Annotated in this window: 93 protein-coding genes, 1 riboswitch and 1 other annotated feature (2 of these 95 running past the window's edge); of the genes, 26 read left to right on the top strand and 67 right to left on the bottom strand. The window is 43.0% G+C overall.

Annotation, left to right across the window (positions count from 1 at the left end):
- From NV379_RS18840 to NV379_RS18825, 4 genes are all read right to left on the bottom strand, one after another.
- On the bottom strand, positions 1–1,049 hold the 5' portion of the coding sequence (locus NV379_RS18840; protein ID WP_258208887.1) for a vWA domain-containing protein. 214 nt of this gene lie to the left of the window's left edge; the window shows 1,049 of its 1,263 coding nt (coding positions 1–1,049); it begins with the start codon at positions 1,047–1,049; the stop codon falls past the left edge of the window.
- Positions 1,050–1,088: 39 nt separating this feature from the next.
- Complete coding sequence (locus NV379_RS18835; RefSeq protein ID WP_258208886.1) at positions 1,089–3,437, bottom strand: hypothetical protein; 2,349 nt, start codon at positions 3,435–3,437, stop codon at positions 1,089–1,091.
- 284 nt (positions 3,438–3,721) lie between these two features.
- Entirely contained in the window at positions 3,722–7,111 is a 3,390-nt protein-coding gene (locus NV379_RS18830) for a tubulin-like doman-containing protein (RefSeq protein ID WP_258208885.1), read from the bottom strand.
- Between the two features lie 18 nt (positions 7,112–7,129).
- Entirely contained in the window at positions 7,130–8,905 is a 1,776-nt protein-coding gene (locus NV379_RS18825) for a vWA domain-containing protein (RefSeq protein WP_258208884.1), read from the bottom strand.
- A 283-nt stretch (positions 8,906–9,188) separates the two neighbouring features.
- Between NV379_RS18825 and NV379_RS18820 the strand changes: the two genes are divergently transcribed.
- Together NV379_RS18820 and NV379_RS18815 are read left to right on the top strand one after the other, a co-directional pair.
- Complete coding sequence (locus NV379_RS18820; protein ID WP_258208883.1) at positions 9,189–10,127, top strand: hypothetical protein; 939 nt, start codon at positions 9,189–9,191, stop codon at positions 10,125–10,127.
- 15 nt (positions 10,128–10,142) lie between these two features.
- Positions 10,143–11,900 carry a hypothetical protein gene (locus NV379_RS18815; protein WP_258208882.1) on the top strand — a complete coding sequence of 586 codons (1,758 nt, stop codon included), beginning with the start codon at positions 10,143–10,145 and terminating at the stop codon, positions 11,898–11,900.
- A 65-nt stretch (positions 11,901–11,965) separates the two neighbouring features.
- On the opposite strand, the gene NV379_RS18810 is transcribed toward NV379_RS18815, so the two are convergent.
- Together NV379_RS18810 and NV379_RS18805 are read right to left on the bottom strand one after the other, a co-directional pair.
- A complete protein-coding gene (locus NV379_RS18810; protein ID WP_258208881.1) occupies positions 11,966–13,630 on the bottom strand; it encodes a putative ABC transporter permease subunit in 1,665 nt (554 codons plus the stop codon).
- On the bottom strand, positions 13,623–14,348 hold the full coding sequence (locus NV379_RS18805; RefSeq protein WP_258208880.1) for an ABC transporter ATP-binding protein: 726 nt from the start codon (positions 14,346–14,348) through the stop codon (positions 13,623–13,625). Before NV379_RS18805 ends, NV379_RS18810 begins: the two co-directional genes overlap by 8 nt.
- A gap of 151 nt (positions 14,349–14,499) precedes the next feature.
- On the opposite strand from NV379_RS18805, the gene NV379_RS18800 reads away from it, so the two are divergent.
- A complete protein-coding gene (locus NV379_RS18800; protein ID WP_258208879.1) occupies positions 14,500–15,234 on the top strand; it encodes a GNAT family N-acetyltransferase in 735 nt (244 codons plus the stop codon).
- On the opposite strand, the gene gcvPB is transcribed toward NV379_RS18800, so the two are convergent.
- The 6 genes from gcvPB to NV379_RS18770 all read right to left on the bottom strand — a co-directional run bounded on the left by gcvPB (position 15,235) and on the right by NV379_RS18770 (position 23,114).
- Positions 15,235–16,800 carry an aminomethyl-transferring glycine dehydrogenase subunit GcvPB gene (gene gcvPB / locus NV379_RS18795; RefSeq protein WP_258208878.1) on the bottom strand — a complete coding sequence of 522 codons (1,566 nt, stop codon included), beginning with the start codon at positions 16,798–16,800 and terminating at the stop codon, positions 15,235–15,237.
- Complete coding sequence (gcvPA, locus tag NV379_RS18790; RefSeq protein ID WP_258208877.1) at positions 16,800–18,218, bottom strand: aminomethyl-transferring glycine dehydrogenase subunit GcvPA; 1,419 nt, start codon at positions 18,216–18,218, stop codon at positions 16,800–16,802. Before gcvPA ends, gcvPB begins: the two co-directional genes overlap by 1 nt.
- 414 nt (positions 18,219–18,632) lie before the next feature.
- On the bottom strand, positions 18,633–19,415 hold the full coding sequence (locus NV379_RS18785; RefSeq protein ID WP_258208876.1) for an SDR family NAD(P)-dependent oxidoreductase: 783 nt from the start codon (positions 19,413–19,415) through the stop codon (positions 18,633–18,635).
- A gap of 175 nt (positions 19,416–19,590) precedes the next feature.
- Positions 19,591–21,888 carry a bifunctional 2',3'-cyclic-nucleotide 2'-phosphodiesterase/3'-nucleotidase gene (locus NV379_RS18780; protein WP_373426127.1) on the bottom strand — a complete coding sequence of 766 codons (2,298 nt, stop codon included), beginning with the start codon at positions 21,886–21,888 and terminating at the stop codon, positions 19,591–19,593.
- Between the two features lie 167 nt (positions 21,889–22,055).
- Positions 22,056–22,682: a 3'-5' exonuclease gene (locus NV379_RS18775; RefSeq protein WP_258208875.1), complete on the bottom strand. Its 627-nt coding sequence runs from the start codon at positions 22,680–22,682 to the stop codon at positions 22,056–22,058.
- A gap of 3 nt (positions 22,683–22,685) precedes the next feature.
- Positions 22,686–23,114, bottom strand: a complete 429-nt coding sequence (locus NV379_RS18770) for a CBS domain-containing protein (protein ID WP_258208874.1) — start codon at positions 23,112–23,114, stop codon at positions 22,686–22,688.
- Positions 23,115–23,241: 127 nt separating this feature from the next.
- Between NV379_RS18770 and NV379_RS18765 the strand changes: the two genes are divergently transcribed.
- On the top strand, positions 23,242–24,975 hold the full coding sequence (locus tag NV379_RS18765) for a DUF2339 domain-containing protein (RefSeq protein ID WP_258208873.1): 1,734 nt from the start codon (positions 23,242–23,244) through the stop codon (positions 24,973–24,975).
- On the opposite strand, the gene nhaC is transcribed toward NV379_RS18765, so the two are convergent.
- The 6 genes from nhaC to deoC form a co-directional block, all read right to left on the bottom strand.
- Positions 24,935–26,329, bottom strand: a complete 1,395-nt coding sequence (gene nhaC, locus NV379_RS18760; protein ID WP_258208872.1) for a Na+/H+ antiporter NhaC — start codon at positions 26,327–26,329, stop codon at positions 24,935–24,937. The genes NV379_RS18765 and nhaC overlap by 41 nt on opposite strands.
- Before the next feature lie 145 nt (positions 26,330–26,474).
- Positions 26,475–27,614, bottom strand: coding sequence for a Ger(x)C family spore germination protein (locus tag NV379_RS18755; RefSeq protein ID WP_258208871.1), 1,140 nt, complete (start codon positions 27,612–27,614; stop codon positions 26,475–26,477).
- On the bottom strand, positions 27,611–28,699 hold the full coding sequence (locus NV379_RS18750; protein WP_258208870.1) for a GerAB/ArcD/ProY family transporter: 1,089 nt from the start codon (positions 28,697–28,699) through the stop codon (positions 27,611–27,613). The genes NV379_RS18755 and NV379_RS18750 overlap by 4 nt, the downstream gene beginning before the upstream one ends.
- Positions 28,696–30,144, bottom strand: a complete 1,449-nt coding sequence (locus tag NV379_RS18745; protein WP_258208869.1) for a spore germination protein — start codon at positions 30,142–30,144, stop codon at positions 28,696–28,698. Before NV379_RS18745 ends, NV379_RS18750 begins: the two co-directional genes overlap by 4 nt.
- 170 nt (positions 30,145–30,314) lie before the next feature.
- On the bottom strand, positions 30,315–30,740 hold the full coding sequence (locus NV379_RS18740) for a Ger(x)C family spore germination C-terminal domain-containing protein (protein WP_258208868.1): 426 nt from the start codon (positions 30,738–30,740) through the stop codon (positions 30,315–30,317).
- 81 nt (positions 30,741–30,821) lie between these two features.
- On the bottom strand, positions 30,822–31,499 hold the full coding sequence (gene deoC, locus NV379_RS18735) for a deoxyribose-phosphate aldolase (RefSeq protein WP_258208867.1): 678 nt from the start codon (positions 31,497–31,499) through the stop codon (positions 30,822–30,824).
- A 224-nt stretch (positions 31,500–31,723) separates the two neighbouring features.
- Between deoC and NV379_RS18730 the strand changes: the two genes are divergently transcribed.
- Complete coding sequence (locus NV379_RS18730) at positions 31,724–32,689, top strand: class I SAM-dependent methyltransferase (protein ID WP_258208866.1); 966 nt, start codon at positions 31,724–31,726, stop codon at positions 32,687–32,689.
- Between the two features lie 28 nt (positions 32,690–32,717).
- On the opposite strand, the gene NV379_RS18725 is transcribed toward NV379_RS18730, so the two are convergent.
- On the bottom strand, positions 32,718–33,755 hold the full coding sequence (locus NV379_RS18725; protein WP_258208865.1) for a glycosyltransferase: 1,038 nt from the start codon (positions 33,753–33,755) through the stop codon (positions 32,718–32,720).
- Positions 33,756–33,788: 33 nt separating this feature from the next.
- Here NV379_RS18725 and NV379_RS18720 point away from each other — a divergent pair, with 33 nt between their 5' ends.
- Positions 33,789–35,096: a glycosyltransferase family 2 protein gene (locus NV379_RS18720; protein WP_258208864.1), complete on the top strand. Its 1,308-nt coding sequence runs from the start codon at positions 33,789–33,791 to the stop codon at positions 35,094–35,096.
- Here the strand turns inward: NV379_RS18720 and NV379_RS18715 are convergent.
- Both NV379_RS18715 and NV379_RS18710 read right to left on the bottom strand, forming a co-directional pair.
- Positions 35,052–35,258: a hypothetical protein gene (locus NV379_RS18715; RefSeq protein ID WP_258208863.1), complete on the bottom strand. Its 207-nt coding sequence runs from the start codon at positions 35,256–35,258 to the stop codon at positions 35,052–35,054. The two genes, NV379_RS18720 and NV379_RS18715, sit on opposite strands and share 45 nt — an antisense overlap.
- Before the next feature lie 23 nt (positions 35,259–35,281).
- Entirely contained in the window at positions 35,282–35,755 is a 474-nt protein-coding gene (locus NV379_RS18710) for a hypothetical protein (protein WP_258208862.1), read from the bottom strand.
- A 231-nt stretch (positions 35,756–35,986) separates the two neighbouring features.
- On the opposite strand from NV379_RS18710, the gene NV379_RS18705 reads away from it, so the two are divergent.
- Genes NV379_RS18705 through cysC form a run of 3 tightly spaced genes read left to right on the top strand, consistent with a single transcriptional unit; the run spans position 35,987 to position 39,889 of the window.
- The gene (locus NV379_RS18705) at positions 35,987–38,635 is read left to right on the top strand and encodes a glycosyltransferase (RefSeq protein ID WP_258208861.1); all 2,649 of its coding nucleotides are present in this window, start codon (positions 35,987–35,989) and stop codon (positions 38,633–38,635) included.
- On the top strand, positions 38,611–39,348 hold the full coding sequence (locus tag NV379_RS18700; RefSeq protein WP_258208860.1) for a sulfotransferase: 738 nt from the start codon (positions 38,611–38,613) through the stop codon (positions 39,346–39,348). The genes NV379_RS18705 and NV379_RS18700 overlap by 25 nt, the downstream gene beginning before the upstream one ends.
- 1 nt (position 39,349) lies before the next feature.
- Positions 39,350–39,889, top strand: a complete 540-nt coding sequence (gene cysC, locus NV379_RS18695; protein ID WP_258208859.1) for an adenylyl-sulfate kinase — start codon at positions 39,350–39,352, stop codon at positions 39,887–39,889.
- A gap of 52 nt (positions 39,890–39,941) precedes the next feature.
- On the opposite strand, the gene NV379_RS18690 is transcribed toward cysC, so the two are convergent.
- From NV379_RS18690 to NV379_RS18645, 10 genes are all read right to left on the bottom strand, one after another.
- Positions 39,942–40,979, bottom strand: a complete 1,038-nt coding sequence (locus NV379_RS18690; RefSeq protein ID WP_258208858.1) for an aromatic acid exporter family protein — start codon at positions 40,977–40,979, stop codon at positions 39,942–39,944.
- A 91-nt stretch (positions 40,980–41,070) separates the two neighbouring features.
- Positions 41,071–41,997, bottom strand: coding sequence for a DNA-binding transcriptional repressor DeoR (gene deoR / locus NV379_RS18685; protein ID WP_258208932.1), 927 nt, complete (start codon positions 41,995–41,997; stop codon positions 41,071–41,073).
- Between the two features lie 62 nt (positions 41,998–42,059).
- Positions 42,060–43,409: an MATE family efflux transporter gene (locus NV379_RS18680; RefSeq protein ID WP_258208857.1), complete on the bottom strand. Its 1,350-nt coding sequence runs from the start codon at positions 43,407–43,409 to the stop codon at positions 42,060–42,062.
- A 93-nt stretch (positions 43,410–43,502) separates the two neighbouring features.
- On the bottom strand, positions 43,503–44,345 hold the full coding sequence (locus NV379_RS18675; RefSeq protein ID WP_258208856.1) for a MerR family transcriptional regulator: 843 nt from the start codon (positions 44,343–44,345) through the stop codon (positions 43,503–43,505).
- Positions 44,346–44,446: 101 nt separating this feature from the next.
- Positions 44,447–45,205 (bottom strand): zinc ribbon domain-containing protein, encoded by a 759-nt coding sequence (locus tag NV379_RS18670; RefSeq protein ID WP_258208855.1) that lies wholly within the window; start codon positions 45,203–45,205, stop codon positions 44,447–44,449.
- A gap of 59 nt (positions 45,206–45,264) precedes the next feature.
- Positions 45,265–46,203, bottom strand: coding sequence for a helix-turn-helix transcriptional regulator (locus NV379_RS18665; RefSeq protein WP_258208854.1), 939 nt, complete (start codon positions 46,201–46,203; stop codon positions 45,265–45,267).
- Positions 46,204–46,265: 62 nt separating this feature from the next.
- Positions 46,266–46,784, bottom strand: a complete 519-nt coding sequence (locus tag NV379_RS18660; RefSeq protein WP_258208853.1) for a DinB family protein — start codon at positions 46,782–46,784, stop codon at positions 46,266–46,268.
- Positions 46,785–47,009: 225 nt separating this feature from the next.
- Positions 47,010–47,492, bottom strand: coding sequence for a hypothetical protein (locus NV379_RS18655; protein ID WP_258208852.1), 483 nt, complete (start codon positions 47,490–47,492; stop codon positions 47,010–47,012).
- 206 nt (positions 47,493–47,698) lie between these two features.
- Positions 47,699–48,955, bottom strand: coding sequence for an MDR family MFS transporter (locus NV379_RS18650; protein WP_258208851.1), 1,257 nt, complete (start codon positions 48,953–48,955; stop codon positions 47,699–47,701).
- A gap of 123 nt (positions 48,956–49,078) precedes the next feature.
- Positions 49,079–50,179 (bottom strand): S-layer homology domain-containing protein, encoded by a 1,101-nt coding sequence (locus NV379_RS18645; protein ID WP_258208850.1) that lies wholly within the window; start codon positions 50,177–50,179, stop codon positions 49,079–49,081.
- A 170-nt stretch (positions 50,180–50,349) separates the two neighbouring features.
- Here NV379_RS18645 and NV379_RS18640 point away from each other — a divergent pair, with 170 nt between their 5' ends.
- The 3 genes from NV379_RS18640 (at position 50,350) to NV379_RS18630 (ending at position 52,995) form a co-directional block, all read left to right on the top strand.
- The gene (locus NV379_RS18640) at positions 50,350–51,750 is read left to right on the top strand and encodes an SEC-C metal-binding domain-containing protein (protein ID WP_258208849.1); all 1,401 of its coding nucleotides are present in this window, start codon (positions 50,350–50,352) and stop codon (positions 51,748–51,750) included.
- A 93-nt stretch (positions 51,751–51,843) separates the two neighbouring features.
- Positions 51,844–52,050, top strand: coding sequence for a hypothetical protein (locus NV379_RS18635; protein WP_258208848.1), 207 nt, complete (start codon positions 51,844–51,846; stop codon positions 52,048–52,050).
- A 99-nt stretch (positions 52,051–52,149) separates the two neighbouring features.
- A complete protein-coding gene (locus NV379_RS18630; RefSeq protein WP_258208847.1) occupies positions 52,150–52,995 on the top strand; it encodes a DUF4915 domain-containing protein in 846 nt (281 codons plus the stop codon).
- On the opposite strand, the gene treR is transcribed toward NV379_RS18630, so the two are convergent.
- From treR to NV379_RS18590, 8 genes are all read right to left on the bottom strand, one after another.
- Positions 52,968–53,672 (bottom strand): trehalose operon repressor, encoded by a 705-nt coding sequence (gene treR, locus NV379_RS18625; protein ID WP_258208846.1) that lies wholly within the window; start codon positions 53,670–53,672, stop codon positions 52,968–52,970. The genes NV379_RS18630 and treR overlap by 28 nt on opposite strands.
- A gap of 193 nt (positions 53,673–53,865) precedes the next feature.
- Positions 53,866–55,539, bottom strand: a complete 1,674-nt coding sequence (gene treC / locus NV379_RS18620) for an alpha,alpha-phosphotrehalase (RefSeq protein ID WP_258208845.1) — start codon at positions 55,537–55,539, stop codon at positions 53,866–53,868.
- A gap of 40 nt (positions 55,540–55,579) precedes the next feature.
- Positions 55,580–57,013 carry a PTS system trehalose-specific EIIBC component gene (gene treP / locus NV379_RS18615; protein WP_258208844.1) on the bottom strand — a complete coding sequence of 478 codons (1,434 nt, stop codon included), beginning with the start codon at positions 57,011–57,013 and terminating at the stop codon, positions 55,580–55,582.
- 241 nt (positions 57,014–57,254) lie between these two features.
- Positions 57,255–57,917 (bottom strand): 7-carboxy-7-deazaguanine synthase QueE, encoded by a 663-nt coding sequence (queE, locus tag NV379_RS18610; protein WP_373426131.1) that lies wholly within the window; start codon positions 57,915–57,917, stop codon positions 57,255–57,257.
- 49 nt (positions 57,918–57,966) lie between these two features.
- Positions 57,967–58,440 carry a 6-carboxytetrahydropterin synthase QueD gene (gene queD / locus NV379_RS18605; protein ID WP_258208842.1) on the bottom strand — a complete coding sequence of 158 codons (474 nt, stop codon included), beginning with the start codon at positions 58,438–58,440 and terminating at the stop codon, positions 57,967–57,969.
- Positions 58,440–59,102 (bottom strand): 7-cyano-7-deazaguanine synthase QueC, encoded by a 663-nt coding sequence (gene queC, locus NV379_RS18600; RefSeq protein ID WP_258208841.1) that lies wholly within the window; start codon positions 59,100–59,102, stop codon positions 58,440–58,442. Before queC ends, queD begins: the two co-directional genes overlap by 1 nt.
- A 156-nt stretch (positions 59,103–59,258) precedes the next feature.
- Positions 59,259–59,298: riboswitch (PreQ1 riboswitch) on the bottom strand.
- 268 nt (positions 59,299–59,566) lie between these two features.
- The gene (locus NV379_RS18595; protein ID WP_258208840.1) at positions 59,567–60,505 is read right to left on the bottom strand and encodes a metallophosphoesterase family protein; all 939 of its coding nucleotides are present in this window, start codon (positions 60,503–60,505) and stop codon (positions 59,567–59,569) included.
- A gap of 129 nt (positions 60,506–60,634) precedes the next feature.
- Positions 60,635–61,627, bottom strand: a complete 993-nt coding sequence (locus tag NV379_RS18590) for a Gfo/Idh/MocA family protein (RefSeq protein ID WP_258208839.1) — start codon at positions 61,625–61,627, stop codon at positions 60,635–60,637.
- Between the two features lie 135 nt (positions 61,628–61,762).
- Between NV379_RS18590 and NV379_RS18585 the strand changes: the two genes are divergently transcribed.
- Positions 61,763–62,521, top strand: a complete 759-nt coding sequence (locus NV379_RS18585; protein ID WP_258208838.1) for a threonine/serine exporter family protein — start codon at positions 61,763–61,765, stop codon at positions 62,519–62,521.
- A gap of 18 nt (positions 62,522–62,539) precedes the next feature.
- Complete coding sequence (locus tag NV379_RS18580; protein WP_258208931.1) at positions 62,540–62,974, top strand: threonine/serine exporter family protein; 435 nt, start codon at positions 62,540–62,542, stop codon at positions 62,972–62,974.
- A 20-nt stretch (positions 62,975–62,994) separates the two neighbouring features.
- Here NV379_RS18580 and NV379_RS18575 read toward each other — a convergent pair whose 3' ends face one another.
- Both NV379_RS18575 and NV379_RS18570 read right to left on the bottom strand, forming a co-directional pair.
- Positions 62,995–65,439, bottom strand: a complete 2,445-nt coding sequence (locus tag NV379_RS18575; protein ID WP_258208837.1) for an ATP-binding cassette domain-containing protein — start codon at positions 65,437–65,439, stop codon at positions 62,995–62,997.
- A 58-nt stretch (positions 65,440–65,497) separates the two neighbouring features.
- A complete protein-coding gene (locus NV379_RS18570; protein WP_258208836.1) occupies positions 65,498–66,094 on the bottom strand; it encodes an ECF transporter S component in 597 nt (198 codons plus the stop codon).
- A 527-nt stretch (positions 66,095–66,621) separates the two neighbouring features.
- Here NV379_RS18570 and NV379_RS18565 point away from each other — a divergent pair.
- From NV379_RS18565 to greA, 4 genes are all read left to right on the top strand, one after another.
- Entirely contained in the window at positions 66,622–67,287 is a 666-nt protein-coding gene (locus NV379_RS18565; protein WP_258208835.1) for a futalosine hydrolase, read from the top strand.
- Positions 67,288–68,130, top strand: coding sequence for a 1,4-dihydroxy-6-naphtoate synthase (locus NV379_RS18560; RefSeq protein ID WP_258208834.1), 843 nt, complete (start codon positions 67,288–67,290; stop codon positions 68,128–68,130).
- 135 nt (positions 68,131–68,265) lie between these two features.
- Positions 68,266–68,352 carry a putative holin-like toxin gene (locus tag NV379_RS18555; RefSeq protein WP_258208930.1) on the top strand — a complete coding sequence of 29 codons (87 nt, stop codon included), beginning with the start codon at positions 68,266–68,268 and terminating at the stop codon, positions 68,350–68,352.
- Positions 68,353–68,547: 195 nt separating this feature from the next.
- Positions 68,548–69,024 carry a transcription elongation factor GreA gene (gene greA / locus NV379_RS18550; RefSeq protein WP_258208833.1) on the top strand — a complete coding sequence of 159 codons (477 nt, stop codon included), beginning with the start codon at positions 68,548–68,550 and terminating at the stop codon, positions 69,022–69,024.
- Positions 69,025–69,042: 18 nt separating this feature from the next.
- Here greA and NV379_RS18545 read toward each other — a convergent pair whose 3' ends face one another.
- The 19 genes from NV379_RS18545 to NV379_RS18455 form a co-directional block, all read right to left on the bottom strand.
- Positions 69,043–69,777 carry a LytR/AlgR family response regulator transcription factor gene (locus NV379_RS18545; RefSeq protein WP_258208832.1) on the bottom strand — a complete coding sequence of 245 codons (735 nt, stop codon included), beginning with the start codon at positions 69,775–69,777 and terminating at the stop codon, positions 69,043–69,045.
- Positions 69,778–69,789: 12 nt separating this feature from the next.
- Entirely contained in the window at positions 69,790–71,091 is a 1,302-nt protein-coding gene (locus tag NV379_RS18540; RefSeq protein WP_258208831.1) for a sensor histidine kinase, read from the bottom strand.
- Between the two features lie 140 nt (positions 71,092–71,231).
- Positions 71,232–71,366, bottom strand: a complete 135-nt coding sequence (locus NV379_RS18535) for a cyclic lactone autoinducer peptide (RefSeq protein WP_258208929.1) — start codon at positions 71,364–71,366, stop codon at positions 71,232–71,234.
- 13 nt (positions 71,367–71,379) lie between these two features.
- Positions 71,380–72,015 (bottom strand): accessory gene regulator B family protein, encoded by a 636-nt coding sequence (locus tag NV379_RS18530; RefSeq protein WP_258208830.1) that lies wholly within the window; start codon positions 72,013–72,015, stop codon positions 71,380–71,382.
- Positions 72,016–72,212: 197 nt separating this feature from the next.
- Positions 72,213–72,887 (bottom strand): 4'-phosphopantetheinyl transferase family protein, encoded by a 675-nt coding sequence (locus NV379_RS18525; protein ID WP_258208829.1) that lies wholly within the window; start codon positions 72,885–72,887, stop codon positions 72,213–72,215.
- A 14-nt stretch (positions 72,888–72,901) separates the two neighbouring features.
- Positions 72,902–73,561, bottom strand: a complete 660-nt coding sequence (locus tag NV379_RS18520; RefSeq protein ID WP_258208828.1) for a hypothetical protein — start codon at positions 73,559–73,561, stop codon at positions 72,902–72,904.
- The gene (locus NV379_RS18515) at positions 73,542–75,143 is read right to left on the bottom strand and encodes a non-ribosomal peptide synthetase (RefSeq protein ID WP_258208827.1); all 1,602 of its coding nucleotides are present in this window, start codon (positions 75,141–75,143) and stop codon (positions 73,542–73,544) included. The genes NV379_RS18520 and NV379_RS18515 overlap by 20 nt, the downstream gene beginning before the upstream one ends.
- The gene (locus tag NV379_RS18510; protein WP_258208826.1) at positions 75,115–75,858 is read right to left on the bottom strand and encodes a thioesterase II family protein; all 744 of its coding nucleotides are present in this window, start codon (positions 75,856–75,858) and stop codon (positions 75,115–75,117) included. The genes NV379_RS18515 and NV379_RS18510 overlap by 29 nt, the downstream gene beginning before the upstream one ends.
- The gene (locus NV379_RS18505) at positions 75,855–77,066 is read right to left on the bottom strand and encodes a beta-ketoacyl synthase N-terminal-like domain-containing protein (protein WP_258208825.1); all 1,212 of its coding nucleotides are present in this window, start codon (positions 77,064–77,066) and stop codon (positions 75,855–75,857) included. The genes NV379_RS18510 and NV379_RS18505 overlap by 4 nt, the downstream gene beginning before the upstream one ends.
- Complete coding sequence (locus NV379_RS18500; protein WP_258208824.1) at positions 77,059–81,561, bottom strand: SDR family NAD(P)-dependent oxidoreductase; 4,503 nt, start codon at positions 81,559–81,561, stop codon at positions 77,059–77,061. Before NV379_RS18500 ends, NV379_RS18505 begins: the two co-directional genes overlap by 8 nt.
- Positions 81,562–81,583: 22 nt before the next feature.
- Positions 81,584–85,324: an SDR family NAD(P)-dependent oxidoreductase gene (locus tag NV379_RS18495; protein ID WP_258208823.1), complete on the bottom strand. Its 3,741-nt coding sequence runs from the start codon at positions 85,322–85,324 to the stop codon at positions 81,584–81,586.
- Positions 85,325–85,363: 39 nt separating this feature from the next.
- Positions 85,364–86,524, bottom strand: a complete 1,161-nt coding sequence (locus NV379_RS18490; protein WP_258208822.1) for an ACP S-malonyltransferase — start codon at positions 86,522–86,524, stop codon at positions 85,364–85,366.
- 1 nt (position 86,525) lies between these two features.
- Entirely contained in the window at positions 86,526–88,001 is a 1,476-nt protein-coding gene (locus NV379_RS18485) for a condensation domain-containing protein (protein WP_258208821.1), read from the bottom strand.
- Positions 87,985–89,559, bottom strand: a complete 1,575-nt coding sequence (locus NV379_RS18480; RefSeq protein WP_258208820.1) for a non-ribosomal peptide synthetase — start codon at positions 89,557–89,559, stop codon at positions 87,985–87,987. The genes NV379_RS18485 and NV379_RS18480 overlap by 17 nt, the downstream gene beginning before the upstream one ends.
- 11 nt (positions 89,560–89,570) lie before the next feature.
- On the bottom strand, positions 89,571–90,722 hold the full coding sequence (locus tag NV379_RS18475; RefSeq protein WP_258208819.1) for a condensation domain-containing protein: 1,152 nt from the start codon (positions 90,720–90,722) through the stop codon (positions 89,571–89,573).
- On the bottom strand, positions 90,715–93,318 hold the full coding sequence (locus tag NV379_RS18470; protein WP_258208818.1) for a condensation domain-containing protein: 2,604 nt from the start codon (positions 93,316–93,318) through the stop codon (positions 90,715–90,717). Before NV379_RS18470 ends, NV379_RS18475 begins: the two co-directional genes overlap by 8 nt.
- A gap of 26 nt (positions 93,319–93,344) precedes the next feature.
- Positions 93,345–94,451 (bottom strand): ABC transporter permease, encoded by a 1,107-nt coding sequence (locus NV379_RS18465; protein WP_258208817.1) that lies wholly within the window; start codon positions 94,449–94,451, stop codon positions 93,345–93,347.
- A 1-nt stretch (position 94,452) separates the two neighbouring features.
- A complete protein-coding gene (locus NV379_RS18460; protein ID WP_258208816.1) occupies positions 94,453–95,607 on the bottom strand; it encodes an ABC transporter permease in 1,155 nt (384 codons plus the stop codon).
- A gap of 3 nt (positions 95,608–95,610) precedes the next feature.
- Positions 95,611–96,528: an ABC transporter ATP-binding protein gene (locus tag NV379_RS18455; protein ID WP_258208815.1), complete on the bottom strand. Its 918-nt coding sequence runs from the start codon at positions 96,526–96,528 to the stop codon at positions 95,611–95,613.
- Between the two features lie 257 nt (positions 96,529–96,785).
- Here NV379_RS18455 and NV379_RS18450 point away from each other — a divergent pair, with 257 nt between their 5' ends.
- The 3 genes from NV379_RS18450 (at position 96,786) to ileS (ending at position 101,404) form a co-directional block, all read left to right on the top strand.
- Positions 96,786–97,130 (top strand): YojF family protein, encoded by a 345-nt coding sequence (locus NV379_RS18450; protein ID WP_258208814.1) that lies wholly within the window; start codon positions 96,786–96,788, stop codon positions 97,128–97,130.
- 15 nt (positions 97,131–97,145) lie between these two features.
- Complete coding sequence (gene bshB2 / locus NV379_RS18445) at positions 97,146–97,799, top strand: bacillithiol biosynthesis deacetylase BshB2 (protein ID WP_373426130.1); 654 nt, start codon at positions 97,146–97,148, stop codon at positions 97,797–97,799.
- A 52-nt stretch (positions 97,800–97,851) separates the two neighbouring features.
- Positions 97,852–98,107, top strand: a binding site (T-box leader).
- Between the two features lie 216 nt (positions 98,108–98,323).
- Positions 98,324–101,404 carry an isoleucine--tRNA ligase gene (ileS, locus tag NV379_RS18440; protein WP_258208812.1) on the top strand — a complete coding sequence of 1,027 codons (3,081 nt, stop codon included), beginning with the start codon at positions 98,324–98,326 and terminating at the stop codon, positions 101,402–101,404.
- 52 nt (positions 101,405–101,456) lie between these two features.
- Here the strand turns inward: ileS and NV379_RS18435 are convergent, their stop codons facing one another.
- From NV379_RS18435 to NV379_RS18425, 3 genes are all read right to left on the bottom strand, one after another.
- Positions 101,457–105,530, bottom strand: coding sequence for a glycosyl hydrolase family 18 protein (locus NV379_RS18435; RefSeq protein WP_258208811.1), 4,074 nt, complete (start codon positions 105,528–105,530; stop codon positions 101,457–101,459).
- 311 nt (positions 105,531–105,841) lie between these two features.
- The gene (locus NV379_RS18430) at positions 105,842–106,459 is read right to left on the bottom strand and encodes a DUF2087 domain-containing protein (RefSeq protein ID WP_258208810.1); all 618 of its coding nucleotides are present in this window, start codon (positions 106,457–106,459) and stop codon (positions 105,842–105,844) included.
- A 175-nt stretch (positions 106,460–106,634) separates the two neighbouring features.
- Positions 106,635–107,648 (bottom strand): hypothetical protein, encoded by a 1,014-nt coding sequence (locus tag NV379_RS18425; protein ID WP_258208809.1) that lies wholly within the window; start codon positions 107,646–107,648, stop codon positions 106,635–106,637.
- Between the two features lie 193 nt (positions 107,649–107,841).
- On the opposite strand from NV379_RS18425, the gene NV379_RS18420 reads away from it, so the two are divergent.
- Both NV379_RS18420 and NV379_RS18415 read left to right on the top strand, forming a co-directional pair.
- Entirely contained in the window at positions 107,842–108,447 is a 606-nt protein-coding gene (locus tag NV379_RS18420) for a bifunctional transcriptional activator/DNA repair enzyme AdaA (RefSeq protein WP_258208808.1), read from the top strand.
- The gene (locus NV379_RS18415) at positions 108,428–108,961 is read left to right on the top strand and encodes a methylated-DNA--[protein]-cysteine S-methyltransferase (protein WP_258208807.1); all 534 of its coding nucleotides are present in this window, start codon (positions 108,428–108,430) and stop codon (positions 108,959–108,961) included. The genes NV379_RS18420 and NV379_RS18415 overlap by 20 nt, the downstream gene beginning before the upstream one ends.
- Here NV379_RS18415 and NV379_RS18410 read toward each other — a convergent pair.
- A complete protein-coding gene (locus NV379_RS18410) occupies positions 108,938–109,366 on the bottom strand; it encodes an Lrp/AsnC family transcriptional regulator (protein WP_258208806.1) in 429 nt (142 codons plus the stop codon). The genes NV379_RS18415 and NV379_RS18410 overlap by 24 nt on opposite strands.
- 138 nt (positions 109,367–109,504) lie before the next feature.
- Between NV379_RS18410 and NV379_RS18405 the strand changes: the two genes are divergently transcribed.
- The gene (locus NV379_RS18405) at positions 109,505–110,251 is read left to right on the top strand and encodes an MBL fold metallo-hydrolase (protein WP_258208805.1); all 747 of its coding nucleotides are present in this window, start codon (positions 109,505–109,507) and stop codon (positions 110,249–110,251) included.
- Here the strand turns inward: NV379_RS18405 and NV379_RS18400 are convergent.
- Entirely contained in the window at positions 110,248–111,000 is a 753-nt protein-coding gene (locus NV379_RS18400; RefSeq protein ID WP_258208804.1) for a metallophosphoesterase family protein, read from the bottom strand. The two genes, NV379_RS18405 and NV379_RS18400, sit on opposite strands and share 4 nt — an antisense overlap.
- Before the next feature lie 195 nt (positions 111,001–111,195).
- Here NV379_RS18400 and NV379_RS18395 point away from each other — a divergent pair, with 195 nt between their 5' ends.
- The gene (locus tag NV379_RS18395) at positions 111,196–112,779 is read left to right on the top strand and encodes a multicopper oxidase family protein (RefSeq protein ID WP_258208803.1); all 1,584 of its coding nucleotides are present in this window, start codon (positions 111,196–111,198) and stop codon (positions 112,777–112,779) included.
- Positions 112,780–112,873: 94 nt separating this feature from the next.
- Here NV379_RS18395 and NV379_RS18390 read toward each other — a convergent pair whose 3' ends face one another.
- The gene (locus NV379_RS18390; RefSeq protein WP_258208802.1) at positions 112,874–113,395 is read right to left on the bottom strand and encodes a hypothetical protein; all 522 of its coding nucleotides are present in this window, start codon (positions 113,393–113,395) and stop codon (positions 112,874–112,876) included.
- 152 nt (positions 113,396–113,547) lie between these two features.
- Here NV379_RS18390 and NV379_RS18385 point away from each other — a divergent pair, with 152 nt between their 5' ends.
- Positions 113,548–114,627, top strand: a complete 1,080-nt coding sequence (locus tag NV379_RS18385; protein WP_258208801.1) for a M42 family metallopeptidase — start codon at positions 113,548–113,550, stop codon at positions 114,625–114,627.
- 115 nt (positions 114,628–114,742) lie between these two features.
- Here the strand turns inward: NV379_RS18385 and NV379_RS18380 are convergent, their stop codons facing one another.
- Positions 114,743–115,343, bottom strand: partial view of a flavocytochrome c gene (locus NV379_RS18380; protein WP_258208800.1) — the final stretch only. The gene runs 1,193 nt beyond the window's last position; the window shows 601 of its 1,794 coding nt (coding positions 1,194–1,794); its start codon lies off the right edge, out of view; its stop codon occupies positions 114,743–114,745.

Below are 115,343 nucleotides of genomic sequence, written 5' to 3'. Positions count from 1 at the left end.
TCTAACACTAATCCTGCTAGCAAGCCTGCTATTGCTCCCCCGATACCAAAGCTTTTCGCCAAGTAACGGTTATCAAATATAATGCCAAGTGATAGACCCAATAGCATACCTAATATTAGGATGAATACGACACGTAATACCCCATAAAACACACTATCCGCAGTTGACCCCAAGCGTTCATTCATCAAATGACGGTGATTGCCGTTATCATAAATAATGTTAAACGCATCTGTAATTCGATCTGCACGCTTCACATCGTAGAAGTCAGCACCCGTCTCTTGTGCAATACGTTGCAATAACTTGTTTCCTTCTTTTTGCGTGTCATCAATTCCAACAGTATGAACACGCACATGGTCGTGCACATAAGGAGACAACACTTGAGACGTATTCACTTCACTATATCCATCTGAGATGAGGATGACCGCCACACTGTGCCCAGCAGCCCCATCCTTCTTCAAATCATCCATCGCTGTTGTGAGTGCCTTGCCAATATCCGTTTTTCCAATAGGTTCTTCCATTGCACTAAGCTTATGAACAAGCTCTGACTTCGTGCTTGCATCTGCCGTTCTTGTTAGGGGAAATATCAACTGTGTTTCTTCATTGAACGTATACAATGCCACTCGATTCGTATCGTCCAGCTTCTCAATTAACGACTGCGCTGCTTTGATACTTTGCTTGCCCGGATCGCTTTCCCTCATGCTCTCAGACTTATCGAGTATCACGATATAATCCTGCACGACTTCCTTTTTGGCATATTGAACACTGTATAGGAATTGGAATAATGCACCTGCTACAAATAACAGGATGAGCGTACTTGGAATAAGTAATTTCCAACCGTCACTTGCATAACGGAATTTCCAACCGTTCCCGTTCAGTTCAGGTGAGATCACTTCAGACAGCAGACAGCTTAGGCCGACAATTAACGCGAACTGACCATAATATAAACCCATCAGCAGCGTATTGTGCATCGTCCCTCCCCACTGATTCAGCATAATTTCCCCCACGATAAAACCTAACACTCCACCTACAAGGCTGAATAATGTTAGCATTCCGTGCCATTTGCGCTGTTTCACCGTATTCCCCACTTTCTACACAATCTCAATTCCATGGAACGCGTAACCATTCTGTACATAAGTATCGTAATACACCTTGCCATTACGGTAATACATCAGGTCTTCCATCTGGAAACCACCCATCAGATTCAACTTTTCAATACCACTAGGCTTCCTCTCATGCACGCATCCAAGCTTATAGATCCGACTGCCAGCATCAATAGCGAACACGTATTGAACAAATTCACTATGAAAATCGCCAAACACATACTTTTCTTCGTAACGATGTCGGTGAGTCGAACGATACACGTCCGCGCCGATTGCCGCTTCATTCTCTAAGGTCGCATACAAGTCTCGATAGAGATCTTCTTTCGAAAGTACATCTCGATTGTCATAGCTGGCAGCTACATTAGCTCTCTCCAGCAATTCATCCTCGAACGATTGTGCGAATAGCGAGTGCGCCAGCACATCTTTGCGAATCATGGTAATGAAACGTTCCACAACTCGATCCTCACCATGCTTCAATAGCTTCGAGATGTTGCCGAAATAAGGTTCATCCCAATAGTACTGAGCACCTCTGCGCTCTTCTAACTCTGTTAAAATCTCATGAACTACATGTTCGTAGTACTCATTAATATTCCGACCCAAGTAATCATTCGCATCCGATATACTGCAGCGACTCGACTCTTGAAGCACCTTCTCTAATTGATCGAATCGCTCCACGTAAACCGTCATCTTCTCGTGTAGCTCTTCTAACTTGTGCAAGTATAGTTTCAAGAGCTTCAACTTCATTGTCACAAATACAATATCCAGCTTCAATTCGCTGATTTCATCAAGTATATGACGTACAATGTTTCTCATTGGGACTTGCTTCGTAATGCGATTCCATAAGGACAATTGCGTATTCGCTTGTACATCGACCTGCTGCTCATACTTCTGTTCAAGCTCGAGCTCACTTTGTGCAAGTAGCACTTCCGTCTCTTTCACTTGTTCACGAAGCAGAGTGACTACGCTGTTTCCTTCGGTATCTGAAGTCCATCGATGTCCGCTATAGTACCCATACAAGGGATTTGCCATGATCCGCTCTTCAAAATGTCGCTCGAGCACTCTTGTATAATCTTGCTGTAAGAACCCCGCTTCAACCCGCCGTACCACATTCATCTCGAAAAAGGATTGCGCGTGATTGCCATATAAGGCAATCTCCGCTTGCCTGAGTGTCATCGTCTTTAACTCTGACAGCGATACATTGTTGTAGAGCAGCCCATACATCCCTTCGATTGCCTTCGCAGGTTCCGTCATCAGCACGCGAATATGCGCATCGGATCGCTCTGACTCCAACTCTAACATCTCGAGCACTTTCGAGCGATCTAATTTACTGTTATCTTTCAGGTGTTGCATGACTCTCCGGTAGCCGTGATAGAGTACCGTCAGAGCAATCGCTTCATTCGGACGTTTCACCTTGGAATAACCTGCTGATACATAACATCTGCCGTCTGCATCTGGAGGCATCATATTCTGCTTAAACTGTTGATTGTTGTAATCACCATGCTGTGGATCGATCTCTTGAAGCATCTTTTTATTCTTCAAAAAATTAATGTTACAGATCATCTCATAGGCGCGCTGCATCCCATCTCTTGCATAAATCCCTCGCTCGTCTTTATCACTCAAGAAATACACCATATCAAAGAGCGGGGCATGGGCGTGTGAAACCGGCATCTTGATCCCTTCTCCGGTTACCTGCAGCATGCCATTAAATGCATACGTTCGACTTTGGTACAAGTCCATCTCCCGTAAAAAGCTCACACCGAGCGAAGAGGAGAAGGCAAATGTCTCTTCGACTTGCTTCTCCTCCATCAAACTGTACACATCGATTAGTACTGAGCGGAAATGTTCCCCAAAGATCGTCTTCATGAGCACGGTGAACTCGGGCAACAATACATTAGACGGGTCATCGACTTGTGTGATAACCGCAATATTTAAGCGCTGCATGTTCGTATACATGCGTCCGAATTCAGCCATCCGACTGTTCATCTTCCGCAAAGTCACATTCAGCTCCAGCAGCTTCGCTTCATCCAAGTAGAATTCCTTGTACATGTCAGCTCGAACGGTTTTCTTATCTGAATGATGAACAGGCAAAGCCCAAGAATAAACATTCTCTTGGGCATCCACTTGTTTCGTGCCGACATGGAGATAGACCACACCTCTACTATTGTTCCACTTCTTCTGATTCAATGCGTGTACTTGGCGCAGTGCCTCCTCCGACTGATCGCCGAGAAAGAGAAAAACAAGTGGATGGTTGATGCTGCGCAACTCATCTATATCATTTCCCATGTTGTCCATATCCGTCGCATATTCATTTGCGAAGGAGAGTAATCGCTCCCGCATGCTTCAAGCACTCCTTTTCAACTCGTCTTGGCAAGGCGAAGGTTGTTTTATTTCATGATCTCATTTCGGCTCAAAACCGAAAACAGTTCTTGACTGCGCACAGAGACCGCTATGGAGACGAATCATTCTTCCGGTCGCTGTCTCAATCGTGAATTCTTAATTTATTTTATGGTAGTTTCACGATTTCAAAGGCGAACGCTTCGCTCCTACAGAACGTTTCGTCTCCTCCGCTACTTGTGCACGTTCAACCACTAATTGTGAGGTTGATCCCTTATTTCACCGTCTTACTTCAAGCTTTTCACCATATCGCTTACTTTACCTGACACTAATTTGTAGAACTGATACATCTCTTCCCCGTTCTCCCACTCGACACGGTCATAATCTAGAGCTGTCTTCGCATCTTGATATGCCCCTGCCATGTCTTGTAGTACCGTAACCAATCCGCTGATATCGCTAGACGCTGTTAATTGCTGGCTACGCTTGGCAGCCTTACGTTCGAGCAAGCTTCTCTTCTTCTCGTCTAACTTACGAATTTGGCTATAAATCTCGTATTCGACGAATTTATTCACCTGCATGAGGTTCACGAACGTATCCCATGGATCTTCATCTGTTTCATGATCGTATACGTATAGAGCACCCTTCTTCGCAATTGTACCGGTATACATCGCTTCAACGAATAGATGCATCAGCTTTTCCTCGCCTTTATGCGTATCTAGCAATTGCTCTAGCTCAACAATTTTACGTTCAATCTGATCGTATTTAGCCCACTCGTCTTTCACCTGTTTCAATAACTCTGGCGAGCGAATGAGGTTTTCCTTGGCCATATCTTCATTTACACTTCCGAAAATGTCCTTCGTACTTTGTACCTCAAGCCCCTGCTCTACCATCATCTTAAGCTCATTCACACAGCGCTGTAATTCGCCTAAATTCGGCTTTTGTGAAGCAAGTTGGAAGTTGTACGTGTCCAAATATTTTTCAACATCGAAATGCTTTGTAAAAATACACTCATAGCGATTTACGGTCGTGACGTCGGAACCTTTTTCACGAATACGGCGTTTATTCAACATGTCACTAAACAACTGACGTACACCGGAATTGTATTGCTTCACCCGCGCATTATCGTACGTTTCACCCCATGATTGCTCAGGAATTGGCGACGGTAAGTACGTCCAGTTGATCTTATCTGTCTGCACGAGATGGCGACCGATACCTTCTGGCTCTAGAATCGTGTTCTCGTAGCTTGTCTCATACACTTTCAGTGGCGTATAGAGGAAGAGCGGAATCCCGTTCTGCGTGTTGAGCCAGAATATCCGGTTCTTCACTTCACTTTCCTTAATCGTAAATCGGGAGTTCGCGATCGCATGATCTTGGAAATTACGAATCCCTTTAAAAATATTCGGAGCATTCACCGGCACAGACACGAATCCCCATGATGGGAAGTTAAAGTGACCGGAGCTGTTGCTCAAATGGAATACTGGCTTCGCTTCTTCATATAGACGATTCGCAATCTTGTTCTCAACCAACTTCTCAATAGAATCTTCCAAGCCATATTTAATGACCAGATACTCTTCCATCGACTTCGTAATCAAGTCTCCGAAGTGATCCGTTAAGAACTCCGAAATCGAACTGATTACATCGACTTCCTGTTCCTTGATCCACTGATTCGACTTCAGCAGCAATTCGTTGGTGAAATCACGGATTAATTCATCTACGTTCTTCTCATCCGTCTCATCGCCAATTAACTTCGCAAGATCAGGCACACTTACAACGTTCCAGTAATACGTGCGATTACCTTTATGATCCGTCTCTTCCTGACCATTCGTTAAGATATTGCCATTCTTCTCGAAGATCTTATTCAGTTCGTTCAGTAGCTCTGTAAACAACTGATAAATGCGCGAGTTTTCTTGATTGATTAAGCTGTATAAATCCTCATAGAACTCGATCATTTGCTCCATACGTTCTTGATCTGCATGCAAGAAGTACTCTTGAATCTTCGCTTCGATATAAGCGTCCTTCTTACGATCCTTCGAGATGAATGCACTGCGCGCATCGCCTAATTTCTGCAAGGAACTTTCTTCAGCCGCCTCAATGTCACGTGGAATGCGGTACAAGTCCTCTTTTAACGCTTCGATATAAGAAGATATGAGCTTTAATAGACAGAATCCTTTATCTTGCAAAATAATCCGTGACACGTAGAACGGTCCTTGCTCCGGATTCTTGAAAATCTTCGTAACCTGTTCGGAGAATAATTCCTTCACTTCCCCAGGCAGCTGCTTGCGGCATTTAATATATTCCTCTCGCGCGCGTGATAGGAAACTCTGCTCAAGCTCCGTGTCCAGATTCACAACCTGTTGTTTAATCACGTTCGTATAGCTCATTCGCTCGCTATTCTCGTAACCTGGAATCGGCTCTGCAACTCGCTCATCGAACTTCCGATGCATCGAATCCGGATCAATACCAAGCTTATGTGCCAGCTTCTCCACTTCTTCTTGCGTAGGTCCCGCATCGAACATCTTCTCCATCCGCTTGAACACTCGGAAAGCGAGGTAAGTCGTCATCTCCTCAATCGGCAGAACCGCAGAGGATGCCCCTAGAATGTTGTATTGATAATTAGCCGCATATGTCTTCGGCATTTGATTAATATTCGTGCGAATGTTGCTGATATAATCGTGGATCGCGAACTCTTCACCCGAGTTCTTATCTTCGCTCGCCATAAAGTTCGTAATATTCTCTGCCGTTACGTTCATGCAGTAATCATAGGCATTCTCAAGCTGCTTACCTTCTAAGTTCGTTGCCGAGATCAGGTGCGCTAGATTAAATGGCGGCATAGGCGAATTGACGTCCAAGATGCTCGCATATCTTTGTTTAAAACGATCATTACGCTCATCGACATTCATCCAGTAATCCAACTCTTTAAGTGCCGCATAGCCATTCTTCTTAATGTATTCACGTGAATGTTCCGTCAAGCTTTTATTCGCTAAATTCACATCGGGTGTGAACAAATAACCGAGCACATTCACCTTATCAACACCAGCAGCGCCGTAATCCCGTTCAATAATACCTCGCAAGATATAAGCGATATCAAGGAAACAACCACTACCCGTACCACCAGACAAACCTGTAAGCAAGAACACATTCAGCTTCTTATTCGTACCCACGGACAACGTCTTGATCTTCCGCTCAATTGTCTGAACAACCTGTACGATCTTCGTGAATAACAGTAAACGTCCCGCTTGTCTAACCCCAGACGCACCATTGATGCCATCTGTGATCGTCAGCTCTGGCGATAACCAATCTTTAATATAAGGTTCAAGCAGACTACGGTTCTGCAGCAAACTGCCGATCTCTGCGTTGGACAACAGCACGAATTCAGTCAATGGATCAAGACCAATTCCTTTATATTTCTTGTTACGGTCATGTTCATTCGTCTCTAAAGCTAGAAACTCGATATTATTCGGCTTCTCTTTTTTCTTCTTCGTAAAAGGATCCTCAGGCAACTTGAATCGACGATTGATCTGGTACTTCAGACGAAGCAAGGCATCAATCCCTGTTCCGCCTAGTCCAATAACGAGCATCGGATTATCAATCGTATCAACCCGAATTTTATCGCTAATAATGCCTCCGCCTAACGAAACATCTAGCTGTTGAATATGCTCTCTGACTACTGCTTTCATTGCAATTCCCCCATTGCCCTATTTGATATATTCAATCGTGATTGATTTATTTACGTTCTGAAGTGTAATTCGGATGCGATCTTTATTATTTAATTGCTTTCCTTGGGTTGCATCGAATACACGACCACCTTTTTCAATGACACAGCTTGATTGGTTATACAAGACTACTGTATCGCCTGCGCCTGGCTTAAAGACGATCTGTTTCGTCTCTGCAAATTCAGGTGCCATCTGAAGCAATTGGTGAAGCTGGCATTGACCCTTGAATCCATTTAACTTCTTATATTGCGGCGTTGTTCGTTCACCAGTATCCTCGTCCTTAATCTCCACGATCATCTGACCGAAGAAGCCTTTATTCGCCTTTTTCCAGAAAATAAATCCGACACATGCAGCAGCCAGCAACACGACAGCACCGACAATCCACCCGATTCGTGCTATCCAGTTCACATCTTTTGCCTCGTCAGCCTTGTTACCTGGTGCAGGTGTAGTAGTCGCTCCGCCCGGCTTGGCAGAAATTTTCACAGATTGCGACTCGCGCACATAATTCGTATCTTCGACCTTTACCTTCAGATCATATTCATGTGCTTCTGCTAGCTTCACTGAACCCGTGATGCCTTGATCAGACACCGTTAGGGGGATTTCCTCTGTCTTCTTCGTATCCAAGTCTGTAACGAGCAGTGACGCCTTCGCGTTCTTGTACAGTTCTGTATCTGTGACCTTCTGTCCGTTCGATTCTAGATGGGCTTTAATTGGCACCGTATCTCCAGGCTTAACAGATATAGACGAAGGAACTTCCATCGACACCTGCAGATCGTAGTTATAAATTAAATTGATATCGATTTTCTCTTGAGGAACACCTTTAACCTTGAGTGTCCATTCACCTTGCGTAGGCTTTAATATTTTGACAAGTGAATAGGCGTTAGATGCTGAATATACAATCTGATCCGAAGGAATCTTCTGCTCGACCCCAACTGGATCCACAAGCTTCACTTCCACAGGCTTATTCGACATAATGGAGATATTCGCTTCTAGTACACTGGAATTCGGAATATTTACTTTCACTTCTTGAAAAGCACCGCTCGCTGTAAAGCCTGTAAGAGGTACGACCTTCAACTTCAAATGGCTTGCATAAATTTCACTTAATATTTGTGGTAAATCATCGGCTGAACTCGTCTCGAACATTTTCCCGTTCGTTTCGCTTGAGATGCGCTCGAGTACACTTTTATTTAGCTTCCCATCGGCATTTAGTCCAATCGTATAGATCGGGATGCCATTCGCCTTCGCTTGTTGCAAAGCTTGTTCTAATTCTTTATCGGATTGTTCCTGCTTTTTGCCTGTATTTAGTGAGTTGTTACCGTCCGACAGCAAGACAATCATAGGGACATGTCCTTGCTCCCGACCCGACTCTAATACTTTAACCGCTTCACTAACACCGACAGCAATATCCGTATAGGGACCTCTCGTCAATTGATCGATGAACGTCTTCAGATCCTTCTTATCTTGTGCACTGTTAATCTTAAGCAGCGCTTTCTCACGTAGAATTTGATCCGTATAGGCAATGATCCCTATCTTATCCCCTTGAACCGAAGCCATATCGACGAACAACTTCATCGCCTCATAGCTAATTTTATTCACGTCACTCTTGTCCATCGAGCTGCTAACGTCAACTGACAATACCGCATCAATCTTCGTGTCACTATTTGTCGCAGCAACAGTCATCGCTAAAGGTTGTGTGAAAAGTAGCACGATGACTAGGAGCATAGGAAGCAAGCGCCCCTTGATTATGTTATTATTCATTGTATCGATTCCTCCAAACAGAATGTAGAAAACATAAGAACGATGTAAATTGTTGTATGATTAGTGCTCTATACCTACTAACATATATTAACTTTTTTCTACTGGGAATGCCACTATGCTAGATTATGGAAGGGGATGCGTATGTTAACCTATATTGGAATCGCTATGATCGCCTTGTTTGTATTTATTTACTGGATGCGTATTCACACAAGCCGTAAAAATGAAAAAAAACTAGAAACCATTGATTCGGAATTTTTTAATCTACTGAATAGTGGGGGTCGCAATGAGTAAGAAACTCGCCATTCAATTTCGCAAAAGTACACGAACTCGTTATACATTTGAACGCTTAAAGTACTGTAAAAGTTGTGGTAACTATTCGGTATTATGGGATGATCACTGTCTCAAATGTGGACAAGAAGGCAAGTTCGTCCCACTCCAGCACATTGTAAAGTCCATCCATCGCAATCAGTTCTTGCGAGATATATGTATTCTCTTGAGTATTGGTATCGGAACTTTCTTCCTATCAAGAACCCTACAGATGATGATAATTTCAATACTAGCCAGTCTTGTGCTTCTTGCCCTGTTCATCTGGCTAACGAAGCGATATTCCACCTTAATGGAAAAGAAAACCTTAGATCAACTGCTGATCCGTGAAAATAAAGCCATTCGTGAAGGGATCATATTAGACGTCGAAGACGCTGCTGAGAACTTAAAGAACAAAGATTATCAGCTCGCTTATGAAAAGTTACGTGAAATCAGTTATCTCATCAATGGCAATCAAGTGAAAGTGCTCAAGCTCATGTGCTTGGATCATTTTATTCTTCGTAAAGATATGGATCTTGAGCTCCAGACCCTTATTCCTATTGATTTTAACGAGAATTTCGTCCGTTATTTGAATGGCGTAAGCAAAGTGAATCCACAACTCATCAAGCGTGATGCCATCGAGTACGTACTGAAATATCGAGTTGCGATCGAATTAATGCCAGAAGGACGAGAAACCGTTGCGCTCGTTGCAAGTGCAGCCTTGCGTGTGAAGAGTTACGTCATCCGTTATCAGGAACTGATCTTCGGGCATATCGAAGATTTCCCTAAAGATCGCTTACTACGCCTCTGCCAGCTGCTACAAGGAAGTTCAAGTGATTCTCCTCTGCTCTATAACAAAGTCAAAGATATTGTGAAGAATAGATATGACTCGGACCCTGATTTTCAGGGATTATTATAGGGGGATGAAGCCAACATGGCATCCATGTACCGACGCTCCAATCTTTACCGAATCCTTGCTCTCATTGTTCTCATCCTTATGCTCGGTCTTGCTGGTTATAAATGCTATTACAGCTTTCTCAAAATAAACCTCTATAACCAAGCAGCCGAGCAGCATGCAGCAGGAAATATACTTGAGGCGGAAGATCGCTATCTCGAAGCTTCTAATATGCGTCTATTCGACTACAAGAATCAAGAGATTACTGATGCACTTGAAGTCCTCCGTCCTGTTACAGAGCTCAAGCGAGGATTCATGGCGCTAGATGCTGATCTCAAGGCCGCAACGCAAGTAAATGACGTGCAGAGCTTAGTAAAGGTGCATAACCATTATCAGACGACTAAAGGATCATATACCTCGAAGGATGAAGCGTCTCGTAAGCTTTTCGAGGAGTCGGAAGCGCTCTACAAGATCGAAGCGCAACTCAAGGAATCATTCACGAATGTAAAAGCCGCACTGATGAAGCAAATAAAGACTAACGTTTCTACGAAAACGTTCGACAGTGATACGCCTATTCTCTATCTGTGGCAAATTCCGACTGCCTTTTTTACCAATGAAAAAGCAAAGAAGAAGGAACTTACCGATGCATCCAAAGCCTACGATGACGCGCGTCTAGATAACCTTGCTCAAGCCAAATCGTTCGAAGAGATTATCAATGAGGTTGCACGAATTCGGTCCTTATACAATACTAACGAAATACAAGCGGAATGGTTGCTACCGAAGTTAGAATCGTATATACAGCGTACACTTGCTGCACAATTGAAGCAGAATGATCTCAAGACATTTATTATTAATGCGAAAAAATATCAGAGTTCACCAGCGATTTTTAATACGAAATCCAAAGTTAACACGTACATTCAGACATCCATCCGTAGTCAATTCACCCGTGCCGAGCAGCTAGTCTCATCGAAAAAGTTCGCAGAGGCTATCGAGCTATATGGCATTCTTGACAGCTACCAGAGCACTTCCGAAGAAGTTCGTAAAGTCGAAGAGCACTCGTTGGAATCTGATCCGAATCAATTACTACGTAAAGCGACGAGTTCAGATGCTATATTCTCCAAAGTAACCAGTATGAAGGGTACAAATGGCGTTAAAATGGTTGCCTTCGGAATTGCCGATAACCAGACGCTTATCATGGCACGCTTACTGGGAGACGGATCGATCGATAAAGCTGAAACGTCAATAAATGGAATTACGAATATACAATCACTCCAATTTACGAATCAACTGGGTATGAGTAACTTTCCAGTGCTACTCCTCGAAGCGAAAGGGAGTAATCGCAAGTCAAGATTCATCGCGTACGAAGTGGTATCAACAACCCTGCGTATCATTCTGGATATCGAAGCAGATGGCTATACCCAAGATCGCCAAGGGGTACTGATCGTAGATAACCCAATAGGTGAAGGTGCTGGTAGACAAGCTTATTATGAATACTTGGAAGTCGAGAATCGTTACGTGTTCTCGCATGCTGTATCTGCTGTGCAAGACGTCACAGCAGGCCAACTTCCCTCATTGCTAACCGGTTCGACTGTACGACTGTCATGCGAGATTACATCCGTAAATGGATCTATTGCTTATGTTCAAACAAGCAACGCTGTCATCCTCATTCGAGGTAATTTCCCATTTAAGCTTGGGCAAGCCGTTGTTACAGGTACTTATACCGATAAGCGTCTCACCAAGCTAGATGGTGAATGGATTACTGTCTATACGATCGATAGTACGAATCTAGAACAATAGATTAATACGTAACAACACAACTAAACCACCAAACGATTCCCATAACGAATCGCTTGGTGGTTTTATTAGTTACCTGCTTCCTCCAGCCATTTTGGACCCACTGACGAAAGCCATTTGTACATAAAGAAATTGATGATGGCAAACAGTACGAACAATCCAATCGCCTCAGTCATCACTGGTAGATCGAGCTGCCACGCCGCAATAAACACACTCGCCGCAACCAAAAAATTCGCAAGGATGCTAAGAAATGCATTCATATTCTGCTTCACGGCTTTCTGTTCATTGTCCCAATTGAGCTTCGGTGAACGCAAATCGATGAGCATACCCACTATATTACCGAACAGCACGCTCGGTATGGTTAGCACCAGTATAAGAATGGCTGTTACAAATGGGATATGGAATAACGCCACACCAACAATTAACATAAGCACGACACTTAGGAGTGAGAACATAACACCTACTAACACTTTGGCCAGAATGAACTTCATCGTAGAAACCGGTAAATACTGAATTACATATAACTGTGTTCCTTCACGTGATATGGAAGTCGATGTAATCGAATTACCTGCCGCAATAATAAAGCCCGCTGCAAAGGCAATCGCTAAGATGATCCCGCTCATCTGTTCATCTTGGAACATCGTACCGAAACTACTCAAATCGGATAAACCGTTCATTTGCGTCAGAAAAGGAATCAAGAGAAAGACCGGCCAAAGGAAACACATGAGAATGCAGTTAATGAAAAAGATCGGCGTCCGCATCAGCGTTCTCAGCTCTTTCATGAAATAAGCTTGAAGCGCGGAACTGCTTTTCGTGCTTTTATCTAACTGCTCTCGTGTGACCTTGCGACGTTTTGCCGTAGATTCAGAAATCCCCATGACACCTTTGAAATAAAACTTCTCTCCTAGCCAAATGAAGAGAAGATACACAAGTACGGATACAACCATAAACAATACGATATATGCTAGACCACTTAGCGAAGCTTCATTTAGTAATGCATTCGCACCCAGCTTCACACTTGGAAACATACTCGATATCGTACCGAGCATCGAATTGTTCTGCTCCATCAGCATCTCCTGTAATTTCGCAGGATCCATATTTCGACGAGCATATTGCTGGAAGAAGAGGTTCGTCCCAATCCCCACAACGACAGCAATGATCCCACCAATCATACGGAAGCGATCCTTATTCTTCGCAATACTGCTAAATCGCATCACGATCATGGCAATAATCGAAGCTGCGACAAGTGGAAGCAATGGAAGCGCAAAGAATATAAGTACGGTATACAAGTAGAACATCATACCTGCTCCGCTCTTAACTCCATAAGTAATGAGAATCGGCATGAGCAAGAATAGCTCTGTTAAGTATTCATACAGCAGGGTGACGATAAATTTAGCGGATAAGATTTGGGATGGCTTGAGTGGTAAAGGCAGTAAGTGATCTGTATCCTGTGAGAAATAGAACACATTTATGACATAGAAAATACCGAATACAAATATAACTGCACTTATGATGGACAACGCTAACCCCAGTAGCATTCCTTCCTGCCCAATCGGTACAAGCGCATCATACAGCGCTCCTACTAATTTGGATATGATCAAGCAAACGGGAATGAAGGCTAGACCGATCAGAATCATGAGACCAGTGCTACCTAATTTAGTCTTGCCAAGTTTGCCTGATTTACCACTGCCGTTCTTCAGCAACATGCGTGCAAGAATCCATGTTTTATTCATTTTCCGTCAACTCCAAGAAAATTTTCTCGAGCGATTCATTCGATTTGAAATGCTCTTGGATCTCTTTGAACGTCCCGCAAAATTGAATAGCCCCTTTATTAATAATCGCAACGCGATCACATACTTTCTCGGCAACTTCTAACACGTGCGTGGAGAAGAATACGGTCTTACCTGCATTCGCATGCTCACGCATCATTTCTTTTAACGTATAGGAAGACTTTGGATCAAGCCCTGTTAGTGGTTCATCCAGAATCCACACCGACGGGTCATGGACGAGTACCCCCATAATGACAATCTTCTGACGCATCCCGTGGGAATAGCTCTGAATCGGGTCCGACAATGCATGCATCATCTCAAAGCGATTGGCCAGCATGTTGATACGCTCTGTCCGATCTTCCTTCGATACGTCATACATATCCGCCATAAAATTCAAATATTCTAAACCCTTTAGTCGCAGAAAAACATCTGGGCTATCCGGTACATAGCCGAACTGCTTCTTCGCTTGTAATGGAGCTTCTTGCATATTGATATTGTTCATGAGTATTGTTCCTTGGTCAGGTTGAGCAATACCTGTGATCATCTTAATCGTCGTCGTCTTACCAGCACCGTTAGGTCCTAAAAAACCAAAAATCTCTCCCTTAGCGATGTTCAAGCTAATATTGTTTACTGCTTTTAATGTGCCGCCGTACGTTTTGGATACATTCGATATTTCGATCAATATTCTCATCCCCCTCTAGCTCTCATCATTACAAAATCATCCAGTTGTGTCAATGACATAGCTAATCCCAAGATGAGTATTGATTATCATTCGATTAAATGTATAATTATTCAAAATAATTAATTGCTATGAGAAAAGGGGAGAGCGAACCATGATTGCATCGATAGAGGAACGTTCCTTAAATGCTTGGCCAGCACTGGAAACGGTGTTGTCCGAGGGTTGGGTATTACGGTTTGCAGATGGATATACGAAGCGCGCCAATTCGATTCAACCCATTTATGGATGTTCAGAGGATGTTATTAGCAGTATTGAGACTTGTGAAGCGTTGTATACGAGCAAGGGATTGAATACTGTTTTTAAAATAACACCAATCACTTATCCATCTCACTTAGATGCCATACTTGAAGATCGGAAGTACACTGTCGTTGATCATACAAGTGTTCAAACGGTAAGTTTACAGGACTTACGAGAACCTTCCCTGTGTACCGTTGATAGTTATGAAGAAGTAACGGACGAATGGCTCTCCGCTTATTGTCGTCTATCACAAGCAAGTGAGCAGCATCGACCTACGATGAAGCGAATGTTTGAGCATCTTGTTCCCCAAGCTTGTTTTATGATATTAAAGGACGAAGGACAAGCTGTTGCTTGTGGAATGGCTGTAATCGAGAGGGGATACATCGGGTTATTCGATGTCGTGACAGATGCGGACCGCCGCAAGAAGGGATACGGAGAGCAGCTGATTCTGAACTTGCTCCACTTTGGAATAAGAAATGGTGCACACCACTCCTATCTCCAAGTCGTCAAGTCAAATGCTGCTGCTCTCCGTTTATATGAAAAGTTAGGCTATCTTGAAAGTTATTCGTATTGGTATCGAGTTCAAGCGTAATTATTCCGCTGAAGTCTTCTTGAGGTAAGCTCTCCAAGTAATACACCAATTGGCTGGATCATCGAAGCTAGATTCATCGATCCGATGTACGGTGCTGCGTGTTGGCGCATTTTTCACAACTTCAGGTGTTTCATACGCTTCCTTCGAAATTTGTGTCAATGCCGCAATATACTCATCCAAGTCTTCCTTGGAGTAAGATTCAGTTGGCTCTAGTGTAAAAGGTTGCGGCACGACATACGGATGGTGACTCGTCCAGTAGTGCAGACCGAAATCACACATTCTGCGTGTTACATCTTCGGTTGTTACTCCGGTTTCCTTCGTCATCTGCTCCCAACTGTAACGAACTTGCTCCAGACGACTTCCTTGAACATAAGGTGCTGATGCCCCACGAATTTGCGTAATTTTGTGATACAAGTAGTTATTGTTTAGTACAGCTGTCTGTGCAACTTGCAACAAACCTTCTGCACCTAGCGCACGAATCCAAGCATAGGAACGAAGAACGGTTTGTGCGACCCCATAGAAGCTGCGCACTTTCCCTATATTGTTCGGATGCGCATAATCACGAGTGAGTTGATACTGCTTCCCATCATAATCCACAATCGGTCCTGGTAAGAAGGGAACTAACTCACTAACAACCCCAAGTGCTCCCGTTGCAGGACCACCGCACATATGTGGAGCAGCGAATGTCTTATGTAGATTGAAGAAGCACATATCAAAACCTGCTTCCTTCGCACGCGTCACCCCAAGCAAACCATTCGCATTCGCTTGGTCATAGTAACAGATCCCTCCTGCCTCATGCACAAGGTCTGTAAATTGCTTGATTCTAGGATTGTAAATACCCGTATCTTCTGGATTCGCCACAACAAAGCCTGCAGTACGGTTCGAAACGACTTTCTTCAACTCTTCAATGTCAGGGAAGCCGTCCTTGTCCGGATATAACGTAATAATCTTATACCCTTTCACAACAGCAGTCGCAGCTTGGGAAGGATGTGAGAAGATCGTCGTAATAATCTCATTACGCTGCTCCCCTTCACCACGAGATTCGTGATACGCACGAACGATAGATGCCATTGCAAGCAAAGCTTGTGTGCCACTGCTCGGTTGGAAAGAGAATTGATCCATCCCTGAAATTTCGCGCATCGCTAGATCGAGTCGATAGAACACTTCGAGAATCCCTTGAACATCTCCCACGTCTTGTAGGGGATGCAGCTCCATGATCTTCGGTGTACGAATCATCATCTCATTGATACGAGGAATATATTTCATCGTGCATGTGCCTTGACCGATCTCCACATTGAGATCGGAGCCAAGTGTCTCTTGTGACAATCGCAAATAATGGCGCAACACCTTGGCTTGACCAATTTCAGGTAGAGCAGGGAGGGTAGCGCGTTTCATCGAATCTGGAATAGCAGACACCCCATCACCGACAGTTTCTGCAATAGCTACTTCTGCCCCAGCGACTTGAACTCCACGTTCACCAGCTTTGTGTAATTCAAAAATAACCGGCTCATCCCACTTCGCTTGATGAAAGTTTCTTACTGTATGATCACGACGAATTCGTTTCATTACACGCTCACTCCTTCCTGTAAAGCGGATACACATTGTTGTATGCTAGCAGCCAAATATTCCAATTCATCTTGTAGATGAATCTCTGTCACACAATAAAGCGCTGATTGACCTAGTTCAGGGAAATCTAGCGACAAATCCTTACCGCCCTGAATACCTTGCTCAGATAACTTCGCATGAATTTGTGCAACAGTAAGCCCTGTATTCGTAAAGTCTACGATAAACTCTTTGAAAAATGGCGCTGTGAACTTCACCTCTACGCCTTCAAGATCATCTAGTAAGCTTGCAGCATACTGCGATTTTTGCATAATGGTCTGACCTAATTCTTGCATGCCGTATGGACCCATGAGTGCTAAATACACACCTGCTGTAATCCCCCATAGTGCGGTTTGTGTACCAACTGATTCTTTGCCCGTCTCACGATGGGCGAATGATGTACGTTCGTAAGCAACATCCCCAAAACCATACTCCCCTTCAACAGAGGTAGGTGCGATCCCGAACAACCGAGACGGGTACTCCATCACAAATTGTTCCTTATCATGTGTTGCAATGAATCCTGCTTGACCCCCGCCGTAGTTCATGTGCATGCCAAGTGGCTGAAGGTCTCCACATACGATATCGGCGCCATACTGACTTGGTGGCTTCAACACACCTAGTGAACTTGGATCGACACCAACTACAAATAAAGCACCTGCCTCATGTGCAATTTCACCTATATGTGCACCTTGTGATTCAATCGTACCTAGGAAGGTTGGATTCTCAATATAGACAGCTGCTGTATTAGCATCTACCTTATGCTTCAGATCGTCGAGATTGAGTTCGCCTGTTTCACTGTTGTAATCAACAAGGGTGTAGGATAAGTCTGGTGTGATGTAGTTGTTGATGATCATAAGTTTATCTCGGTCAATCGTGGCAGGGAGTAATAATTTATTACGTCCGGTTATACGTGCAGACATCCGAAGGGCAGTCGATGCGGCTTGTGCCCAGTCAAATGTCGGTACGTTCACAACATCCATATCCACTAGTTCGGCAACTAAACTTTGGTATTCGAATAAAGTTTGGAAGCGACCATGGTCTTCATAAGGCTCACCTGCATAGGCGGTTACGAACTCAGAACGCTGATTAATCTCGTCACATACTGCAGGTACGTAGTGCTGCCAGCAACCTGCACCTAAGAAGTTGAGCTTTTCCTTGGTGCTCTTGTTCTTGTTCAATAGCTTCTCGATTTCACGTTGAAGCTGATTCTCGGTTAGAGCAGGAGGTAAGTTCATCATTCGGTTTAGCTTGATGTCATCTGGGATGATGGCGAACAAATCCTCAATACGGTCGACGCCGATCTCATCTAGCATTTGGCGTTGGACTTCGGGGATGGTGTTAGGGATATAGGGGTGGGCAGCTTGCTTCTTGGTCTTATCCAATATGGGTCACCTCGATTGAATTATTTTTTTGGGGGAGCTATGGAGTAGTCTTCGCAGAAGGCTGCGATGAGTGCTTTGGAAAAAAGAAGAACTTACAAGCTCCAATGCTCTCGTGAAAGTGGATTAGATTATATGGTGTTTTCACGATCACAATTCGCCTTCCAGCCCTTCTTTTCTCCTATGCATGCAACTTTTGTGCATGAAAACACACTTAAAAACCAGTAATTACTTGAGTCAACCTCAAAATTAGTGCTTAAAAATGCAAAACTAGCGGAGGAGACGAATCGTTCTGTAGGAGCGTAGCTTTCGCCTTTGAAATCGTGAAAATACCATAAATTCAATTCAAGATTCACGATTGAGACAGCGACCGGAAGAATGATTCGTCTCCATAGCGGCCTCATACTCACTGACCAATTAAGCCAAGCCACCGCCGTCGACGACTAATACGCTGCCGGTTACCCAGTTCGACATATCGCTGACGAGAAAGAGAACTGAGCTTGCGATGTCTTTTGGTGTACCAAGACGCTCAAGTGGGCGTCCTGATGCGGAAGAGACGAGGAAGGAACTTTCTTCCTTACCGAGCTGCTTCGCTTCCTCTCTTAGAAGAGGTGTGTCGGTATCACCTGGGCAGACGCAGTTGACACGAATATTCTGCGGGCCATGGTCGATTGCCATTGCTTTGGTTAAGTTGACGATACCTGCCTTCGCTGCACAGTACGCTGCTGCTTGATCGCCGCCTTTAAGTCCCCAACCTGATCCTGTATTCACGATGCTACCACCGCCGATTTCCGCCATATGAGGGATTGCGTACTTAGATAGTAGGTAAGCACCTTTCAGTGATACATCCATTACTAGATCCCAATCCTGCTCCTCAAGATCTACAACGGTTTTACGACGAATCACCCCTGCGTTATTGAATAAAATGTCTATTCTGCCATGGTCTTCAGCGATACGACTAACCGTTGTCTTACAATCTTCATTCGATGTCACATTGCATTTATAAAAATGCGCTTGTCCACCTTGCTCACGGATCGCTGCTGCTGCTTGTGCACCAAGCTGCTCATTAATATCAAGTACCATCACATTCGCACCAAATGCCGCTAGCATCTCTGCTGTCGCATAACCAATCCCAGAAGCCCCTCCTGTTACAAGTGTTACTTTGCCATCTAAACGTAAAATTGCATCATATTTTGACATAATCGATATGTTGCCCCCTTCATCTTTCTTCATTATATCGATTATGCAAACGCTTCATAACGTGATTTTGTTCGTAATTCCTAGTCAATTTGTTTGAATCGATGGCAAATAAAAAAACGTGCAAGGAACGATGTCCTTACACGTTTTTTATTGCATGGGAAATAATAATCAGCTATTACTTCGCAGCAGGGATTTTGATTTCTTGACCGATGTGGATCAAGTGTGGGTTTTTCAAGTTGTTGTATTTAGCAAGCTCATTCCAGTCAAGGCCGTATTGCTTCGCGATTTTGGACAATACATCACCTTTTTTAACAACATACACTTGATCAGCTTGAGCTGGTTTTTCAGCAGGCGCAACTACTTCTGGTGTTGTAGGTTTAGCTGGTTCTGTAGTTGGTTTAGCTGGTTCTGTAGTTGGCTTAGCAGGCTCTGTTGTAGTTGGTGTTGTTGGTTTCGCAGGTTCAACCGGCTTAGCTGTTTCTACGTTATCAGCAAATTTAATTGCATATTTAGCGAATCCTGATTCTTTGTTCGTGTCTACATACTTCAAGTAGTCGAAAGCTTCAGCTGCCGTCTTCGCATTAGGTGAAGTTTCGAATGTTACGTTCGCATTGCCAAAGTTATGGATAAAGGACCAGTTCTTATCAGCCGTTGGGTTGATTGTTTTGTTAGCTGCAATGTAATCAATTACGATTTGACGGTTCTCGTCTGGTGAGTTGATTACGATCGCTTTACCAGCGTTTACACCTGGGAAGCTACCGCCACCGCTTGCACGGTAGTTGTTTGTTGCGATAATGAATTTCTGAGCTGGATCAATCGCTTTACCATTGTACTGCAAGTCAACTACACGATTAGCGCTCGGGTTAACTTCTTTACCTTTATCATCATACTTGGATGGTTGTGTTAAGTCATACTTGTATGTTACGCCATCAAGAACGTCGAAGTTATAAGTTGGGAAAGCAATATTCACAAGCGGTTGCTCTTCTGTTTTCTTTGGATCGATTTCGTTAAATTGACCTGCGGATCTTTCTAACCAGTTCTTCACGTCAGCACCAGTTACAAGTACTGCGTTAAGTGTGTTCGGGTATACATAAAGGTCAGCCATATGCTTAACAGCTAGGTCGCCTTTAGGAATATCTGTGTAGTAGCTCACGCCGCCACGACCACCAGCTTTGAATGGTGCACCAGCAGAAAGAACAGGAAGACCGTCAAGCTCCGTACCTTTGATGTTCTTCTCTACATACCATTTTTGTGCGTTCGTTACGATTTGAATGGATGGATCATCTTGAATAAGTGCAAAGTAGCTGTTGATTGGTGCAGTGGATTGACCTACTGCGCCGCGAACATACTTCAATGTTTTTTCGTGCTCGTCTTTCACTGCGTTTACAACGTCTTTATCAGCATCAACTAGAGCTTTTTTGTTTGCTTTGTCATAGATCGGAACAACGGAAGATTGGGAGTCTACCACTTTCCATTTGCCGTCTACTTTAGTTAGGTTAAGGTCAACAACACCAAGGTTGTCACCCCAGAATCCTGGCTCAACTGCAGCAACACCGTTGATTGTACCTTTTTTCAGGTCAACTTTTGCTTGTACATCTGTAGGAACTGCGAATTTAGGGTCAGGGAATACAACATGGGAGTGACCGAATAGGATCGTGTCAATACCAGGTACTTTACTTAACAAGTAAGTTGCATTCTCATCATTACCTGCAGCTTCAGTTACACCGAAACCGGAGTGAGGAATAGCTACGATAATATCTGCGCCCTCTTTTTTCATTTGAGGGATAAATTTGTTAGCTGTTTCAATAATATCTTTCGTTACAACTTTACCTTCAAGGTTTGCTTTGTCCCAGTTCAAAATTTGCGGAGGAACGAAGCCGATTACACCGACTTTAAGCTTCTGGTCTTGACCAGCTTCATCTTTAAATGTGCGATCCAAAATCAAGTAAGGTGTAAAGTAGTTCTTGTCATTGTCAGGGTTGTTATCTTTATCGTCTATGTATACGTTTGCATTCACATATGGGAATTTGGAACCTTTCAAGCTGCGTTGCAAGAAATCTAAACCATAGTTGAATTCGTGGTTACCAATGTTACCAGCGTCATAACCAAGCAAGTTCATTGCTTTATAAACGGGGTGAGTTTCACCGTCTTTAAGCGGATCAATTTTCGCCATTACATCGCCAAGCGGGTTACCTTGAAGCAAATCTCCATTATCAAAAAGCAAGCTGTTCTTCACTGCATCACGGTGTTTCTTAATCAAAGTTGCAGTCTTCGCAAGACCAAACTCATCAGTTACTTTATCTTGGTAGTAATCATAGTTCAACACGTTCGTATGAAGATCCGTTGTTTCCATGATACGTAATTTAAGCTCAGGATTTTTCGTGTCTGCTGCTCCTACAACAGCTGTTGGAACTAATGCTGCACATAATACTGTAGCGGCAAGTGCTTTAGACAAAGAGAACTTCTTCTTCAAAGTGATTCCTCCTAATAATTAAAACTAATAAAACTCTTACCTCTCCACTATAATCTATCAAAAAGTTCTGTCAACATAGAAAAGACAGAAACTTAGCGTTTGTCACCAATTTTACAAAAAATTAATGAGAAATACGTCGTTTCTGCCAGAAAATTATCTTATTTTGTTTAAGCTTGAGATCTCTTCTTATCTTCGTATACATTTTCTTGTGGAACGGTATTCGCATAATCCGGAACCCATTTCGGTGGTCCGTATTTACGCAGGTAACCCAGCTGGTTCACGTAAGCATCAAGTGGTCCCTCATTGTAGTAATTCTCTAGTAAGCCCCAGCAAGCATGAACATCATTCAGTGCCCGGTGAGCACCTTCTAGTGGAATACTAAATCTCTTGCAAGTTTCACTTAATGTATACGGATAGAATGTGCGATCACGACTAATCGTTAAGGTGTCGAGGAACGAGTTGTTGAAAGAGCGGCCCGCTAATCTTTTTAAAGAATGATGAAGGAAGCTAAGATCGAACGCTGCATTGTGTGCCACGATTACGTTATCACCCAAGAACCGATTGAGAATCTTAAACGCCGTGAGTTCATCCATCCCATAGCGTAAATCCTCATCGGTTAGTCCCGTGATTTCAGTAATCTTAGACGAGAGTTTACCTTCGTATTGGACAAGTGTGCTGAACTCGCTGACCACTTTACCATCCATCACACGAATAGCCGCAATCTCAATAACCCGATCTCGCATCGGATCAAGTCCAGTCGTCTCAAAATCGAGTATCGTCAAATTTGTAAACATCGGTTAACCGACCTCCGAGTTATGCTCTAACACAAACATCTTGCTCGCACAATAATCAATGATGTCGCTTCTTCTAACAATCCCAATAAAATTATCGGAATCATCTACAACTGGAACAAAGTTCTGCACCTTCGCTAGACGAATCAGATCATCCATATTCGCATCAATACGTACGGCGCGATTATCTACACGCATCGGCACTTCTTGAATCGAACGACGGTGTGCGTTATCAAGCGACATCCCCTCATTATTCTTGAAGAACCAGAGCAAATCACCTTCTGTAATCGTGCCTATGTATTTGCCATGATCATCAAGTATCGGGATTGCTGTATATCTATGGTGTTCCATCTTCTCTAATGTCTGACGCAATGTATATTGGTTTGTAATGCAGACAACTTCAAGTTTCGGTAATAAAAAGAATGCAATATTCATAGTACAAAAATCTCCTTCTTGTGAAGTACGAGAACTATTATATCATATTCAACATATATGCTTCATTCTGCTTTCATGATATGGTTATTTATGGATGGTACTCATGATTAAGGGGGAATGGCTATACGTGGAACTAAATAATCGTATTGATCAATTAGAGAAAAGGATCGCATTACTAGAAAATCAGATCAAAGAACTGAAGCAAGAAAGAGAACCCGTATCAAGTCCTGTTGTTCCTAGCAAGAAGCCAACTATTCTGCAAGCCGAAATCAAGCAGGCGAAACCGATCACACAAGGACCAGTCCGCATGACTACAACGCCACAGGTTAAAAAGGCGAATACAGATTGGGAGCAGCACTTCGCCAAAGTATGGCTGCCGCGCATCTTCATTGTTGTCCTGTTACTTGGTGTGCTATGGGGTTTCACTGCCGCAGTAAATGCAGGTATCATTACCGAACCTGTGCGCGTCCTACTGGGACTTATCGCAACTGCACTCTTATTCTGGCAAGGTGAGAAGCAAATCAAAGCAGAGCGCTTTGCACTCGGTAAAGTGTTGTTAGGTGGATCAGTTGCCATCTTGATGCTTACCTTGTTCGCCGCACATATGCTCTATGACTACACACCATCGTGGGCTGCATTTATCTTGTACATACTTACAATTGCACTAAGTATCTGGTTGTCCCTGCGCCACCAATCACAAGCGCTTATTATTGTTTCCTTACTTGGTGGATATTTGATTCCGTTCTTGATTAAATCTGATGACCCGAACATCTGGATGTTCGCTGGTTTTGAAGCTGTATTCTCTAGTGCGATGATTATTCTCGCTTATCGATTCCAGTACTGGGGAGCTTACTACACCGCACTAAGTGTTCATATTCCACTAGTCATCGGCTATATCATAAGCAATCACATGGAGAGTCGTACTGCATTCATTATTGCTGTTATGATCCATCATCTCGTCCTATTCGCTTTATTTACTTTCCAGAAAAAGCATCAAAAAGTGAATCAATATGTTTCCTTGTTTATCGGCTTCTCGTTGTTAGTGTTATGGATGGGTGGACTTTACGGTATTCGATTCTCAGGGGTATATCAGACGATGATACTTACGTGGGGCTTCATCTATGTGGTTGCTGCGTATTGGCTCCATTCTGTTCAAAAGAACGCATCCGCTCATATCACGATCGCATCATTCGCGGTATTCTTATGGCTCGTCCATGTGCTGGATGGCAGTAATCTAGCCATTGTGCTTCTCATTAAGGGTATGCTGACGATTATGCTCGGTATGAAACTTCTTACGAAACTCCAACAAGTAACCGGCAGTGTCGTTTATCTCATTGGTTTTCTATTATGTTTCGAAAAACCCATATCCGAAGTATTCTCTAGCATGACGTTATCTTGGCTAGTATTGATCTTGAGTCTTCTCGGCATGTATGTGTTCGTTACACGAATAAAAGACAGCTCCCTTTATACACCCATTCAACCGTACTTGTTATGGGGAGTAGGAGCTGCCTCTATAATTCTTATCTCGCAAATTACGAGTGTGCTAAGTAAACCTGTCTCTAAAGACTACCAACATCTTATCTTATCGACGGTTTGGATCGCGTGTACGATTATCATTGTCGTAATTGGTGTCGTCTATAAAAAGAAAGTTCTGCGTATCTCTGGAATTGTGTTCCTATTCATCACATTAGCCAAAATGATCTTTGTTGATCTGCCATTCGTGTCAACTGCCATTCGAGCTATCCTATTCATCGCACTTGGCAGTGTCGGGATTGCACTTTCAAGACTGTACTATAGACGTAAAGGCGAACCACCAGTCGTTATGAAGACGACTTCGATTGAAGAGCATCCCCAAGACTGATTCGCTTGAGTTTCGGCAAGTATGCATATGAGAACGTAATAAGAGGCGACACCCATAAGAATATAGCGTAAGGGATGTATTCAACGACAGGTACACCGAGTGTTACGGCAAAAAAGGCACCACTCACACCCCATGGAATGAGAGGGTTAATCAATGTTCCGCAATCTTCAAGTGTTCGAGACAGTGTACGCAGCGGAATCTGACGTCTGCTGAATTCTTCTTTAAACATCTGTCCTGGTAGCAAAATCGATAAGTACTGCTCACCTGTTAATGCATTAACAGCAATGGCCGAAGAGCCAGAAGCAAGTACAATATGGCTTGGATTGCGCAGTGGTTGAACAAAACGCTCAAACACTGCGCGAATCACGCCACAATGCTGGAGCAAGCCGCCAAGAGCAAGAGCAATCAAAATCAGTGAAATAGAAGAAAGCATCGATTGTAAACCGCCACGATGAACGATAGAAGCGACGAGATCACTTGATACTTCGCCTTTATAACCATTTTGCATCACTTGAAACCAAGTAGACACAGATGTCTCTCCCTGCACGAACAAAGCGACTAGCAAACCACTAACAATTCCGACTGCTAGAGTTGGAATGATAGGCTTACGACGAATGGAACAGTAAAGAACAACTGCAGGTGATAGAATCGTAAGAATGTGAATATGGAAACTAGCTTGCAGCGCTTGCTGCATCTCCATAATGGAACTGCTGGTAGCTCCACCAGTCTGTGGTACAAAAATAAAGAAGATAATGGTAAGAAATAAAGCAGGAATCGTCGTGTAAAGCATGTTCTGAATATGTGTAAACAACTGAACACCTGCTACCGCTGGTGCAAAACTTGTTGTATCGGATAACGGCGACATCTTATCCCCTAAACATGCCCCGCTTATAACAGCGCCCGCTGCTAGAACCGGATTCACACCCATCGCAATCGCCATTCCCATGAGTGCAACCCCAACCGTACTAACCGTTGTGAATGAGCTGCCCGTAAACATCGAGACGATAATCGTAATAAAGAGTGCACTTATCGCAAAATGCTGTGGATTAATGTATTCAAGTCCAACATATAGAATCGTCGGCACCGTGCCGCTCATCATCCATACTGCAATTAAAATCCCAATTAATCCAAGAATAATAATTGGCATAATTGCTGAACGTATCCCTTTAAGTATCGCTTCCTCAAGCTCTTTCCAACTAAATCCAAACAGATGCAGACAGGTTGCCACAATCGCTGTACCTGCAAGGAGTGGAATATGCGGCTCTGACTTCATCACAAACATGGAAACGAACAATAACACAATTATCCCTATAAATAGGGCAACACTTTGACCAAAACTAAGCTGCTTATTCATGCTGCTCTTGCCCCCTCAAATCTCTCTATACATATTATATCTTTTATACTTTTAAGCTTCTACGCTTTTATGCTTTTGTGCGGTTAAGTATAATAGCAAAATATATAGGAGAGGGGGTAGTCTGTCAAACATCAAAAATTGGATATTATTTCACAATCCCTGCACTTTGAATTTTGATATCCGTTGATACCGTTACTTCTGCGCGAGAAAATGCATCTACCCAGTTATCCTGTACCTTCTTCCACTCCGAATAGGTATACGCTCTTGCATATAACCCAAAACCTACAGGATCAATGTGTAGTTCTTGTGTCTTCTTAATAAATTTCGTAAACATATTCGATATTTCACGTTCAATTTGCCTCTCTAGTGGAGAATCTCCGTCAAGTACAGAGGTGTTGTATGGAAAGAACATCTCCGGGATCGTTGCTCCCATTTTTAAAGACACATCAATATGAAACTTTCCATCCGCATAAGTCACCTTGTGCTTAACTTTGATATTCTGTGCCTCTATACTGATATAACGTGTGTCCACAACCTTATTCGTTTTCTCCAATTCTGGAAGGAGAATGGTAAATGGAAATTTACCGCTTAGTCGCTTTTGCAACATATAGATCATCTTTGTTTCGTTCGGACCTACTGTAGTGACATAGCGTCCTTTGGAATCCAAAAGTCCAGTACCTGTGACGCGCACATTAGTGCCATCTGTGTCGTCCAGCTTAACGACTGTCAAAGTCGCCGTTGTTCCTTTCTCCTTTAATTGTCGATGAAAATCTTGCAAGGTCGTCTTGACCGTCTCGTTACGCAGGTTCGCCGAATCGATCATTTTGGATAAAAAAATCGGCAATCGAGGCTTATCTTTAGGAACAGCTCGGATGACCCCCGAAACATCACCATCCACCATAACAAGGCGTGAAGTGATCGTATTCTTCGCATCTCGATAAAAGGAATCCAGCAGCACATTCCAATTGGGATTCTGCAACAATCGTTTACCGACTAGCACGACCTGTGCTTTACCCCCACTTGAAAGTCCATCTGAGGCCATATCAAACTTATTACGCCCCGCTCTTGATGTCTTGGTCTTCACCTCTTGTTCTTCTTCTTTATCTACCGCTTCTTTATTAAACACTGGGCTTGATTGTGACACGATAAGCTCGTTCTTCTCATTAAGATCCATGCCAATTACTAAGGTAAGTGTCAAATTCTCAATGATGGTCGTATCTCTGCAACCCGTGAGCATACTGGAACATATGAATAGAACAAGGATCGTGACTAATCGAAGTTTCATGCCACTTTCCTCCTAGCCATTTTATAAAAATAAATATAGATCAGTAGCATGATGGGTAAACAATACGAAACGATAATGCCGCTGTAGCCCGCCCACTTCATCCACTCTTCACTATTCATCCATGAAGGTTGCATAAAGTATGTGAAGATCAAAGCTGCCACTATGTAAATGAATACAATCCATTTGTGGCTATGTATCCCAAGTAGCTGTGCTGTACCCGCTGCCATCGTGGACGTGTACGGAATCATGGCTTTGGAAACGACTAGCAAGTAGAAGGCAAGGAAAATAATATCGAAACGTTCTAAGAATCGAAACTCAACGACTTTTAGTAAAATCAATACCGGCTGATAATAAGAGCTAATCTCATATGGGCTGAAATAAACGAAGCAGACCAGTGTTACAAACACATAAATCATCATCGTCAGTGTACTGGCAATGAGTACGCCTTTGATCGCTAATTCCTTCTGCTTCAAATGAGGATATACGAAATATACAACTTCATATCCGAGAAACGAATAAACCGTCGGAACAATCCCCTTGATTACAGGCATTATCCCTTCTTTTAGCACCGGAACCAAATGGATGTAGTGGGCTTCCTTCAATGGGAATAACATCACGAGGGACATCCAGATCGTCATATAAAAAATAAGCTGCGAGTAACGTGCAATGACTTGGATATGCTTACTGCCAATAAAATAAATCGGAACCCCGATAATGAACATGATGGATGCGATGTTGGTCGTAGGTAGAAAGTATTCTTTGACATATAAAGACGTATTGAGCCAAATGTTCCAACCAAAGTAGATAAAATGAAAAAGAATCGGGATAATCAGGATTTTGCCGCTAATCTTCCCGAACAATCGGATAAACAGCTCAGAAAGCGAATCATTCGGGTATTGTCTCATGACAAGGACGATCAGAACACTGAATGTGGAGTTCAGGAGCCAAGCTAGAATAATAGAAATCCATCCATCCGTACCCGCCTCTTCAGCAAGTAAACGCGGCAACGATAGGATACCTGTCCCCACCTGCATCCCATGCACAAGCAGGACAAATTGTAAGAACGATATGGGCAGCTTCTTCAATTGGAATCTCCCTTCCTTCTTCTCTGTTTGACCTCCTGCAGCGGTTGTGATCCACGCGGACGCCTGATCATCATCTTAAGCGGGACACGTATGATCGTATCTTTCCAATCTCGAAAATGAACAGGTGCAAATGGACTGCCATAGGAGGTGCCAAGTGATTGCAGAGAACAAAGATGTCCGAATATAATCATCGCACCTACAATGATGCCAATAATACCGAAGAAGTACGCCACTATCATCATCGGAAACCGTAACAATCGAACGGCCGTACCCATGTCATAATTCGGAATGATAAACGTCGCAATCGCTGTAGAGGCAACGACGATAACCATAATATTACTTACAAGCCCAGTCTGCACAGCGGTTTGGCCAATTACGATACCTCCAACTAGACCCACAGTTTGTCCAATAGGGGAGGGCAGACGAATCCCTGCTTCTCGCAGCATCTCTAAAGTAAGCTCCATAATGAGAGCTTCGAGAAAAGGGTGAAACGGCACACGTGACCGCGTCTCGGCAATTGATAGAATGAGTTGAATTGGAATAACTTCGAAGTTGTACGAAATAAATGAGATATAAATAGCCGGAAGAAACAATCCTAAGAAGAATGCAAACATACGAAGCAAACGTATAAAGGATGAACTTAGCCAGCGCATGCTATAGTCATCAACACTTTGAAAATACGAAATGAACGACGTTGGGCCGATGATGACGCTTGGTGAACGATCCACAATGACCACAAACCGACCTTGCAAGATTTGTGATGAAGCACTATCTGGACGTTCCGTTAAAATCAGCTGAGGAAAAGGAGAGTAGGAGGCATCTTCAATAAACTCGGCAAGTTCTCCTGAGTTAATGATCGCATCCACATCAACGTCATTGATCCGTTGTTTCAGCCGCTCTAAGATTTCAGGATTCGCTACATCTTCCAAGTAAAGAATCGAGACTTTGGTCTCACTTCTCTCCCCAACGGTTAACTCCTCAATTTTCAACTGTCGATTCGGGATGTATCGACGAATTAAAGCGATATTCTGACTCGCTGTCTCAATAAAACCTTGATGCGCGCCTTTAAGTGAGGCTTCTAGCTGCGGGTCTTCTATCGAACGTTGCGGCCAACCTTTGGTGCCAAGTACATAAGCTTCACTTTTGTCTGCAACGAACATAACGCTATTACCGTGAAGAATCGATTTTTCAATTTCCTGCCAATCTTTAACCGCACGATGCTCGCCAATCCCGATGAACAAGGACTGTTTCTTCTCAAGCCCTTTTTGCAGAGGATCAAAGACGTTGTTATTAATTGCATTCATATCCGTCAAACAAGCAATGTAAGCAATGACATAGACGGGCTTATCATCCCCAATCCACTTCACAATGAGATCAGGTGTCTTCGTCAATCTATTTTTCAATTGTGTTACATTGTCTTCAAGCTGTGCGGATATGCCAGTCATATTGATCATCCTTTCTACGTGATTGGTGATCCTTATTATTTGACAGAGCCTTCCTATTTATGAAAAAGATGAATTGAGAAATTATTGCAGATACTTGAATTAGCATTAATTAGCATACAAAAGCTAATTAAAAAAAGCCTCTGAAAATTAACTTCAAAGACTGAACTAGACTATTGGGTAGTACCCACGCCCATTATCTTAACGTCTGTATAAATGTTCACTTTCGCTCTAGCAAACTCCTCGTCCCAATTGTCTTGCACTTTCTTCCACTCTGAATGCAAATACGCCCTCGCATACGCTCCATACCCAAAAGGATCAAGCCTCTCATCTTGAGCCTTCGTAATCATTTGCTGAAATCTTCGAGTTAGTTCCTGCTCCATTTGTTTCTCGAGCTCTTTATCCACATTGATATCACTTAAGTTGGAAGGAAATGATTTCTCCGTAATTTCGATATGCATTTTAATTTTTAAATCAAACACGAAATGGCCATTCTCATATTTAGTCTTTGTCTTTAAATCAACCGCGTCAGCTTGAAACGCAATCCGATTCCTTCTAATAATATCCGTACCTTTCGCAAATTGTGGGATTTTATGCAAGATGAGGATTGTAAATCAAAAAGGACTATCCTTTGATCCGATCGATCAAAGGATAGTCCTGTCTTTAATATCGTTCTTATTCTAATAAGAAGAACTGGATTCGCCGCCGTTTACAATCGCAATGCCTGCGCTTGCGCCAATACGCGAAGCACCCGCTTCTACCATTGCCGCGACGTCCGCATAACTGCGAATACCTCCAGAAGCTTTCACGCCAACGTCTGGTCCAACTGTCTCACGCATAAGCTTAATGTCTGCTGCTGTTGCGCCACCAGTTGAGAAGCCTGTGGAGGTTTTAACGAAATCAGCTCCTGCTTTAACGGACAACTGACATGCACGAACTTTCTCTTCATCCGTAAGTAAGCAAGATTCAATGATAACTTTCGTCAATGCCTTACCTTTAGCCGCTTCAACAACCGCACGAATATCACGTTCTACAAGCTCATCATTCTTGTCTTTCAATGCGCCAATATTAATAACCATATCCACTTCAGTCGCACCTTTCTCAATTGCATCCTTCGTCTCGAATGCTTTCGTCTCAGGTGTGGATGCACCAAGCGGGAAACCGATTACTGTACATACCTTTACTTCGGGTGTGTCTTTCAATACTTCATATGCAGTTGCTACATTCGCAGGATTCACACATACGGATGCAAAGCGATACTGTTTCGCTTCTTCAGCAAGCTGAATGATCGCAGCTTTCGTCGCATCCGCTTTGAGTAATGTATGGTCGATTAACTTTGCAATTTGCTCTTTATTCATGATTGAATTCCTCCAATTTAAACGCTTTATATGCATATTCTCCATCTTGAAGCATGTCCACAAACATCTAAACCTACTATAACAACTGCGTGAACATTTGTAAACGAACCTATGAACTAATGTAAAATTCTAACCGACTATCCTGCTATGACAACAACACCTGTTACGAATCTCTAGCCTAGCGAATAGATTATAGAATGCACAATTTAATAGAGGTGAGAGAATTGAATGATAGAGTATCCCTAACCAAAGACGAAGTTACCTATGAGCGATTTGAATTAAATCCAGCCGAATATTACGAGAATCGATTCGCGCATACCCCTGTAAAAACAGTCGTTGGCAAAGAAAGTTTGGCAACAAAACAAACGATCATTTTTCAAAAATCAGCGGCACTACACGAAGCTCTGCACAACTTTATTGCAGAAAGAGGTAATAATGAAACGATCAAAGTATTAGAAATTGGCTGTGGTTCAGGAACAATCGGTGCTAGGCTCAAAGCTTATGTGCCTCATATTGAATTATATGGGGTCGATATGAGTGCGACGTGCATTGAAGTTGCGAAGCAAAACGACTTTGACCATGTCATAGCATACGATGTTGTAACAAGCCTCCCATATGAGAGTAACTACTTCGACTTTGTGTATACGATGGACTTCTTCGGACATGTGGAGTTTAGAAGCAAGGATCAGATCATTGCGGAAATTCACCGAGTAACAAAGCCAGGCGGACAAGGATTTCATGGAATTGAGATGGGGTATGTGAACTATATGAACTGTAATCCGAAAGATCCCGATGATATTGTCCGCAAGTATGTCTATATGGAAGGACATATCGGCATCGAAACGTTGGACGATATTCTCATGCGATTTAACCCGCACTTTGACATTATTGGAGCTTATCCGTGGCCGATCCGACCGATGCTCAACATCAACAATATTCTCACTAGTGAGTTTTGGGGAAAAGAGTTCTGTGAAGCCTTTGCTGAAATTGATAGCTTTAATTCCAGGCAAGCCGCCGATATGGTTATTCAGCATTGTAGCCAATACTTATTGAATAGTCTGCGGGACATTTACGGCAACATCCTAACGCCTGCTTCCGTCGCCAAATCGGGAAATTCGAAGCTTGACGCTTGGATTGAATATCTCATTCAAGGCAGTGGATTCGCCAAAATCACGACAAGGAAACGATAGTCGTCTCTTAAGTATACAACCATTTAAGTTAGCACTTTGGCTGAGCTTCCTGCTTAATCTGTAAGGTAGCGAGCAATTCTGCAACCTGCTCTCCTCGATGCTGCCAAGTATTCGCGAGGGCGTACTGCTGTCTAGCTACTGCATCTCCTGGCTCTTGTAACCGATGCTTCACCAGCTGTATGAACGAATCCTGTGTTGCCGCTACATCGACATGCGGAGCCATTCGTCTGCACTCAGGTAAATTGGTCGTGATTACAGGTATGCCCGCAGCCAAATACTCATAAGCTTTGACCGGATTTGCTGCCAGTGCAATTGGTGTGAGATGGAATGGGATGATAGCAACGGTGAGCCGCCGCATCAGATCAGCAAGTTCATCATGCCTTCTTAATCCTAGAAAATGAATGTTAGACCGTCTTTGAAGCGCGCCTGAATACTTGCGTTCAAATTCTGGCCCAATGATGATAATTTCCGTATTCTTCAGCACATCAGCAAGTTTGAGCAGCAACCCTTCATCCACCCACGGTGCCCATGCGCCGATAAAGCCGATTTGCAGTGGTATTTGCTGCACAGGCTGTGGATTAGTCACTTCGAAATGAACCTTCATTGTTACATCATAAGCATTACGAATGAGGTGGATGGATTGTTCGGGATAAGTAAGATTCAAGCGCCGATAAAGTCGCTCGGATGTACAGACGATAGCATTTGAGATACTTACGATTTGTTGTTCATAAGCAAGCCATTGCGGCACTTCATCCACACAATCATAGATGACCCAATCGGGATCAACTTCCTGCTTGATGAAGCCTGCTTGCATCGGAAGGGTGCACCATACCCCGACATCTGCATGTTCCCGCATCTTCAAGGCTGGAAGCCCTTCGCGTATCCACTCCTCATGCTGATGAACGACGAACAATCCATGTTCCACTTCTTCAACGGGTCGATCACTTTGCGTTCGGTTGCAGTAATAAACCGTATGCCCTAGTCTCGCCAGTTCACTCATCAGATGCTGAGGACGCTGTTTCATCCAAGTCCAATCCAGGGATGGCAGGTAAATGATAATGCTCACTTGGCGTCACCTAACCTTATCGGAGGTATGATCATGCTCATCTTCCTTCTGCAACTACCAAATCGTATTGCTAACCATGTACAAACTGAGCTGCTTCTTTACGAATGGCTGCCGGCTAGCACGATCATCAAACTTCAATCCCATTATGCAGAGCAGATGAATGCAGCCCTGCATGCTTATAAACAACAATATGAGGGGGACTTCTGCCTAACACTGTTGGATGGTGAACAGATTACGCCCCATTTTGCCAATGAAATAGAGAAATGGATTGACGAGATGGCGGTAGACACCGCAGGTGTTATCATTGATGGATTGTCGCATTCTATAATTCCACGTGGACCGATTGTTTGGCGTATCTCTGCCCTACTTCATAACCACCAGTCAGTCGGATTTACATCTATAGACTGGCTTCCATTCGAACATTATGTACTTCTTGATACAGCTTACAGGTTGGATGCGGACTGGAATTGGATGAGGGTTCAGACGGATAATTGGACCGCAGATGGCAGTCCTATTCCTAAGTGGTGTAAATCAGAAGAAGAGTGGTCTTACATCAACACGATTATTCGCGAGCCCCTACAAATATATCCACCTCAAGAACCACCTTTCGTCACGATTGTGTTATGTACGTATAACGATGCTCCAACTCTTGTTTGGGCAATTCGCAGTGTACTGATACAGTCGTTTACAGAATGGGAGCTATTAATCATTGACGACGCCTCAACCGATGATACAGCTGCTACGCTTGCACCCTTCCTATCCCACCCACGCATTCAGATGATCCGTAGCGAAATCAATCATGGCAAGGCTTCCTGCTTAAATCAGGCCTTAACACTTGTACAAGGAAAGTGGCTGCTGGAGCTTGATGGCGACGATTGGCTTGCACCACATTGTCTCGAGGAATTAACTATACAGGCTCACTTGCATCCCGAAGCAGGTATCATTCACGGTAATCACATCATCTGGCACGAAAGACGTAACCGACAACTTCTCTTGAAAGAAATAGAGAGCGAGCCTCCAATGACTCTTCATGAACTACTGACAAGTGCGATGCCACGCGCACCTAGGCTGTATCAAACTCTGCGTTTACGAGAGCTGGAAGGATGGTTCTGTGCAGACCCTTTTGACGGAAGACTATTTGAAGATATTCAAATGCTTGCAAGAATCGCCATGAACCATCCTGTCCTCTCTTTGCCTAAAGCCTTGTACCACCGTAGATTACGTGCAACCAGCACAAGCCAAACCCACAAGGATCGGTATCCAAAGTGGCTCACATGGTTTATTCATCATTACACCTTAAGTTCCGACAAGTACACGAACGAACTGAATGTTAGGGAATAAAACGGTCGTATCTGCAGGGGGCAATTGATAACTCGGATTTACAACCCGAACCACGATGTATCCATCATTGACGGATAGGAGTTGCCCTTCCAGATAAGAATTTGCCTGAAAAACCTCGACTGTGCGCCCGATATAACTCGCTAACGATTGAGCAAAATTCATGATAATCCTCCTATCCTAGATCGTTAAACAACCGAAATAACGTTGTTAAACGGAGTCAGTACAATGTCACCTGTCGGCTCTAAGATCTGAACATAATTGGTACCTAACGTGTTCACAGTTCCCGATACAGTTCCCCCATCTGTCGCAATCACAATTTGAGTACCCATTCTGCCATCGAATAAAGTCCAAGTCGCCAATGTCTGAGCAGTTAGTGTCTGAACTTGACTCGTAAGCAAAGCGATTTGTGATTCGTTTGCTTGCTGCGCTCTCGTCAATTGATCTACTTTTTTCTGCAAGGTAACTGTGGCAGCAAGTAGGAAACTCACTTTTTTCGATAAAGCTTTAATTCGCTTGGAGAGCGACTTCGTCACCTTGATCACATAACAGCGTAGACGCTTGATTTGTTTGCTAATCGGTGTCTTCTTGGGTTTGCAGCTCGTTTTCTTACGAATACTGCTGATCGTGCGAAAAGAACGTATCTTCACATTTTTGACCAACCTACTCCCCCCTCTAAAGTTGGATAACCTAGTACCACAGTATGTCTGCCCAAAATGATGAGCAACTCGTCCATATGAAGTTGATCAAACTGCCTACCGTGATCAAGATGGAGGAAATCACGCAAGAAGTTACAAATAATTGCAAGATTAGCAGGCTATGATACAAGCGAAGAAACGCCTTTCACATACACATGTTGTATCCATTTAGAAGAATACTAGGAGGCAACCCGATTGGAGCAAGTACCCACTTTTATATCTGAATACACAGCCCGTCAGACTTACTACAGTCGGATGTTTCATGGACATCTACATGCCGAAACGTTAACCATTATGAACATCCTGAAAGAAAAATCTTACAAAGCAATCCTTGTATATCCCGGGGCTGTAGGCTGGGAACCGCAGCAACGGCCACAACATTTCTTGAGGGAATTTGCCGAGCGGGGTTATTTATGTTTTTTTTGCGATACGCAGCAGGAGCCTTTCTCAATTGATGAAGTGGAAAATAATTTGTTCGTGCTTCGTGGTGGCGATGCCTATCTACTCCCTGCACTGCGCAGCTTATCGGTCATTGTTGTTATTAGCTGGATGGTGCAGATGGCTTGGGCGGACTTATTGCCCCATAAAGTGATCTGGTACGATCTGCTCGATCAACTCGAATTCTTCTCACTCTATGATGAGCAAATGCACAGAAAGCACGATGATGTTGTAAAGCATGCTGCTCTTGTGACGTACTCGGCGGAGCCGCTAAAAACCTATGTTGCCGAACGTGCGAATGCGATGTATATACCCAATGCTGTTCATGTGAAAGACTTTCAGACGAGTACATCGTCGACCGAAATTCCTGTTGAACTGCGTCCTCTCATCGAGCAAGGTAAACCCATCATCGGGTACTTCGGTGCCATTGAAGATTGGTTCCATATAGACTTGGTTCGTACAATTGCCATTCGGCGTCCAGACTGGCAGTTTATTTGTATTGGAAAGAATGGTCGTGAAGATCGGGATCAGCTCTCTCTCCCCGACAATGTTCATTTATTAGGTGCGAAGAAATATAGCGAGCTTGCGGCTTATGGGCGGTATTTTCAAGTGGCGATCATTCCGTTTATCCTTAACGACATTACCAAGCATGTTTCACCACTCAAGTTTTATGAATATAGCGCGTTAGGCATTCCCATCGTATCGACCCCACTGCCCGAAGTTCTTCCATATGCAAGTTCTTGGGTACAAATCGCAAGCCATGTCGATGAGTTCGAACGTGCAATCTTACTCTCGTTCCATCCAGCTATTGCGATGCAAGCGAAGTATAGTGGCGCTCAGCTTGCACTCACCCATTCTTGGTCATCACGTGTGGATCAGATCGAGCATGTATGGAAGCAGGATTGGATGTTCTGGAAAATATATGGAAACTATTCCTCCGCACATAAAGTTGCGGTTATGACGGTGACTTTCCTTGATTATGAAGGAAACAACTTCTATAACGGCGGAGCAGAGCGCTACCTCGTCGATCTATCTGAGCTTTGCAAGCAGCTAGGGATCCAAATGACCATTTATCAATATGGCAACTACACGTGGATTCGCAAATTTGGCGAGATTGATGTTGTTTCTTTGTCCAGAGGCGGACAGCAGACCTATCCCTTCTCCATCCCCACTGTCACTACATTTAACCGCTTGTTCCAAGAACAGACGGCTAACCAATCTGCTGTGAATATATATTCGGCCTATTTCAATGCTTGGCCCTATGCAAACAACAAGAACAGTATCGGAATCATTCACGGTATTTCCTGGGATCAACCCGGTAGTTCCTATAAAGACGGCGTCACATTCTGGGAGACGAATAGACGATTTATTGAAGGTGCTACGCTATGCCATCAATTGGTTTCGGTCGATACCAACTCACCGAACTGGTTCCAGACGATCGATTATGCGGTTGGACAGAAGATGACTGTTATCCCTAACTATGTCGATACGGACGTATTTACCCCACGGGATAATCACCTTGATCTGCGCGATAAAGTTGTCATCTTGTATCCGAGAAGATTGTATCAAGCACGAGGCTTATATATGGTTCTTGAGCTCATGGATGGGGTATTGGAACAATACCCGCAGGTCGAGTTTCATTTTGTTGGAAAAGGAAGTAACGAAGACACCCAGCATGTCACCCGTAAAATAGGGCAATGGCCAGGTCGCGTCAAATGGTATTCTCTCCCGCTTGAAGAGATGAGTCATGCCTACAAGCAAGCAGATATTACGCTCATTCCAACCCTATATAGCGAAGGAACTAGTCTTTCATGTCTAGAAGCAATGGCATGCGGCAATGCCGTGATTGCGACTCGGGTCGGTGGACTAACCGATCTGGTGTTAAACAACTACAATGGACTGCTCATTGAGCCCAGTGGAGATGCCCTAAGGGAAGCCATCTGCTCTTTACTGGATCATCCTGAAGTGATGACCGCGTTCAAGGAGAAATCCAGAAGCGTCGCAGCTTCCTTTTCCAAAGAACGATGGCGGAAACATTGGTTATCTTTACTGCAAGCAAACTTAAGTGTCCAAGGGCAATCTGTGCTTGTACCAACGCCGCAAACCTCCACGAAGTTGATTGAAATTTATGTCGAGCAATCCCCCCTACCAAATTCATTACTAGGACAATTCATTACCGATCATTTAATTAATGGGGATCTGGTTTACCTGCGTATGAAGCAATTTGCAGGGCGATATACGTATTCCTTCGGTCGATTGCAATGGATGAACTGGGAAGATGAGCACTATGCCAAACCGGATATCATCGTTGCAGAACAATCCATTCATGATGATGTTCCCGTACAGATTCACGCAATATGGACACCCAGAGGTGAACTTTCATGGATATCGTCATCTCAAGTGTGACACAGCGAACAGGCTCAACCCTTGTGCAGCGCATTTTCAATGCGAGGAAGAAGACCTTAATCTGGGGTGAGCAAGGTGGGATTCTGGGGAAATTTATTGAAATGCGCAGGGATTTGATGCATTTCTCTAAGGTGAGTGAACAGGAGAAGCACGCATACTTCGGCACCGACGAGAATCCGAATACATGGATAGCCAACATGACACCAGATTTCCCTTATATTGATGCAGCTATTAGGGAGAGTACACGAACTTTACTTCATACCCTATATAGCCAGCACCGTGTACATCACGATCGAATTGGCTTTAAGGAAGTACGTTATGGGAAAGACGAGATTAATCTGTTAAAACTGTGCTTTCCTAACATTCTCATCATCTTGCTCATCCGTAGTCCTATCGATGTCTGGCGAAGCGAGAAGCGCTATTGGGCAGGGAACATTAAACAATTCGCAAGCATATGGAATCAACATGCTGATGAATATTCATTATTACACAATGAGGGTAATCAGATTTACTTGTTCCGATATGAGGACATTACGAATCGAGAGCCCAATACCCTACACGTATTATCTCAATTGGCAGACATATCTCTTGATGAGATCAATGACGTCCTATCCGTTCGATTGAACAGCACAAGACGCCCTCGAACGAACAATGAAATTCAAGCGATTCGCCAATATTGCCGTGAGGGAATGAAGCGTTATGGATATGAGTGATATGAGTGATATAAGTGATTCACATAAGCGTTACCTTGTCTGGCTCACGGGTTTATCTGGGGCTGGTAAAACAACCCTTGCGGAAGCTTTGAACCAAGTGCTTGCCCCGTCGATTATTCTCGATGGAGACGTACTGCGCCAAGGCTTGAATCGGGATCTTGGGTTTGCGGCTGAAGACCGCATCGAAGTTGGACGGCGCACAGGCGAAGTCGCGAAGCTGCTGCTTACGGCAGGGTTTCATGTCATCGTGTCATCGATCTCGCCATACTGCCAAATTCGTGAACAAGTTCGGCAAAGTGTAGGTGTAGATCCGTTCATTGAGGTGTACGTGGAATGTCCGCTTGAAATTTGCCAACAGCGGGATCCGAAGGGGCTCTATAAGAAAGTGCAGGCTGGTGAGATCAAGCAATTTACAGGCATTCATCAAGCTTATGAGGAGCCACTTGCCCCGCAAGCAATCTGTCCGACCCATCTGAAATCGGTGGACGAATGTATCGAGATCATCCTGGCAGCTATTCCGGGTCACAACAAAGAAGGATAGTACCGCAGAAGCTCATCTTCTGCTAATACTATCCTTCTTCTAACTTACAAGTTTAATCTGTTCCGCGATGGTGATGCTCTACGACTTTATCTAAACGTAAAATCTGGTAGCCATAATCATAGATGACGGTCGCTACAATCATCATCCGGTGCATACCTTCTTTATGACTTTCGTAGAGATCCAAAATTTGCGTCATAAACTGCTCGTTGAGTTCTTCCATCTCCAGGTCGTCCGTACAAGCTGGCTTTAACATATCTTCAAACTTGAGCAGCGTATGCTCATGGAATTTCGTGAGCTTCTCTAGGTGATGATCAAATATCGCATCAATCTCAGGGGTTCGCGGTGAATGGAAATAGTGCTCTTCCACGACATCGAGTACTTCCGCCCCTTTGCTCATTGTCTGCAACATTTTTTTATAAATGACTAGATCTCTAGCTTGGGAGTACTTCGCCTTCTTCATCTTCTTCAGTTCTTCTTCAAACAGCTTGTATTTATCCGAAATAGACTTCAGCGAATCATCCATCGTCTGCTTCTCATCACGATAGACGCTTTCCTTGATTTCATTGGAAATCGTTGTACGAAGAAGCAAGGATAGCTTCGAGAACACCGTATGAATCTGCTTCCCGAATTGTTCCTTCGGCTTAGGTGGGAAGAACAAAATATTGATCAAAAACGCCGAACACATTCCAATTAATATGAGTAAAAATCGATTAAGTGCAAATTGCCAATCTCCATATAACTCTGCATTCCCAGACGCTTCCATAACTGCAATTACCGTTACAAGTGTCAATCCGATCGTTTCTTCCATTTTAAGCTTCAAACATAGCATGATGACTAGAATACATACAAACCCAACTGCTAGAGGTTCTTTGGAAAAGAAGAATCCCCCGAGTAGTGCGAGTATTGCACCTAATGTATTGGTCTGAAGCTGCTCCAGAAAATAACGCCAAGATCGATAAATCGAAGGCTGCATCGCAAAAATTGCGGCTACAGCTGCAATTACTGGACTTGAAAACTGGAATAATGTGCTGATGAACAGGGACAATGTAACAGCCATTCCTGTCTTGAGCACTCTAGCTCCAAAAGTCACAGTTGTTCCTCCTCTTACATGATAAGTAACCTATATCTTACATGATCTGAAAGCGAAATACCATGACCCTGCATTCCCGCTCTGTTAGAAGCTATTCCACAGCCTCATATTGTAGAAGCATACGAGCCGTATAGGAATCCGTTACGAGGACATTGGCATACTTCGCCCGCAGTGCACCGCGTATACCCGCTACTTTCTTCGCACCACCAGCAATTAAGATCGATTGATCCTTCTTCCCGAGCTCATGTAGTTCAATCCCGATCGTCCGTGCATTTAGCGACTCGTTGCATATATTTCCCTCATGATCGTAAAATCTGGACGCAATATCGCCTACCGCATGTTCCATCATATACCGTTCTTCCTCTTCCGTTAAATAGCCAACTTGAAACAGTAAGGAATCCGTCTTCGGTACACCGATTGTAAACAAGGCAATATTCGCTTCTTTGCCGAGTTCAAGCAGACTTCGAATGTGCCGATCCTGCTCGATCGCCTGCTTCACGACCACATGGTCTACAATAGCAGGCAGCGGGAGTTGATACGACTTCGCATCAAACGCTTGCTCAAAGAGCTGCACGGTCTCTGTCGCATACGTCTTCGTCTCCGAATGACTCACGCCGCCTTTTAATTGTACAATACGTACGTTGTTCACATGACGTTTCTCCAAATGTAACGCAACTTGATAAAGTGTCGTTCCCCAACTTGTCCCGATCAGATCGCCATCTTGCACAAGTTCATTCAAATAGTCTGCCGTGAGTTGCCCGATATGCGTCTTGATCACATCATCTTCATAAACAGGAACAGCAGCGACGAGCGCCTTCTTCAGTCCAAATGCCTGCTCCAACTCTTGTTCCAACAATCGATTGTTCTCGGTTGGGTCTGTGATACGAATTTCCACAATCCCTTCCTCTTTGGCTTGTTGCAGAAGCCTTGACACGGTTGGACGAGAAACCCCTAGTTTGCTCGCAATATCCTGCTGGCTATAATCGTATAAGTAATAAAGCTTGGCGGCTTCAATCATTTTTTGCAGTTTCACGAACTCTTCATGCCTCCAATGCTTGTATTTATCCTTATCCAATTATACTATGCATGCTTCGGTACTAGAAGCGGGTCCTTGCGACGGTTCATGATGATGATGACAACCATCGTAATCGCTTCTGCCGTAACCGGTACAAGCCAAATCCCATTTACTCCAAACAAGTTTGGCATGATCCATAGGAGCGGGAATACGAGCAGTAAACCACGACTTAGAATAATAAAGGTCGAGCGTTTCGTCTGGCGAATCGATTGGAAATACTCGGCATACACAATGTTAAATCCTAAGAAAATATATTGAATAAAGAATAGCCCAATTCCTTTAATCGTAAATGTAAGCAATTCTTGCGTCTTGATATCAAACATCATAACAATGTATTTCGCACCGATAAAGCCGATTACAATAGCTAGAGCTCCACATATGAGTGCGGTCTTGATAGCGAGTCGCAAAGCTGCTTTTAAGCGGTCTAGCAGTTCTGCACCAAAGTGATAGCTCACAATCGGTTGCAGTGCCGCGCCAATCCCGAAGAACATCAGAAGTGCCATCGTATGAATATAGTTCACAATCGCGAAGGCTGCTACTCCCGTCTCGCCTGCATACTTAATGAATGTGACATTGTAACCGACTGTTACGATGGCTGCGGACATTTCCGTCATAAAGCTTGGGAAACCAATCGTCATAATCTCTTTCACAACCAACCAATCAAACTTTAACTTCGTAAACTTCAATATACTTTTCTTGCGGAAAAAGTGCGTAAGCAGCACCAGTAGACCAATTGCTGCGGAGACGATCGTACCGTACGCAGATCCTTTAACTCCCCAGTTAAAAATAAAAATAAAGATATAGTTAAATACGATATTTAGAACAGCCGTTGTAATGAGACCCGCCATTGCAAGTTTCGGATTCCCGTCATTACGGATGAAGATACTCAGTATATTTTCGAGTACATAGACGATCCCGAACATAAGTAAGACTTCCAAATATTCAATCGTATACGGAAGGATGACATCATTCGCCCCGAATAAATAAGCAAGCCCTTCGATATTCCATGAAAAAACGAACATAATGATCGTCACAATGACAACAGCGAGTGTGATCGATTGCGTAAAAATATGCTGCGCATGTTTGACCTTATTTTCCCCAAGTGCGATGGAATACAGGGTTGCTCCACCCATACCAATCCATAGCGATATCGCAAAAATAATCGGGAACACCGGTGATGCGACGTTCACACCTGCAAGTCCAAGTGCACCTACCCCGCGGCTTACCATAATCCCATCAATAATAATGTTAACCGACATGAGCACCATACCAAGCACTGCCGGGATTAAGTAGGACATGAACAACTTACTTATACTTTTCGTCCTTAAATCTTGATGAACCATTTCTTGTTGCATAACAATTTCCCCTTTTCTACTTCCTGCTTAACAGCTTAAACCCTCAAGTAACTTGAAGGTCAAGAGAAGATTTAAGGGGAAAAATTAACATTTTTAAAGACGACGAATAGGAATTTGAAGCTCGGTTATATACTCTTCGGGATTCTTCGTCATGGAAAAATCAATCAGACTCAGCTCAAGTGCATCGCCGGTGATCTCATATTGATTACGCTCAATTTCACGAAGCAGAAGCTCGTACGTGCTGGCAGACTGCTCATAAGGCCCCAAATGATGCATACAGGCAAACATCCCTGCGGGGATCGAATTAAACATCGCATCATCAAAAGGAATATCGCTTAGATGAAGAAACACACTGTTAAAGGCTTGATATTTTCCCTGCCGCAGCGCCTCTTGCGCAACAGATACTCCGAATGCGCCAGTGTACAGCATCAATTCACTGAGCTTACTATCTTGCAGCACCTTCTTCTGCAATTGATGAATGCTGTATTCGAACATCTCATCCGTTGCATTGGGCATAATCGCAGCAGAGGCAATCATTCGCTTGGGCAGCGACTTGATGATGAGTTTATCTGGAGGGACTTCGAGCGCCTCTTGAATGATATCGATGCCATTGTTCATTTTCATCAACGTATATTCCAGTTCTTTCTGCTTCTCTACCATCAGCTCTTTCTGCTTCATTAATAGCTCTAATCCGTAAGCAGGCGTGCGTTCATCCATATATCGCTTAATTTCTTTGATAGGGATGTTCAAGTGCCGCAAGAATTTAATGTGATCGAGCGTGGAAAACTGATCAAGCGTATAATAACGATAATGTGTATTCGGATCGACCATCTTCGGCGTAAAAATCCCCTTCTCATCGTAATAACGCAAAGTCGATTCCGCCACGCGATGCATCTTCGCCATCTCACCAATCGTAAATCGTTGATTGCTTAACATGATTGCCTCTCCCATCTACGGGCTTGTTGTTATGTAAAAAGAGACTTCTACATCTAGCGGCTAATGCGCTTATGTGTAAAAGTCTCGATCTCTACCTTATTCTACTGAATTGCAATATAAATATCCACTTGAGCCGCATTCGGGTTGCTGCTTCGTGCATCATAAAGCTCAAAATCTCCTGTGTATGTACGAACTTCCTCCGTATGCTGCATCCATTGCCAGATGTGGTGCCAAGTTGCTGGAATGATTTCCATCAAAGGCCCAATTGGAGATGTAAAGACCACATACTTGGCGGCTGGAATCACTTGTCCAACCATACCATCTGGTATCGATTCGAGTGTGTTCACCGTCATCCCGATGACCATATCATACTCACCGGTTATGTCGCTTTCATAATTCGTATATAAACCGAGGAGCGCGGGTGCTTCCGATTGGTTTGGAATACGACTTCCCACTTGCTCTTCGAAAAATTGCTGCCACAATTTCGGAATCGCTCCCTCTGGTCCTGCTTCACAAGCATTCGTGGTACGAGTTGCAATCCCGATCACCTTCATCTCATCGCGTGTCACTGTAACAGGTTCGATCACATGAGCAGTATCTGTATTGACCTGCCAACGCTTGAGCTGTGGTAGCATCTGACTTATCATCGCACGCGCCTGGCTTTCATCCATACCATCTTGAACCATGTGCGGCACACAAATCTCGATCATCTCATCTTGCGTCATATCCGGATTTACAAATTCACCTTGATCATAGCAATATTTGCAGTACAGATCACTCTGGCTGCCATCACGCTCCGTACCTTTCAATTCTTCATGATCCATTGGCATGCCGCAACTCTGGCATAATAATTTCGTCATTCTTATCTCCCCTTTCATTTATATGCTCATCATACACGTGTAAACTTGACAGCATATTGTCAGGTTTCATAAATTGATTTCATTTCATCAACCATTTGTTTGATTTTATTACGTAAATGCGCAGGTTCAATCACTTCCACGTGCTGCCCAAAGCTCAATATAAACCCATACAACCAATTATCTTCTGGAAAAGAAACTTGTACGACGTATTTGCCTCGCTCTTCCTCTTGCAGACTTTCAGCACCGAACCACTCTTCTGCCATATGCTTGATCTTCTCATCAAAACGCAGCTTCATCTGAAGCCGTAAATCTTCATCGTTTCTCCGATTGTCCCAAGGCAACTCTTGAAGGTCGATATCCTGTCTAGTGAACATTGTATCCTTCGCTTGCAGTTCTTTTATCCGAAACAACTTGAAGAAACGAAAGGCTTCGCGATCGTTACAGTACGCATATAAGTACCATTTTTGGCTTTTGAGCACCAAGGTATACGGCTCAACTGTACGGCTTGTACGATCACCATTTGCGCTGCAATACGTAAAGGAGACGTGTTTACGTTGTTCGATCGCAGCTCTTAATAAGGTAATGGCGTCCTCCAGCCAAGGTGTGTGTCCCCACGGAGAGAAGTCGATAAATAATTGCTTCGTCTTAAAATGAAAGGCTTCGGCATGCGCTTCTGGAATGAAGCTGTTCATTTTCTCCAGCAAGACTTGATTGCCTCTACTCGGGTGTGTAGTAGAAACGCTCTGCAACGCTGTTACGATCGCGGCAAGCTCATCGTTCGTCAGTAAGTTCTTGTCTAGACGGTATCCTTCTGCGATTCCAATTCCACCATTTACCCCCTGATAGGTGATGACGGGAATGCCTGCTTGGTTAATCGTATCCACGTCCCGATAGATCGTACGCACGGACACTTCGAACATATCGGCTAATTCTTTCGCTTGAATCATTCTCCGATTCACGAGCATCATGATGATGCCGAGCAGTCGATCCATTTTCATAATAAAAACCTCCTACTTCTGTAAAAAGAAACCTTGATCTATTGCTAGACCAAGGTTGTGATTTATTTGCCAAAAAAGCTATAGAAATTGTAATCGGTCATCGGCGCATCTGTAAACCCAATGTTGCGTCCGATTGTTGTAATCTGACCGCGATGATACGTGCTGTGATTGACGATATGCATGATGTATTCGAACTTAGGAAGTGTACCTTGCACCCAAGGACTCTCGTAGTGTGTATCGACAGTGGCTTGTTCATTGGAGAAAGAGCTTACGCGCTGGACGATTTCTTCAGACTGCTGCAGCAGTCTGGACATGACTTCTTCTGCGGTTTCTTCAGGATTCAAGGTCTGATCTACAACTCCTTGATGATCGGATATGACAGTTTGCCAGAATCGCTCGGTATTGGCGATATGCTGAAGGGTTGTACGGATTGTTGTGAAGCTGGACGGCACTTCGATATCCATCGTATCAGCCGGCTTCGTACGCAGCCATTCCACGAGTCGTTGATTCGCCCAGTGGTTGTAAGTTACAAAATCCTTTACAAGTGATGCTACATTCAAATCTGGTTTTACTTGTTCCATGCGAAACAGCTCCTTTGAAATTATCGTGTACATACTAGTGTCAGCGTATTGTGTGAGCACCATTGCTAACCTTAGCACCACTACGGCGAAAAGAAGGGCTTCCGCACTCCGGTTTAATTGTGAATGTTGATTAGGTTTATAGGTATATTCACAATTAAAATTCGCACTCCAGCCCTTCTTTCCTCCTTCGTTCACGGATGAGCATGAGTTGCTATTAACATTCTATTACTTTGTCTCAAGCTGCTCGATCCATTTGGGAAATGGGAGTGAGCCATTGCCTAAATCGTTTACTTTGTAGGTCCAACCCTGTCCAGAAGCATCTGTGAAATAATAGCCTAATCCACCGAATACGAATTCGTCGGTAGATTGATCTTGGTATTCAATAACGATGGTGCGGAATAAGTCTGCTGTAATCTCTCCACTTGCCAAAGTGGCAGATTGGATGTAGGCAATGAAAGTTTGGATTAAATCAGGTGAGGTAATCTGAAGGTTAATTTTGTCTTTTTGTCCGTAGTAAATAGTAATCTGCTCAATATCACTTTCTTTGAGCTTATATTGTTTGGGTTCGAGGTGAGCACTTGGAGTTGTTGTAGTTGGTTGTAATGGCTTTGAGGTAATCTGTGTGTTCTTACTTGTACAACTTGTGAGGAATAAGCACAAAACGAGAAGTGTAAGCACTACGATGCCTCGAGAATGGAGGCGAGTCATCACGTCTTCTCCTGCCTTACTTCCAGAAGTATTTAAAAGTAGCTCATTGCGCATGAGTTAACGGAGTAGAAAAGATGGGCTGGAGTGCGAATTTTATTTGTGAATAATTCATAAAATCGAATCAAAAATTCACAAATAAACCGGAGCACGGAAGCCCATCTTTTCTCCGCAGTGCCCCTAATCGCGCATCTTATTAATTACTTCTATCACCCCGCCACATTTCCTTCTTTCTGGAAATCCACAACAGAAGAAACACCTTTCCTCTTCTCCCACTGACGTTGACCGATGCTAAAGAATGGATACGCGATTAACGAGAGCACCATAAGGATACCGAACAACAGCGGTCCTTGGTTGAAACCAAGCACCTGCAATAGATAGCCACCGATCCAGACGCATACACTCTGTCCAATGAACATGAAACCTGCTGCTCCATAATAAGTACCTCTTAGATGCTCGGGTGCAATCTCACCAATAAGGACATCACCAATAACGAACGCTAAGATTTCACCAATTGTGAATATGACCATCGCCACAGCAAGTAAGAATAAATTCTCCGTTAGCCCGAATCCGAATAGTCCAATTCCAAATAAAATACACCCGATTTTAAGTGCAGATAACGAGGAATAGCGCTTCATGAATTTCACAATCGGGTACTGCAGCACCAATACCGTGACGGTATTTACTACATATAAGAAAGAGAACGTCTCCACACTGTAATTACCAATATACTGCGATAACGTCCCGTTTAAGTGCGAATATGCACCCGACACAAATATATTACCGAGCAAGAAGTATAAGAATACCTTATCCGTGAACACAATCTTGAACATCTGGTTCATCGAATTAGACGCTGCTTTCTCATGCTTCACTTCTTTGTACTTGATCAGATAACCAATTAATACGATCGCATATACAGCAAATATACCTGCACCGACGAAGAATGGCAGCTCCGAGGAGCTTCCTCCCATACCTAACTTAAGACCGATAAGAGGTCCGATAGTTCCCCCTACGTTGATTGCAAAATATCTAGCATTAAACGCATCTGCTCGTTTATCTTCGGTCGTGACATCCGCAAGCAGTGCTCTTGCTGTCGGTTCAAATACGCTGCGGAATATGCCATTGAGCGCATTAAGAACGAAGAACATCCACGTCGCATCTGCAAAGGCAAACCCAACCATTACCAAGCTCCACAGCGCCATTGAGAGAATGAGCACTGGATAACGTCCAATTAAATCTGATAACGCTCCACCAATAAAGCTTGTTAATGTTCCCACGAATAAGCTAACCGCCAGAATCGCCCCGATTGTGGCAGGATCAATGCCTTTAACCTTTCCTAGATAAATCGCTAGGAACGGGATCGTCATAAAAAAACCCGTACGCGAAAGGAACGTACCAATAATAAGTCCCCAGGCAACGGGGTGAAACCCGCCTAGTTTCATGAATTTTCTGAAATTAATTGCCATGTGATATCTCCCTCCCTAGATGCGAACATGTATTTCCATTTTCTTATTACTGTGCATCAGTGTATCACATCCCCTATTCTTTGCAAATAAAAAAGCGGGTCATCTGACCCGCTTTCTGTACCCTTATTCTGCTGCTTCAACTTCTGCTTCTTCGAATAAATCGTCTGCAGATTGTTGGTAGCTATCTACGCTACCGTAAAGTTTCCACACGCCATTTACATGACGGAATTTCAATGTATCATCCATGTTAATTTTTTGAGTGATAGCTGTTTCACCTTCACCAATTTTCATTTCTGCATCAAGACCACTTACTTTAACAGATGCGTAACGATCAGATGCAAAAGCAACTTCGAATTTCGGTGTTCCTGTGAATGTTACTTCCATTTTCAATTTCTCTTCGAATAGAGCTTTTAGCATAGCGATCATAACTTTACCATTAGCAGCTTCATAACCCATTGTTTCTTCAGTGAAGAATTTCTCTCCAGCTGCAAGATCCTCGGATTCTGCTACTGTTTTCAGTTGATTAACTACAGCTTCCGCTTTCTTAGCTAGCATCTCAGCTTCAGGAAGTGTGTTCTGCTCTTTGTGAAGTGCACGCTGAATCAAGCTTGCAGCTTCTGCTCTAGTTGCATCGTTCTGAGGTTTGAATTCTTTACCATAACCTGCAACAACGCCAGCTTTGCTCATGTTCTCGATATCTTTCTTTGCCCAATGTTCAGCAATATCATTGAAAGCTACAGTCTCACCATCGAATTTAATTGTTTTTTCGAAGAAACGGTTAAGAATTGCAGATACTTCTGCACGTGTAATGGATGCATTCGGTGCGAATTCTGTTTCTGTTTTACCAGCAACAATTCCTAGCTTATGTGCAGTTGCTACTGTTTCATAGAACCAGTCACCTTTCTTAGCATCTTCAAATTTATTCTCGGAAGCTTCTACTTTTACATCAGCAGCGCGAAGTAAAATCGCTACGAATTCAGCTCTAGTTACTTTACCTTCTGGTTTAATGAATCTTTCACCATTCTCTTCATAGCCTTTAAGTACATCAGCTTGTACAAGGTCGATCATTGTAGGCGTTGCCCAGTGGTTCATCATATCTTTAGCGAAGTATTCCAGACGAGGATCTGTAACAGGTTCCTCTTCTTTTACTGCAGCGTATGTAGCTGTTGGAGCTGCTGTTGCGAACATTGCGAACGCAGTTGCACCTAATAACAATTTTTTCATAATTTTCTTCTCCCTCTCTTTGTTGCCTGTTATTTACATTCGCAATATTACCAGACATACGGATCATTTACATTAGGGATGAATTGGAAATCAATTCGCTGCTAGTTCACAAAAAAATAAGTAATGGTATAATGACATGTGCCCAACTATTACAAACACATTGGAGGTGTATGGTCATTCACCGTGTAAGCAGAAATGATCCATGTCCATGCGGCAGCAAAAAGAAATACAAGCGGTGCTGTCTTGAGAATGATCAAATCCATAATATTATTCCGACGGTTGCCTTCATGCCGGAGAAATCAGGTCCAACCAAATTCACAGAGATGACGGTTCAAGATCTAATTGAATCCCAGCTGAAATGGAGACAGCCTCTATATAGAACGACCGCTGATTACTTGCTCAAACAGATGACAGGTGTATATGATTGGAAATACATTACGGAAGCTATTTTCTTATGGCATGCCTATGTTAGCGATACAGAACCTGTCATTCGTAAAGAAGGCGCATTCGCTGCAGCAATTGAATATTACATTGCACAGGAATACACACATAACCAAATTACACAATCTTATCTAGCTGACAAATATGACGTATCTTCCAGCACGATCTCCCAACGCTTCCAACAGCTCATCGAGTACATGGAAGTGATGAATTATGGCAGTCGTAATGAAGTCGAAGCGAACAATCCACTTGCTCGTCTTCACATTACGGAACAAGATTTAATGCAAGTCCAACAATTGTTTGAAAGCTCTTCCAATCCCGTTGCTAGTAAAATGAAAACGGCTTCGTTCATCGACCGTTTGATGAATGAATCTGCTGCTTCACTTGCACCTAAGTCGACAAACAAAGAAGAAGCACAATCTCTTCTATACGTTGCATGGAGTGAGTCGTCAAAAGAGACACGCATTGAACTTGCGAAGAAAGCTCTATCCCTTTATCCAAACAGTGCAGATGCCTATACAATCCTAGCAGAAGCTGCGTCCAAATCAGAGGAAGCACTAGAGTTATACCAACAAGGTATGCAAGTCGCTGAACAAGAAATGGATGCAGCAAGCTTTGAGACGTATAAAGGCAACTTCTGGGGAATGGTATCTACTCGTCCTTACATGCGTGCGAAACTTGGATATTCACAAATGTGCCACCAGCTTGGCCGTATGCGTGATGCGATTGCACAGTATGAGCACATGCTGGCACTCAATACGAACGACAATCAAGGTGTGCGTTACTCGCTATTAACGGCTTACTTAAGCACCAAGCAAACGTATAAAGCCGAGCAGCTTCTTCAGCAATATAAAGAAGATAACTGTGCGAATATGAACTTCAACCGTATGCTCATTTACTTTGAGCGCCAGGGAACGACAAGACAATTGACTTCTCTATGGAAAGAAGCGAACAAACAGAATCCGCATGTTACAGCTTACTTGACTGGTGATAAGAAACTCCCACGTAAAACACCTGAGTTTATCGGATACGGGGATGAGAACGAAGCGATTTTCTATGCACAAGGTCATGTTCATCTCTGGAACTTGCATACTGATCTCATAAAATGGTTGAAACGCAAATTGAAATAACGATAAAAAAGCCAAGGTTCTGATTCCGAACTTTGGCTTTTTGTGTATAATGGAAATATTGGAAATTCAGGGTGATAAGGGGAGGTGTGCCAGTTGCAGTCACGTGATATTTTGACAGAAGAAGAACTAAGATTGCTATTATCCAAGGATGATAACCTTCGTCTTCCACCTGATTCACTCGCAATCGAATTTAACTCTCCTGTAGAGTCTAGCAGCCTTGAACCTACTTCCTATATTCCTCGATCGATGAAACACCGCAAGAAACTTAGCTTTTGGGGCAAACGAAATAAACCCTTATAACGATAGGAGCAGCTCTAATAAACGGGCAGCTCCTATTCTTATATTCTCCTAGTCCAACCCCTACCTCCTAGCATATCGTATATCAGGAGGTTGAATACTATGATGAAATCGGATCAAATCTTACTTATTTCCTGTCCAGCAAATGGCGGGCTTTTATATATGGACCACAAGGAAAACATTCATATTATCGACAATCATCCCTCCAACGGAATTTGCTATGATTCAGATATGCTCGTGCGCGTCATGCAGAACGAACATATGATGCATTTTCAAGTCTACCATCGCAGTGGAGAGATGCAGACAATACTTGGTATTGAAATTCGTGACGTTCACGATGTCATGCTTCGTGATCAAATCTTGTATGCTGTTTCGACTGGGACGAATGAAATCGTCACGATGTCGCCTACAACAGGTGAGATCATACGTCGCCTGAAATACCCAGGTGAAGACGATTCTTGGCACGTCAATTGTCTTGGGGTATGGGATGATCAAATTGTTGCGACTGCCTTTGGCGATTATCAGCACTATCGCGAATACTCATCCAACATTCATAACAGAGGATTCGTAATGAACATTCATCATATGACAAAGTTATGGGAAGGCCTTAACGCCCCACACAACCCTAAGCAGGACGAGGGGCGATACTATGTCTGCGACTCCTATTCCTCCCAGCTGATCGTTCATGACGTGAATGGAACCCGCATTTTGCCATTTGAAGGATTTACGCGTGGCTTGTGTTTCTCTAAGAAACATATTTTTCTAGGTGTCAGTTATGATCGGCATTCGCTTGAAAAAGAAGGAACTGCCTCTATTAAAATCATGGATAAACAATCTCTAACCCTTGTGAAAGAGATCCCACTACCCTGCCTTGAAATCTATGAAATGATGATCGTCGACAAGAAATGGCTCCGCAAGCTTTATCTGCGCGCCACATCAGAGAAATAAAATTTATCCAGTCGGTGTCTGGATTCTGTATATTCGAACTGCCTGCCATCGTAGAGATGGGTGTAGTTCTTCACGACAACCACGTATTCTGTACCATTGAGATCCAGATACTTACGATCGTCCTCCGTACACGGCTGTACTTCAATTACACGCTGAGCGTAGCTGATGTGCAGTCCAAGTGTTTTTTCAATGTAAGCATAGATCGAGGTTTCACCAATTTCTTGTGTCAGATCTGGGATCAGCTCCGTTACAAAATGATTGATGTCCAAGATCACATTCTCTTCCTCAAGCTGCCGAACCCGCTTGATACGTGTTATGTCCGTCTTGGCTTTAATACTTAGAAGTTTCGCTATATCTTTATCTGCTGGAAAATGAGCAAGTTCCACGACACGAGTCTGGAATTTGCGGTTCAGCCGCAAGTTCTCCTCGGCGAAGCTGACAATGCCGCCAAAGCGGAACTCGATGTTCTTCTTGCGCAGCACAAATACACCCTTGCCATGAATTTTCTGTACATAGCCTCGCTCTTGCATTAAATCAACTGCCTTGCGTACCGTTCCCCGACTTGCTTCATATTCGTCCATCAGCTCGGTTTCGGATGGAATTTTGTGACCTTCTTTCCATTTGCCCGCTTCGATCTTCTGGACGACTGCCTCTATGATGAGCTCATACTTTGTCATCTGAGATTGCCCCCTAGTATTCCGTTAACTTTTACAGAGTATGTTCAAAAGCCTAAGTCACTACAGAGAAAAAAGCATTTTTGAACATACTCATTTCCTATTATCGTACCACAAAGAACCGCTTTACACGAACACAGGAGAGCGTTCGCATGAAGCGGTTCTTTGGCATGATGATGCATAGCTTAACTACCGCTTATGCATGCGATTTGAAACGGAAAATGATCGATTCATAGGGACGAAGTGGATAGGGCTGCTCGCATGGGTATGCGGCATCCTCGTAATTGGATAACAGCACTTCCGCATTCCCCTTCGTTATATCGATTAAGTCGGATAAATCAACCGTCGTCTCATGACTATAGAAGTTGCTGACGACAAGGAGCACTTCCTCATCCGTTGTTCGTGTATATGCCCAAACGTCAGGGTGATCGGCACATACAATCTCGTAGGTGCCACTTGTCACTGCATCAACTGTTCTGCGCAGTTGAATTAGCTTCTTATAATGGTGAAGAACGGAATGTTCATCTTGAAGCGCTTGCTCCACATTAATCTCAGGATAGTTAGAAGCTACATTTATCCAAGGTGTTGCGGTAGAGAAACCAGCATTCGTGGAGGCATCCCACTGCATTGGTGTACGAGAATTATCGCGTGACTTCTGTCGAATTGCTGCCATCACTTCCTCTTCAGGCACACCTTCCTCACATTTAATCGCATACTGATTATGGGTCTCGACATCTCTGTAATCACTGATCTGTGTGAAGTTCGGATTCGTCATACCAATCTCTTCGCCTTGATAAATGTAAGGTGTTCCTTGCAGCATATGCAGCGTTGTCGCCAGCATCTTCGCTGACAACTCCCGATACGCTCCATCATTACCAAAGCGGGATACGATACGCGGCTGATCATGGTTACACCAGAACAGGGCATTCCAGCCACCGCCTGCTTGCATCCCCACCTGCCAGTCAGACATGATGGTCTTGAGCATCTGGAAATCAAACGGTGCCTCTACCCATTTCTCCCCACCAGGATAATCCACTTTCAAATGGTGGAAGCTGAACGTCATGGATAGCTCTTCCCGATCCGGGCGAGAATACAGCACACAATTATCTATTGATGTAGAAGACATCTCGCCTACCGTGATCACATCACGACCAGCGAAAACTTCACGATTCATTTCCTGCAAATATTCATGAACACGTGGTCCATCTGTATAGTGAATACGACCATCCCCGTCTAGATCATCAGGGAAATCGGTTTTTTTCGAGATGAGGTTAATGACATCAAGTCGGAAGCCTGACACGCCTTTATTCGCCCAGAAGCGCATCATCTCATACACGTCTTGTCGTACTTGTTCGTTCTCCCAGTTCAAATCGGCTTGCGACTCATCGAATAGGTGCAAATAATATTGACCCGTTAACTCGTCATATTTCCATGCGGACCCACCAAACTTCGATTCCCAACTATTCGGCTTGTCCCTCCAGATATAATAATCTCGGTATGGATTATCACGACTGCTCCGGGATTCCTTGAACCATTGATTATCTGTAGAAGAGTGATTCACGACAATGTCCATCATAACGCCAAGCCCGCGTGCTTTCGCTTCGCGAATTAGAATATCAAAGTCTTCCATCGTCCCGTAACTCTCATCAATGGCATAATAATCACTTACGTCATACCCATTATCATGCTGCGGAGATGTATAGATCGGCGTCAGCCACAAATAATCAACGCCAAGACTTGCTAAATAATCAAGCTTCTCGATAATGCCTTGAATGTCTCCCGTAGCACGCCCTTGCGCGCTACGGAAGCTTTTCGGATAGATTTGATAGATGACAGATTTCTTCCAATCTGGGTATTTGATGTTATTCATGGTAGTTCACCTCTTATTTGTACTGCAAACCTATATTTTATTAACGATTGCCTAGTTTTTTGGATTTAGAAAATAGGAACGTAAGACCAAATGGAACAATAATTGCGATCACCATACCAATTAAGAACATCGGGATGAACTTTGGAATGATCGAGATGAAACCTGGCAAACCACCAACACCAACACCTGCTGCAAGTACACCCATCATCGTAATGAAGATCGCTGCAATAGCAGAACCCACAATCGCGGCATAGAATGGGAATTTATTACGTAAGTTCACACCGAACATCGCAGGTTCTGTGATCCCAAAGTAAGCCGACAGGGCAGATGTGGAAGCCATGCTCTTATCGTTCTGATTCTTCGCCACCCAGAACATCGCAAGTGCTGCACTTCCTTGTGCAATATTAGATAAGGCAATCATCGGCCAGATGAATGTGCCACCTGTTTGAGAGATTAATTGAAGATCAATCGCGATAAACATATGATGCATACCTGTAATAACAAGTGGTGCATAAAGTGCACCGAAGATTACCGCACCTAGAAAAGGCGCTACATCAAAGATAAATACGATACCGTCTGTAATGGAGTTACCAATCATACGTGTTACCGGACCAATAATACCAAGTGCTAAGAAACCTGTTACAACAATTGAAGTAATCGGAACAACTAACAATTGAATGGAGCTGTGTACTCTTTTACGAAGGAAAAGTTCAATCTTACTCAGAACGAATGCTGCTGCAAGTACAGGTAGAATCTGACCTTGGTAACCTACCTTCTCAATTTCGAACCAGCCAAGAATGTTGAAGTGTGGTAATGTTTGACCGTCAATTCCCGTTGCAGCTTGACCATAGTTCCATGCATTCATCAAGTCAGGATGTACGAGCAATAGTCCAAGTACGATACCTAGAATTTCGCTTCCGCCAAATCGTTTTGTTGCTGACCAACCCACTAGAGCCGGTAAGAAGACGAATGACGTATTCGCCATCATATTAATAATGCCCCATAAGCCATCTAAGTCAGGGTACACTTCTAATAAGGTTTTACCTTCGAAGAATAAGTCCTTGGCACCGATTAGGTTGTTCAAACCCATCAATAGACCGGCAGTAATAATTGCAGGAAGAATCGGCATGAAGACGTCGGAGAAAATTTTCACTAGCTTCTGTAATGGGTTTAACTTTTGAGAACCCGATGTCTTCACATCAGCAATCGTCGATTTCGTTATATGTGTCAGTTCAACTAACTCTGCATAAACACGTTCAACGTCTACGGGTCCAATTACAACTTGGAATACGCCTGCCGTTGTAAAAGCACCTTTCACAAGTGGAACAGCTGATAATTGATCCATGTTCACCTTGCTCTCGTCTTTGAGTGCAATTCGAAGTCGAGTTATACAATGTGCCGCCTGATCAATATTATCCTTGCCACCGATATGTTCTAAAATTTGAATTGCAGTTTCCCGATAGTTCTTACTCATTGGGGCTGCCTCCTTCGATCAAGTAATGATAGTTATGTTAAGGTGTATGCGCTTACAGTTAATAATATAACTCGTATATATAAGTTAGTCAACACTTATATATACGAGTTATATTATTATGAAAAATTTACCAAGGATATTATGTATATTCTTGCCCCTCATCGCATGAAAAAATCCCCGTAGCTTAAACACTCATTTTTAAGTGTTCACTCTATGGGGATCCTATTATACTACCCTCAACTCATACACCTTTCTTGTTGCCCCACACCAGCGCATGAAGCTGTGGCAGTACACGCACATCATTCATCTCTGGAGTCTCGATCACTTGCCCAATAAGCGCTTCGTACTGCTTAATGAGATGGAGCGCTACGTGCTGATCATTCGTTTCTTTCGTATCATCATTACCAACTTGAACGAAGAAAGGAATGTCGGGATAACGGCTGTGTACATTTTTTGCATATTCAAAATCATGTTCATCGAATACGACAACCTTTAAACTCACATGCTGATCGCGTACCTTCTCGATGATATCATCAAGCTTGTCCCAATCCGTCTGCATGCCGGAACTTGGAGGCTTCGGCGAGATCGTAATGTCATCAATATCTAGTAACCAATCCTGCCACTTCGTACCTTGCGTTTCTACACCAATGCGGATGCCCTCATTTTTAAGCAACTGAACAAGCTCTCCCGCGTGTTGAAGTAAAAGGGGATTGCCGCCGGAAAGTGTGACATAAGCAAAGTTATTCTTACCTATTCGTGTGAGTTCATTCCAGATGTCCTCTGCACGCATCATCTGAATGTCATCTTTCGCTGAACCATCCCATGTGAATGCGGAATCGCACCAAGCGCAGTGATAGTCACAGCCTGCTGTGCGAACGAACATCGTCTTCTGTCCAATTGCCATGCCTTCGCCTTGCACGGTGGGTCCGAAAATTTCAAGAACAGGAATCCTCTTACTCACCTAACATCCACTCCCGTCTTACTTCGGCATAGCTAGTTGGTGTTTCATACAATTGTACAAATTCGACTCTTGCGTCACACTCATGATCTGTTGGTAGTAGAGCTGCCATCTGCTCATAAATCCATACCACCATATTCTCCGCCGTCGTGTTCATTGGTGGCAATGTTTCATTCAAATATTGATGATCCAAGTAGATTTCAATCCGTTCTTTCCATAACTGCTTAATATCGCCAAAATCGATCAAAATCCCGATCTCATTCACATAACCGCTGATTCCGAAAATCACTTTATAAGTATGCCCGTGCAAGTTCTTACACTTGCCCTCATACGCATGAAGATGATGCGCTGCGTCAAACGTAAATTGTTTGCTGACGAGCACTCTTTTGCGATGATATTGAAGTTCATTTATTTGTATATCTTCATCCAGCTTCTGCAGCTTCTCTACAATCCGAAATGTACCTGCCATTAGACGCTGAGCCCCTTTCGCTCTAGCATGTACTGCTCCATTCCTTGATTGCGCAGCTTACAGGCTGGGCATTGTTTACAACCTTCACCTTGAATCCCGTTATAGCACGTTAATGTCTTCTCTCGCACATAGTCAAAAGCCCCAAGCTCATCTGCGAGCTTCCAAGTGTCAGCCTTATTCAACCACATCAGCGGTGTATGAATGACAAATGGATAATCCATTGACAAGTTGAGGGTCACATTGAGCGACTTCACAAACACATCCCGACAATCCGGGTATCCGCTAAAATCCGTCTCACACACGCCTGTAATGAGGTGGCGCGCACCTTTCTGTTTCGCTGCAATCGCGGCGAATGTCAGGAATAACAAGTTCCGACCATCCACGAACGTGGATGGTAGTTCGCCTTCTTTTTCCGTAATGGCAATGTCCTCACGCGTTAATGCATTAGGAGCAAGTTGATTCAAGAGCGCCATGTCTAGAATTGTCTGCTGAACGCCTAAATCCTGTGCGATTGCCTTTGCACACTCAATCTCCTGTGCATGACGCTGATTGTAATCGAATGTAATCACTTCTACTTCTGCAAATTGCTGCTTTGCCCAGAATAGGCACGTTGTGCTGTCCTGACCACCACTAAATACGACTACTGCTTTTTCATTCTTCATGTGTTAGAGCACTTCCTTTACTTGTTTAGTTAAAGAAAAGTGTCCGAAATGCACCCAAGGATAAACGATAAAATTTGACGCAAAAAAGGGACTGCTTCTAGAAGCAATCCCTTAACATAGCCAAATACGACGATACCTGTTGCGTAATCGTCAGAACCTAGTTTTTTATCGAGGGAGGATTGCGAACCTCGTTCATACGTGTGTATGAATTTCTTTAGTTGTTTACATTGAAAAAGTCTGGACACTTCAGAGGAAATAAGCATTTCCGGTCGCTGTCTCAATCGTGAATATTGAATTTATTAAATTGTATTTTCACGATTTCAAAGGCGAACACTACGTTCCTTCAATTGCTTATTTCCTCTTCCGTTTGACTTTTTAAACGTAATTACTGTATCATATCACACCTTGTTCACTCGTGATATAAGGTAAAAACTTTCAACAGTGCTTCATCCAGCATTAATCCGTTAATCCGAACCAGGCTCGTGCTTCGGTTGGAAGGCGACGACGGTGCCGTTATCAAGATGGATGACGGATTCGAAGTCACGCTCGCCTTGGCGCAGGCGAATGATGCGCGCGCCGCGCCTCATGCCCTCTTTGCCATAGGTGTTATAGCCGGTTGCTCGACCGTACATGAGACGAATACCGCACATTTCGCCCCAGAAGTCATTGATATGATCATGACCGACGAATGTGCCCATGACATCGCCCATCTCTAGCATGGAAGCGAACATGCCTGAATTGACAAGCGAGCCACATACGCGCTCGCCCTTTGTGCCATAACACGTATGCGTATCCCAGACTAATTGGTATTCCAGTAATGGAATATGGAAGAACGCAAGCGCAGGAAGTGGCTTACCTCCATTCTGCTTTGTATAGCGCTGCGACTGCTGACAGTACCAATCGATCTGATCGCGCTTAATCCACGCATAGCCATCTACATTCGGATGGGCGGAATAATCGCCGCTGTCGAGCATGTAGAGCAGTGCTTCTATTTTGCCAGAATCAGATGGATTCATGATGGGCAGTACATAATTGCCGTAGCCACTAATTCGAGCATCGTTATTGGACGCACGCGAGTGTGTATGCTCCAACTGAATTTCTAATAACCGCTCCCGCTTCACATGAAACTCGGAATCATGATTACCGAACACAGCTGCCCATGGGATCTGACTCTTCTCTGCTGTTGCCACTGCATCTCGGAAGGATTGCTCTGGATTCGTACAAAACTCACTTTCTATAACATCACCTGTAAATACAATTAGATCAGGTTTCTCTGCCTCAAGGACACGCTCCATGAGCGCTTTCGTCTTCTGATCCTTCTCGTCACCGTTCTTCCAATGTATATCTGTAAATTGAACAATCGTGAACGTTCCATCCTTACCGAATTGCAATGGTTTGCTCATAACAGATGCCTCCAAACGATAATTTACAAGTTCGCGCAACCTATCGATTCAACATACGTTTTCACCTAATCCACTTGTATGCCATCTAGACTTGCCCGATGCGCATAAACGGAAATATATATAAATTCCTTACAATGACAATGAATCTGCCGGATATACGATTCCTAGCTGCTTACGTGCTTCATCCATAATCTCAAGGGTTATCGTCGAATTTGCAAAAGTGTTAATTGGTGACTCGACTAACCCATTCTGAAGCAATTCCACAAAATGCTGAACTTCGTAGAACATCGTATTCTCCACTTGAGGCTGAGCAATAGATTCCACTGTACCGTCATTGTAGCGGATTTCTAGACCACTTAATTGGCTGATCTTGCTGATCATGATACTGCCCTTCTCACCTTGAATTTCGGAAGGTACGTGGGAGTTCGTAATCTTGGAGTGCATCATCATACCGTCTAAGTCCTTATAGCTCACAAGCAGACTTCCACTGCCATCCACACCCGAATCTAGCATGACGCCACTTGCTTTTACTGCTTCTGGTTTACCGAACAACACGACCATCGGGTAAATGCAGTAAATCCCAATATCCATCATCGATCCATTCGAGAGCTCAGGTTTGAATGCATTCATGACTGTACCTTCTTTGTACGCATCGTAGCGCGAAGAATACTGACAGAAGCTTGCAAAATAACGACGTACAGGTCCAATCTTATGCAAATTATCTTGAATCGCTTTGAAATTCGGCTGTAACGTTGATTTAAGTGCTTCCATTAATAGCACGTTATTACGACGAGACGCTTCGATCATTCCCTCAAATTCACGCGCATTCGACGCTACTGGCTTCTCGCATAGCACATGCTTGCCATGATTCATACACAGAATCGACTGCTCCGCATGTAAAGAATTCGGGCTAGCGATGTAAACTGCATCAAACTCCTTACTTGCTGCAAACTGTTCCAAGTTCGTATATAAGTGGGGAATGCTATGTTTATGTTGAAAAGATTTGCCTTGTTCCTCCGTACGGGAGTATACCGCAGTGAGTTCAAAACCTTCTACCTGACGTGCTGCTTCTATTAACCGATCTGTAATCCAATTAGTTCCAATTATTCCAAAACGAATCATTGTATGCAACTCCTTCATATCTGTTGTCCTTCTAGTGTATCATACCGCATATAGGTGCAAGTTTGCATTGCTGTTTACACATGACAATGATAATATCAAATTTACTCCAATTGGATTAGGACGGGGGTGTTTGAATTGAATAATAGGTTAAATAAAGTGACAGCCGAAAAGATCGAAGTTTGCTTACTTGCTGGCAAAATTATGATGCAAAGTGGCGGTGAAACGTACCGTGTTGAAGATACAATGGCGCGCATGGCAGCTTCACTAGGCATGCCAAATGCGAGCAGCTATGTCACGCCGACAGGCATTCTTTTCTCAACAGAAGGGACAGAACCAGCTAAGCTAATCCGAATCACCAATCGAACAACAGATTTACAAAAAGTAAATATGGTCAACACGATCTCACGCGCTCTTACCGAGAAGCGGATGACAGCTGAAGAAGCATACCGCAAGCTCAAGCAGATTGATGCGGCAAATCATACGTTTCCGATCTGGGTACAAATCATCGCGGCTTCCATTGCCAGTGCTTGCTTTATGATTATGTTCCAAGGGCCATGGACTGACTTTCTTGCATCACTCGTGACGGGCGGTTTCGGGTTTCTCTCGTTCGTCATTATTAATCGCTTCGTACAAGTGAAATTTTTCTCGGAGTTTACAGCATCATTCATTATTGGTTTGCTAGCTTTCCTGTTCGTTTCATACGAAATGGGGCATGAGGCTGACAAAATTATTATTGGATCGGTCATGCCGCTCGTACCCGGCTTACTCATTACGAATGCAGTCCGTGACTTGATGGCAGGTCATCTGGTATCTGGACTTTCCAAGGGCGCTGAAGCGTTCCTTACATCTTTTGCAATTGGCACAGGGATTGCACTGGTATTTACTATTTTCTAATAAGGAGGCTATCTTGTGATCTTCGAGCAACTCATCACTAGCTTCGTCGCTACCGCAGCATTCGGGATCTTGTTCAACGCTCCGAGACGGTACCTCATTCAATGTGGCTTCGTCGGGATGATGGGATGGCTGCTGTACATCTTGCTGCTCCCCGATTTCAATGTCGTTCAAGCAACACTTGCTGCAACGTTCTTCGTGGGCTTAATTAGTATTGTGTTTGCAAAAATATACCGAACACCCGTCATTATATTCAGTGTGTCCGGCATAATTCCGCTCGTTCCTGGGGGACTTGCTTATGATGCGATGCGTAAATTCGTAGAGAATGACTACAATACAGCCATCCAACTTGCGGCGAAAGCGTTCTTAATCTCAGGTTCGATTGCAATTGGACTCGTCATCTCCGAGGTGCTTAACCAAGCGGTGCGCAAATTGAGCAAAAAGCCTCATTCGTAAGATAGTTTTCTATCTATGATCTAAATGTAAAAGGCGAGCCCGATAAAAATCACAGCAAGCACGATAAATACGATATCCATCTTCGTATAGGTCGTTACATAATAATACGTCCGCACTGCTCCCATCTGAAAACGCTTCGCTTCCATCGCTATCGCGACACGTTGCGCGCGGCGAATACTCTGAGCAAGCAGCGGAACCGCATACAGACTCAGGCGCTTATACACTCCCTTGATGCCTCTGGCATATCGAACACCACGTACACGCAGCGCATTGGAACGAATCCAAATCTCATCCCATACTGCTGGTAGCAGCCGCATGGATGCAATAAAGCTATACCCGTATTTCGCAGGTAGACGATATTGCTGCATCAAGGAGTAAAAAAGCAATATCGGCTTCGAAGTTAACGTAAAGAACATACCTGCAAGTCCAAATGTGAGTGTCTTTATCCCGATCAGCATACCCGAACGAAAACTTTCCTCCGAAATTTTAATTAATCCCCACTGCCACCAGACTTGCTCACCCTTACCGAATAGAATCATCGTCGATGCCGAAGAAATAAACATAAGTACAAAAGGACTTAGGAACAACAGAAGTCTGCGCCAGCCATAGCCGCTTCCTAATACAAGGAGTAGGAAGAAGCCGATCAATAAATTGCGTGCTGTCTCTATATTTTGATTGAACAAAATGATAAGTAAGACCACAACGAATACCGTAAACTTTAGTGCTGGATTGATTCGATGCGCCCAGGTTTCGCGATCTGGAGCGAGGGTAAAACCCTTGGAAATCGCAATTGGTTGCTGTTGCTCTGTCGTTGCGGCTATTTCATGCTTAGCAGCATGTGGTTCATCGATCAAATCTAGTTGACGTTTAGCTGAGCTAGTGATGCCGCTTGTTGCGACACTCGATTCCACGAAGTCTACTTCATCAGCTACCGAACGCAACGCTTGCCTGTGCTCGATTTGAGCCAACACCCCTTGATCCACCGTCCATACTTGGGTCGCAAAGTGCTCCACAATATGTAGGTCATGCGTGACCATCACAATGGCTATTCCTTGAGCACGCAGTTGTTCCAACATTTCTAAAATCGCCATCGTATTCTTCGCATCTTGTCCAAAGGTAGGCTCATCGAGCAGTACAATTAACTGCTTGTTCACAATCGCGGTCGCCACGCTAAGACGTCTCTTCTGCCCAATCGATAATTGATACGGATGTCTGTCTTGATTCATATGTAGGTCAAATTTAGCTAGCATCCGCTGAACTTCAACTTCAACTTGTTTACTTGAAACTTCTTCCGTTTGCCTTACGGTATGCGCAAGTTCTTCATAAATCGAATTCGTAATGAATTGCAGCTCTGGATTTTGAAAAACGAACCCTAGCTTCAACATAACTTCAGTATGCTTAGACGCTTGCATACCGGGTAACCAGCGCCTTTTCTTGCGCGGCTCAATTACTTCATCTTCCAGACAGTACGTACCCGTTGTAGCAACCAACTGCATCAAGGACAGCAACAACGTCGATTTCCCAGCTCCATTCTCACCTACAATCGTAATCCAATCGTAAGCGCCGACTGTTGCGTGAGGCACGGTTATTTTCGCAATTTGATGATGATAGCCTTGAAAATTGTTCAACTGCAGTAGTGCTGTCGAAGCTTCGTGGTTATTAAACTTGCTTTCCAGCTGACGACCTTGTCGGATTTCTCGATACTTACTATTACGGGCATATTCTTGCCATACGGTCGGATGCCATATCCCATATGCCTGAAGCTCGGCATGATGATCATGAAATACGCTCGCAGCACTACCATCGGCAATAATCTCACCATTACTATTAAACAAGACTACTCGATCCACCCAATCGGCGATCTGCTCAATCTTGTGCTCCACAATCAGGAGCGTACGATCGCTACTGATCTGTTTCACCGTATCCCAAATTTGCACCGTCCCTTCAGGATCTAATAGCGCCGACGGTTCGTCGAGGAACAATACTTCAGGATCAAGGAGCAAGACCGATGCGAGCGCTAAGCGTTGCTTCATCCCCTGCGACAGCGATTGAATCGGTGTATGTAGATCATCAAGTGACAACCCGACTCGCCTCAGAACTTCCCTAATCTGCGCATCCATTTGCTCACGCGGCACCTGACTATTTTCTAAGACAAATGCAAGTTCTTCATCTACATAAGGCAAGCCAAATTGCGTATCTGGATCTTGAAAAATAAACCCCCATGACCGCGGAAGCCCAATCTGATCATGTTTCATCGGTACTTCGAGCGAATGCGGAATAATGCCGCTTAATACTTGCAAGAGTGTCGATTTCCCACAACCACTTGGACCTAGCAGCAGTACCTTCTGCCCCTTGGGAACAGCAAAAGAGAGGTCCTTCATAACGAAGGACGACTCTCCCGGAAATTTCAATCTTAAATTCGTAACATGAACCGCCTGTTCACGATTTAAATTTGTATCTAACACATGCAACACCTCTTTGCCAATTCGGCGTCATTCATCTATAACAGGTTTAGCGATCTCATTATCGATCTAATGAAGCGATATCTTCTTTGGAGATTGGACGAATGAGCTTCGTTACACCAGTCGCTTCTACTGCACGAACAATTAGGTAGGCGAATATACCTGCGAATACGAACGCACTCACCACACGTAAACCATATTTCAAGACAAGCACCCAAGTTTCATAATTTGCATAGCCAAATCCAAGGTCCACGATAAACGATCCTACCGCAGATAAAATCCCTGCTACACCTGCAACGATCAAGCTATGCTTTCGATAACCGAATATTGCAAATACGATTTCCGCAGCAAGTCCTTGTACTAAGCCATAAATGATCGTCTCTTGTCCCCATGTGGAACCTAGTAGCGCCGATACGTTAGCTGCTGCAAGACTCGCAAGTAAAGCCACACCTGGCTTACGAACGAGCAAGAATGCCACAGGTCCCGCCATGAACCACATGCCGTACGTCAATTGACCCGCTTGTGGGAATAACGGTTTAGCAAGACTATATACACTGTCCCACATTTTGAAAATAACACCGAAAACAAGTGCGATCATGACTGTAATTAATATATCTGCGAATCTCAAACCTTTCGTGCTAGTAGATTGTTGTTTCATAAGATCCTCTCCTTTTTCATGCAAAATCTAATTTTTACAACAAAAAAACCGCCTGAATGCACATGCACAGACGGTTGATAAGGGCCCTAATCAACATGTTCTCTACGCTGGCATTATCCAGTTCAGATTAACGGTCAGTAACGGTTAGATGGTTACTATCTCAGCCTGACTTCCTCAAGCACCCGGTCGGTTCGTATGTAATTGACTCTACCTTACAATACATTTCACCGATTGGCAATAACTTCTTGTTATCTGGCACTCATGATGGGGTTGATCTATAATTAATTTATAAGAACGTGCTCAAAAAGTTAAACGAAAGAGAAAAGAGCAACTGTAGGAACGTAGAGACCGCCTTTGAAATCATGAAAATACCAAATATTAAATTCAAATTTCATGATTGAGACTCACAGGCTTTCCAAGAAAGCCACATCGTAAGCATTGAAGTGCTCTTTTCTCTGCAGTGCCCAAACTTTTTGAACACGCTACATCAAACTTCGGCTATGCAAGTAAATAAGAGGAGAACTACGATGAAGACGATAAACTGTAACAAAATCTTAGTTATGACTGCGGTTAGCGCTGAACAGGATGCTGTAATACGCGGACTGCAAGGGGACATCCGATTCGATGTACGAGTTGCGGGCGTAGGTCCGATTGCTGCTGCAATTGGCACAACGACTGTGTTAGCAAGAGCAACGGAGCCATATGATATCGTGATCAGTGCAGGTATTGCCGGTGGTTTTGTCGGACAAGCTGAACTAGGTTCAATCGTGATCGCAGATGAAATCGTTGCAGCTGATCTAGGTGCAGAGACACCTGATGGATTCATGAGTTTGGATGAATTGGGGTTTGGAGATTCCACTCGGATTCAGATCGATGAACATGTAACCGCAACACTTCTCAAAGCGATGAAACAAGCTGATCTACCCGCACGTACAGGTTCTATCCTAACCCTATCTACGGTTACAGGTACGGCGGCTACTACGGAAGAGCTTGCCCAGCGCTTTAAAGAAGCGGCAGCAGAAGCTATGGAAGGCTATGGAATCGCTTCAGCTGCTGAGCAGTTCGGAATTCCTGCCCTAGAAGTTCGCACAATCTCCAACGCTGTCGGTCCACGTGACCGTGCGGCTTGGCGAATTGGTGATGCGCTGAAATCATTAGAATCTGCTTTTGCTATCATGAAGGAGGTCTTGTAAATGCAAATTGCTTTCTCCCCCTGTCCGAACGATACGTTCATCTTCCATGCGTGGGTGCATGGTTTAATAGAAGGTGCACCAAAGCTTGATGTCATGTATGCCGATATCGATATAACGAACAACTTAGCTGCCAATCGTCAAGGTCCAGAAGTGATGAAAATTTCGTATGCTGCTCTTCCATGGATGCTTGAAGATTATGCACTATTACCTTGCGGCGGTGCACTTGGTCGAGGTTGTGGACCACTTGTCCTCACTCGTAATAGCCGCAATCACGAGCCTGATTCTGCTCAGCTCTCAGGGCGCAGAGTTGCTGTTCCAAGCGAGCGTTCAACTGCTTACTTGTTGTTCCGTCTATGGGCAGCCAAGAACGTGCCAGGTGGTGTAGGCGAGATTGTTGTTCTGCCTTTCCATGAGATCATGCCTGCCGTTCGTGACGGTCATGTCGATGCAGGGCTAGTCATTCATGAAGCACGCTTTACATACCCATCCTATGGACTATCACTGCAAACAGATCTTGGTGCTTGGTGGGAGTCCGATACTTCCCTGCCGATTCCTCTCGGTGCGATTATTGCGCGGCGCTCTCTAGATGTGGATCAGCTTGCGAAGTGGGCGCGCGCGTCTGTCGAGTATGCGTGGGCGCACCCTACACAGTCACAAGATTACATTTTGCAGCACGCACAAGAGATGGTTCCGTCCGTTGTCCAACAGCACATTGACCTGTATGTGAATTCATTTTCCGTAAACTTAGGCGATGATGGTTATGCAGCAGTGAGGACTTTGCTCGATCGCGCAGCTGCAGAAGGACTTGTTCCTCAGGTGGATTTGGATAAGTGGTTAAAATAATTAGCGAATAATGTCCTTCACAAGTTGGACAAAATAGTTCTTAAGAATCTACCAATTTTATCCATTTGTAACTATAATTATCATTAACGGCTTGTACGATGGCGGTCACCTTAATGGAAAGGTGGAGGCTATGCAATGGATGTGTTCCAAGCTCTTTCAATCATGTTTGCATTTGGGTTGTTCATACTCACTTTGTTAACCTTCATTGACAAGAGGAAATAGTACTAGCTGCCTTTAGTCGTGGTTTGAAACCATACTAATAGACATTCCGCCAAGTCAAGCCGATGGAGAGTCAGATTGACATCGTCGATCTGACTCTTTTTTTGCAATTTTTGACTTGTTCGTGTACCATGTTATGATTAGAAAATAATAATATCGTAATCCGATTTATGGATTCAGAAATAAGGAGTCATAGCAATGTCTAAAGATGAAATTATCGTAACCAAAGAAGGCTTAAAACAACTGGAAGATGAATTAGAAGAACTAAAGGGTCCAAGACGCCGCGAACTGGCAGATCGTATTAAGACGGCGATCAGCTATGGCGACTTGAAAGAGAACAGTGAATACCACTCTGCGAAAGAAGAGCAAGGATTCATGGAAACACGCATTATCACAATTGAGCGCATGCTAAAAGTCGCACGTATTGCGGATAGCGTAGATACATCCAGTGTACATGTGGGATCTATTGTTGTGCTTCACGACAAAGAGTTCGATGAGAAGCTAGAGTATCGTATTGTTGGCCCATCTGAGGCTGATGTGATGGACAACAAAATTTCTTATGCAAGTCCGCTAGGTACAGCACTTGTAGGCAAGTCCGTAGGAGCTGTTGTAACGGTAAGTGCGCCAATGGGCGACATGAAGTATGAGATATTGGAAATTAAGGCGATGAATTAATCGCCTTTTTTTTTATTTTCAATGATTGACTACATCTTTTAAACCTTTTAAATAGCGGCTGGAAGCATAACAAATTTCTCCGTTGATCATGCGAATTTCACGCTTTTTGATATCAACCTCTGCAATGTTGTCTTTATTGACGACGTACGAATGATGACAACGATAAAAACGGCTGTCCAGCTCAAGAATATCTTTTAACTTCCCATAAAACTCAACCTGGCGATTGGTCGCATGAAGAAATATTTTATGAAGCTGAGGAGAGGTCTCGAAGAATAAAATATCCGTGTAGTCAATGCTGATCACTTTATCTCCCGTTTTGGTCTGAAACACTTTTCGGTTGCTATGCTTATTCTGCAAATATCGCTTATTGGCGGTATCGATACATTCAATAACCCGCTTCTGAATATCTGTAAATTGATCTTTCGTTATGTAATCCATAGCTTCGACTTTATAGGTGAACGTTAGATAAGTTAATTCCGAATGGGTCGTTACAAATACGATCGCCCCTTGGTTATCATACTGACGAATTTCAGCCCCTAATGCGATTCCACTACGTTCTTCTTGTAAATCTACATCCAGGAAGTAAAGACCGGTGACCCGGTTAGCCTTCAAATAATCGATAATCTCACTTGAATTCGCAGTCGAGATCACAACCTTCATATCCAAATTTTCCATCATAATATAATTTGTAATATAAGACGTTAATCGCTTTCTCTGCTCGACATTATCTTCACATATGAATACTTCTAGCATCGTTATTCCCCCTTAATCATAAATCTCAATTTCTTGGATGAAATGTCCATGTTGAATTTGTGTATCTAGGGTTACGTTGTCACATTGGGAAATAATTTCTTTCAGATTGCTAAGTCCGAGTCCTCGGTCTGATCCTTTGGTTGAGAATCCTTTCTCGTAAATCTTGTAAAGCTCTGGTGAATCCGCTTTGCAGCTGTTGGTTACGACAATAAGTTTTGCGGAGTCTCTCTGAATGAGCGCCACACGAATCATCGGCACCTCACACCTAACCGCTTCTTCAATCGCATTATCCAGAATAATACCTAGACAGCGGCATAGTTTGACGGAGTCCATATTAAATTGATACATCGGTTCCACCACTTCAATCCCTGTATCGATGGCTAACTCTTGCGCCTTAATTAATTTCGAGGAGAAGATCCCCTTAACCTCTTGGACTTTGACATTATGAAGTGCACCTAACTTGAAGTTATTACTCTCCATCCCCTTGCTGATCGGCATAATCTTTTGTTCAAAATAAGCTTCCAAATTGTCAATATCTCTTGTCCGTATATACTCCGACATCGTCAGTAAAATATTAATATAATCATGCCGAAACTTCTGCATATCGTTATAAAGCTGTTCTAAATTATCGGTGTATTCCTTTAACCTTTCATACTGAAGCTGCTTATTCTGCAGCATCGTTACTTTATACACAGTGTGAGAAAGTACAATGAATACCACTAGCAATATCGCAAAATAAATGAGAAACAACAGACTGTTCATCTCAATATTCGCATCCGAGAAACCTTGCTGCTTCCCAATATAAATGTTCACATAAAAAATAATTAATGTCACAGCACTTAGTACGGTAAACAAGATGCCATATCGTTGGAAAAAGAGATCGTGTCCTTTGAATTTATAAAATAACTTCTTACCCACTATACTTAGTCCAATAGCGAATAGACCCGTAATACATAAAAACGCAAGCACCACAAAATTATTACCCTGCAACATTTGCTGCTGAGCGTCATTCCAAAAATAGATTAAACCTAATTCTGCAAAATAATTGGTAATTACAAATAAAATCATCGTCAGAACGGGAATGGATATACTAACTTGAATATTTCGTATGGATCGATATACACAAAAAATAATAAATACGAGAGAAATTAAAATAGAAGAAGCATCTAATACAGGAAATAGCGGATAGGCAATTAATTGAGCACCAATTGTCATTAAGATAAGCATTTTTATACTCAGTCTATAGTGAAGTAGAATCTGGATGGATATTGTCATCGCAATAATATTGATTAGTTCATTAAAAAATAGCAGCATGATTTATATATCCTCCCGCCAAAATGGAAAATTAATCCTATTAATGAGAATATCGAAATCACTACTAATAGTCAATATTTACATAAAAAAGGCTACTCTCTCTATGTAGATCGAGTAGCACTTTTCTTATCACCCTAGCTCTATTCTGATTTCTGGTTTAATAATTCCACTGGGATTTTAGGTTCATAGTTAAACAAAGCACAACTCGTTTCCATTTGTACTTCTCCACCTCTTAAAGCTAATTTCCCCATAGATTTCAACACATTCGATTTCATATTCTCCAAAAAGCTATTGTTCATATTGTTCATAATTATTACAGCTCCTTTTTAATAGTTTATAAGTAATTGGTAGTACCATAGAGACTTGAATAAGAACACCATACATCATCAAGCTTTTTACAATCGGGATCGGAACAATAAGGGCAACACAACTCACCGTAATGCTCGCAATAACTGTCTCCTTTCTTAATTTACTTCTTTTCTTCTCACCTAGTATTGGATATTTATCAGTGTCAGCAGGTGCGAATCGATATAGCAATGTTGTGCAAACAACACCTAAACCAGCTACCACATAGTTGTTTATTGTGATGTATTCAATGATCAGCGGAATACCAACAAATAATAGGACACTCACAATATTGCATAATATACTTGTATTTGCATGTAGACCGAAGGCTGACCTTCGAATAGCAAAGTAACTCAGATGAATAATCAAGGTAGGAATGAATACGTGCATAATTAAGGCGATTCCATAGACAAAGATGGCTTTACTTAAATTAATGAGTAGCATCTCGATGCCAAGCTTCATTTTTAAATAATCAATATTCGATCCGCCACGCTCCTGATTCAGTGTACTCGCGAATGAACTTACCAGTGATTCTACGAAACTTTCATGTACCACTTGTTCCTCTTTGATAATGATCACCTCTCTGAAATAATCATAATCTTTTTCTAGTAATGTATATGCTTTTATACCTATAAGATGTCATAGATGTATTGGATGAATAGATTCGCCAAAAAGCGTGTCACAAGTGATTGATTTTCCCACTTAACTGTAAATAATAGTAAATACCACTAGCTAATAGAAATAATTCTATCAACCCGTGGTATTTACCTTTCAGCTTATGAAGCAATTAATTCAAGAATGATATGCTCGATATCCATCTTCTTGGGGACGACCAGACTGCATATTTCCTTCTCACTCTTCATGAATGAATATCCTATTAGGAAGGGGAATCGCCTGAAATGTAATCGAAACACTTCTGTTCCATGCAGCATCTCACAGTCCATACCGCTGACCTCATAGATGGAATAGTCCGCAAGAAGTCCCATTTTTAATGCTTTACCTAGAGCTTCTTTGCAGCTAAAGAACATATAAGCGAATTCCGGTCGATTGCCATAATTAGCGACTAATTGAAGCTCATCACTGCTTAACATCTCTTCGATTGGGATTTCATAGCGTATCGTTTCAATATCTACACCAACGATATGATCCTTGGAATATATCACAGAGAGCACGTATTGCTTCGAATGGCTGAGGCCAACTTCGATCAGATTATCCTTAATAATCGGATAACGGAGGGCACCATAATCAATCGTTACGCTTGTAAAAGGCAGATCGTATGCAGGCATATTATCTGCGATATTCCGCTTGATTGCATATCTCCCAACCAAATATTCATTCTTCCTACTCTCATTCGTTATGTTTCGATAGATCTCATACTCTGCTGGGCTAAGTACGAGATCCGCATCGATCTCTAATTGTTTGTTAATTTCGATTAAATTCGAACTTAACATATTCACCATCACCCTTATCGATAATTAGCCTTGGATTTATTATGCAAATAATAATACACAATCATATCAGCCAAGAACCCCGCATTTACGAGTAGGATAAATCCGAGATACAGGCTTTTCCCAATGGAGTGAATCGGGAAAAGAAACAATATACCTGCAGTGACAAGAATACTGAACAGCGCACTTCTCACAACAGCGCCTGACTTCTGATAGTGAATTTTACGATACATGCCGATTGTAAACATGAACAGACCCGGGATAAATAGGTTATCATTCAGGGATTGAAGATCAAATGTACTATCGCCGAATGTGTAAGTTGGCAAATAAATACTTATACATAACAAACCCCCTGCGATCATGAGCAAATTATCTAACCACTTTCGATGCTTACTTAGTGTAAGGACGAACCAAGCTGTAACTACATTAAAATAGGCAAGTGTGATGACTATTAATAAAAGGGTGACACAGGCTACAAACCAGTAGGTGTCATTTGGCAAAAACGTATCACGACCCACAAATTTAAGGAAGATCGCGAGATAGAAGGTCACAGCCAATAATTTCAATCCCCAATATACCTTCATATTTGCTTGAAACTGATGACGAAAGGTCGGATTCGTCCCCTTATTCAAGAAATCATATTTATGGTACAAGAAATCATAAATTGTTCGCTGCATAGTATTCCTCCCCTAACATACCTGTTATTTCACGAATGGTTGGATTCTCAATAATATCGAAGAAACTGAGATCGGATTGGAAATGCTGATTAATGTCCCTGGCAATTTCCCATACAGTAATGGAATCCATATTGTACTCAAACAAGTTCGTATGCTCATCCAGCTTATCTGCTTGTACATACTTCTGGATAATTTGCGCCACTCTCTTGCTTTTCGTGAGGAAAAAACTTTCGTAGAGCAACTTTGTATCGGTCTTTCCATTTGCAGTTAAAGGTAATTCCTTAACATAAGCAATCTTAGAAGGAATCATATACATCGGAAGCAGCTTCTTAAGTTTGCCGCTTAAATTCTCATATCTTGAAGTAGTGGCGAGGTAGATTCGTTTATCTTGAACGAAAGCATGACAGTTCTTTACGCCTAATGATCGAACTGTATTTTCAATTTCTTGAAGATCGATGCGGTAACCATTGATTTTAACTTGAGTATCCTTACGTCCCAAGTATACAATCTTGCCTTCATCATTAATTCGAACGATATCCCCTGTTTTGTAGACAGGAATGCCTTCCCATTCGATGAACGATTCCTTCGTTTTCTCTGGATTGCTAAGATAACCAAGCGCTACACCGTCACCACTTACATAGAGTTCTCCTTCTACCGCTTCTTTCCCCTTCTCATCGACTACGTATACATGAGTACGGTGAATAGCCGTACCGATCGCGATTTCATCGACATCATTACGCATCACGTCCAGTGTTGTAAATACCGTGTTTTCCGTCGGTCCATATCCATTAATAACAGTTGTATATTTCAATACTTCACGCACATGCGATAAGCTTAATTGTTCTCCACCAACGATCACATGACTTAGGTTTTGGAACATTTCAGGCTTCTTATCCACCCAGAAATTGAATAAGGAACTCGTAATCCACATCATATCAATTTCTTGATGAATTCTTTTTTCAACATGATAAATATTTAATATTTCGGTCTTGGACAACAAGGCAATTGTCATACCGCTTAATAATCCGCCCCAGATCTCAATAATAGAGGCATCGAACTCCAGTGGACTAATATGCGAGATGGTCTTGTTGGAAGAGAAGCCGAGTCTTTCTTCACCTAATAATCGCAATACCCCACGATCTGGTATACCCACCGCCTTCGGTAACGAAGTTGTTCCTGATGTAAAGATCACATAGCATAACTGCTCTGGGGAACGTGTAACACAATTCCAACTGGTGTCGGGTTCTTCTGCAACTTCCATTTTCATATCAATGGTGACCTTCACATTCAATACTTCCCTCATGTACTGCTTGCGGTTCTCAGGGTAGTCTTTATTCACTACCGTATACGCAGCTCCAACCTTTAAGATAGCGACCATTGCAGCAATAGCTTCAATGCTACGTTCCAATTCAATAGCAACAACATCATTAGCCTTCACGCCCTCTCTTATCAAGAAATCCATGTAACGATTGGATAATGCATTTAAGTCTCCATAAGTAATCGAGCGACTACTTTCAGATATCGCAACTTTGCCTGCAAAGACCGACATTTGTTCACCTAATATTTCTAACAAGTTCGTCATGAATTGAATTCCTCCTTAAAAAATAGATGATATCTGCAATCACTTCTTCTTGATTTTCGTTCATAAAAAAGTGTCCTGCTGGATAGTTGTATACTTGAATATCCCGCTGCGTAATGTCCTGCCAGTGATCTACATCGGTAACGGATCGATCTTCGATCCCTTGAAATACAGCAATATCAATCGCCTCATCAAATTGATGACAATGGTACTGATTAATTTTGTTATATAAATGAACTGATTCAATATCACTCCGCAAGGCGGGAAGGAACAGTTGACGCATTTGTGCCGAGGCGAACTGGTCCTCCTTAATCAAGCCATAAATCTGACATTTTTGAAGCAAAGCTTCATCGTCGAGATCTTCCTCATCCTCTGTTTGAATACGATGAGGGGGAGTCCCCGCCATAAAGATAAGCTTCCTGATGTTGTATCCTTCTTGCAGTAAATTTCGTGCCAATTCATAGGTGACTAAGGAGCCCATGCTATATCCAAGAAGAGAGATCTCATCGGATTTCGATAACGATTGACGGAGTTTTTGCAGCAAATCGGCAACATTGTCATGTATGGATCGGTAAGGACGTTCCGAGAACCGTTTGCCATGACCTGCATATTCCATCGCAATCACTTCGGTCGCCGGCTCCAGTTGTTTCATCGCTTTTTGCAGCTCAGTGAATACATTTACATGAGCTCCTGCATAAGGAAAACATATCAATTTCATCGTGCATCCCCCACCTTAACCAGCAAGTTATAGCTGTTTCCATACATGTTGTACATGACAATCGATAAGAGTTGATGTTCATGATACTGCTTGGCCCATTGTCCATTCTCAATCGTTCCAATAAACTTATTAGGCTGCTGAATCTCACTTCCCATCATTGGACGTTGTTCCTGTTTAGCTTCAAGCAGACCGCATAGTCCCATTAATCCGTAGTAACCAACAACATACTGGATATCTTTCTTAAGAAACCCTCCTTGCAGATTCACATATTTCTTCAGTAAGTTTCTTAAGCAAGAAATCTCAGCTGTATCATCAATCTCATTGCCTCTTCCGTACAATTCTAGGAATATATCTGCTTCATCACTGACACCTGCTTGCTGCAGTGATTTCGTAATCAGTTTCTTAAGTGAATTGCGATTCACAACTGCATTGCCCATCGTACCCGATGTAATATCCATGACTTCGGCTAGAATCACATCGCCATCATCAAGAGCCTGCTGCCTTTCTTTCAGCAGAAAGGCAGCACCTCCCTCCGAGAAATAATGTCCCGATGCGCCTTCTTCGAACGGTTCTATCCAGCGATCTGGCCCGCTTCCAAACTGAGAGAGATCAAATGGGACTGGAAAGGTAATGGCGCTTGCTCCGCCCGATATTGCAACATCGTAGTCCCCATTTTTTATTTTTCGATAGGCGCTATAAAGGGAAGCCACTCCTGATGTGGAAGCCTCACTTATCATTTCAATAGCTGCACCTGGACGATTCATTAAGGCATATTTGTTATAACTAAGTGGATCAAGCAATGTTATTGCATGCTCCATATCAGAGGGCTTAACACTAAACAGTGCAGATTTCGAAAGGGAATCTGTCTGAGGTGTACCCGTCGATAGGAGTATCTCACTCTTTGCCCCAATAGTGTTACGCTTCATCAGCGATTGGAATAACGAAAGTGTCATTCGCTCACTGGATAACAAGAACCGACTTTTCTCAGCTGGCACATGCTCCACCGGAAACTTTTCCGTAACCGAATCATAGAACAACCCATCGAATGAACCTGCATATTCTATGGATTGATCATACAGACTGGAGAGTTCATCCATGCGACTTTGCCAAATACGATCTTTCGCATTAAAAATCGCTTTCGCATCTTGTTCTCCTTTGTTCGGATAATCATGTACACAATCGACAATGACGACTCTGCGGTTAACCATTCTTCTCCTCCAGTAACTCCTTCACATATTCACTCAATTGCGTAATGGTTGGGTATATAAATACGTCGGCTACTTCAATATCAATCTTGAAATGTTCTGCAATCGGTGCGTATATGCCGAACGCTTTCAATGAATCTCCGCCAAGATCAGTGAAACTCTTATTTACATCGAGTTCATTGCGATCAAGAACAGAAGCGAATACGACGGATATAAACATTTCGACCTCATCTTGACTGTCAGTACCTGTAATTGTTAATTGTTCATATGATTTAATGGCATACGGAGCAGCTTCATCTGTTGCTAAGCCAGCATCTGCCGATTTGTTAGAGCTTATGAATTGCTGAGGCAAGCGGATGTAGTCAGCTAAGTAATCCGTTACTTTAGCGGAATTAAATTCACCGACAATGAGTCTGCTTACATTTTTCTCAAGTGATAACTTGATGTATTGTCTTCCAACTAACGATGAAAGAGATTTCATTAATAAGTGCTCATCAGCTGCTGCAAGATCTCCAAATCCAAGCGCCATTCCTGTATCGTTCCATCCTGGCCATTGGATCGTTCTGACTCTCGAATCCGCTAATGCTGCTCCCTCCAAGAAGGCATTAGCAAACGTATAGGAGAACTGACCTGCCGACCCAACAATCGTCGTCATCGATGAACTTGTTACGAAGAACTTCAAGGAACTACTAGCTGCATATTTGTTAAGCAAGACCGTTCCAGTCACTTTAGGCGATACAATACTCATGAATTGCTGCTCGGTCTTCGCGAATAACATACCTTCCTCTGGTACCCCAGCCAAGTGTACAATTCCAGTAATAGGGCGGGCAGTAGATAAAGTTCCGAGTACACGGCGAACATGATCTTCCGATGCGATATCACATGGATAGAACTCAACGTTAGCCCCTTTTTCCTTGATACTCTTGATCTTCTCTAGCTTCTTCTGCTCAATGTCTGTCAAAGATTGTTTGTTCGAGAGTACCGCTAGTGCATCCGTTCGTCCAAGGATCGCAATATGCACATTCGGATTTAGATCGAGTAACTGATCGACATACTCCAGACCGATTCCACCATAACCGCCTGTCACTACAACACAATCTGAATCTGCTAATTCTATAGGGTCCGCTTCAAGCTCCTTCACTTCAACTAGCGCTTCTTCATATAACGTATCGTTGCTGTATAACAATTTCTTTCCATCCAATTCCTCGGTTAATGCGAGTCCAAGCACTGTATCTAATTGGAAATCATCTACATTCAGCGTAAGCGTCTTGAAGCCCGTATTCTCCATACCAAGAATTCGACCTGCACTTAATAGCGAATAATTAAGCGGATTGACGACTGTTTCACTGCTATCGAGTTTTGCCCCATTGTCTGCAATTACAACCACTTTCCCGTTACGCTTAACCCATTTATTCGCGTTTTTCGCAAAATTGAAGTATTGAAGCATATGCTGCTCGATCTCTTCACTTGGAGGTAAGGCTTCACCTAACCAAGGTGCATACAGCACGAAGTCATATTTATCTTCCAGTGTCGTGTGCAACACTTCTCTGTAATCCACAACATGTACGGCAACTTCCTCGCTCGTTGCATATGTTGCTGCCACCTTATTGCCAATAAGCAATACTTTCAGACCAGATAAAGCTTCTGCCAAGTTTACTTTAAGGTTTGGTTGATTAGCTGCTTTCTCCCACTTCACTTGATGTAAATAAGGTTTAAAGTAGATGTTAGCGAATGCCTTCATCATATATTTATCAACGTAAGCAATAAGATCACCTTGTTCGTTATACACAGATACTTTTGCCGTAATTACATCATGATCACGATCCGGATCATATAAGAACTCGGTCTTGGAGTATACGGTTTTTGTAAATTTCAAGCCCGTGTACGTAAATTTAAAGTAAGAAAGCGGCAAGTAAGCTTTACTCCTACTTATTGCACGTTCAAATACCATAGCCCCCATAATGCCATCCAGAATAGACGGGTGTAAGTAAAAATCGTTCAAATCGTGAAGGAATTCTTCACTTAATGATAAAGATAAGAGCATTTCGTTCTTGCTATTCTGCGCTAAACGGAAGTTATGCTTCTCAAATTGCCAACGTCCTTTGAAGAAATTGTTAGTCTCTCCGCCAAGGGATGCTTGCTCTTGTAAAAAGGCTTCAAATTCTGTCGTAACATCAACTTTAGCTACAGTCGATTCGTTAGCTGCCACCATAGTAAATGTCGCATGCTTGACGTAATGATCCAAATCGTCATTCTCATACGAGAACACTTCTACATCCAATTGCTTCGACGCTAATTTATTGACTTGAATGAAGAAGCGTTTACTTTTCTCATCTAACTGAATGAGATTCATGAAATACAATTTTTCAATCGTAAAAGATGGAGATTTGAAGTATAAGCTTGCCAGTTCGGCTGCAATTTCTGTATAGGTTGTACCCGAGAACGTGCGCTTGCCTCCAATTCGATGGTCATCTACGTACCAATCTTGAGGGGATAATGTGACGGCATATACGTCAGAATTTTCTGTCTTCAATGTCTGCTGTTTAATCAAGGTTAAAGGAAGTGGCAGACTCAGGCCTACATTGTTGTTGTTTGCCGCGTACTTCTTCACATTCGCCCACAGGATTTCTTTCTTAAATTCATACGTCGGTAAAGACTGCGTTACAGCTTTCCCATATTCAATCGCATCGAATGCTTGATCATACCCGTCCAAGTACAATTGAATACGTTCATTCAATGTGAACCCATCTTGGCTTGTCTTGAGACGATGCTGCATCATCTTCTTCAAATCACTTGAAATCGACTGAATCTCTCCAGAATAAATGCCCTCAATTGCCTCGCCTTGCTCAAGTGAACGGATCGCCTCTACGAGCTTCCCTACGTATTCTTCCTTCGAATTCGCTTGGAAACCAACGCCTTCTTGGAAATGATTCCGTTTGTGTACGAGCGTATACGAAATGTCACGCAGGTTATAGTGCTGCATGTAGGATGCGTGTGCAACGAATTTTTTCAGAACCTTAACCAATTGTTCCTGTGATTGTGCTGTAAATACGAATGGATACGCTTGATCGACTGCCACACTTTCTTGCTGATAGTCATACTCTTCAAGAATCACATGTGCATTCGTACCACTGAATCCGAAGGAACTAATTCCACCACGACGCGGGTATTTACCCTTTTCCCATCGTTTAGCTTTTGTTGGAATATAGAAAGGACTGTCTACAAATTTGATATACTCGTTCGGTGCTTCAAACGATTGGTTAGGGAAAATTTCCTTGTTACGCAATGCCAGAGACATTTTGATCAAACCACCCACACCTGCAGCTCCAACTGTATGTCCAATATTCTCCTTCAAGCTCGTGAGTGCACAGAATCCTTTCTTATCCACAAATTTCTTATAAGCATCTGTTAGTCCTCTTACCTCAATCGGATCGCCGAGCTTCGTACCTGTACCGTGAGCATCAATGTATTCTACGGTCTCAGGTGAAATTTGGCTGCGTTCATAAGCTGCTAGAAGCAAGTCCTTCTGTGCATGAGGATTAGGTGCTGTTAGACCATTCGACTTCCCATCGCTGTTAATCATACTGCCTCGAATAACGGAGTAGATGTTGTCATTATCTGCAATTGCATCCTTCAGCCGCTTCATAACGATAATTCCGACACCCTCGCCAAAGATCGTTCCTGAGGACTCCACATCGAATACTTTGAGGAAAGAACGGGATGTTTCAACATTGCTATATTGATCAATTACGCCGCCTTGTCTCGGAAATAACCCTAGCGCAATACCACCAACGAGTGCGGTATCAATTTCTTTATCACGTAAAGTTTTCATCGCGATATGAGCAGCTACGAGAGAGGATGAGCACGCTGTATCGATGACAAACGAACCTCCTGAAAGATTGTAAATATAATTAAGTCGGCTCGCCAGAATGCCCTCCCAGCATCCAGAGTTCACATAATTCGAATCTTCTTCGATCTCCGAGCGATAATTCGCTGTGATTGACTTGTCTTTCCCGATATAAATCGCCGTCTTACTATCCTTAATTTTGTCTAAGCGGATTCCCGCATCTTCAATTGCTAAATAAGAATGTTTCATCACAAGCCGGTGCGTCGGATCGATATATTTCGCTTCCTCATGCGAGATACCGAAAAATTGAGGATCAAATGCGTCAATATCTTCTAGGTATGCCCCCTTTTCTTGGCAAAGTCGATCGAGAAAGTCTTCCTTGGTTGTTTTTAAATGAGCCGCACCATTATGCAAGTAACTATGATCCTTAGGAATATAAGATACCCGATCTTCAGGGAAAGTCTTAAATCCACGCTTTCCATTCTTCACGGCATTGTAAAACTCGAAAGTATCCTTCACATTCGTGTACTCACAAGAAATACCAACAATTGCGATATCATCTGGCATTACTTCTTCCAGCAATTCTTTGCCAGTTGCAGCATCTAAATTCCCTTTTTTCACTTGATCAAAAATAAATTCACTTACTTTCATTTATGAATCGCCTCTTCCCCATCTAATTTGATAAAAATGCTAAAATGTCTGCTGCGTCTACGTACTGATCCTTGGCATCTGGCGTTCGCTTCGTCTGTGATGTTGTCTGTTTCACCCAATCGATCTGACCTTGTATCGTCGGTATCGAGAATAACGTAGTCACATCAAAAACTCCCGGGAACGATTTATTAAGCTCATCACACAGATGTACGATTGTAATGGAATCTCCACCTTGTTCAAAAAAACTAACCTCTAATTCATATTCATCGTCTCCGAGGGTACATTTCCATACCTGCTCGATATCCTCATGAATCGAATTGCTGCTACTAGTTGTTTCATGCATAGCTGAGCGACTAATAAGAGCTTTCGTCATCTTGTGGAAAATGGAGGCGTATTCTTCCACCGCCGGTTTCGTCTTGAACATGAAGGCTTGCCCGACATCAGATTGAACAAACCAATCAATTAGTTTTACACCAGCTTCACTATGGAGCTTCTCAAAGTAATAGTCGTCTTTACCAGCTGACATCCCTACATCCGTCCAACCTGTTAAGTTCAAGGTTCTTACATTTGAATCACCGTATGCTATACCCGATTGATAGGCGTTAGCTGTACAGTATTCACTTTGCCCCATTGCTCCGATCAGACCCGCTAAAGAAGAGAAATGAATGATTTCTTTTACATTCGGGAAATAACGCTTTAATAGGGAGGAGCCATTAATTTTACTTCGTGTTCGCTCACAGAAGTCCGATTTCGATTTATTCACGAACAACCCACTACCTGGCTCACCTGCAAAATTAAGAATGTAATCCATATGCTGCTGCGCAGCTGCAAATGATTGAAGTCTTGCTTCGTCTGTAATATCAAGCGACACATATTCCACTTGTCTGCCGAGCATAGATTCGGATGCAGTCCAAATTGGCTTACGGCCAGCAACAACAATTCGGATATTCGGATATTGCTCCGTCATATAACGGGTATATGCGAGCCCTATACCTGCCCCTCCACCAATAACTAATACCGTATTCGTATTAAACTTCGGTATCGATATCGGAGCAAGTTTGAGTTGCTTAAATCGAATTCGGTAATACTGCTGGTGACGTACCACAACCAAATCTTCCTGTAAGAAATCTATCTTTGCTAGATTTTCCGCATCCACTTGATCGTCGGTATCCAGAATGACAATTCGATAATTCATCTCCAAGCGGAGCGAATACGTACCCATCGCAATACTACGATTGAGCGCATTCATGTTATCGAAACCAAATACCGCTGAGCTCGCATAATAGAACGAATTAATTTTCAATTCCTTATGGATGCGTAATAAAAATTGACTAAGCTCATAGGTGTCACTGGCAATCGCAGTTTCGTCCGTATAATCCCGGTCCCAGAAATAAATCTGTTCCGCTTCGATCAAGCGAAGATCCAGCTGCTGCAAATCTGTGAGCTCGTTAAAGTAAAGTGTCGTCCTACCCATCACGCGATTACGCCGTGATTCATGCACAATATGAAGTGTGCTTCGCTCTTTCTGATGTGCTTCATAATCCGTTAGGATAAATTGTTCTTGCTTAAAATAAGTGCTTAGCTCCGTCCCTTGTCCACTAAGTGCATTCTTCACCTTGTAATTGTCGGCTGACAATATGACTTGCAGCTCTGCATTGTATAAACGGATATTGTAAGAAACGATGATGTTCCCCCGTTCATCCGTTGTCTGATCACGCACTTCAATTTCAGAATAATAATGATCACCCGTTAAGCATGAGGTATGAAAATCAATCTCACTCCAATGCCATGGGAATAAGATATCATCCGAAACGACGAGTCGATTAAGCGCATTGAATGCTGGATCTAAAATAGAAGGGTAGAAGCGATACCGCTTAAATTCCTTCTCATAACCTGCTGGTACTTTTAGTTTCACAAGTGCTTTGGTCCGCTCCTGATTCACCCAAAGTTGATCCACCACATCCCACCTTGCAGAGATGGAAATATCGGACTCATCTGTCTCCCCAACTTGACTGGTAACGATCATTTCTTCCATATCCGCAGTTTCTAACAATAGATGCGAAGTACGAGGTCTATTTTGTATTTTCTTCTTCAATTCGAATTGCAGCCATTTCCGCGAACCTTCACCATTGGCTGAGAAAGAAACTGTCGCTTTTAGACTCTCCTTATCTAGCACGAGGACAATGGGAAACGATCCATTTTGCACCTTAAGCTGACTTAAGATATGCAGATTATGCACCGAATACTGTTCCAAGTTATACACCGATTGCTCCAAGCTTTGTGCAATGATTTCCATAATGCTTGTGCCGACAAGCAGGTGCTCCCGATTAAACTTATGCTCCCTAATCTCCCAATTCTTATTGACATGAAGAGGGAACTGTATCGTGAGTGCTTCCTCTGTCTCGATTCGCTGCCAATCATGATCGATTGCAAATGAATTTGCTTCTTGTGGAAACCAATACGTTGATAACTGGAAAGGAAGCTCCGAGCTTGGCTTAATTCTCTGACTGCTGAAACCTTCCAATACAACATGTGCGTTCGTACCTGTCATACCAAATGAACTAATTCCCGCTAACGCTTGCTCACCAATAGCCTGAGAGCGATCTGGAATATAGAAAACGGATTGTTCAAATTCGATATCTTCATTTGGAATCACAAAGTCTGGATGCGGCAGAATAATACGATTTTGCAAACTGAGAACGCATTTGATGAGTGAAAATAAACCAGATGCCACGTCCAAATGTCCAAAGTTGGATTTACACGCAGTTAAAGCTACCGATTGCTTCTTCAAAGGCTGCTGCTTGAAATAATGATGCAAGCTTTCAAACTCAATCGTATCGCCTATCGCCGTTCCCGTTCCATGTGCCTCTATGAACGCTAGCTTGCTCATATCCGCAGATAGAGGAGCCCATGCTCGCTCAATTAAATTTTCCTGTGCAAGCGGATTAGGAGAGGACATATTCATGGTGAGACCATCGTTATTCATTGCATAGCTTTTGATCACCCCATAAATCGGATCTCCATCTCGCTGTGCGTCTGCCAATCGTTTCAGAATAACGGAACATACACCTTCTCCAAGAGAGGTTCCTGTACTACGTTCGTCAAATGTCTTTGTCTTCGCATCCCCTGCCAATATATCCACCAATTTATCTGCCTTATAGCCCGGCTTCACATAAACATTCGAGCTGACGACAATCGCCGAATCAATCGTCCCTTCACGCAAAGCTTGAGAGGCTTGAATAACAGACACCAATGAAGAAGAACAGGCTGTATCCGTCATGACCGATGGGCCTTTAAGATCATAAATATAATGAATTCGACTTGATATGGTAGAATTCAGCATTCCTAACAAATCCGGTTTTAACTTACGTTCTTGAAGCAGCGTCAAATATTGATACTGCTGAGTCGTGTTTACACTCGCATATACACTTGTATGGGTACCCCGGATTTTATCCAAGTAACCAGCGTCATGAAGTGCCCTTGTCGCACTAAGCAGCGTAAGTCTTTGATTCGGCTCCATATAATCCGCACTCTTCTGTGAGATGTGGAAAAATTTGTGGTCGAATTCATCAATCTGATCTAGATATGACCCTTCCATAAATTGATCGACGTCATCATACATACCGATCTGCTGTAATCGATCCGATGGAAACTTTCTTCTTGATACTCGCTTCTCTTGAAGGAATTCCCACACTTCACCTTGATCCCTGCATTGAGGTAATTGAATATCTAAACCAATAATCGCGATATCCCCTGATTGCAATCCGATCCTCTCCTTCCTTCTATATTGTTCAATCAGTTGTTAACCCACTTTCCAAGCTAATTTATTCCGATGTTCCATGATTTCGACTTCAGGCACTTCCTTCGTACGTAAGATGAGTTCCATTAGAGACAGCGTCTTACGAATATCCTCATCTGTCACATTAGAGCCAATTCTAGATTTAATTTCGTTGTATCCTGTCATTACGATATTGTCATAAGCTTCTTGATCTTCACTATTGTTCTTCGTGGATACGATTACCCCGAGTGTACGCGCATATAAGTCATAATGTTGATTGACTTCGATATCATCCTTAAGCTCTTTAAGCAGAGCTGTCCTATTTTCTTCATCATGGAAGGCATAAATCGAATCTAATTCCTTAAACATTTTGACGAACATGCCATTAGGTGATAAATCCACGATGACTTGAACTCCATTGTTTTTCACAAAATCAACCGATTGACTCCACTTCACTGGACTCACGATCTGACTTGCGATCTCTTCACGAATTCGTTCAATTGGATACGCCGCAGCATGCTTATTGCTAATAACTTGGGTAGTTAAATCAGTATTAAACGTCATTTTCTCTAATTGTGTATAGACAGAATCAGCAGCATCTTTCATATAATCCGTATGGAATGCTCCACCTACACCAAGGATTACACCCTCCAGACGATGTTGCTTCGCAAACTCTTGAAGCTCTTTCTTTACACCTGCAATCACAGTCTGTTTAGCGGAATTGTAGTTCGCTACCGTGATATGATTCGATCCATCTAATAATTCCTCCACACGCTGTGGTGAAGCAAAGATCGCCATCATACCAAGATGCTCCTTATCTTCCGTAACATCTTTCATAGCTTTACCTCGAATATCTACAAGTTGTAGACCTTCTTCATAAGTCATGGCACCAGCAATCGTAAGAGCTGTAATTTCGCCTAAGCTATGACCCAGCACATACGTGGGGTATAAACCAACTTTCTCTTTATACAATTGATACATACACATAGATCCGATGTACGTCACGAGCTGTGCTTTCCACGTATCCTGGCTTAAATCTGAAGTCAACCATTCTTGAATTGGCTCCTTCAATTGTGCTTCTGCTGCTTCAATAATTCGTCTAGTCTCTGCATGACCTAGCCATAATTCCTTAACCTGCTCCGTTACCTTCGTTCCTTGTCCTGCTAATAACAATGCAATTTTCATTTCAATGTGCCTCCTTTAAATATTCCATAATTTTATTGGTTAATAATTCAGTCGTATAATAGTTGAAAAAATCAGATATTTTTAAGTTGATATTAAATTTTTCTTTAACCTTTTTCTTGAATTTCACCAGCATTAAGGAGTCCATACCGAGATCAAAGAAACTCTCATCTTCCCCAACAGTAACTTCGTCTTCCAATAGGGTTATAACGAGTTCCTTCACTTCCTCATACACAGCACTCTGCCTATTGCTTGGTGGTTTCAAAATCTCAATTGTTGCAGCAACTTCCTGTACCGTTATCAATTTGTTTAAATCCACTTGATCAGATTTATACAATGCTTGGACATTTTTGTCGAAAAGTGCAAGAAGCTCCTGCAGATCTTCTAGCTCATACTCACTGGAAATCAGATGAACGGTAAGCTTGTCTTGCGACTTATATACAGAGACGTGCAATCCGTATTTCTCATCCCGATAACTATTTGCCTCTTCTAATGTAATGCCATGCTTTTCATCTAATAGAGTGCCAATAAGACTGCCTGATTTGTAATCGAAGACAACATCACGATAAATACTCAGATGGCTCATTTGGTCCATCCCGCGTCCATCGCTATGTAAATCCGGAGCACTTAAAGTTGAGAATATTCGCTGCTGAATCTCTGCAATGGTTTGATTCACATCACGCTCACTATTAAGATTAAACTCGTGGTAGAAGGGAATTAGCTGTACAAAGTTCCCTAGTGTTTGGTAATTGAGCCTGTCTCTACCTAAAGCCGGATAAGTTAAATAGACACGCAAGCTTTTAAGCCACTCGGCCACACTGATCGTAAAAGCCGCCAAACAAATCGCAAACTCGGAATACTTTAGAAGTGGCCTTTCCAATAGAAGGAGTTGTTCGTTCAAATAATGAACAGCCTCTACTTGCTTATGCAGCAGCTTGCTCTTAAACTCACCGTAATGATCAAAATTGATCGAAGCCAAATTCGTGCTATTTGGATTGAGCGGAGAGTTTCCATTATCTGTCGTTATCTCCAAATTTGATGGCTCATCATATAGATATGCACGAATCAAATCTTGCAAAAAGAGATTTACACTAAATCCATCCATGAGAACATGATGAATATTAATGAACATATAATCAGAAGCAGCATTGCGAACTTTGCAGAGCACAACCCGTACTAGATCTCGATCTTCGATAGAAATCAATTGCCTCTCAAGCAGCAATTCCTTGTCTAATCGCATCATCGTCTGTACTTCAATGCCTGGGATGTCATCGTTAATTTTCTTATGAATATGTTCATCGATCAGAAAGGACGTTCGAAAAATGGCATGCTTCTCAAAATAGTGTGTTAGCAAGTGATACATCTTCGGGATGTTCAGGCCACTCGGAAATTGAATGAAAAGTGGTATATTGTAAGCGGCCTTACTGGATAGACTGCTGTTAATGATTCGTTTTTCGTTACCACTAACCATTTGCAACATTGTCCACGATCTCTCCTAACGTTCGACTGAAAAGCATATTCAGATCCAATTGGTACCCTTTGCTTCCCAACTGCCAAATGATCTCCATCGCTTTAATCGAATCACCACCCAGATCTAGGAAGGTCATCCCCAGGTCAATTTCACTTTTAAGCACATTCTTCACGACATCTACAATCTCATGATCCGGAGTTAATTGCGGATTTTCCGAGATCGCATGCACATCGGTTTTTCCATTCGTATTCATAGGAATAATGTCCACCACCTTCACCGTTGGAATCATATAATCAGGTAACCTACTTCTTAAATGCTGACGAAAACTTTCGAGATCCACTTGATCTTTGACGTATAAATAGAGTCGTTTGCCATCATAATGAGCGTAGCATTCTTTCTGTAACCCATAGGAATAGGCACAATTCTCTACCTCACTAAGCTCAATGCGATAACCAGCAATTTTGACTTGGCGATCCTTGCGCTCCACATACACAATATGATCATCTGAATTGACGTAAACGATATCACCTGTTGAGTAGTACCGCTTGTTATCCTGCTCAAAGAATACTTTCTCTGTTGCTGCATCATCTCCGATATAGCCCCGCATCAGTCCAGAATCTGAAATGCATAACTCACCTTGTTGCCCCAAAGCAACGGCTTGTTTCTCTGCATCCACGATTAAATAGGAGCCATGATCAAACAATTGACCGATAGGTATCTCTGCTTCATGACCCTTCACTTCATATTTGGTTGCATACACCGTAGTTTCAGTAGGTCCATATACGTTGTACACCTTACAGTATTGTGATGCTTGGGTAAGATGCTTCACGGAGCAGCGCTCACCACCTGTTAATATAAGCGATAACTTGCGCAGATCTTCTCCAAGCTCCTCTACGTATAAGTTGAATAATCGCGTAGTCAAAAAGCAGCAATCGACCTCATCCAGCAATTGAGACATCACTTCGAAATCCAAGCTGTCATCCTTGCTGATCAAACGCAAAGTCATCCCATTAAGTAAGCCGCCAAACACTTCATAGATCGAGGCATCGAATTCAAGTGGAGCAAGTTGGGCAATGACCTCACCTGCATAGAAGGAGGGGTGATTCACAATTTTATGAATCGCTTTGTCTTCGATCGCTACCGCCTTAGGAATTCCAGTAGAGCCAGATGTAAAGATGACATATAACAGACTGTCTGGATTCCTGCTTATTAGGAGCGGTTCGCACTTCGCTTCGTTCGTAATGAAACTTAAGTCCGTTAATGTCCACTTCACATCTACTTTTGCCCGCATTTGTTCTTTGCGATGTTCAGGATAATCTTCTGGAATCACACAGTAGGCTGCACCAGCACGCACCACCCCAAGCAGCATCAGAATAGCGGTTAACTTATCACCCGTCTCAATGGTCACAACATCCTCTTCACCAATACCTTGTGAAATAAGATGACTCGCAATCTGGCTCGTGATACTATTCAATTGCCTATAAGTAAACACTCCGTCATTCGTCACGATCGCACGTTTATCTTGGTATATATTAAATATTTTTGTAAAATATTCTAATAAATTCACAAAAGAACCTCCTATTCGACATATTGGTCAAGAATAGATTCAAATTGCTTATACATAATCATCATCTGATCTTCCGAGTATTTGCCCCTGTTGTACTCGAACTCGATATGAGTCTGCTTATCGTAACTGTAGACCCGAACATATAAATCGAACTTACAAAGTTGATCAACCGGGATATAGCGGAAGTACTGAAACATATCCTCTTCATAAGAGAAAACGATGGAGAAATCCAGACTACTGAGCACCTCTTGAGACGGATTCATAAAGCGTCTCCAATTGGTATTAAATATGGCTTTCGTCCGCTCTTCCAGACTGTGATCTCTATTTAAGAATTGAGGCTGTATGTTTACAAAGCATCCCACTTCGTTTAAATTACCTAGCTGAGAACGCCAATTGCCTATTGCTCCATAAGCCTCTCCAACACATTCCTTCTTCCAAACTTCTTCCATTAAACCTTGGTAGACGGTACCCTTGGTAACATTCATCATTTTTGCAATTCTAGCAATGACAGCTTGTTTCTGCTCGTCCATGCACTGTGTGAAGCGATTTAACCTTATCTCCTTAGAAGAACTGATGATTTCTGGAAGTTTCAAGTTGTTTACTGTCGCACGTTCATCCTCACGTTCTTGTTGCTCGAAGGTGCAAATTCTCTTATAGGTTGTTAAACCGCTGATCTCTGTTGAAGAAGGAATAGGAATGCCATGTAGTTGATTGATAAATGTCCTCTCAAAGCTACGAATGCCCAATCCATCCATGCAAATATGATGGAATTCGATATAGAGGTAACGATGATGTTGATCTTCAATAAACTCACATGCCCAGGGGTAATTTCGACTTAAATCGAGCTTGTTTGGTCGATTGATTATATACTGACTGACGTCTTCCTTGGCCGTATGAATCGGTATCTGGAACTGCTCTTCTCGTAAAGGTAACATTCGCTGATAAAACTGTCGCTGAGATGGATCGTATTCATACTTAACTTGAAGCGCAGGATGAGCTTTGAAAGTATGATAAGCAGCAGCTTGTACGGATTCATAGGTGACCCCATCATTCAATTCATACAGCATCGGAAGTCGATAGATCGGCATCCTGTTACATATAAACATCTTCTTCTGCATGAAGGTAAGTTCACAAGTATCATCAACGATCACTGAATTAATCATCTGCTTTATCACCTTCAATCGTGTCTAATTGGAGCAAACCACTCTCAATAGCGGTAACAATTGCATCCCTTTCAGAAGCATCATAGATTCCCGAATCCATGTAGACATGCAGCTTCCAAGCCTGATCAGTTGGTATAAGATTGATAAATAATTGGAATTTATTCTGCCCTTCGAACTCAATTGTGTGATCAAATAAGACAGAAGGCGCTGCTTGAGGAGGTAAGGTTTGAATGACGATATGCGGATATTCAATCGCTACGCCCGCTGATTGAAGATCATAGATGGATACCGCTTGATACTCGTGGGCATTTCGCAAACTGGACTGTACAACTTCTTCATCCGTTATATCAAAGAAGATCGGCAGTACCCTTGCGAACGATTGAATCACCTGATTCGAATTTGGAACGACTCTGCCATGATACACGGCGCCAATGTACCCCTTACTTTCACCGAAGATAGGAGCGAGCGTACGTGTAATAGCGCCCACCACATTTTTTTCCATTATTGAATAGGAATCATTTACTTTCGGTATGATCCATTCATAATCTGTATAATGGCCTGAAGCTAAACTAGGTTTGCCGATATTGGGGTAATTGTCATGATCCAGGTAATTACTCCAACCCTGAAGCGCTTGATTTATCGTTTTTTCATATAGATTCGAAATTTGACTGTACTGGGTATAAGAAGGCATGATTCCGTGGTAATTCATTTCAATTTGCTGAAGAAAAATACCTAACGCCATATGATCTACAATGATGTGATGCATATGCACATAGAAATACATTTCGTCCGTAGATTGAATATGAATGAGTTTCAAATCCCAAAGTTTCTGCTTACCTAGAATTTGAAGACATCTCGGCAAATGATTCATATCCGCTAATTCTGTTACCTCAATCAGATCGAGTTCCACCAACCGGTCGCTTTGCACCACCCCGATCACTTCACCATCTTCATACGCAAAGGAGGTCGCGAATACATCATTGCTTCGAATCACCTGCTCGATAGCAAATTTCAACTTCTCTAGCTCACAATGTGCAGATTTCCTCAGTCGATAAGCATAAACCACGTCATACAGGTCTGAATCGACAAATCGGAAACTGTCTATGAAGATCGCCTTTACGAAACTTGGACAAACATAGTAAGGTTTATTCGAAACTTGCTCTTTAACCTGTACCGGATCGAATCTAGAGGTAATTAAACCTTTCAATTCCGCAATAGTAGAAGTGGAATACATATCCGAGTATGATAACGTCACTCCCAACTTTTCATGGACATCTGTAATCAGATTCGCAATTTCGAACGAAGATATACCGGAGTCAAACAGATTAACATGCTCCTCATATCGACTAAACAATTGATCCATAGAGAATCCTTCATCTTCTTGAATAGGCGGCACATCGCTAGATTGTTCCACTTGCACCTTCTCTGTAGCAGGACATGCATCAATTGTAACGATTGTCGTTAATTCCATCTGATCCAGTCCCAATATCAGATCCTCCAAGTTCGATTGAATGATGTGCATCAATGGATCGTTATAACAAATTTCCCAAGCCAAGTGATCATGATATTCATTAAACTGAACATGGTTATCGTATTTAACTAAATAAGGACCCAGTTCCAACTTTGAAAAAATAGTCGATTGCTCCTCAAGATGCTGCATTCTAGTATAAGACACAATGTAATCAAACCCTCTTGGACCCACCATGCCTCGGTACTCGTCATAAGAAAGAGAGGCTGATTGGTCAATTGCAGTGAACAAATTCTTGAAGACCATCTTCGCATTGTCCATATAGTTTTTACTGGTATCCAACCGAAGTAATAATGGCGCGATATCTGTAAAATTACCTATTACATTCGCTTGATCCCGCTTATCTTTCCGTGATACAACTACGCCGATCACCTGCTCCTGATGACGCGCAAGGAGCGCAGTCACCAAGAGTAGGACAGCAAATTTTGTTACACGTAATTTTTGAGCAAGTGAGATCACTGCTCGATGGACCTGGGGCGACAGTTCCCCTTTTGCATATATGGGAGTATCTAATGCAGCACGCTCTCGACTTCGATTCGTACATTTCTTTATTTGCTCCTGATAGGAACTACCTCGTTCATCCTTACGGTCAGAGCCAAATTTAATGGAGTAAGGTACCGTGGGCAATGATAGCTCCTGCCGTTGTCTAATCGCTTGTTCGATGTTATCTAAGAACAAATATAGTGAATCTCCATCGAAGATTAAGTGATGCATTAAGAATTCGATTCGACCTGCTGCAGCATTTATATAATAATTCGCGAGCGGATCACCTTGCAGCACATTGATTTTGTGCTTTTCCAAAGAATGATCCCTTCTAAATAAAGATGCACCACCACGATCATAACCAAACCCATATTGTGAACCTTGTTGGATAACGCGATAATGAAACACTTCCGTCTCGCTCATCACATATTGAATAGCTGCATCAAGTTCGTCTACTGAAAGCTTTGAATCATATTGAACGGAGAAATAAATATCGTAATTTTTCTTATGTTTTTCTGCATATACAATTTTCTCATGTAAAGGAGCCATCTCTCGAAGCTCCATCTGGTTTACCATCTTCCCCATTGATTGATAGCCCCCCATGCCCTATCCTAAATATCTTCCGTTTTGACGCGAGTCAGTAAGAAGAAGATCGCAGCCGCAAAGAGTAACAAACTGACGAAATGCATCATGATCGAGCCATTATTTCCCGAGAATCCGCTAAACATTTCAATATTTAGTTCGGTCACCCAGTTTGTCGGCAAAATCTTAGCAAAAGACTGCATGCCCTCTGGCATAATCGAACTCGGCCATAACGTTCCACCTAACATAGCAAGTGGAAGTGAGACAACCGTAATTAACAAGCGGCCTGTAGACAATCTCGTCGTACGGCTCACAATCAGTAGGCCAATTCCAGCCGAGATGACATTGAGCAGTCCATAGGCAAGAATCAATAGAACTAGATCCCCTACAGATAACCATAAATCAATCGAAAATGCGGTCTTCATCAAGAGAATCATGACGAGAAACTGCACTATCCCGATAATCGCGAATACACCGACAGTTTGAACATAGTAACTTAACTTGCCACTTGTAGATAACAATACCCTCTGAGTTGTCGTATGGATTTTGTCGCCTAAGAACAATAAGGTATTCGTCATCGTCAGGAAGAGCATGATGAATGCAATCATATTAAATGTACTTGTTAATACAGTTGCATTCGGGTTACCGAGTATGCTGGATTCGACTTTGATCGGTGCTGCCGAACTTTCAGCTTGCTTCATGCTTGCAGCCAAAGCATCTGCACTTTTCGCATTCTTTGCCAGCGTCTTAAGTGTCGAGAATACACTGTTCAGCTTGATCTCTAATGACTTGGAATTATAGTTCGTCTCTTTGGCATACATTTCAACCTGAATTTGATCTGGATTTGAGTAAATGTCTTTTACATTTTTCGTAAAAACAATTCCCATATTCGTGCTATGATGGATCGACTCATCTGCCGTCTTGACTTGTGTTAACGTTACGCCCTGCTTTTCCAGGAGGCTAGAAACATACGTATTTACGGCTTGATCCTCTACAAACAGGGTTAAATTCACTTTCGTTGCTTCCTTATATTGCGCCACAACCATAAAGGTAAACATAATCGGAAGCAGCAGCATAAAGATGAAAGTCATTCTACGTTTGACAATCCTTTTGATATACAATTCAAACACTCGCATCTTATCTCGCCTCCCTTCTTGTTAATGCAAAGACGGATATTCCAATAAAACCAATCGCAAGTGCTAGTGAAGTAAATAGGGGCATCAAGTTCAATGTGCCTTGTTGAATGTAATCGAATAAAGGTCGTTGGAATATTTCATTTACACTAAAGCTTTTGAGTCCGCCAAAATCCACTTTAATGAATCCGCCACCTACGAACGTCATAATCGGAATGAGCAGTGTCACAATGTTATCCACCTGCTTAAAGCGCCTTGCGATCACACCAAGAATAAGTCCTAGTGCATTAAAGAATACCGCACCTACGAAGACGATTAACAGCGCCACAAGCATGTTTTCACCATAGCTAACTTGAAAGAACCATTTTGCAAAATACACAATAATTAATCCTTGCAAGATCGAGATGGAGCATCCTGTAAATAACTGGCCTAGAATCAACGACTTTTTGGAAACGGGAGAGATTAAGTAGCGCTCACCAAGTGCTTCGCTATACTCCTCTTGGATAAAGTTCATTGTATTGGCTAGCCCATAGAACAAGATCAGGACGAGCATGGTTACCCCGTAATAACTAAGTGCCGTCATTTGGCTTGAAGATTGTCCTCCCTCTAGCGCCTTACCTGATGTTAATAAGTTTGTATACACATGAGTGAACATGATCGGTTCATTATTCTGACTTAGTACATTCATTGCCAGGTAACCGTCACCGAATGCCGAAAGAGTGAGCCCTGTAATATTGACCTTGTCTATATTGCTGTCTTTCCCATAGATCGTGACACTGCTATCTTTTTTGTCCTTAAATCCGCTAGTAAGATCAGCTGGCAAATAGATGAACTGCTCATACGCACCCGATTCCAACTGTTTCTTCGCTTCATCCTTATTCGTGCTTACCGTTACGTCGAACATCACTTTATTGTCTTCACTTGTAAGAAACTTCATAATGTTCGTACCCAAGTCACCACTATCTTCATTGACGACGACTGTCTTTACTTGCTTTAGACTAACAGCAGCAGCCGTCTTACTGCCTTCATCACTTTCGAACACGACAGACAAGGCATTGCCTAGAATGAGAATTAACAGCAGTGGCAGTAAAATATAATTGACGATAATAATCGGATTCTTAACCTTCCGCTTCATACTCGTTACGAATATTGTCCACATGGCTTAATCCCTCAAATTCTTTTTTGTTAATTTAAAAAATACTTGTTCCAAGTTCGGAGATATATACTGGAAGCTCTTCACTTCGTCTCCAAATCCTTCTTTCACTCGGGTCATTGTTTCCACATCGTTCTTCGGAACACCAATTTCCACTTGATTCCCGTCTGTTGCAATCACATCATAATTAGCCAATTGATCCGTGTAATTCGTAGTCTTACGATTGAGCTCCAGTTTCAATACCGCCTGATCGGTATGCTCTTCAATCACATCACTTAATTTACCCTCGCATAGAAGCTGTCCTTGATCGATAATGCCAACATGAGAGCAAATCTTCTCAACTTCTTCCATATAGTGCGAAATATATATAATCGTTGTACCAATTTGATTCAATTCGAGAATAGCATCCAGAATTCGGTTACGTGATTGAGGGTCCACCCCAACCGTAGGTTCATCCAAGATGATGACATCCGGGTTGTGTACGATTCCACATGCAATGTTCAGCCTACGCTTCATCCCGCCTGAGAATTTCTTCGGCTTCTGCTTGCGCTCATCCCATAAGCCTACAAATTCAAGTGCAAATCGTACTTGTTTCTCCAATCTTTCACCTTTGAGATCATATAGTTTTCCGAAGAACTGAACATTCTCATAAGCAGACAGATCGTACAGCAAGGCGAGATCCTGTGGTACATAACCGACACGCTTATTTGTACTTTGGTTAGGAAGTTCGTTGAACCATTGCAATCTGCCACTTTGAGGTTTATCCAGCCCTAGCATGACTTTGGTCAAAGTTGATTTACCAGCACCATTGGGTCCAAGTAATCCATAAATTTGTCGGTCACCTATCGAAAGTGAAAGACCGTTTAACACCGGTTTCTTTTTGTTATAACTAAAATTAATTGCTTCTCCAGAGAATACTGTACGCATTCTTTAGCCTCCCCAAAATTGTTTTGTATAGGTAGTTTCCTAACATAGTCACAGTCTAACACCTTCTAATTGAGGCTATACTTTTGCAACTTAAGAGGCTCATTTGGTGTCATAACTGTCAAATAATCAAGTTGTGGGAAACACTTATTATTTGATTTGACTTTATGTTTTCGATTATGATCTTTCTTACTTTTAGTAATTTGGTATATAATCAATAGAATTATAGAATTTCTATTCATATCAGGGAGGAACTAAAGTTGGAACTTATACAGCAAGAGATCGTCCAGCAGGCGATTAATAGTTATGCGAATCAAGATGTGTACTTGCATTTGGAAACAACCAATGGTGCATATGCATCTCACAATGATGATAAAAAAATGACAGTTGGTGCCTATATCCGTAACGGTCTTGTTCAATTTACGAGTGGAAGCATTGCTGGAGAGCATCCTTATCGAGCAGGTTTGAAGCTTGCATTTGGTTGGATTTATGCCGAAGGGTTAACCCATTATGAGATTGATGATCTGGGACGTTTATTACTTGCGGGATATGATGATGAGGGTCGACTAGCTGTCGCACTTGAACTTAGTCATAAACCATTTTAAGGGAGGAGCCGTGCTATAATGGAACGTCATATACTAGTTGTATTAGCCCACCCTGATGATGAAGCATTCGGTGTGTCGGGCTTTATTGCTCTAAATACTGCACAAGGTGTACCTGTTACTTATGTATGCGCTACGCTTGGCGAAATGGGACGCAATATGGGTAATCCCATGATTGCCAATCGAGAAACAATGCCTGCTCTTCGCTTAGAAGAATTGAATGAGGCATGTGCGGCAATTGACCTACAAGATCTTCGTCTTCTTGGATATCGAGACAAGACTGTTGAGTTCGAAAGTCGGGAAGAGATCGCAGATCGTATTGGACAGATTATTGAAGAGACGAATCCCTCTTTAATCGTTACTTTTGATTCCAAACACGCTGTTCATCCCGATCACAATGCAATTGGCGCGGCAACACTGCTTGCTGTCAGTCGTATACCTGAGGAGAAACGTCCAACGGTATATCTGAAAGCTTTTAGTAAAAACTGCCGTGAAGAAATGGGAAATCCCGATATCGAGATCGATGTGAGTGCGGTGTTAGATAAGAAACTAAATTCACTGAGAGCTCATGCATCTCAGACGGCTAGTATGATCCGTGAGGCGGAAGTCGATCGGAATCCGGGCGTTCTAGCATATTTATCGAAGGAAGTTTATTGGACTTATAGGCATTAGCATTTGACAAATACTTCAAAATTGTGTAAACCTAATATAAATTCATTTTCTAATACATTCGTTGACGAGAAAAAGTAAGCTGTTTTCCTTGATCCCCAGAGAGTTGGCCTTGTGCTGAAAGCCAACGTTCAAGCAATAGCCGATAATCCTCTCTGAGAAGGAAAGCTGAACGTATACAAGTAAGCTAACCCGGGATCCCGCCGTTACAAGGGCCGCGCATGATAGTGCGTAGTAGAGTGCTGAGCGAATCTTGAGATAAGAATCAATCAGAACAAGGGTGGTATCGCGAGTTCAATCTCGTCCCTTCGGGGGCGGGATTTTTTTGTGTTTAGGAGTTTGATCAAAAGTCGGTACACTACGAAGAAAAAAGCATTTCCAGCCGCTGTCTCAATCGTAAATTTTGAATTGGTTTAATGGTATTTTTACGATTTCAAAGGCGGACGTTTCACTCTTCCAATTGCTTTTTTCTTCTTCGTTAGACTTTTGAGCAAACTAACTGATGTATGCAGAAAGGATGAATACCTATGAGAAAAGTTGATGTGAAGGAAAGGGCGCGCGATCGGGAACTGCGCATCTTAGAGCAGTGGAAGCAAGAGGATACGTTTCGTAAATCGATAGACAATCGAGCAGACAAACCGAACTTTGTGTTCTATGAAGGCCCGCCGACTGCTAATGGTCTGCCGCATATCGGTCATGTACTGGGTCGAGTGATTAAAGATTTCGTTGGACGTTATAAGACGATGTCTGGTTACCGCGTTGTTCGTAAGGCAGGTTGGGATACGCATGGGCTTCCAGTTGAACTGGGGGTTGAGAAGGAATTAGGCATCTCAGGTAAGCAGGAGATCGAGAACTACGGTGTTGCGAAGTTCGTGGAACAATGCAAGAACAGCGTGTTCGAATACGAGAAGCAGTGGCGTGAACTAACTGAGGGCATCGCCTACTGGACAGACATGGATCATCCCTACGTCACGTTAACCAACGATTACATCGAGAGTGTATGGCATATCCTCGCTGAAATTCATAAGAAGGATCTGCTGTACAAAGGGCATCGTGTAAGTCCTTATTGCCCAGACTGCCAGACTACACTCAGCTCGCATGAAGTCGCACAAGGTTATGAAGATGTGGTTGACCTGAGTGCGACGGTGAAGTTTAGAAGTAAAACTGGCGATGATATTTTCCTAGCATGGACGACTACCCCTTGGACACTTCCTGCCAATGTTGCGCTTGCAGTCAACAAAGAACTCGACTATGTGCGTGTGAAGCACAACGATGAGACGTATGTCGTGGCACAAGCCCTTGTGGAGAAAGTGTTTAAGCAAGATTATGAAGTCCTATCCACACATAAAGGTGCTGAGTTCGTCGGTACACCTTATGAGCCGCCGTTCGGCTATATTTCAGTAAGCAAAGGACACATCGTCATCGATGCGGATTATGTAAGTAATACGAGCGGTACAGGAATCGTACACATCGCGCCTGCACACGGGGAAGACGATTATAGAACAACACGGGAGCATGAGCTGGATTTTGTCAATATCGTCGATTTAGCAGGACGATATACCGAGCAAGTGACTGACTTTGCAGGGCGTTTCGTGAAAGAATGCGATCTGGATATTGTGAAACAGCTTGCCCATCGCGGACTACTATTTTCCAAAGAGAAATATGAGCACAGCTATCCGTTCTGCTGGCGCTGTAAGTCCCCGCTTCTCTATTACGCAATGGAAAGCTGGTTTATCCGCACGACAGCCGTCAAAGAGCAATTAATTAAGAATAACAGCCAAATTGATTGGTATCCGGGTCATTTGCGTGAAGGTCGATTCGGTAAGTTCCTTGAAGAACTTGTCGATTGGAACATCAGCCGCAATCGCTATTGGGGTACTCCACTCAACATTTGGCTCTGCCAAGATTGCGATAGTCAATATGCACCGGGCAGCAGACAGGACTTGTACGACAAATCGATTGGGCCATTGGATGAGAGTCTGGATTTGCATAAGCCTTTTGTTGATGATGTGAAATTGCGCTGCTCCTGTGGTGGAACAATGGATAGAACGCCTGAAGTGATCGATGTTTGGTTTGACAGCGGTTCGATGCCATTCGCACAATACCACTATCCGTTCGGTGATCAAACGATGTTTGAAGAGCAATACCCTGCTGATCTAATTTCCGAAGGGATCGATCAGACGCGCGGCTGGTTCTTCAGCTTGTTGGCTATATCTACTCTATTCAACGGGCAAGCGCCATACAAGGCTGTCATCTCTACAGGTCACGTCCTAGACGAGCACGGACAGAAGATGTCCAAGAGTAAGGGAAATGGTATCAATCCATGGGATGTCATCGAACAATACGGTACTGATGCGTTCCGCTGGGCACTGTTGTCCGACAGCGCGCCTTGGAGCAGCAAACGCTTCTCCACAAAGATCGTCGCTGAAGCGAAAACTAAATTTATTGACACGATCCATAACACACATGCGTTCTATTCGCTTTACGCAACGATTGATAATTACAATTATGAAGACTATGCTATCCAGCCTTCAACGAATGAATTGGATCGTTGGATTTTATCTCGATTGCATACAACACTGCAGACTGTTCTTACAGGCTTAGAGAAATACGACCTACTCAATCCTGCGAAGTCGATGGAAATGTTCGTTGATGAGCTTAGTAACTGGTACATCCGTCGTTCCCGTGACCGATTCTGGGGCAGTGAGATGACCACAGACAAAATATCCGCTTACCAAACCTTACGCGAAGTATTGCTGACATTGGCTCGGATGATCGCACCTTATGCTCCGCTTCTAGCGGAAGACATCTATGGCAATCTGCATGGCAAAACAAGCGTCCACTTAGCAGATTATCCGACTGTGGATGCTGCGCTGATTGATACTATTCTTGAGACGAACATGGCGACAGCACGTCAAATTGTTGAGTTAGCGAGAAACATCCGCAATGAAACGAGCATCAAGACGCGTCAGCCACTGTCTGAGCTGTTGATCTCCATGGATCGTGAATTTAGCTTAGACCGCTTTGCGGACATCATTAAAGATGAAATCAACGTTAAGAGCATTCGTATGGAGCAGAGCGACAGCAGCTTCATCACATACCATTTCAAGCTGAATCTGAAGCTTGCAGGTAAGAAGTACGGCAAGCAAGTCGGAACGATTCAAAATTTACTCAAAGACTTGCCTGAAGCCGATGCTAAGGAAGTTGTAAACCGAGGATACCTTGATACTATTTTAGATGGTGAAAATGTTAGAATCCCACTTGATGAACTGCTCGTCGAAAAACAAGGTGCTGAGGGCTTCGCAACGGCATCTTACAACCAGATTCATGTTGCTTTGAATACGACGATCACAGAAGAACTCAAGCAAGAAGGATATGTTCGAGAAGTTATCCGTGTCGTTCAAGATTTGCGCAAGAAGCTGGACTTACCGATCGATAAACGTGTTCATCTCACATTAGATGTCGATTCGGAGTTACAAGAAGCATTAGAGAGATTCGATCATGTGTTGCAAGAAAATGTACTACTTCACAAAGTTACCTTCGGGCAAAGTGTAGATATGGAACCAGCAAGTATTGGAGATAAGCAACTTGGCTTGCGAATCGAATAGAAACAGCAAGAAGGGCAGCTCCCACTAGGGGCTGCCCTCTTTCATTTATACCCTAGTTGGATAAACCAAGACTCCTTAGCAATCTCATCACACTTACAGTAGCTTGTGTCTTCGTAATAGACGATTGAGGATCGAACTTCGTATCCGACACGCCTATCATGATTTTATTTTCAAGGATGAGTGCCAGTGAAGCTTTTGCGAAGTCAGATACCAACTGCAGATCTTCGAAACGATTTAACAAATCTGTTTTCCCTTCCGTTTTCTTCACGATAATTTGCATCGCGTTCGCAAGCATAACCGCCATCTCTTCGCGAGTCACTTGTTCATCAGGAGCGAATGTACTGGCTGTTTTGCCATGAACAATTCCTGCTTTTTGAGCAGCAGCAATTTCCTTCGCGTACTTCGTCTCTTTCGTCACATCAGTAAATCCTGTATTCGCATCGAGCGGAACAATCCCTAATGATCTTACAAGCAATGCAGCCAGATCAGCACGAGTCATTAAAGTCTCACCACCAAAATGATCCTTGTGCTCTCCAGCGATAATCTGTTTGGCTGCCGCTAGTTGTACATCCTGCTTCGCCCAATCTTCGATAACGTCTTGAAAAGCAACTTTCGACTCGACAACGGCATACATACTATTTCCCGCACGTTTCAAATCGATTGTGAGCGTTCCATCCGCGTTCTTCGTTACAAGTGTTGGCACAGGATATGCGGTTTGGGTCACTGGATCAAACACTACGCCTGCTAAGTGATTAGCATCAACATCCTTACCGCTAATCGTAAATTTACGACTTAGAAGACGATTACCGAAATCTGTGATTTCCACGGTAGATTGATTCGCAAGTCGCTGCTCGATTTTGAACTCAAGCGGTTCAACACGAACTTGTAGTCCTTGTTCTTTACTCAACTTAGCGAATTGATCTACGTTTGCTGCAACAGGCGTTTGAATCGTAATAAGAATATCCCCTGTTGTTGGCAGTGACTGCACAGGTATCGTGTAGGTGACACCACTCGTCACAATCTGAAGTGAAGCCCCTTCACCCTTCTTCATCAAAGCAGCAATGACTTCTTTCGGAAGCTGAACTTCCGTCTGTTTCGCTTTGTCACTCACCTTCACGGTAAACTGATTCGAAGTAGATGCTTGAATCGCTTTGACGGAAGCATCCGTCTTAATCGTAACAGATAGTTTATCCCCATTCTTCGTGACTTGTGCTTCCAGCTGATCTTTAGGTGGAGTGAATGGCGATGGCGTAGTTGTACCACCTCCAGATGATGGATTAGATGTTGTTGGCGTTGGCGTTGGCGTTGGTGTTGGTGTTGGTGTTATTACAGGACCAGAAGATGTGGTTGCGCTTACAGTTTGACTTGCAACAGAGACTTTTTCAATATTTGTTTCAGACTTCACAATTGCTAGAACATGAATATCATACTTCGTATTGGCTGTAAGTGAAGTTAAAGAATAAGATGTAGAACCAGTTGTACCTACATATTCCTTGTTTACGAACACTTCATAGTGGGTAGCTCCTTGGGCAGCATCCCATTTAAGATTCATCGTAGTCGCAGTCTTCGAGCTAACTGCAAGTTTTTCTGGAGCAAGAAGTAAGTTTGGATTTACAACCCCATCAATCGGCAAATCGTGCAATAGTTGCGTCGTTAGCGTCCGATTGCGATCTCCACTAATTTCCCAACTCATCACACCTGCAATATCTAATGATTTGATAAGAGATGCCGTGTACATCATCGTTTCTTTGTCATTATACGTAATGAATATTTTCGTATCTGGACTATATACATACGGGTTTTTCGAAGCTTCATTCCAATAACGAACATAACCATTCTTATCCACGAAATTACGCTCTACGTCCGCAAAGTCAAAGATTCCGCCTTCCCATGTACCAGAGGAAGTACTTCCTTCACAAGTCTGGTACTGACCATTCTCCGGACAACCGCTCCATCCTTTTCCATAGAAAGGAACACCTAGAACAAGCTTGTAGTTAGGAACGCCGCCTTTCAAATGACCAAGTGCTCCTCCTTGAACATTGTTACGTGGGGCTGAAGTAGCTGCTCTCGGATGGTTCTTGTCATAAAATAGCGGTGAGTTGTGATTTGCAAGCTTCTCCCAGCTACCACTATAGTCGTAGGTCATAATGTTAATGAAATCAAGATATTGAGCAGAATTCATGAAATCGGCATTCACTGTAAAATTATCGCCTTGCCCAGATGCAATCGTTTGCAAATAATACTTGCCATCCTCTGAACCTGCTGCATCAAGTGCTTCGCGCAATGTCTTCATCATTAATGTGTAATTCTGCTTATCCTCTGGTCTTCTGGAATTTGCTTCTTCCCCGCCTTCAACTGGATATTCCCAATCAATATCAATACCCTCAAGTTTATATTCGCGCAAGAATTTAACGATTGAATTGGCAAAAGCATGCCGTGTCTCCTCGGTAGCAGCCATATTAGAGAAGTTTCTCGAACCAGACCACCCTCCAACAGATACAAGTATCTTGAGCTGTGGATGCTTTGCCTTGATTGTTTCAAATTCTTTAAAATATGCCATATCCACTTCGGAATCACCCAAGATCATTTCGCCATCAAACACATATCTATTTTGCAAAGGAACATTCTCGTTCTGACAAACTTTCGCACCTGTTGCATATCCTTTCCAACACAAATCTGAAAACGCATACAAAATATGGGTGATTTGACTTGCATCCATATCCGATGGCTTAAAGTTACGTGCGGTTGAGCTACCTGACCAAGAAGTATAATAAGTCACGATGTTATAATTGCTACCCGGAGTTGCTTGGATAGATGCACTTCGCTTAGATGCCCAAAGTTCATTCTTAGCGATAACGGAGTAGGAGTAAGTTTTTCCTTCTGTCAAACCATTATCTACATAACGACTAACATCCGTCGTACTAATCCATTCACCATCCCGGTAAACATCATAGCTCGTCGCTCCAGATATAGGTGACCACCCTAGTGAAACAGTCGATCGAGTTGCTGTGACGACTTGAAGATGCTGCGGTGTGGCTAACTCACCCCAAGTTAATGTGACTTTATTACTGTTGACGGAGACTGGGTTCGGTGGGTTCTGCGCCCCTACCTCAAATATAAGTTTGGTACCCGGTTTTATGGCTTCGGTAGAAGTATAAGTGTAGGATGTTGCATCGTTTGACCATGTACCTGCTTTCCAGTCACCATTCACATAAATATCATAGCCAGTAGCTTTGGGGCTTGCTCCCCAGTTTAAGGTGACAGATTGATCAGAAATCCCTATAACCTTCAGATTACTTGGTGGAGTGAGTGGAGGATCGGGGTATTCAGTCGTATTCTTGAGCGTCGTGAATGTAACTGGATTACTCTTCTGCTGTGGCTTAAGATTCTCAGATTGGACACCATCTGGGCCTACAAAGAAGGTGTATGTCTTCTCAGAATCTAGTCCACCTACTGTTTGTTCTCCTCCATTTGCCCAGAAGATATAAGTATCTTTAGTCGGCGTATTCATATCATCTGGGTTCTTCGGTTGCCAGATCCAATAATGCTCGATACCTGGAGCAGGATCCCAATTTAATTTCACAGAGTTATGAGTTACCTCGCTAAACTTTAAATTTCTAGCTCCTGCTACAGCAGGTTCAGGAGTCGGAGATGGGGTGGTATTATCTGCACGAGTAGTCAGATCAATCAGATTACTCTTGTGAGCCATTGTTGCTGGTCGCTCATACCACGTAATAAATAACTTATAAGTCGTGCCTGGGCTTAATTTCCCTATCACTTTACTTCCACTGTTACCCCAATCCAGATATTCATCTTCACCTTTTTCATTGATATACCACACTTCAATATCATTTTTGTTTGGATCAAGATTCCACTCAATCGTGGCACCTTTATCAGTTATCGAGCCTTCCTTCAATCGTAAGTTTTGAGGAGCATCTGGGTCTGTTGTCTCCACCCCTGGATCAGGTGTCACTGTAGTTGACTTCGTTTCCTGTTCATTCTGAGCGGGAACTTCCGGAGTCGTAATTACGTTCCCTTGCTCGAGAACCTTTGATTCTTCTGCAAATACGGCAGATGCTTGAAATAACATACCTAAGAATAGTACAGCAACCATAAATAGATTCATGAAGTATCTGGATTTTTTCCTCGAAATTGGACGCAGAATAATCACCCCTATTAAATTCTAAATTACGATTCATATCGAATTTAAGCTTTTAACATGTGGTCGATCTCATGAACAATGAACTATGAACAACTCCTAAACCATCGATTCCTCCTTTTTTCCATTTTAAAAAATATGTACAAGTGCATGTTTGTTACATTCCATCATGTACCATAGCCCAGTAATCAACAAGGGATACTTTTATATTTTTATGGATAAATTTATATTATTTGTAAATTTAATGATATTAAAAAGACGGCTCTCGCAGCCGCCTCTTACTTACTCCCCACCGTCCGCCAGTCCGTCCATAACTCCTGCGGGTTCATCTCATACACTTCGTTTTCCCTAAACATAAACTGATGCATAATGAACTCCCGGCGAATCGTCGCAAAATCCTCATGGAATGTCTTAATAAATTCATTCAGCTCTTTCTCCGGGTATTTCTTACCCTTCTCCAGCTTCATCACCATATACTCCAGAGCGATAAGCTTCTTCTTATACTGCGCGGGGATATGCTTCAGCTTCCCTGCCGCTGTATAGAAATTGTTCAACACGGATGTACGCATCCGCTCATTCTGATCTTGATTATCCAGCATGTCCTCATCTCCTGTTAAGGCCGTTTTGCGATAAATTAGATTTGCAGTTGCCATTGCATTGTTCTTAATGAAGTAATCGTTCAGTGTAAAATAAATCGTATTCTTCTCCCGCCGCTCGTTAATGAGACTCGCTTCTCGAAGCTTAGCCGCATGATGGGTAATCGTTGCTGGAGTAACACTTAACTTCTCCGCCAGCATCTGACCGCTACTCTCTCCATCTGCAAGCAGAATCAACATCTTAATACGTGTCGGGTCTGCTAATGCTTTGTGATAACTGACAATTTTACTAAGCTGCATACAAGCACCTCCTTGAATGAATGTAATTTCATTCTAATTTAATAATCATCTAATTAGACACTTGTTAAAATAGATCTTAATAAAGATTGAATTATTTGTCAACTTTAAAAAAGAAAAACACGCCCAAAAAAGGGCGCGTTCCTTATTTCTCTAATTAAATTCCTTATTCCAGTTGTTATTGACTAACCGTACCTAAGGTCATACTAATCGCTTGAACGGTATCATTCGCATTCTTCGCAATGACAACGACAAAATCGCTGTGACTCACAACCATGGAGAGCAGATCACTCTTGTATTGAATCAACAAGTTGTTGCTAACTGTCTTTTCCTTCACTCTCACAGCATCATTGGGGATACGATCTTTTACAAAATCCATAGCCTCACCTAGTGTGCCGCTATATGCATAATCCATCGAGATCGCTCGGTTATTCGCTAGGAATGTTGCCTTAAGTTTGCCGCTTTTAAAAGTTGCATTCTCTAAAGTTCCCGCTTTCTCACCATAATTCTTAATAAAGGCGGAAAGTGTATCCCCAATTCCACCTAATTTCGTAAGTTCACTACCATTAGAACTCGTATCTTTCGGTGGTTCAGGCTTCGTCTCTTGAGACTGTTCGCCTTTCGGCTGCTCTGTTCCTTGATCTTTAGGCGTTTCCACAGGCTTGCTTGGTTCTTTCGTCGCTTGAGGTTGCGGAGTTGGATCTACGTTTGAAGTCGCAGGCTGCTTCGCCGGTGGATTCCCTTTAACTGGCTGCTTACTTACTTCTTTACCTTTACCACTTGTAGCAGGTTCCGTCGTTAGATTATTGGGTGTTAATACTAACTTTGCCCGCTCTTCCTGCCAAATAGCTAGCCATGCAACAAGTGCTGGATCTAGACCCGTAGTCGTGTTTGTCGTCGTCGACGTATTCGTAGTCGTTGTCTCAGCTGTTTCCGCTGTCTCTACTTTCTTCTCTTCTTCTAATGGCTGCTCTGCTGGTACTTTCTCTTGAATCGCAGCTTCTACTTGCACAGGCTTCGCGTTCACATCCTGCATCACCTGATAACCGCATAACATGAAGAGTATGTATCCTCCAAGTGCAACCCCACCATACAGTAAGGTTTTGCCCGTTCCTTTAAATACTGCGTGCAGCAAAATCCCTATCCCTGCAAGAAATACAAGTAAGCCAAATATCCCCATAACCATCCACATGATGAACGTCACTCCATATATTTGATGTTAAATACTAGATTTGTCAGACTCCTGCTATTATACGACAATAAATTTCAACTAGTAAATCCTTCCTAAGTCCTTATCCTCATATTTCACTATCTTGCGCATCCATTCCCTAAACCGTACAAATCACTTTTTCAAGGGTTATACTGTTAATGGAGGTGAACACATAATGACCCACAAACCCGAACATGATCTATCTGATGAAAAGTGGCAAGCGATCCTAAGCAACGATTCGACGTATGACAGAACCTTTATTTATGCCGTAAAGACGACAGGGATCTTCTGCAAACCATCTTGTAAATCCAAAGCTCCGCTCAAGTCCAATGTGCGTATTTTTAATAATTATCTCGAAGCACTTAGAGATGGATTCCGTCCTTGTAAACGATGCAAACCAACGGGTGAGAAGCTGCCGAACGAAGAATGGGTAGCTCAGATGAAATTTTATATCGACAACCATTTCCATGAGAATCTTTCGCTTGAGAAACTTGCCGATCACTGTCACGGCAGCCCTTACCATCTTCATCGTGTATTCAAACAAGTGACGGGTCTAACTCCTGTTAACTACATTCAACAATTACGAATCAATAAAGCCTGTGAGTTACTTGATCACTCCAACTTGTCCATTGCGGAAATTGCAGAGCAAGTAGGAATTCCGAATACGCCTTATTTCATTACCCTTTTCAAAAAGAAAACCGGGCTCACACCCGCAGCATATCGCGACAAACAGATAAAAGAAATGAAGGAGGAGAAATACCATGACGAATCCATCTCATGAACCCATTCGCTGGGCAACAATTGAGCTAGAAGAATGGCATTTTCATATCGCGGCAACATCCAAGGGGCTATGCTATGTCGGATCGCAGCATGCTCCAATTGAAGAATTGGAGACATGGGTGAAGAAGCATTTTCCAAAACAAGATTTGGTCCAAGATGAACAAGGTATGCAGCCTTATAAGCAAGAGATCATCAACTATTTACAAGGAAACCTTCATGCTTTCACGTTGCCAAGTGATTATCAGGGTACAACATTTCAACGTGAGGTGTGGGAAGCTTTGTGCCATATCCCCTATGGACAGACGATGACATACTCCGATATTGCTCATCACATTCAGAAACCAGCTGCCGTACGAGCTGTAGGCACTGCCATTGGCGCTAATCCACTACTCCTCACCATACCCTGTCACCGCGTCATTGGAAAAGATGGTTCGCTCAGCGGTTATCGAGGCGGGTTAGAGATAAAGAAGCAGCTGCTTGCACTCGAAGGCTCATTTCACCTGATTAATCGATAAGCTCACTTTGTAATTACCGTAATGCAGAAGTTCATCTAACAACGTACTCAGTTCCTGATGATTACTTACCCGTACACGCATCCAATAACAACCCTCACCACTTACACGATGTAATTCCATAATCGCATCATTTTGCATAACATAGGACTGCAACTGCTGATGGGCATTCGGTGATTTCATGAACAACGTAACGAAGGATTGCACCGATTGCCCGAGCTTATCAGGATTAACCCGAATCGTATAACCTTCAATAATCCCCTCATCTTGCAGCCTCCGTACTCGCGCACCCACTGCCTGCCCTGTTAAGTGAACAAGTTGCCCAAGTTCCTTTTGGGACAAGGTTCCATTTAGCTGTAAATGCTTCAGGATCATATAATCTGTATCATCAATCATGGAATGATTCATCTAATGACCTATCCTTTCACTTTGAAAAAGAATCCCTCTCATTCGTTTCACTAAGTTATATTCGAATGCCTCTTATTTCGTTATCCTATTATTAGGAAATATTCTTGCTCCCAATTATAAAGATAAGAGGTGCTTTGTATGCAAATTAGACTTATTCGTCATGCTACCCTATGGGTGGAATATGCAGATGTTCAATTCTTGATCGATCCGATGTTTAGCGATAAGGACGTGAACCCGCCAATCGTTAACTCAAGTAATACTAGAAGAAATCCACTTGTACCTTTGCAAATGCCGATAGATGAAATAAGTAATCCAGATGTAGTTCTTGTCACACACTTGCACCAAGATCACTTCGATCAAGCTGCAATTGCAGCGATCCCGAAGCATATTCCAATCATATGCCAACCCGGGAATGAGACATCCATACAAGTAAATGGATTTGCGGATGTCACTTCCGTTGAGCAAACCTATAACTTTCAAGGCATTACCATCATTCGTACTTCAGGGCAGCACGGAACAGGTGAGATTGGTGAGAAGATGGGCCGCGTCTCGGGGTTTATTTTCCAAGCTGAAGGAGAGCCAACCTTATACATTGCTGGCGATACAATTTGGTGCGATGATGTCCGGCTGGCACTCGAATCCTATCAGCCTGACGTTACTATCGTAAACAGCGGCGGTGCGCAATTTAACGTGGGTGATCCGATTACAATGGATGCGAATGATGTTATTCAAGTATCCCAATTCGCACCTTATACGAAGGTCATCGCTGTTCATATGGATACAATTAATCATTGTCTAGTCACAAGAAGGGATCTTCGTGAACGACTCATTGCGGAACGTGTAATTGATCAAGTCGTTATTCCGCAGGACGGTGAATGGTTCTAATTAGAAGGCTGTCTGACTTGGTTGTAAGGATATTGAGCCGTACGAAGTGCATAAGCAAAGCTCTCCCTGTCTGGCATATCACGCTCTATTGCAATCGCAATCGCTTGTTCCACATCATAGGTAACTCTGCGCAGTTGAACTGCTATATCTGAACCCATCAGATCAACAATCGCATAACTTGCCCGATTATCTCCATCGAACGGCGTACCAATACTGCCGCAATTCACAACCAATCTCCCTCTGCCTTGACGCACATAAGCATGATGAATGTGCCCATAAAGTAATAACTTCGTCTGATTATCCGCATGCAGCGTATCCAGCTCGTCCAAAGTCGCCCATGGGTATACGATATCAATGAGCGACTTGGAACTTGCGTGGTGCATCTCCGTTGGTACTCCGTTAAGTACATCATGAAACCCTGTAGGCAAGTTCCCCAGCCACTCCTTATCTTTAACTGAAATTCGTTCACAATCATATTCAAATGCTCGCAAGATAAGCTCTTCTTTATGATTCTTCGGTTCCCAACCCTGCCTAGGGAAACGAGTAAATAAATCATCATAATTGCCTCGCAAAACAGTTAACGGATTTAGTGAGCGTACAAGCTCAATGCATTCACTTGGACTTGGTCCGCGCATCACCATATCGCCAAGAAATACAACCGCATCAGGACTTTGCCCTCTCAAATCTTGAATTACAGCTTCAAGTGCTGTTGCATTGCCATGTGTATCAGATAGGACTGCTAGTCTCATAGAATGAACCTCCGGTTGTATTTAGATATGTATCGGAAAAGGATTTTAAAGGAATTCGACTTGGAACAAGAGGTTTCCTTCTAAAAAAATCGACTCACCCTCTAACTAACTGGGTAGAGTAGCAACCTACGCCTAACACTCCCCTAACGCAGAAAACATAATATGAAAACAGACTATATAGGAAGGACAGATGCTATGCCTCTAGCCCAGTTCGTTGATCCCTTGCCTATTCCTAAGACGATCAGACCGTTTTCTAGAAAAGATGGTGTCTCACACTATCGAGTCAGAATGAAACAATTCAAGTATTCCTTGCATCGGGATTTACCAGCAACAACATTATGGGGCTATAACGGACAGTTCCCTGGTCCGACCTTTGAAGTACAACGTGGCGAAGAGGTGAAAGTTCTCTGGGAGAGCGACTTACCTCGCAAGCATTTGCTTCCTGTGGATACGACGGTTCATGGTGCGGAGAAACGATTCCCTCGAGTTCGCAATGTTGTTCATCTCCATGGAGCCCGAGTACGAGCGAATAGCGATGGCTACCCAGAATCATGGTTTACTAGAGGTTTCAAACATACTGGCCCTACCTATACACAAAAAGTGTATACATACCCCAATCGCCAACGGGCGACAACCCTCTGGTATCACGACCATGCGATTGGTATTACAAGGCTTAATGTTTATGCCGGATTAGCAGGCTTCTATCTCATCCGTGACAAAGCAGAAGCTTGCCTGCACCTTCCTAAAGGGCGATACGAAATTCCACTCATGATTGCAGACCGCACCTTGAATAGCGACGGATCTCTCTATTACCCAAGTGAGCCTTTGCCTGGGATGCATCATGCTACACCTACACCTACTAAGCGGAATCTCCCTGACCCCTCCGTCGTCCCTGAATATTTCGCAGAATCAATTGTCGTGAACGGAAAAGTATGGCCTTATCTAAATGTGGAACCTCGCAAATATCGCTTCCGAATACTCAATGCATCCAATGATCGATTCTACAATATAAAACTAAGCTCTGGGCAATCCTTCTACCAGATCGGAACGGATGGGGGGCTACTTGAGAAACCCGTTAAGCTCAAACAACTCCTGATTGCACCGGCTGAACGCGCAGACATTATTATTGACTTCTCAAAATTCAAAGGCAAATCCATCATCATGACCAACAATGCTGAAGCTCCTTATCCAATGGGAGTGAGTACGAATTTAAATCCCGCTACAACCGGAAGAATCATGCAATTCCGTGTGAATCAACCACTCAAATGTCCAGATAAGAGTCAAATACCGGCAAGATTATCGTTTATTCCAAAGCTAACACGCGCCAATGTTGCGAAAGTACGGCAATTATCCTTAGACGAAACCGTAGATCAATATGGAAGATTACTGCTTCTACTGAACAACCAACATTGGGATATGCCCGTCACCGAGAAGCCAGTTCTAGGTACGAAGGAAATCTGGAATTTGGTCAATACGACAACGGACACCCATCCAATCCATCTCCATCTGGTTCATTTCCAAATCTTGCAGTTCCGCCCTTTTGATGTTGAATACTATACTCGCACGAAAAAAATACGCTTCACCGGACCGCCAACCAAGCCCGATGCGAATGATCGTGGATGGAAGGATACCGTGAAGGCAAAGCCTGGTCAAGTCACGCAAATCATCGCAAGATTCGGTCCATACACAGGGCAATATGTGTGGCATTGTCATATGCTCGAGCATGAGGACCATGATATGATGCGACCTTATCGTGTAGTAAAGCGTAAGAAACCGTAATTTCTTCTACAAATAACAAATACACCTGCTAATGTGCATCGTGGTTACTTACCTTCCACTACGCAGAAGCAGGTGTATCTATTTTTAGAACAATTTATCTATAAGAGGCAATCCTTATCGGCTCATTGATTTGAATGGCGTATTGTTTAGATAGCGTGAAGATTACAACCAAGCCATATAGGAAGAACAGTGAACTTACAACGAGTACATACATCGGCTCGAATGTAAAAACATCCAAAAACTGAGTCAGTGGGGTCACATAAAGCGCCGTCATAATTGAGATAGCCGTCGTTAGCAACTGTGAGTTCGTCCTGCGAAGATTCATTTTACCATTAAATAAAAGAAGGAAAATACCGAATGTAGCATGTGTCCACAAACCGAGCACCGTCATGCCATGCGCAACTCGAACAAGCAGTTGATCCTGCAAAACAAATAGGATCCATACATGCAAAATGATGAATGCAGCAAGCGGTACTAGACGCAAAACCCACATCTCACCTTTAAATTCAGGTACTAAAATCATCTGGGATAACTTGCTTCGAAAACGATTCGCATTACGTGCACTGCCAATGGAAAGCAAGAGGACAAGCCCAACAAAAAGCACAAAAATCCACACGAATAATCACCCCAAATATGTATTTAAAACCTTTTTATACCAATAATATAGCATTCATGGATAAGCTTGCATAGCGAAACATAAAGGTTCATACTTAATTGATGAGCTTCAATCATTTTCATCTAGAAACTTTTTAAAAAGAGGTGTTTGGTTTGAATCAAGAGACTTTGGAGTTATATCGTACATTAACTGAATTTCCGGCAGCGCCGGGGTTTGAACGCGAGCTTCGCGGATTTGTGAAAGGTGAATTGTCCAAATATACGGACGAATTCGTGCAGGATAGCTTAGGTAGTATATTTGGCGTAAGACGCGGTGATGAGAATGGACCTCGCGTCATGGTTGCGGGTCATTTAGATGAAGTTGGTTTCATGGTTACACAAATTACGGAGAACGGCATGCTGAAGTTCCAAGGACTTGGCGGTTGGTGGAACAATGTTGTTCTTGCTCAGCGTGTACAAGTGATGACAGCAAACGGCCCAGTTGAAGGTGTGGTTGGCTCTGTTCCTGTTCACTTATTAGATGCAGCTGCGCGTGCAAAGCCTGTTGAGATTAGTGCAATGTACATAGATATTGGTGCAGACAGCAGAGAGCATGTTGAGTCGCTCGGCATTCATCCGGGTGTTCCCGTTCTTCCGATCTGCCCGTTCACTCCGCTTGCGAATCCGAAGAAAATTATGGCAAAAGCTTGGGATAACCGTTATGGTGTAGGTCTTGCCATTGAACTTATGAAAGAATTGCACCAAGATAACGTTCAGCTTCCGAACATTCTATACAGCGGTGCAACCGTTCAAGAAGAAGCAGGACTTCGCGGTGCACGTACATCGGCGAATCTGATTCAACCGGATATTTTCTATGGACTGGATTGCAGTGCAGCTAACGATACGATGGGAGATCGCAATGCATTCGGTCAATTAGGTAAAGGGGCACTACTACGTATCCTCGATCCTACGATGATCACTCACCGCGGACTTGTTGAATTTATCCGTGATACTGCAGAGACACATAAGATCCCTTACCAGTACTTCGTCTCTCAAGGCGGTACAGATGCAGGACAAGTTCACCTCAGCGGAACTGGTGTACCTTCCACAATCATTGGCGTATGCGGTCGCTATATCCACACTTCCGCATCCATTATCCATACCGACGATATTGATGCAGCGAAAGAGCTATTAGTTCAGCTTGTTAAGAAGACAGACCGTACGACACTGAACACCATCTTAGAGAACTCTTAATCGATGCAAAATAGGGCAGCTCCTCCAGTAGATTCAATCTACGAGAGGAGCTGCCCTTTTGTTACGTGTACGATTATCTTGATTCGGCTTGTTAGCCATCTAACGTTTCTCTTGTTTACTGACGTGCTGCGGCAGAAGCACCTGCTTGTTTACCGAATACGATAATATCGGCAATGGCATTACCACCTAAGCGGTTGGAACCATGAATGCCGCCTGTTACTTCTCCAGCAGCATACAGACCTGGGATCACTTCCTGATCCTTCGTCAATACTTCTGCCTTCGTATTAATTTCAAGTCCACCCATCGTGTGATGAGCTGTTGGTTTACGTGCACTAGCAAAGAACGGTGCTTTGTCCATCTTCTTCTCTAGAATTTCACGCCCCCACTTCGGATCCTTACCTTTTTCAACCGATTCATTATACGCTGCAATTGTTGCTGTGAACACCGCAGGGTCCATGTTAAGTTTCTTTGCGAGTTCCTCTAGGGTATCGGCAGCGATAACTTTACCAGACTCCACTAATTTCTCAATTGTTTCGTCAAAGTTGTTCTTCGTACCCGGTTTGAATGTGTTGCTGTCAGCAATAACGTACATCATGCTGTCTTGCTGCGCCATCAGGGCAGCTGTCATCTCATCACGGCGTGCATCCTCACGAATAAAGCGCTCACCTGACTTGTTGACGAACATATAGGATTCCACACCTTTTGCAAGCCATCCC

This window comes from Paenibacillus radicibacter (assembly GCF_024721995.1).
Taxonomy (GTDB): Bacteria; Bacillota; Bacilli; order Paenibacillales; family NBRC-103111; genus Paenibacillus_AM; species Paenibacillus_AM radicibacter.
This window is presented reverse-complemented; position numbering and strand designations above follow the sequence as displayed.

Excerpts from the sequence above, each read along its gene's own strand:
- NV379_RS18835 (WP_258208886.1), bottom strand. The coding sequence starts at position 3,437 with ATGCGGGAGCGATTACTCTCCTTCGCAAATGAATATGCGACGGATATG.
- NV379_RS18830 (WP_258208885.1), bottom strand. The coding sequence starts at position 7,111 with ATGAAAGCAGTAGTCAGAGAGCATATTCAACAGCTAGATGTTTCGTTA.
- NV379_RS18825 (WP_258208884.1), bottom strand. The coding sequence starts at position 8,905 with ATGAATAATAACATAATCAAGGGGCGCTTGCTTCCTATGCTCCTAGTC.
- NV379_RS18820 (WP_258208883.1), top strand. The coding sequence starts at position 9,189 with ATGAGTAAGAAACTCGCCATTCAATTTCGCAAAAGTACACGAACTCGT.
- NV379_RS18815 (WP_258208882.1), top strand. The coding sequence starts at position 10,143 with ATGGCATCCATGTACCGACGCTCCAATCTTTACCGAATCCTTGCTCTC.
- NV379_RS18810 (WP_258208881.1), bottom strand. The coding sequence starts at position 13,630 with ATGAATAAAACATGGATTCTTGCACGCATGTTGCTGAAGAACGGCAGT.
- NV379_RS18800 (WP_258208879.1), top strand. The coding sequence starts at position 14,500 with ATGATTGCATCGATAGAGGAACGTTCCTTAAATGCTTGGCCAGCACTG.
- gcvPB (WP_258208878.1), bottom strand. The coding sequence starts at position 16,800 with ATGAAACGAATTCGTCGTGATCATACAGTAAGAAACTTTCATCAAGCG.
- NV379_RS18785 (WP_258208876.1), bottom strand. The coding sequence starts at position 19,415 with ATGTCAAAATATGATGCAATTTTACGTTTAGATGGCAAAGTAACACTT.
- NV379_RS18775 (WP_258208875.1), bottom strand. The coding sequence starts at position 22,682 with ATGTTTACAAATTTGACGATACTCGATTTTGAGACGACTGGACTTGAT.
- NV379_RS18770 (WP_258208874.1), bottom strand. The coding sequence starts at position 23,114 with ATGAATATTGCATTCTTTTTATTACCGAAACTTGAAGTTGTCTGCATT.
- nhaC (WP_258208872.1), bottom strand. The coding sequence starts at position 26,329 with ATGAATAAGCAGCTTAGTTTTGGTCAAAGTGTTGCCCTATTTATAGGG.
- NV379_RS18755 (WP_258208871.1), bottom strand. The coding sequence starts at position 27,614 with ATGAAACTTCGATTAGTCACGATCCTTGTTCTATTCATATGTTCCAGT.
- NV379_RS18745 (WP_258208869.1), bottom strand. The coding sequence starts at position 30,144 with ATGACTGGCATATCCGCACAGCTTGAAGACAATGTAACACAATTGAAA.
- deoC (WP_258208867.1), bottom strand. The coding sequence starts at position 31,499 with ATGAATAAAGAGCAAATTGCAAAGTTAATCGACCATACATTACTCAAA.
- NV379_RS18720 (WP_258208864.1), top strand. The coding sequence starts at position 33,789 with ATGCTCATCTTCCTTCTGCAACTACCAAATCGTATTGCTAACCATGTA.
- NV379_RS18715 (WP_258208863.1), bottom strand. The coding sequence starts at position 35,258 with ATGAATTTTGCTCAATCGTTAGCGAGTTATATCGGGCGCACAGTCGAG.
- NV379_RS18700 (WP_258208860.1), top strand. The coding sequence starts at position 38,611 with ATGGATATCGTCATCTCAAGTGTGACACAGCGAACAGGCTCAACCCTT.
- cysC (WP_258208859.1), top strand. The coding sequence starts at position 39,350 with ATGAGTGATATAAGTGATTCACATAAGCGTTACCTTGTCTGGCTCACG.
- deoR (WP_258208932.1), bottom strand. The coding sequence starts at position 41,997 with ATGATTGAAGCCGCCAAGCTTTATTACTTATACGATTATAGCCAGCAG.
- NV379_RS18680 (WP_258208857.1), bottom strand. The coding sequence starts at position 43,409 with ATGCAACAAGAAATGGTTCATCAAGATTTAAGGACGAAAAGTATAAGT.
- NV379_RS18675 (WP_258208856.1), bottom strand. The coding sequence starts at position 44,345 with ATGTTAAGCAATCAACGATTTACGATTGGTGAGATGGCGAAGATGCAT.
- NV379_RS18670 (WP_258208855.1), bottom strand. The coding sequence starts at position 45,205 with ATGACGAAATTATTATGCCAGAGTTGCGGCATGCCAATGGATCATGAA.
- NV379_RS18665 (WP_258208854.1), bottom strand. The coding sequence starts at position 46,203 with ATGAAAATGGATCGACTGCTCGGCATCATCATGATGCTCGTGAATCGG.
- NV379_RS18660 (WP_258208853.1), bottom strand. The coding sequence starts at position 46,784 with ATGGAACAAGTAAAACCAGATTTGAATGTAGCATCACTTGTAAAGGAT.
- NV379_RS18655 (WP_258208852.1), bottom strand. The coding sequence starts at position 47,492 with ATGACTCGCCTCCATTCTCGAGGCATCGTAGTGCTTACACTTCTCGTT.
- NV379_RS18650 (WP_258208851.1), bottom strand. The coding sequence starts at position 48,955 with ATGGCAATTAATTTCAGAAAATTCATGAAACTAGGCGGGTTTCACCCC.
- NV379_RS18645 (WP_258208850.1), bottom strand. The coding sequence starts at position 50,179 with ATGAAAAAATTGTTATTAGGTGCAACTGCGTTCGCAATGTTCGCAACA.
- NV379_RS18640 (WP_258208849.1), top strand. The coding sequence starts at position 50,350 with ATGGTCATTCACCGTGTAAGCAGAAATGATCCATGTCCATGCGGCAGC.
- NV379_RS18630 (WP_258208847.1), top strand. The coding sequence starts at position 52,150 with ATGATGAAATCGGATCAAATCTTACTTATTTCCTGTCCAGCAAATGGC.
- treR (WP_258208846.1), bottom strand. The coding sequence starts at position 53,672 with ATGACAAAGTATGAGCTCATCATAGAGGCAGTCGTCCAGAAGATCGAA.
- treC (WP_258208845.1), bottom strand. The coding sequence starts at position 55,539 with ATGAATAACATCAAATACCCAGATTGGAAGAAATCTGTCATCTATCAA.
- treP (WP_258208844.1), bottom strand. The coding sequence starts at position 57,013 with ATGAGTAAGAACTATCGGGAAACTGCAATTCAAATTTTAGAACATATC.
- queE (WP_373426131.1), bottom strand. The coding sequence starts at position 57,917 with ATGGCAATTGGACAGAAGACGATGTTCGTTCGCACAGCAGGCTGTGAC.
- queD (WP_258208842.1), bottom strand. The coding sequence starts at position 58,440 with ATGGCAGGTACATTTCGGATTGTAGAGAAGCTGCAGAAGCTGGATGAA.
- queC (WP_258208841.1), bottom strand. The coding sequence starts at position 59,102 with ATGAAGAATGAAAAAGCAGTAGTCGTATTTAGTGGTGGTCAGGACAGC.
- NV379_RS18595 (WP_258208840.1), bottom strand. The coding sequence starts at position 60,505 with ATGAGCAAACCATTGCAATTCGGTAAGGATGGAACGTTCACGATTGTT.
- NV379_RS18590 (WP_258208839.1), bottom strand. The coding sequence starts at position 61,627 with ATGATTCGTTTTGGAATAATTGGAACTAATTGGATTACAGATCGGTTA.
- NV379_RS18570 (WP_258208836.1), bottom strand. The coding sequence starts at position 66,094 with ATGAAACAACAATCTACTAGCACGAAAGGTTTGAGATTCGCAGATATA.
- NV379_RS18565 (WP_258208835.1), top strand. The coding sequence starts at position 66,622 with ATGAAGACGATAAACTGTAACAAAATCTTAGTTATGACTGCGGTTAGC.
- NV379_RS18560 (WP_258208834.1), top strand. The coding sequence starts at position 67,288 with ATGCAAATTGCTTTCTCCCCCTGTCCGAACGATACGTTCATCTTCCAT.
- NV379_RS18555 (WP_258208930.1), top strand. The coding sequence starts at position 68,266 with ATGGATGTGTTCCAAGCTCTTTCAATCATGTTTGCATTTGGGTTGTTC.
- greA (WP_258208833.1), top strand. The coding sequence starts at position 68,548 with ATGTCTAAAGATGAAATTATCGTAACCAAAGAAGGCTTAAAACAACTG.
- NV379_RS18545 (WP_258208832.1), bottom strand. The coding sequence starts at position 69,777 with ATGCTAGAAGTATTCATATGTGAAGATAATGTCGAGCAGAGAAAGCGA.
- NV379_RS18540 (WP_258208831.1), bottom strand. The coding sequence starts at position 71,091 with ATGCTGCTATTTTTTAATGAACTAATCAATATTATTGCGATGACAATA.
- NV379_RS18535 (WP_258208929.1), bottom strand. The coding sequence starts at position 71,366 with ATGAAATCGAATGTGTTGAAATCTATGGGGAAATTAGCTTTAAGAGGT.
- NV379_RS18525 (WP_258208829.1), bottom strand. The coding sequence starts at position 72,887 with ATGTTAAGTTCGAATTTAATCGAAATTAACAAACAATTAGAGATCGAT.
- NV379_RS18520 (WP_258208828.1), bottom strand. The coding sequence starts at position 73,561 with ATGCAGCGAACAATTTATGATTTCTTGTACCATAAATATGATTTCTTG.
- NV379_RS18515 (WP_258208827.1), bottom strand. The coding sequence starts at position 75,143 with ATGACGAACTTGTTAGAAATATTAGGTGAACAAATGTCGGTCTTTGCA.
- NV379_RS18510 (WP_258208826.1), bottom strand. The coding sequence starts at position 75,858 with ATGAAATTGATATGTTTTCCTTATGCAGGAGCTCATGTAAATGTATTC.
- NV379_RS18505 (WP_258208825.1), bottom strand. The coding sequence starts at position 77,066 with ATGGTTAACCGCAGAGTCGTCATTGTCGATTGTGTACATGATTATCCG.
- NV379_RS18500 (WP_258208824.1), bottom strand. The coding sequence starts at position 81,561 with ATGAAAGTAAGTGAATTTATTTTTGATCAAGTGAAAAAAGGGAATTTA.
- NV379_RS18490 (WP_258208822.1), bottom strand. The coding sequence starts at position 86,524 with ATGAAAATTGCATTGTTATTAGCAGGACAAGGAACGAAGGTAACGGAG.
- NV379_RS18485 (WP_258208821.1), bottom strand. The coding sequence starts at position 88,001 with ATGTTGCAAATGGTTAGTGGTAACGAAAAACGAATCATTAACAGCAGT.
- NV379_RS18475 (WP_258208819.1), bottom strand. The coding sequence starts at position 90,722 with ATGATTAATTCAGTGATCGTTGATGATACTTGTGAACTTACCTTCATG.
- NV379_RS18470 (WP_258208818.1), bottom strand. The coding sequence starts at position 93,318 with ATGGGGAAGATGGTAAACCAGATGGAGCTTCGAGAGATGGCTCCTTTA.
- NV379_RS18465 (WP_258208817.1), bottom strand. The coding sequence starts at position 94,451 with ATGCGAGTGTTTGAATTGTATATCAAAAGGATTGTCAAACGTAGAATG.
- NV379_RS18460 (WP_258208816.1), bottom strand. The coding sequence starts at position 95,607 with ATGTGGACAATATTCGTAACGAGTATGAAGCGGAAGGTTAAGAATCCG.
- NV379_RS18455 (WP_258208815.1), bottom strand. The coding sequence starts at position 96,528 with ATGCGTACAGTATTCTCTGGAGAAGCAATTAATTTTAGTTATAACAAA.
- ileS (WP_258208812.1), top strand. The coding sequence starts at position 98,324 with ATGAGAAAAGTTGATGTGAAGGAAAGGGCGCGCGATCGGGAACTGCGC.
- NV379_RS18435 (WP_258208811.1), bottom strand. The coding sequence starts at position 105,530 with ATGAATCTATTTATGGTTGCTGTACTATTCTTAGGTATGTTATTTCAA.
- NV379_RS18430 (WP_258208810.1), bottom strand. The coding sequence starts at position 106,459 with ATGCAGCTTAGTAAAATTGTCAGTTATCACAAAGCATTAGCAGACCCG.
- NV379_RS18425 (WP_258208809.1), bottom strand. The coding sequence starts at position 107,648 with ATGTGGATGGTTATGGGGATATTTGGCTTACTTGTATTTCTTGCAGGG.
- NV379_RS18420 (WP_258208808.1), top strand. The coding sequence starts at position 107,842 with ATGACCCACAAACCCGAACATGATCTATCTGATGAAAAGTGGCAAGCG.
- NV379_RS18415 (WP_258208807.1), top strand. The coding sequence starts at position 108,428 with ATGACGAATCCATCTCATGAACCCATTCGCTGGGCAACAATTGAGCTA.
- NV379_RS18410 (WP_258208806.1), bottom strand. The coding sequence starts at position 109,366 with ATGAATCATTCCATGATTGATGATACAGATTATATGATCCTGAAGCAT.
- NV379_RS18405 (WP_258208805.1), top strand. The coding sequence starts at position 109,505 with ATGCAAATTAGACTTATTCGTCATGCTACCCTATGGGTGGAATATGCA.
- NV379_RS18400 (WP_258208804.1), bottom strand. The coding sequence starts at position 111,000 with ATGAGACTAGCAGTCCTATCTGATACACATGGCAATGCAACAGCACTT.
- NV379_RS18395 (WP_258208803.1), top strand. The coding sequence starts at position 111,196 with ATGCCTCTAGCCCAGTTCGTTGATCCCTTGCCTATTCCTAAGACGATC.